The organism is Marinobacter sp. HL-58 (assembly GCF_001314605.1).
Classification (GTDB): Bacteria; Pseudomonadota; Gammaproteobacteria; order Pseudomonadales; family Oleiphilaceae; genus Marinobacter.
Genome location: NZ_LIHP01000010.1, coordinates 284,034 through 384,436 on the forward strand (window position 1 = coordinate 284,034; position 100,403 = coordinate 384,436).

The 100,403-nt window shown below is 57.3% G+C and carries 109 protein-coding genes, 1 tRNA gene and 2 pseudogenes (1 of these 112 only partly in view); 56 read left to right on the top strand and 56 right to left on the bottom strand.

What is annotated here, in order from left to right; translation table 11 throughout:
• A protein-coding gene (mtgA, locus tag HLUCCO03_RS08555) for a monofunctional biosynthetic peptidoglycan transglycosylase (RefSeq protein ID WP_292016666.1) crosses the window boundary here: on the bottom strand, positions 1 to 121 show its start. 566 nt of this gene lie to the left of the window's left edge; only the first 121 of its 687 coding nucleotides appear in the window; it begins with the start codon at positions 119 to 121; its stop codon lies off the left edge, out of view.
• An 89-nt stretch (positions 122 to 210) separates the two neighbouring features.
• On the opposite strand from mtgA, the gene HLUCCO03_RS08560 reads away from it, so the two are divergent.
• On the top strand, positions 211 to 903 hold the full coding sequence (locus HLUCCO03_RS08560) for a 16S rRNA pseudouridine(516) synthase (RefSeq protein WP_027832884.1): 693 nt from the start codon (positions 211 to 213) through the stop codon (positions 901 to 903).
• A 73-nt stretch (positions 904 to 976) separates the two neighbouring features.
• Positions 977 to 1,621: a DsbA family oxidoreductase gene (locus HLUCCO03_RS08565; protein WP_027832885.1), complete on the top strand. Its 645-nt coding sequence runs from the start codon at positions 977 to 979 to the stop codon at positions 1,619 to 1,621.
• 38 nt (positions 1,622 to 1,659) lie between these two features.
• Here the strand turns inward: HLUCCO03_RS08565 and putA are convergent, their stop codons facing one another.
• Together putA and HLUCCO03_RS08575 are read right to left on the bottom strand one after the other, a co-directional pair.
• Positions 1,660 to 5,289, bottom strand: coding sequence for a bifunctional proline dehydrogenase/L-glutamate gamma-semialdehyde dehydrogenase PutA (gene putA / locus HLUCCO03_RS08570; protein WP_027832886.1), 3,630 nt, complete (start codon positions 5,287 to 5,289; stop codon positions 1,660 to 1,662).
• A 169-nt stretch (positions 5,290 to 5,458) separates the two neighbouring features.
• The gene (locus tag HLUCCO03_RS08575) at positions 5,459 to 8,968 is read right to left on the bottom strand and encodes an NAD-glutamate dehydrogenase (protein ID WP_051603909.1); all 3,510 of its coding nucleotides are present in this window, start codon (positions 8,966 to 8,968) and stop codon (positions 5,459 to 5,461) included.
• 158 nt (positions 8,969 to 9,126) lie between these two features.
• Here HLUCCO03_RS08575 and HLUCCO03_RS08580 point away from each other — a divergent pair, with 158 nt between their 5' ends.
• From HLUCCO03_RS08580 to HLUCCO03_RS08640, 13 genes are all read left to right on the top strand, one after another.
• Positions 9,127 to 9,582: an Lrp/AsnC ligand binding domain-containing protein gene (locus HLUCCO03_RS08580; protein WP_027832887.1), complete on the top strand. Its 456-nt coding sequence runs from the start codon at positions 9,127 to 9,129 to the stop codon at positions 9,580 to 9,582.
• A complete protein-coding gene (locus HLUCCO03_RS08585) occupies positions 9,579 to 10,472 on the top strand; it encodes a LysR family transcriptional regulator (RefSeq protein ID WP_036197647.1) in 894 nt (297 codons plus the stop codon). Before HLUCCO03_RS08580 ends, HLUCCO03_RS08585 begins: the two co-directional genes overlap by 4 nt.
• Positions 10,473 to 10,595: 123 nt before the next feature.
• Positions 10,596 to 11,399, top strand: coding sequence for a putative hydro-lyase (locus HLUCCO03_RS08590; protein ID WP_051603910.1), 804 nt, complete (start codon positions 10,596 to 10,598; stop codon positions 11,397 to 11,399).
• 37 nt (positions 11,400 to 11,436) lie between these two features.
• Positions 11,437 to 12,501 carry a TRAP transporter substrate-binding protein gene (locus HLUCCO03_RS08595; RefSeq protein WP_027832890.1) on the top strand — a complete coding sequence of 355 codons (1,065 nt, stop codon included), beginning with the start codon at positions 11,437 to 11,439 and terminating at the stop codon, positions 12,499 to 12,501.
• Between the two features lie 60 nt (positions 12,502 to 12,561).
• Complete coding sequence (locus HLUCCO03_RS08600; protein WP_027832891.1) at positions 12,562 to 13,158, top strand: TRAP transporter small permease subunit; 597 nt, start codon at positions 12,562 to 12,564, stop codon at positions 13,156 to 13,158.
• Positions 13,155 to 14,438, top strand: coding sequence for a TRAP transporter large permease (locus HLUCCO03_RS08605; protein ID WP_027832892.1), 1,284 nt, complete (start codon positions 13,155 to 13,157; stop codon positions 14,436 to 14,438). The genes HLUCCO03_RS08600 and HLUCCO03_RS08605 overlap by 4 nt, the downstream gene beginning before the upstream one ends.
• A gap of 32 nt (positions 14,439 to 14,470) precedes the next feature.
• Positions 14,471 to 15,148: a DUF2848 domain-containing protein gene (locus HLUCCO03_RS08610; RefSeq protein ID WP_036197651.1), complete on the top strand. Its 678-nt coding sequence runs from the start codon at positions 14,471 to 14,473 to the stop codon at positions 15,146 to 15,148.
• On the top strand, positions 15,145 to 16,476 hold the full coding sequence (locus HLUCCO03_RS08615) for an amidase (RefSeq protein WP_027832894.1): 1,332 nt from the start codon (positions 15,145 to 15,147) through the stop codon (positions 16,474 to 16,476). Before HLUCCO03_RS08610 ends, HLUCCO03_RS08615 begins: the two co-directional genes overlap by 4 nt.
• Positions 16,473 to 17,315, top strand: coding sequence for a hypothetical protein (locus HLUCCO03_RS08620; RefSeq protein ID WP_292016667.1), 843 nt, complete (start codon positions 16,473 to 16,475; stop codon positions 17,313 to 17,315). Before HLUCCO03_RS08615 ends, HLUCCO03_RS08620 begins: the two co-directional genes overlap by 4 nt.
• Before the next feature lie 95 nt (positions 17,316 to 17,410).
• Complete coding sequence (locus HLUCCO03_RS08625; protein WP_036198244.1) at positions 17,411 to 18,478, top strand: NADH:flavin oxidoreductase/NADH oxidase; 1,068 nt, start codon at positions 17,411 to 17,413, stop codon at positions 18,476 to 18,478.
• Positions 18,479 to 18,517: 39 nt separating this feature from the next.
• Complete coding sequence (locus HLUCCO03_RS08630; protein ID WP_027832897.1) at positions 18,518 to 19,273, top strand: 5-oxoprolinase subunit PxpA; 756 nt, start codon at positions 18,518 to 18,520, stop codon at positions 19,271 to 19,273.
• Positions 19,270 to 19,995, top strand: coding sequence for a 5-oxoprolinase subunit PxpB (pxpB, locus tag HLUCCO03_RS08635; protein ID WP_027832898.1), 726 nt, complete (start codon positions 19,270 to 19,272; stop codon positions 19,993 to 19,995). Before HLUCCO03_RS08630 ends, pxpB begins: the two co-directional genes overlap by 4 nt.
• On the top strand, positions 19,992 to 20,930 hold the full coding sequence (locus HLUCCO03_RS08640) for a biotin-dependent carboxyltransferase family protein (RefSeq protein ID WP_036197654.1): 939 nt from the start codon (positions 19,992 to 19,994) through the stop codon (positions 20,928 to 20,930). The genes pxpB and HLUCCO03_RS08640 overlap by 4 nt, the downstream gene beginning before the upstream one ends.
• 6 nt (positions 20,931 to 20,936) lie before the next feature.
• Here HLUCCO03_RS08640 and yeiP read toward each other — a convergent pair whose 3' ends face one another.
• The 3 genes from yeiP to HLUCCO03_RS08655 form a co-directional block, all read right to left on the bottom strand.
• Positions 20,937 to 21,503 carry an elongation factor P-like protein YeiP gene (yeiP, locus tag HLUCCO03_RS08645; protein ID WP_027832900.1) on the bottom strand — a complete coding sequence of 189 codons (567 nt, stop codon included), beginning with the start codon at positions 21,501 to 21,503 and terminating at the stop codon, positions 20,937 to 20,939.
• Between the two features lie 55 nt (positions 21,504 to 21,558).
• Positions 21,559 to 22,257: a crotonase/enoyl-CoA hydratase family protein gene (locus HLUCCO03_RS08650; protein WP_027832901.1), complete on the bottom strand. Its 699-nt coding sequence runs from the start codon at positions 22,255 to 22,257 to the stop codon at positions 21,559 to 21,561.
• A 72-nt stretch (positions 22,258 to 22,329) separates the two neighbouring features.
• Positions 22,330 to 22,713 (bottom strand): DUF2750 domain-containing protein, encoded by a 384-nt coding sequence (locus HLUCCO03_RS08655; RefSeq protein ID WP_027832902.1) that lies wholly within the window; start codon positions 22,711 to 22,713, stop codon positions 22,330 to 22,332.
• Between the two features lie 123 nt (positions 22,714 to 22,836).
• On the opposite strand from HLUCCO03_RS08655, the gene HLUCCO03_RS08660 reads away from it, so the two are divergent.
• Together HLUCCO03_RS08660 and HLUCCO03_RS08665 are read left to right on the top strand one after the other, a co-directional pair.
• Complete coding sequence (locus tag HLUCCO03_RS08660; protein WP_027832903.1) at positions 22,837 to 23,040, top strand: DUF3185 family protein; 204 nt, start codon at positions 22,837 to 22,839, stop codon at positions 23,038 to 23,040.
• A 24-nt stretch (positions 23,041 to 23,064) separates the two neighbouring features.
• A complete protein-coding gene (locus HLUCCO03_RS08665) occupies positions 23,065 to 23,202 on the top strand; it encodes a DUF3096 domain-containing protein (protein WP_081813584.1) in 138 nt (45 codons plus the stop codon).
• Here HLUCCO03_RS08665 and HLUCCO03_RS08670 read toward each other — a convergent pair.
• Genes HLUCCO03_RS08670 through HLUCCO03_RS08680 form a run of 3 tightly spaced genes read right to left on the bottom strand, consistent with a single transcriptional unit; the run spans position 23,199 to position 27,790 of the window.
• The gene (locus tag HLUCCO03_RS08670) at positions 23,199 to 23,471 is read right to left on the bottom strand and encodes a SelT/SelW/SelH family protein (RefSeq protein ID WP_027832904.1); all 273 of its coding nucleotides are present in this window, start codon (positions 23,469 to 23,471) and stop codon (positions 23,199 to 23,201) included. The genes HLUCCO03_RS08665 and HLUCCO03_RS08670 overlap by 4 nt on opposite strands.
• A gap of 34 nt (positions 23,472 to 23,505) precedes the next feature.
• Entirely contained in the window at positions 23,506 to 25,302 is a 1,797-nt protein-coding gene (locus HLUCCO03_RS08675) for a BamA/TamA family outer membrane protein (protein WP_292016669.1), read from the bottom strand.
• Positions 25,223 to 27,790: an EAL domain-containing protein gene (locus HLUCCO03_RS08680; protein ID WP_027832906.1), complete on the bottom strand. Its 2,568-nt coding sequence runs from the start codon at positions 27,788 to 27,790 to the stop codon at positions 25,223 to 25,225. Before HLUCCO03_RS08680 ends, HLUCCO03_RS08675 begins: the two co-directional genes overlap by 80 nt.
• Before the next feature lie 229 nt (positions 27,791 to 28,019).
• On the opposite strand from HLUCCO03_RS08680, the gene HLUCCO03_RS08685 reads away from it, so the two are divergent.
• Complete coding sequence (locus HLUCCO03_RS08685; RefSeq protein WP_027832907.1) at positions 28,020 to 28,679, top strand: hypothetical protein; 660 nt, start codon at positions 28,020 to 28,022, stop codon at positions 28,677 to 28,679.
• 10 nt (positions 28,680 to 28,689) lie between these two features.
• Here the strand turns inward: HLUCCO03_RS08685 and HLUCCO03_RS08690 are convergent, their stop codons facing one another.
• From HLUCCO03_RS08690 to HLUCCO03_RS08700, 3 genes are all read right to left on the bottom strand, one after another.
• Complete coding sequence (locus tag HLUCCO03_RS08690; protein ID WP_027832908.1) at positions 28,690 to 29,013, bottom strand: hypothetical protein; 324 nt, start codon at positions 29,011 to 29,013, stop codon at positions 28,690 to 28,692.
• Position 29,014: 1 nt separating this feature from the next.
• The gene (locus HLUCCO03_RS08695) at positions 29,015 to 29,389 is read right to left on the bottom strand and encodes a hypothetical protein (protein ID WP_081813586.1); all 375 of its coding nucleotides are present in this window, start codon (positions 29,387 to 29,389) and stop codon (positions 29,015 to 29,017) included.
• Between the two features lie 67 nt (positions 29,390 to 29,456).
• Entirely contained in the window at positions 29,457 to 30,356 is a 900-nt protein-coding gene (locus HLUCCO03_RS08700; protein ID WP_027832910.1) for a homocysteine S-methyltransferase family protein, read from the bottom strand.
• Positions 30,357 to 30,634: 278 nt separating this feature from the next.
• On the opposite strand from HLUCCO03_RS08700, the gene HLUCCO03_RS08705 reads away from it, so the two are divergent.
• The gene (locus HLUCCO03_RS08705; RefSeq protein ID WP_027832911.1) at positions 30,635 to 31,735 is read left to right on the top strand and encodes an NADH:flavin oxidoreductase; all 1,101 of its coding nucleotides are present in this window, start codon (positions 30,635 to 30,637) and stop codon (positions 31,733 to 31,735) included.
• Between the two features lie 107 nt (positions 31,736 to 31,842).
• Here the strand turns inward: HLUCCO03_RS08705 and HLUCCO03_RS08710 are convergent, their stop codons facing one another.
• A complete protein-coding gene (locus HLUCCO03_RS08710) occupies positions 31,843 to 32,523 on the bottom strand; it encodes a DUF2459 domain-containing protein (RefSeq protein ID WP_197025687.1) in 681 nt (226 codons plus the stop codon).
• A gap of 99 nt (positions 32,524 to 32,622) precedes the next feature.
• Between HLUCCO03_RS08710 and HLUCCO03_RS08715 the strand changes: the two genes are divergently transcribed.
• The 7 genes from HLUCCO03_RS08715 (at position 32,623) to HLUCCO03_RS08745 (ending at position 38,693) form a co-directional block, all read left to right on the top strand.
• A complete protein-coding gene (locus HLUCCO03_RS08715) occupies positions 32,623 to 33,192 on the top strand; it encodes an NnrU family protein (protein WP_027832913.1) in 570 nt (189 codons plus the stop codon).
• A 219-nt stretch (positions 33,193 to 33,411) separates the two neighbouring features.
• Complete coding sequence (locus HLUCCO03_RS08720) at positions 33,412 to 34,284, top strand: TIM barrel protein (RefSeq protein ID WP_027832914.1); 873 nt, start codon at positions 33,412 to 33,414, stop codon at positions 34,282 to 34,284.
• Positions 34,285 to 34,320: 36 nt separating this feature from the next.
• On the top strand, positions 34,321 to 35,337 hold the full coding sequence (locus HLUCCO03_RS08725; RefSeq protein WP_027832915.1) for a fatty acid desaturase: 1,017 nt from the start codon (positions 34,321 to 34,323) through the stop codon (positions 35,335 to 35,337).
• 10 nt (positions 35,338 to 35,347) lie between these two features.
• Positions 35,348 to 36,223 (top strand): ABC transporter permease, encoded by an 876-nt coding sequence (locus HLUCCO03_RS08730; RefSeq protein WP_292016670.1) that lies wholly within the window; start codon positions 35,348 to 35,350, stop codon positions 36,221 to 36,223.
• Positions 36,224 to 36,271: 48 nt separating this feature from the next.
• Positions 36,272 to 37,306, top strand: coding sequence for an ABC transporter substrate-binding protein (locus tag HLUCCO03_RS08735; RefSeq protein WP_027832917.1), 1,035 nt, complete (start codon positions 36,272 to 36,274; stop codon positions 37,304 to 37,306).
• A 14-nt stretch (positions 37,307 to 37,320) separates the two neighbouring features.
• The gene (locus HLUCCO03_RS08740; RefSeq protein ID WP_036197658.1) at positions 37,321 to 38,112 is read left to right on the top strand and encodes an ABC transporter ATP-binding protein; all 792 of its coding nucleotides are present in this window, start codon (positions 37,321 to 37,323) and stop codon (positions 38,110 to 38,112) included.
• A 17-nt stretch (positions 38,113 to 38,129) separates the two neighbouring features.
• Positions 38,130 to 38,693, top strand: coding sequence for a hypothetical protein (locus HLUCCO03_RS08745; RefSeq protein WP_155939976.1), 564 nt, complete (start codon positions 38,130 to 38,132; stop codon positions 38,691 to 38,693).
• Between the two features lie 25 nt (positions 38,694 to 38,718).
• Here HLUCCO03_RS08745 and HLUCCO03_RS08750 read toward each other — a convergent pair whose 3' ends face one another.
• Entirely contained in the window at positions 38,719 to 40,644 is a 1,926-nt protein-coding gene (locus tag HLUCCO03_RS08750; protein ID WP_036197660.1) for an alpha/beta fold hydrolase, read from the bottom strand.
• 147 nt (positions 40,645 to 40,791) lie between these two features.
• Positions 40,792 to 41,265 carry a sterol desaturase family protein gene (locus HLUCCO03_RS08755; RefSeq protein WP_036197662.1) on the bottom strand — a complete coding sequence of 158 codons (474 nt, stop codon included), beginning with the start codon at positions 41,263 to 41,265 and terminating at the stop codon, positions 40,792 to 40,794.
• A gap of 133 nt (positions 41,266 to 41,398) precedes the next feature.
• Between HLUCCO03_RS08755 and HLUCCO03_RS08760 the strand changes: the two genes are divergently transcribed.
• The 3 genes and pseudogenes from HLUCCO03_RS08760 to HLUCCO03_RS08765 all read left to right on the top strand — a co-directional run bounded on the left by HLUCCO03_RS08760 (position 41,399) and on the right by HLUCCO03_RS08765 (position 44,153).
• The gene (locus HLUCCO03_RS08760) at positions 41,399 to 42,295 is read left to right on the top strand and encodes an AraC family transcriptional regulator ligand-binding domain-containing protein (RefSeq protein ID WP_027832920.1); all 897 of its coding nucleotides are present in this window, start codon (positions 41,399 to 41,401) and stop codon (positions 42,293 to 42,295) included.
• 12 nt (positions 42,296 to 42,307) lie between these two features.
• A pseudogene (locus HLUCCO03_RS19395) lies at positions 42,308 to 42,451 on the top strand (helix-turn-helix domain-containing protein); the annotation flags it as partial.
• 292 nt (positions 42,452 to 42,743) lie between these two features.
• Entirely contained in the window at positions 42,744 to 44,153 is a 1,410-nt protein-coding gene (locus tag HLUCCO03_RS08765) for a fibronectin type III domain-containing protein (RefSeq protein ID WP_051603914.1), read from the top strand.
• Positions 44,154 to 44,174: 21 nt separating this feature from the next.
• On the opposite strand, the gene HLUCCO03_RS08770 is transcribed toward HLUCCO03_RS08765, so the two are convergent.
• Positions 44,175 to 46,130, bottom strand: coding sequence for a sigma-54-dependent Fis family transcriptional regulator (locus tag HLUCCO03_RS08770; RefSeq protein ID WP_027832922.1), 1,956 nt, complete (start codon positions 46,128 to 46,130; stop codon positions 44,175 to 44,177).
• 377 nt (positions 46,131 to 46,507) lie between these two features.
• Here HLUCCO03_RS08770 and HLUCCO03_RS08775 point away from each other — a divergent pair, with 377 nt between their 5' ends.
• A complete protein-coding gene (locus tag HLUCCO03_RS08775) occupies positions 46,508 to 48,310 on the top strand; it encodes an NAD(P)/FAD-dependent oxidoreductase (RefSeq protein ID WP_027832923.1) in 1,803 nt (600 codons plus the stop codon).
• 95 nt (positions 48,311 to 48,405) lie between these two features.
• On the opposite strand, the gene HLUCCO03_RS08780 is transcribed toward HLUCCO03_RS08775, so the two are convergent.
• Positions 48,406 to 49,902, bottom strand: coding sequence for a triacylglycerol lipase (locus HLUCCO03_RS08780; protein WP_036197664.1), 1,497 nt, complete (start codon positions 49,900 to 49,902; stop codon positions 48,406 to 48,408).
• Positions 49,903 to 50,088: 186 nt separating this feature from the next.
• Positions 50,089 to 50,571, bottom strand: a complete 483-nt coding sequence (locus HLUCCO03_RS08785; RefSeq protein ID WP_027832924.1) for an NADAR family protein — start codon at positions 50,569 to 50,571, stop codon at positions 50,089 to 50,091.
• Positions 50,572 to 50,708: 137 nt separating this feature from the next.
• Between HLUCCO03_RS08785 and HLUCCO03_RS08790 the strand changes: the two genes are divergently transcribed.
• From HLUCCO03_RS08790 to HLUCCO03_RS08805, 4 genes are all read left to right on the top strand, one after another.
• Positions 50,709 to 53,111, top strand: coding sequence for a Lon protease family protein (locus HLUCCO03_RS08790; RefSeq protein ID WP_292016671.1), 2,403 nt, complete (start codon positions 50,709 to 50,711; stop codon positions 53,109 to 53,111).
• A gap of 1 nt (position 53,112) precedes the next feature.
• Positions 53,113 to 53,967, top strand: a complete 855-nt coding sequence (locus HLUCCO03_RS08795) for a universal stress protein (protein WP_027832925.1) — start codon at positions 53,113 to 53,115, stop codon at positions 53,965 to 53,967.
• A gap of 79 nt (positions 53,968 to 54,046) precedes the next feature.
• On the top strand, positions 54,047 to 54,355 hold the full coding sequence (locus tag HLUCCO03_RS08800; protein WP_027832926.1) for a 2OG-Fe(II) oxygenase: 309 nt from the start codon (positions 54,047 to 54,049) through the stop codon (positions 54,353 to 54,355).
• The gene (locus HLUCCO03_RS08805) at positions 54,316 to 55,230 is read left to right on the top strand and encodes a hypothetical protein (protein WP_155939980.1); all 915 of its coding nucleotides are present in this window, start codon (positions 54,316 to 54,318) and stop codon (positions 55,228 to 55,230) included. Before HLUCCO03_RS08800 ends, HLUCCO03_RS08805 begins: the two co-directional genes overlap by 40 nt.
• A 68-nt stretch (positions 55,231 to 55,298) precedes the next feature.
• On the opposite strand, the gene HLUCCO03_RS08810 is transcribed toward HLUCCO03_RS08805, so the two are convergent.
• Together HLUCCO03_RS08810 and HLUCCO03_RS08815 are read right to left on the bottom strand one after the other, a co-directional pair.
• Positions 55,299 to 55,937, bottom strand: coding sequence for an SDR family oxidoreductase (locus HLUCCO03_RS08810; protein ID WP_027832928.1), 639 nt, complete (start codon positions 55,935 to 55,937; stop codon positions 55,299 to 55,301).
• 93 nt (positions 55,938 to 56,030) lie between these two features.
• Complete coding sequence (locus tag HLUCCO03_RS08815; RefSeq protein ID WP_027832929.1) at positions 56,031 to 56,486, bottom strand: GatB/YqeY domain-containing protein; 456 nt, start codon at positions 56,484 to 56,486, stop codon at positions 56,031 to 56,033.
• Between the two features lie 62 nt (positions 56,487 to 56,548).
• On the opposite strand from HLUCCO03_RS08815, the gene HLUCCO03_RS08820 reads away from it, so the two are divergent.
• A complete protein-coding gene (locus tag HLUCCO03_RS08820; protein ID WP_027832930.1) occupies positions 56,549 to 57,442 on the top strand; it encodes a patatin-like phospholipase family protein in 894 nt (297 codons plus the stop codon).
• Between the two features lie 75 nt (positions 57,443 to 57,517).
• Here the strand turns inward: HLUCCO03_RS08820 and HLUCCO03_RS08825 are convergent, their stop codons facing one another.
• The 6 genes from HLUCCO03_RS08825 to HLUCCO03_RS08850 all read right to left on the bottom strand — a co-directional run bounded on the left by HLUCCO03_RS08825 (position 57,518) and on the right by HLUCCO03_RS08850 (position 60,201).
• The gene (locus HLUCCO03_RS08825; RefSeq protein ID WP_292016678.1) at positions 57,518 to 57,895 is read right to left on the bottom strand and encodes a DUF4399 domain-containing protein; all 378 of its coding nucleotides are present in this window, start codon (positions 57,893 to 57,895) and stop codon (positions 57,518 to 57,520) included.
• Between the two features lie 144 nt (positions 57,896 to 58,039).
• Positions 58,040 to 58,207 (bottom strand): hypothetical protein, encoded by a 168-nt coding sequence (locus tag HLUCCO03_RS08830; protein ID WP_197025688.1) that lies wholly within the window; start codon positions 58,205 to 58,207, stop codon positions 58,040 to 58,042.
• 165 nt (positions 58,208 to 58,372) lie between these two features.
• Positions 58,373 to 58,846: a hypothetical protein gene (locus HLUCCO03_RS08835; RefSeq protein ID WP_155939982.1), complete on the bottom strand. Its 474-nt coding sequence runs from the start codon at positions 58,844 to 58,846 to the stop codon at positions 58,373 to 58,375.
• 77 nt (positions 58,847 to 58,923) lie between these two features.
• Positions 58,924 to 59,262 (bottom strand): zinc ribbon domain-containing protein YjdM, encoded by a 339-nt coding sequence (locus tag HLUCCO03_RS08840; RefSeq protein WP_027832933.1) that lies wholly within the window; start codon positions 59,260 to 59,262, stop codon positions 58,924 to 58,926.
• A 189-nt stretch (positions 59,263 to 59,451) separates the two neighbouring features.
• A complete protein-coding gene (locus tag HLUCCO03_RS08845) occupies positions 59,452 to 59,877 on the bottom strand; it encodes a GFA family protein (protein ID WP_027832934.1) in 426 nt (141 codons plus the stop codon).
• Positions 59,878 to 60,039: 162 nt separating this feature from the next.
• Complete coding sequence (locus tag HLUCCO03_RS08850) at positions 60,040 to 60,201, bottom strand: DUF1857 family protein (RefSeq protein ID WP_292016672.1); 162 nt, start codon at positions 60,199 to 60,201, stop codon at positions 60,040 to 60,042.
• Positions 60,202 to 60,387: 186 nt separating this feature from the next.
• On the opposite strand from HLUCCO03_RS08850, the gene HLUCCO03_RS08855 reads away from it, so the two are divergent.
• Entirely contained in the window at positions 60,388 to 61,380 is a 993-nt protein-coding gene (locus HLUCCO03_RS08855; protein ID WP_027832935.1) for an MBL fold metallo-hydrolase, read from the top strand.
• Between the two features lie 17 nt (positions 61,381 to 61,397).
• Here HLUCCO03_RS08855 and HLUCCO03_RS08860 read toward each other — a convergent pair whose 3' ends face one another.
• Together HLUCCO03_RS08860 and HLUCCO03_RS08865 are read right to left on the bottom strand one after the other, a co-directional pair.
• Positions 61,398 to 61,883, bottom strand: a complete 486-nt coding sequence (locus HLUCCO03_RS08860) for a hypothetical protein (protein WP_051603916.1) — start codon at positions 61,881 to 61,883, stop codon at positions 61,398 to 61,400.
• 8 nt (positions 61,884 to 61,891) lie between these two features.
• On the bottom strand, positions 61,892 to 62,272 hold the full coding sequence (locus HLUCCO03_RS08865; protein ID WP_027832937.1) for a DUF6152 family protein: 381 nt from the start codon (positions 62,270 to 62,272) through the stop codon (positions 61,892 to 61,894).
• 235 nt (positions 62,273 to 62,507) lie between these two features.
• On the opposite strand from HLUCCO03_RS08865, the gene HLUCCO03_RS08870 reads away from it, so the two are divergent.
• Complete coding sequence (locus tag HLUCCO03_RS08870; RefSeq protein ID WP_027832938.1) at positions 62,508 to 63,275, top strand: SDR family oxidoreductase; 768 nt, start codon at positions 62,508 to 62,510, stop codon at positions 63,273 to 63,275.
• A 75-nt stretch (positions 63,276 to 63,350) separates the two neighbouring features.
• On the opposite strand, the gene HLUCCO03_RS08875 is transcribed toward HLUCCO03_RS08870, so the two are convergent.
• Together HLUCCO03_RS08875 and HLUCCO03_RS08880 are read right to left on the bottom strand one after the other, a co-directional pair.
• Complete coding sequence (locus HLUCCO03_RS08875) at positions 63,351 to 64,340, bottom strand: aldo/keto reductase (RefSeq protein ID WP_027832939.1); 990 nt, start codon at positions 64,338 to 64,340, stop codon at positions 63,351 to 63,353.
• A gap of 288 nt (positions 64,341 to 64,628) precedes the next feature.
• Entirely contained in the window at positions 64,629 to 65,411 is a 783-nt protein-coding gene (locus tag HLUCCO03_RS08880) for a helix-turn-helix transcriptional regulator (RefSeq protein ID WP_027832940.1), read from the bottom strand.
• A 151-nt stretch (positions 65,412 to 65,562) separates the two neighbouring features.
• Here HLUCCO03_RS08880 and HLUCCO03_RS08885 point away from each other — a divergent pair, with 151 nt between their 5' ends.
• Both HLUCCO03_RS08885 and HLUCCO03_RS08890 read left to right on the top strand, forming a co-directional pair.
• Positions 65,563 to 65,970 carry a hypothetical protein gene (locus HLUCCO03_RS08885; RefSeq protein WP_027832941.1) on the top strand — a complete coding sequence of 136 codons (408 nt, stop codon included), beginning with the start codon at positions 65,563 to 65,565 and terminating at the stop codon, positions 65,968 to 65,970.
• A gap of 180 nt (positions 65,971 to 66,150) precedes the next feature.
• Entirely contained in the window at positions 66,151 to 68,838 is a 2,688-nt protein-coding gene (locus tag HLUCCO03_RS08890) for an HAD-IC family P-type ATPase (RefSeq protein ID WP_051603917.1), read from the top strand.
• On the opposite strand, the gene HLUCCO03_RS08895 is transcribed toward HLUCCO03_RS08890, so the two are convergent.
• Entirely contained in the window at positions 68,825 to 70,129 is a 1,305-nt protein-coding gene (locus HLUCCO03_RS08895) for a ferric reductase-like transmembrane domain-containing protein (RefSeq protein ID WP_027832942.1), read from the bottom strand. The genes HLUCCO03_RS08890 and HLUCCO03_RS08895 overlap by 14 nt on opposite strands.
• 180 nt (positions 70,130 to 70,309) lie before the next feature.
• Between HLUCCO03_RS08895 and HLUCCO03_RS08900 the strand changes: the two genes are divergently transcribed.
• Both HLUCCO03_RS08900 and HLUCCO03_RS08905 read left to right on the top strand, forming a co-directional pair.
• Positions 70,310 to 71,794 carry a hypothetical protein gene (locus tag HLUCCO03_RS08900; protein WP_027832943.1) on the top strand — a complete coding sequence of 495 codons (1,485 nt, stop codon included), beginning with the start codon at positions 70,310 to 70,312 and terminating at the stop codon, positions 71,792 to 71,794.
• Positions 71,791 to 72,831, top strand: coding sequence for a succinylglutamate desuccinylase (locus tag HLUCCO03_RS08905; RefSeq protein ID WP_292016673.1), 1,041 nt, complete (start codon positions 71,791 to 71,793; stop codon positions 72,829 to 72,831). Before HLUCCO03_RS08900 ends, HLUCCO03_RS08905 begins: the two co-directional genes overlap by 4 nt.
• Before the next feature lie 68 nt (positions 72,832 to 72,899).
• Here the strand turns inward: HLUCCO03_RS08905 and HLUCCO03_RS08910 are convergent, their stop codons facing one another.
• A complete protein-coding gene (locus HLUCCO03_RS08910) occupies positions 72,900 to 74,666 on the bottom strand; it encodes a DEAD/DEAH box helicase family protein (RefSeq protein WP_027832945.1) in 1,767 nt (588 codons plus the stop codon).
• A 19-nt stretch (positions 74,667 to 74,685) separates the two neighbouring features.
• Complete coding sequence (locus tag HLUCCO03_RS08915; protein WP_027832946.1) at positions 74,686 to 75,165, bottom strand: peptidylprolyl isomerase; 480 nt, start codon at positions 75,163 to 75,165, stop codon at positions 74,686 to 74,688.
• Positions 75,166 to 75,294: 129 nt separating this feature from the next.
• On the opposite strand from HLUCCO03_RS08915, the gene HLUCCO03_RS08920 reads away from it, so the two are divergent.
• Positions 75,295 to 76,041 (top strand): class I SAM-dependent methyltransferase, encoded by a 747-nt coding sequence (locus HLUCCO03_RS08920; RefSeq protein WP_027832947.1) that lies wholly within the window; start codon positions 75,295 to 75,297, stop codon positions 76,039 to 76,041.
• Positions 76,042 to 76,076: 35 nt separating this feature from the next.
• On the opposite strand, the gene HLUCCO03_RS08925 is transcribed toward HLUCCO03_RS08920, so the two are convergent.
• The 4 genes from HLUCCO03_RS08925 to trxC form a co-directional block, all read right to left on the bottom strand.
• Positions 76,077 to 76,532, bottom strand: coding sequence for a CopD family protein (locus HLUCCO03_RS08925; protein WP_027832948.1), 456 nt, complete (start codon positions 76,530 to 76,532; stop codon positions 76,077 to 76,079).
• A gap of 51 nt (positions 76,533 to 76,583) precedes the next feature.
• Positions 76,584 to 77,492: a bifunctional transcriptional activator/DNA repair enzyme AdaA gene (locus HLUCCO03_RS08930; protein WP_027832949.1), complete on the bottom strand. Its 909-nt coding sequence runs from the start codon at positions 77,490 to 77,492 to the stop codon at positions 76,584 to 76,586.
• 193 nt (positions 77,493 to 77,685) lie between these two features.
• Positions 77,686 to 78,141, bottom strand: a complete 456-nt coding sequence (gene bcp / locus HLUCCO03_RS08935) for a thioredoxin-dependent thiol peroxidase (protein WP_027832950.1) — start codon at positions 78,139 to 78,141, stop codon at positions 77,686 to 77,688.
• A 90-nt stretch (positions 78,142 to 78,231) separates the two neighbouring features.
• Positions 78,232 to 78,672 (bottom strand): thioredoxin TrxC, encoded by a 441-nt coding sequence (gene trxC / locus HLUCCO03_RS08940; RefSeq protein ID WP_292016674.1) that lies wholly within the window; start codon positions 78,670 to 78,672, stop codon positions 78,232 to 78,234.
• Positions 78,673 to 78,751: 79 nt separating this feature from the next.
• Here trxC and HLUCCO03_RS08945 point away from each other — a divergent pair, with 79 nt between their 5' ends.
• Positions 78,752 to 78,955 (top strand): hypothetical protein, encoded by a 204-nt coding sequence (locus tag HLUCCO03_RS08945; protein ID WP_027832952.1) that lies wholly within the window; start codon positions 78,752 to 78,754, stop codon positions 78,953 to 78,955.
• Between the two features lie 90 nt (positions 78,956 to 79,045).
• Here HLUCCO03_RS08945 and HLUCCO03_RS08950 read toward each other — a convergent pair whose 3' ends face one another.
• A complete protein-coding gene (locus tag HLUCCO03_RS08950; RefSeq protein ID WP_027832953.1) occupies positions 79,046 to 79,312 on the bottom strand; it encodes a DUF6544 family protein in 267 nt (88 codons plus the stop codon).
• 33 nt (positions 79,313 to 79,345) lie between these two features.
• Positions 79,346 to 80,353: a Tat pathway signal protein gene (locus HLUCCO03_RS08955; RefSeq protein ID WP_027832954.1), complete on the bottom strand. Its 1,008-nt coding sequence runs from the start codon at positions 80,351 to 80,353 to the stop codon at positions 79,346 to 79,348.
• Between the two features lie 151 nt (positions 80,354 to 80,504).
• Here HLUCCO03_RS08955 and HLUCCO03_RS08960 point away from each other — a divergent pair, with 151 nt between their 5' ends.
• Complete coding sequence (locus HLUCCO03_RS08960; RefSeq protein ID WP_027832955.1) at positions 80,505 to 81,173, top strand: glutathione S-transferase; 669 nt, start codon at positions 80,505 to 80,507, stop codon at positions 81,171 to 81,173.
• A gap of 541 nt (positions 81,174 to 81,714) precedes the next feature.
• Positions 81,715 to 82,821 (top strand): hypothetical protein, encoded by a 1,107-nt coding sequence (locus HLUCCO03_RS08965; RefSeq protein ID WP_197025689.1) that lies wholly within the window; start codon positions 81,715 to 81,717, stop codon positions 82,819 to 82,821.
• Positions 82,822 to 82,915: 94 nt separating this feature from the next.
• Here the strand turns inward: HLUCCO03_RS08965 and HLUCCO03_RS08970 are convergent, their stop codons facing one another.
• The 4 genes from HLUCCO03_RS08970 to HLUCCO03_RS08985 form a co-directional block, all read right to left on the bottom strand.
• Entirely contained in the window at positions 82,916 to 83,350 is a 435-nt protein-coding gene (locus tag HLUCCO03_RS08970; RefSeq protein WP_027832957.1) for an SRPBCC family protein, read from the bottom strand.
• A 78-nt stretch (positions 83,351 to 83,428) separates the two neighbouring features.
• Positions 83,429 to 84,067, bottom strand: a complete 639-nt coding sequence (locus tag HLUCCO03_RS08975; RefSeq protein ID WP_027832958.1) for a cold shock and DUF1294 domain-containing protein — start codon at positions 84,065 to 84,067, stop codon at positions 83,429 to 83,431.
• Positions 84,064 to 85,113, bottom strand: coding sequence for a nuclease-related domain-containing protein (locus tag HLUCCO03_RS08980; RefSeq protein ID WP_027832959.1), 1,050 nt, complete (start codon positions 85,111 to 85,113; stop codon positions 84,064 to 84,066). The genes HLUCCO03_RS08975 and HLUCCO03_RS08980 overlap by 4 nt, the downstream gene beginning before the upstream one ends.
• A gap of 221 nt (positions 85,114 to 85,334) precedes the next feature.
• Positions 85,335 to 85,745: a hypothetical protein gene (locus tag HLUCCO03_RS08985; RefSeq protein WP_027832960.1), complete on the bottom strand. Its 411-nt coding sequence runs from the start codon at positions 85,743 to 85,745 to the stop codon at positions 85,335 to 85,337.
• Between the two features lie 103 nt (positions 85,746 to 85,848).
• Here HLUCCO03_RS08985 and HLUCCO03_RS08990 point away from each other — a divergent pair, with 103 nt between their 5' ends.
• Positions 85,849 to 86,289, top strand: a complete 441-nt coding sequence (locus HLUCCO03_RS08990; RefSeq protein ID WP_027832961.1) for a DUF3010 family protein — start codon at positions 85,849 to 85,851, stop codon at positions 86,287 to 86,289.
• 46 nt (positions 86,290 to 86,335) lie between these two features.
• On the opposite strand, the gene HLUCCO03_RS08995 is transcribed toward HLUCCO03_RS08990, so the two are convergent.
• Positions 86,336 to 86,791 carry a metallophosphoesterase family protein gene (locus tag HLUCCO03_RS08995; protein ID WP_027832962.1) on the bottom strand — a complete coding sequence of 152 codons (456 nt, stop codon included), beginning with the start codon at positions 86,789 to 86,791 and terminating at the stop codon, positions 86,336 to 86,338.
• Positions 86,792 to 86,836: 45 nt separating this feature from the next.
• Between HLUCCO03_RS08995 and HLUCCO03_RS09000 the strand changes: the two genes are divergently transcribed.
• Together HLUCCO03_RS09000 and HLUCCO03_RS09005 are read left to right on the top strand one after the other, a co-directional pair.
• Positions 86,837 to 86,998 carry a type II toxin-antitoxin system RelE/ParE family toxin gene (locus HLUCCO03_RS09000; RefSeq protein ID WP_081813587.1) on the top strand — a complete coding sequence of 54 codons (162 nt, stop codon included), beginning with the start codon at positions 86,837 to 86,839 and terminating at the stop codon, positions 86,996 to 86,998.
• Positions 86,995 to 87,285, top strand: coding sequence for a helix-turn-helix transcriptional regulator (locus HLUCCO03_RS09005; RefSeq protein ID WP_027832963.1), 291 nt, complete (start codon positions 86,995 to 86,997; stop codon positions 87,283 to 87,285). The genes HLUCCO03_RS09000 and HLUCCO03_RS09005 overlap by 4 nt, the downstream gene beginning before the upstream one ends.
• Before the next feature lie 145 nt (positions 87,286 to 87,430).
• Here HLUCCO03_RS09005 and HLUCCO03_RS09010 read toward each other — a convergent pair whose 3' ends face one another.
• Entirely contained in the window at positions 87,431 to 87,940 is a 510-nt protein-coding gene (locus tag HLUCCO03_RS09010; RefSeq protein ID WP_027832964.1) for a hypothetical protein, read from the bottom strand.
• Between the two features lie 431 nt (positions 87,941 to 88,371).
• On the opposite strand from HLUCCO03_RS09010, the gene HLUCCO03_RS09015 reads away from it, so the two are divergent.
• Positions 88,372 to 89,100, top strand: coding sequence for a ZIP family metal transporter (locus HLUCCO03_RS09015; protein WP_027832965.1), 729 nt, complete (start codon positions 88,372 to 88,374; stop codon positions 89,098 to 89,100).
• Here HLUCCO03_RS09015 and HLUCCO03_RS09020 read toward each other — a convergent pair.
• Entirely contained in the window at positions 89,081 to 90,046 is a 966-nt protein-coding gene (locus HLUCCO03_RS09020; RefSeq protein WP_292016675.1) for an alpha/beta fold hydrolase, read from the bottom strand. The genes HLUCCO03_RS09015 and HLUCCO03_RS09020 overlap by 20 nt on opposite strands.
• A gap of 84 nt (positions 90,047 to 90,130) precedes the next feature.
• Positions 90,131 to 90,421: a hypothetical protein gene (locus tag HLUCCO03_RS09025; RefSeq protein ID WP_027832967.1), complete on the bottom strand. Its 291-nt coding sequence runs from the start codon at positions 90,419 to 90,421 to the stop codon at positions 90,131 to 90,133.
• 324 nt (positions 90,422 to 90,745) lie between these two features.
• Between HLUCCO03_RS09025 and HLUCCO03_RS09030 the strand changes: the two genes are divergently transcribed.
• The 3 genes from HLUCCO03_RS09030 to HLUCCO03_RS09040 all read left to right on the top strand — a co-directional run bounded on the left by HLUCCO03_RS09030 (position 90,746) and on the right by HLUCCO03_RS09040 (position 92,371).
• Positions 90,746 to 90,952 (top strand): cold-shock protein, encoded by a 207-nt coding sequence (locus HLUCCO03_RS09030; RefSeq protein WP_027832968.1) that lies wholly within the window; start codon positions 90,746 to 90,748, stop codon positions 90,950 to 90,952.
• Positions 90,953 to 91,137: 185 nt separating this feature from the next.
• Positions 91,138 to 91,563 carry a tautomerase family protein gene (locus HLUCCO03_RS09035; RefSeq protein WP_027832969.1) on the top strand — a complete coding sequence of 142 codons (426 nt, stop codon included), beginning with the start codon at positions 91,138 to 91,140 and terminating at the stop codon, positions 91,561 to 91,563.
• A 7-nt stretch (positions 91,564 to 91,570) separates the two neighbouring features.
• Positions 91,571 to 92,371, top strand: coding sequence for a cobalamin-binding protein (locus HLUCCO03_RS09040; RefSeq protein WP_081813588.1), 801 nt, complete (start codon positions 91,571 to 91,573; stop codon positions 92,369 to 92,371).
• On the opposite strand, the gene HLUCCO03_RS09045 is transcribed toward HLUCCO03_RS09040, so the two are convergent.
• The 3 genes from HLUCCO03_RS09045 to HLUCCO03_RS09055 form a co-directional block, all read right to left on the bottom strand.
• Positions 92,337 to 92,410, bottom strand: a tRNA-Gly gene (locus HLUCCO03_RS09045). The two genes, HLUCCO03_RS09040 and HLUCCO03_RS09045, sit on opposite strands and share 35 nt — an antisense overlap.
• Positions 92,411 to 92,428: 18 nt before the next feature.
• On the bottom strand, positions 92,429 to 93,367 hold the full coding sequence (locus HLUCCO03_RS09050) for a M14 family metallocarboxypeptidase (protein WP_027832971.1): 939 nt from the start codon (positions 93,365 to 93,367) through the stop codon (positions 92,429 to 92,431).
• An 84-nt stretch (positions 93,368 to 93,451) separates the two neighbouring features.
• Positions 93,452 to 93,868, bottom strand: a complete 417-nt coding sequence (locus HLUCCO03_RS09055; RefSeq protein WP_027832972.1) for a type II toxin-antitoxin system HigA family antitoxin — start codon at positions 93,866 to 93,868, stop codon at positions 93,452 to 93,454.
• A gap of 151 nt (positions 93,869 to 94,019) precedes the next feature.
• On the opposite strand from HLUCCO03_RS09055, the gene HLUCCO03_RS09060 reads away from it, so the two are divergent.
• The 4 genes from HLUCCO03_RS09060 (at position 94,020) to HLUCCO03_RS09075 (ending at position 96,369) form a co-directional block, all read left to right on the top strand.
• Complete coding sequence (locus HLUCCO03_RS09060; protein WP_027832973.1) at positions 94,020 to 94,565, top strand: nucleoside 2-deoxyribosyltransferase; 546 nt, start codon at positions 94,020 to 94,022, stop codon at positions 94,563 to 94,565.
• Positions 94,558 to 95,049: an MOSC domain-containing protein gene (locus HLUCCO03_RS09065; RefSeq protein ID WP_027832974.1), complete on the top strand. Its 492-nt coding sequence runs from the start codon at positions 94,558 to 94,560 to the stop codon at positions 95,047 to 95,049. Before HLUCCO03_RS09060 ends, HLUCCO03_RS09065 begins: the two co-directional genes overlap by 8 nt.
• A gap of 105 nt (positions 95,050 to 95,154) precedes the next feature.
• Positions 95,155 to 95,442, top strand: coding sequence for a type II toxin-antitoxin system ParD family antitoxin (locus HLUCCO03_RS09070; RefSeq protein ID WP_027832975.1), 288 nt, complete (start codon positions 95,155 to 95,157; stop codon positions 95,440 to 95,442).
• Positions 95,443 to 95,628: 186 nt separating this feature from the next.
• On the top strand, positions 95,629 to 96,369 hold the full coding sequence (locus tag HLUCCO03_RS09075) for an NYN domain-containing protein (protein WP_027832976.1): 741 nt from the start codon (positions 95,629 to 95,631) through the stop codon (positions 96,367 to 96,369).
• A gap of 75 nt (positions 96,370 to 96,444) precedes the next feature.
• Here HLUCCO03_RS09075 and HLUCCO03_RS09080 read toward each other — a convergent pair whose 3' ends face one another.
• The 6 genes and pseudogenes from HLUCCO03_RS09080 to HLUCCO03_RS09105 all read right to left on the bottom strand — a co-directional run.
• A complete protein-coding gene (locus HLUCCO03_RS09080; RefSeq protein ID WP_027832977.1) occupies positions 96,445 to 97,068 on the bottom strand; it encodes an ankyrin repeat domain-containing protein in 624 nt (207 codons plus the stop codon).
• Positions 97,069 to 97,131: 63 nt separating this feature from the next.
• Positions 97,132 to 97,518 carry a hypothetical protein gene (locus tag HLUCCO03_RS09085; RefSeq protein ID WP_155939984.1) on the bottom strand — a complete coding sequence of 129 codons (387 nt, stop codon included), beginning with the start codon at positions 97,516 to 97,518 and terminating at the stop codon, positions 97,132 to 97,134.
• The gene (locus tag HLUCCO03_RS09090) at positions 97,508 to 98,992 is read right to left on the bottom strand and encodes a type VI secretion system PAAR protein (protein ID WP_036197672.1); all 1,485 of its coding nucleotides are present in this window, start codon (positions 98,990 to 98,992) and stop codon (positions 97,508 to 97,510) included. The genes HLUCCO03_RS09085 and HLUCCO03_RS09090 overlap by 11 nt, the downstream gene beginning before the upstream one ends.
• Before the next feature lie 110 nt (positions 98,993 to 99,102).
• Complete coding sequence (locus HLUCCO03_RS09095; RefSeq protein ID WP_081813635.1) at positions 99,103 to 99,294, bottom strand: helix-turn-helix transcriptional regulator; 192 nt, start codon at positions 99,292 to 99,294, stop codon at positions 99,103 to 99,105.
• Between the two features lie 158 nt (positions 99,295 to 99,452).
• Positions 99,453 to 99,782 carry a rhodanese-like domain-containing protein gene (locus tag HLUCCO03_RS09100; protein ID WP_027832978.1) on the bottom strand — a complete coding sequence of 110 codons (330 nt, stop codon included), beginning with the start codon at positions 99,780 to 99,782 and terminating at the stop codon, positions 99,453 to 99,455.
• A 53-nt stretch (positions 99,783 to 99,835) separates the two neighbouring features.
• A pseudogene (locus HLUCCO03_RS09105) lies at positions 99,836 to 100,403 on the bottom strand (transcription termination factor Rho); the annotation flags it as partial.

Below are 100,403 nucleotides of genomic sequence, written 5' to 3' on the forward strand. Positions count from 1 at the left end.
GTGCGAGCATAAAAGCGGATGTGGGCGGATTCACGAACCGGAAAAGCAGAATCACTGCGATGGCCAGCAGCAAGAGCCCCGCCAAGGCCCAGGCAAACGTTCTCAGGAATGTTCTGATCAAGGAATGTCGAGCCACAGTGCTATCATCAGCCCATTGTAGTTAACGTCGTTTCAACGCAGAAGGTCCGAGCAGACTATACCATTGCCCCTATGAAGCTTTCCCGAATTCTCAGTAATCAAAACGGTGTCAGCCGCAAACAGGCCAATGCGCTGATCGCCTCAGCGGCAGTAACCGTGGACGGCGAGACCTGCCGGGAAGCCGCGCGCGAAGTGGACCGTTTCTCGACGGTAACCTGCGGTGGTCGCGTCATCCAGCCGGGTGAGCAGGCCTGTTACCTGATGCTACACAAGCCTTCAGGATACCTCAGTGCCACAGCCGACAAGGTTCACAAAACCGTAATGGAGCTGATCGACCCGAGCCTTCACAACGGCCTTCATATTGCCGGGCGGCTGGACCGGGCAAGTACCGGCTTGTTGATTCTCACCAATAATGGCACCTGGTCGCGCCGGCTGACCGAACCGGAAATCAGGATACCCAAGGTCTACAGGGTATCCACCGCCTGTGCGATCACACCGGAGACCGCAGAGCGGTTCGCGGAAGGCATCTGGTTCCAGTTCGAGCAGCTCAGAACCTCACCCGCCGGGATCGAACTGCTTGGCGAGCGGGAGGCGAGAATTACGATCTACGAGGGTCGCTATCACCAGGTAAAGCGCATGTTTCATGCGGTCGGCAATCGTGTCACGGCACTTCACAGGGAGAGCATGGGCAATATTCGCCTTGACGACAGCCTGACACCGGGCGCCAGCCGCCTGCTGACGGAAACGGAGATCAATTCCGTCTGAATGCATCCTGAAAGCGGCGAGCCGGAAGCCGTTCTGATAACCTGATGATGAACCAATCCAACCCGGAGCTCCTATGCCAGCCATGCAGATCGACATCGTTTCCGACATTGCCTGCCCCTGGTGTGCCATTGGTTACGCACGCCTCGAGAAGGCCATGGAGGCTCTGAAAGACGACATGGATTTCACCGTTCAGTGGCATGCCTTTGAACTGAACCCGGACCCTTCCGGCGACGGGGAACCCATCCTGCCGGCCCTGAGCCGCAAATACGGGCGCAGCGAAGACGAGATGAGAGCCAATCAGGCCCAGATGGTGGAAATCGCCAGCGGCCTTGGCCTTAACTTCGAAAAACTTCAGGAGCGCCATACCCGCAACACCTTTGATGCGCACAGGCTGGTGAAATGGGCAGGAGAACAGGGCAAACAGACAGAAATGAAGATGGCCTTCTTCGAGGCCTATTTTGGCCGCGCCGAGAACATCTCGAACCCGGACACCCTGGTCTACTGTGTAGAGGCCATCGGCCTGAACGGTGATCAGGCCCGAGACGTACTGGCATCGGACCGGTATGCGGATGCCGTCCGGCAGGATGAGGCCCGGTACCAGCAGGCCGGCGTCTCGGCCGTGCCCGCCTACATCATAAATCAGAAATATCTGATTTCCGGAGCCCAGGAACCGGAAACGCTGGTCAACGCCTTCCGGGAAATCGCCGGGGCAGACTAGATCGGGCGGCCCCTTCCCTGGGGCGCCCGTCAGCCGATTTACTCGGAGGCGGCAATCAGGCTGGCGTTACCGCCGGCTGCGGTGGTGTCAACACACAAGTGCCGCTCGATCACAAACCGCTGGTCCAGCTTGTGCTCCGTAATCAGCGGCAAAAGTGGGCCATCCCGCCTGGCGAGCGCCTGGCGGTATTCCTTCAGCAGTGACTGCCCGGCGCAGCTCACTGCCGCCTGGAAACCACGAGCCTGGGCCAGTGCTTCCGGCTCCAGCAGGCCATCAACACCGACAATCGGCAAGCCTGCCTTGGCGGCACGGTCGACGGTGTCTTCCACGCCCGGGGCAACAACCACTACGCTGTTGCCCTGGGACAGGGCTGTCGCCGCCTGTTCCAGTGCAGACTCCTTGTCAGGGCCGAGACAGAGCACCACACCACGGGCGTGATTGGTCAGGCGATTCAACTCTCCCGTGGGCCCTGGCAATTCCTCGGCGTGGGCATCCAGCGGTGCCGGCACTTCGCCGAATACCGGCTTCATCGCTTCCACTCTCGGCTCGGGTGCGAGCACTTTTACACCACTCACTTTGCCAATCAGACCTTCCAGCTTTTTGACGTCCACCTTCCTGGCTGCGGAATCCGCCGGACGCTCAACGGTGTCAGCCTTCAGGAAACGGCGCACATATTGCGGACCACCCGCCTTGGGGCCAGTGCCGGACAGGCCTTCGCCACCGAACGGCTGGGAACCAACAATGGCACCGATCTGGTTCCGGTTCACATAGGTATTACCAACCTTGATACGGCTTGAGATGCGCTCTACACGGCGGTCGACACGGCTGTGGATACCAAAGGTCAGGCCATAGCCTTTGGCGTTGACGTCATCAACCACCTTGTCGATATCCTTGGCCGCAAAGGTCGCCACGTGCAGCACCGGGCCGAAGATTTCCTCTTCCAGTTCCTCGATACCGCTCACACTGATCACCGCCGGGGAGACAAAGTTGCCTTTCTCCGGCACCGGTATCTTCTTCATCAGGCGCCCTTTGGCTTCGTATTTGTCACAGTGCTCGACGATTTTCTTCCTGGCCGCTTCATCAATCACCGGGCCAACGTCGGTGGAAAGCAGCCATGGATCCCCCACGCCAAGCTCGTCCATGGCACCATACAGCATTTCCAGCAGGTGGTCGGCGATGTCTTTCTGCACATACAGCATGCGCAGGGCGGAACAGCGCTGACCGGCACTCTGGAATGAAGAGGCCAGTACATCACGGACCACCTGCTCGGGCAGCGCGGTGGAGTCCACAATCATGGCATTCAGGCCACCGGTTTCGGCAACCAGTGCCGCGTCGGGCGCCATGTGTTCACTCATCTTCTTGTCAATGCGCTGGGCCGTCGCGGTGGAACCGGTAAAGCAGACACCGGCCACCCTTGGATCCGAGGTCAGTGCTCCACCCACGGTGGCACCAGTGCCCGGCAACAACTGGATCACGTCTTCCGGGATACCCGCCTGGTGCATCAGTTCCACTGCCCGTACCGCCAGCAACGACGATTGCTCTGCGGGTTTGGCCAGCACGGTATTGCCGGCCACCAGATTGGCCAGAATCTGGCCGGTGAAGATCGCCAGGGGGAAGTTCCAGGGTGAAATACACACCATCACGCCGCGCGCGTCCCCGCTGCCCTCGTAGCGAATGCCTTCATTGGCATAGTAAAGGGCAAAATCCACGGCTTCACGGATTTCGGCAACGCCGTCGAGCAGCGACTTACCGGCCTCCCGGGTAGCCAGCGCAAACAGCTCGTAGGCATGTTCTTCGTACAGATCCGCCACCTTGCGAAGACACGCGGCGCGTTCCTCAGCGGAACGGGCAGACCAGGCCCTGAAACCTTCCTGTGCAGCCTTGATGGCCGTGTCCACATCCTGTTCGGAAGCCAGGGTGACGTGCCCCACGGTGTCTTCCGGATCCGCCGGGTTGCGAACCATCTGGACTTCGGCACCAGCTACCTCACCGGCGATGATCGGGCCGCCCTTCCAGCGGTGATCGCGAAACGCATCGCGGCCTTTGTCGATTTCCTGGACGGTGACCGGGTCGGTAATGTCCCAGCCCTTGGAATTCCGGCGCTGTTCGCCAAAGATCTTGTAGGGGTGGACAATGGCCTTGCTGGAGATGTTGCTGCCCATTTCCTTCACCGAATCGACGGGATCCCGGGCGATTTCTTCCGGCGTGATCCGCTTGTCCACGATCTGGTTGACGAAAGAACTGTTGGCGCCATTCTCAAGCAGCCGGCGCACCAGGTATGCCAGCAGGTCACGGTGAGGACCGACCGGCGCGTAGATGCGGCAGGGCACGCCACTGGCCTTGAGTACCTCGTTATGGAGGGATTCACCCATACCGTGGAGGCGCTGGAACTCGTAGTTATCCTCGCCTTTGGCTTTGGCCAGCTCCAGGATAGCCGATACCGAGTGGGCGTTATGGGTGGCAAATTGCGGATAGATCCTGTCCGTCATGTTCAACAGCTTGGTTGCGCATGACAGGAACGACACGTCACTGCAGGCCTTGCGGGTAAACACGGGAAAGCCGCTCAGGCCCATGACCTGTGCACGCTTGATCTCGGCATCCCAGTAGGCACCCTTGACCAGGCGAACCATGAAGCGGCGGTCATACTTCTCCGCCAGCCCGTACAGCCAGTCCAGCACAAATGCCGAACGCTTGCCGTAAGCCTGCACCACCACACCAAAGCCATCCCAACCGGCCAGCTCCGGATCGGCCACCAGGGCCTCAATCACGTCCAGCGAAAGGTCGAGCCTGTCCTGTTCCTCGGCATCGATATTGAAGCCCATATTGGCCGCGGCCGCTTTTCTGACCAGCTCTTTGGCACGCGGGAGCAGTTCATTCATCACCCGCTCTTTATTGCCATACTCGTAACGGGCAAGCAGAGCCGACAGCTTGACGGAAATACCCGGATTCTTGCGGACATCGCCCTTGCAGGCCTTGGCGATGCTGTCGATGGCGTTGGAATAGGAGTCGTAATAGCGCTTGGCGTCATCGTCGGTACGGGCCGCCTCGCCCAGCATGTCGTAGGAGTAGGTATAGCCCTTGGCCATATACTCCCTGGCCTCGTCCTGCGCCTCGTCGATATCGCGTCCCAGCACGAACTGACGCCCCATCTCCTTCATCGCCTGGCCGGCAACGGTGCGAATCACCGGCTCACCAAACCGTTTCAGCAGTTTGCGCAGCGTATCGCCAACGCTGTGGCGCTCTGAATCCTTCAGCAGGTTGCTGGTCATCAGCAGGGCCACGGTCGCCGTGTTGATCAGCGGAGACGACGCCCGGCCCACATGGGTACCCCAGGCACCGGAGGTGATCTTGTCTTCGATCAGTTCATGGATGGTCATGTTATCCGGCACACGCAACAGCGCCTCTGCCAGGCACATCAACGCCACGCCTTCTTTGGTGGTGAGGCCGTATTCCGCCAGGAATTTTTCCATGATGGTGGACTTGGCATTCTTGCGAACACTGCGCACCAGGTCCGCCGCGCGGGCGGAGATTGCGTCGCGCTCAGCCCGGGTCAACTGGGCGCCAGCAATCATCTCACTGATAACCTTGTGTTCGTCCGCCAGGTAATAACTGCGGATCGCCTGCCGGCTATCGACAAGTGTGGGAGTCTCTGATTGCTGCGGTCTCATGATTGAACCCTCTCAGTTGTTTGTCCTTGCCGCATTCTACCGGTAACGACAAAGACTATTTGACTGTAAAAACCAGACAGACGCGACTTTCAGTCTTTTTTAGCGAATAAAAAGTTATATTCTTCCTGTAATATGGTTAATTTTCAGACGTATTTACCAAGCCGACCTGTCAGCCTGCCTTCTCTGCAAGCTCCCGGAGCATGCCGTGGGCTACTGAGAAGACGGCGCAATCCATTTCGTTGGCGGCCTGCATGTCGCCCAGCATCCGGTGCCAGCGAGTCAGAAGGGCCTGTTTGTCATCACGCCAGGCTTCCAGCATCTGCTCTGGCGAGGGTCCGGAATCTGTCTCCGGAGCTGCGGAAAGCACACTGGTGGTGAGGTTCCGCAACTGGAAGTCCAACTCATCCCTGAAGTGGAGTGTCGCCAGTACCTGCCAGTGACCACGGGCCTTGAAAGCCCGCATCTGCCGGTCAAGCCAGGTCAGGTTCAGGCCCTCCCCCAGGCTGAAGTACACCCAGGCTACCGATTCAATATCCTGTCCCAGCTGACGGCCAATCTCGATAATGTCCATCAGCCAGTAACGGCTTTCAGCCGATGCCGCGTAGGCAGACAGCTTTTCCGGAACTGCCTGTTCACAATACCTATCATAGCGCTCCTGCCAGCGGCTTGCAGGAATGACGGCTTCCAGGGTCTCGGTGGAAGCCAGCACATCTGCCAGTGGCCGCTGGTAGTGCGCCACACAGGCCTGCGGATCCAGGTCACTGCGGCGGTTGTGCAACAACCAGCTGGTGCTACGGGTGACCAGACGGATCACATCGCTGAACAATTCCCCCTGTATATCAGGGCCGATTTCCCCATCCAGCGATTCTATGGCCTTCCACTGGGTCTCTACGTCGTGGATCTGCAGGGAGATCAGGTACGCTGCGGCAATCCGGCCACAGTCAGCGCCAGTGGCATTGCGGAGCTTGTCCGCCCAACTGATCCCCATCCGATTCACCATATCGTTGGCAATCTGGGTGGCTGAGATTTCTGCACGTAACGGGTGTGAATCAATCGCCTCCGGGAAATGCTCCAGCAACGAGGCAGGGAACGCCGAATACAGCGCTGCGGCAAAACGATCATCCTGTACTATGGGCGTGGCCAGCAGTGCCTGCTTGAGCTCGATCTTGGCATAGGAGATCAGCACGGAAAGTTCCGGCCGTGACAGGCCGGAAGACTGCTCGCGGCGTTCCTTCAGTTCCTCATCATCCGGCAGAAACTCGAGCGCCCGGTCAAGCTTGCCCTCGGCCTCCAGCCGCCGGATCAGCCGCTCGTACTCGTCCATGGAGGCAACCACTCCACTCTGCGCAATACTCAGCGCCATGGCCTGACGATAGTTATTGCGCAGTACCAGCTCAGATACCTCGGTGGTCATGGCCCTGAGCATCTGGTTGCGCTGATCGAACGTCATCTGCCCGCGCCTGACCTGCTCGTTAAGCAGAATCTTGATATTGACTTCGTGGTCAGAGCAGTCAACGCCGCCGGCGTTATCAATAAAGTCGGTATTGGCGGCCCCGCCCCGGCGGGCAAAGTCGATACGCCCGAGCTGGGTAAAACCAAGGTTGCCGCCCTCGCCCAGTATGCGGCAGCGCAATTGATGGCTGTCGATCCTGACGGCATCGTTGGATTTGTCGCCAACATCCTCATGGGATTCACCAGCCGCTTTCACATAGGTGCCAATGCCGCCGTTCCAGAGCATATCCACCGGTGCTTTCAGCAATGCCCTGATCAGTTCATTGGGTGGCAGGCGGTCGGCATCAATATCCAGCCGGGCGCGCATTTCCGGCGACACCGGTATCCACTTCGCCGCCCGTGAGAAGACGCCACCCCCCTTGCTGATCAGTTGTTCATTGTAGTCCGCCCAGCCTGAGCCCGGCATGTTGAACAACCGCTGTCGCTCGGCAAATGACACCGCCGGATCCGGGTCCGGGTCGATAAAAATATGCAGGTGATTGAACGCCCCGATCAGGCGAATCCGGTCCGACAACAGCATGCCGTTGCCAAACACATCGCCCCCCATGTCACCGATGCCAACCACGGTGAACGTATCCTTCCGGGTATCAATGCCACGCTCGAGGAAGTGGCGCTTGACCGATTCCCAGGCGCCCCGCGCCGTAATTCCCATCTTCTTGTGGTCATAGCCCTCGCTGCCGCCGGAAGCGAAAGCATCACCGAGCCAGAAGCCGTATTCATGAGCCAGTCGGTTGGCAATGTCGGAAAACGTAGCCGTGCCCTTGTCCGCAGCGACCACCAGGTAGGTGTCGTCGCCGTCATGACGAACCACGTCTGCCGGCGGCACGACCTTACCTTCTTTCAGGTTGTCAGTCAGATCCAACAACCCGCGGATGAACGTCTGATAACAGGCAACCCCCTCTTCCCTGACGGCTTCACGGGAGCCTTCATCCGGCGGCTGCTTGACGATAAAGCCACCCTTGGCACCAACCGGCACGATGACCGAGTTCTTGACCTGCTGCGCTTTCACCAGGCCAAGAATTTCGGTGCGGTAGTCTTCGCTGCGATCCGACCAGCGCAGGCCGCCCCGGGCAACGGGACCTGCCCTCAGGTGAACCCCTTCTACCCGGGGAGAACACACGAACACCTCGAAATGCGGGCAGGGTTTCGGAATATCAGGGACGGAGGAAGGATCCAGCTTGAGTGACAGGTATCCCTTGAATTCGCCGGTACTCTCGCGCTGGAAGAAATTGGTTCTGAGAGTGGCTTTGATCAGCAGGTAAAAGCGCCGCAGTATGCGGTCGTCGTCAAGACTGGTTACCGCATCAAGGGCCTCCAGAATCCTGCCCTCCAGCCCTTCAACCACCGAGTTGCGTTTTTTCGCCGCTGCCGCACCGGGATCAAACCTGGCATGGAAGAACGCAACCAGCAACGCGGTGATATCCAGGTGACGGGCCAGGGTGTCGGCAATAAAGGGCTGGCTGAATCCAAAGCGTAATTGTTTGATATACCGGGAATAAGCCCGCAGAACGCTGACCTCGCGCCAGCCCAGGCTCGCAGCCATCATTAACTGGTTGAAGTCATCGTTTTCGGCAAAACCATTCCATATTTCCCGGAAACCCTCCTGCAGGAGGGGCTTGGCTTTTTCAATGTCGGCACCGCGGCATCGGGAATGAAACTGGACCGTAAAGTCACTGACCCCGAACTGCTCCCCGTCAGAGCGCCGGATGCGATAGGGATGCTCGCCAAGAACCCGCATGCCCAGGTTTTCCAGGATCGGTATCACGTCCGACAGGATGACTGATCTGCCCTGGCTGTAGAGCTTGAAACTCAGCTCCTGGTCGCTCTGCTCGGCTGGCTGGTAAAAGCGCATGGGCACGTCGGAACTGAGGGCTATGGACTGGATCTGCAGAATGTCCTCGACCGCCTCTGCAACGGAAAACTTCGACCGATAGCTGGATGGAAAGCCGCCACTGAACATGTCGGCAGACTGCTTTCCGGTCCCCTTGCCCAAAACCTTTTCCAGCCGTTGCAGCAATGCCTCGTCCCACGACCGGGACGCTTCCATCATTGCCGCAACCAGTTTCCTCAGGTTTCGCGTGTCATCAGGGTCGTAATCCTCCCCTTCCAGGGCTTCTGAAATCTGTTCCAGCAGCGTTTGTTGTTGTCGGGAGTCGGGCTGGGGCATCAGGAATCTCCGGGCTGTCAACGGTTACATGGATGACTGAACACTTTCCAGTATAGCCAACTCAATGAAGGCTCTTTGGCCATATAGTTTTAAAGTACAGGTATTTTGATTATATTCGTGGCCATAATTAGCCGTTAAGCAAGCCAGGAAAACATTTTATGGCCGAACTGGATAGAATCGATCACTCCATCATCCGGGAACTGCAGAAGCACGCACGAATCACAGTAACTGAGCTCGCATCCCGGGTGGGGCTATCGAAAACACCGTGCCAGGTGCGCATGCGACGCCTTGAGGAACAGGGCTACATAACCGGCTATACCGCCCTGGTTAATCAGACCAAACTCGGGCAAAGCCACGTTGCATTTGCCCAGGTGACGCTGAACGATACCAGCAGCAATGCGCTGGCTGCCTTCAATAACGCAGTAAAGCAGATCTCGGCGGTAGAGCAATGCCACATGATCGCAGGCAACTTCGACTACCTCCTGAAAGTGCGCACTCGCAACATGGCAGAGTACCGGCAGGTACTGGGAGAACAGATATCCGCCCTGCCCCATGTACTGCAGACCAGCACCTTTGTGGTAATGGAGAATGTTAAGGATGCCGGCATATCATGAACATACGCACGCTTGAGACCTTTGTCTGGATTGCCCGGCTCGGCAGTTTTCGGGCCGCTGCCAGCAGGGTCTACGCGTCACAGCCATCGGTATCCGCCCGCATTGCGGGCCTTGAAGATCAGCTTGGCGTGGAGCTGTTTGACCGATCCGGTAAACATATTACGCTTACGGCCAAAGGCCGGGAGTTCCTGGTCTATGCCGAGAAAATGCTGAGCATGCACGGAGAGATGCTTCAGGCCGTTGCCACGCCCGCATCGATCAAGGGGACCATTCGACTGGCCGTGTCCGAAACCATTGCCCACACCTGGCTCCCCCAGTTGCTGGAACGCGTTAGCGAAGCCTACCCCGCCATCAACCTTGAGCTGGATGTGGATATTTCTGTCAACCTGGCAGAGAAACTCAAGAACCACGAAATCGACATTGCCTTTCTGATGGGTGGCGTCAACCAGCCCGGTATCATCAACCGGGACCTGTGCCATTATTCCCTGGTCTGGGTTGCGAGCCCGCAGCTTGCTATTCCCGACCAGACCATGTCACTGGCCGAGCTCGCCTCGTGGCCCATCGTTACCTACCCCAGACAAAGCGAGCCCTACATTGCCATTCGCTCGCTCGTCGATCCGATGAACCACTCCACACGGGTTCATTCCTGTTCCTCGCTATCTACCATCATCCGCATGACGGTGGATGGCCTCGGCGTCAGTGCCCTGCCCCGGGAAATCCTGCAACGGGAGCTGGACGCCGGTACCCTGCGGCAGTTCAGAGTTGATGCCAGTGTCCCTGACCTGAAATTCAACGCCGCATATCGGGCGGCCCCAAGCAGCAGCGTCGTTCACGCCATCGCGGAACTTGCACTGGCCATTACTACAGAACGGGATTCGACTACAGATTAACCACGCAACACGTTGAAAAGCCGGACTGATTCGTTTTTTCTATCAAAAGCGATCCTGATTTTCGATTTGCCTTAATCGTTGCTTCTGCCTTAAATGTAAGAAACTCATCTATCGGGCAGAATCATGACGACCATCGCTCACCTGAACGCACGCTCCACCCCCCAGGCCGTCCGCATGGCCGCGCGGGAAGGCAGCCTCGCAGGCCCGACTTCCGGGCTTGCCAACGGATATGTACAGGTCAACCTGGTTATTCTGCCGGAATCCCAGGCGGCGGGTTTTCTGCGTTTCTGCCAGGCCAACCCCAAACCCTGCCCTCTGCTGGCCGTCAGCGAGCCGGGCTCACGCAGCTGCACTCTGCTGGGCAGGGATCTTGACATCGCCACAGATGTGCCCGCCTACCGCATCTACCGGCACGGCAAAGTCAGCGATACCCGACACGATGTCAGCGATGACTGGCGCGACGACCTGGTCACCTTCGCACTGGGCTGCTCGTTTACCTTCGAGCACGCACTGATTGAGGCCGGCCTGTCAATCCGGCACATCGAAGAATCGCGAAACGTGCCAATGTTCAATACATCCGTACCCCTGACTTCCGCCGGAGGATTCGGCGGCAACCTGGTGGTGTCCATGCGCCCGTTCGCAGCCGCAGATGCCATACGCGCCATACAGATCACCACCCGCTACCCACAGGTCCACGGTTCCCCTGTTCACCTCGGAGATCCATCACTGATTGGCATTTCCGATCTGAGTACGCCGGATTACGGCGATTCCGTCTCCGTGGGTAAGGATGAGATACCGGTGTTCTGGGCCTGCGGCGTTACCCCGCAGCAGGTCCTGATCGATTCCGGTGTCGAATTCGCCATTACCCACAGCCCCGGGCACATGCTGGTCACGGATATTCCCGACAGCAGCCTGGCCCTCTTTTAACCAGCACGACCCCGAAACCAAACCTGAGGAAACCATCATGATCACAAAAAAATACTTCGTTTCCGCCTCACTGCTGAGCCTGGCCATTGCCGGCTCACCGGCGTTCGCGCAATCTCCTGACAAGGCCAGCATTTCCTATGTCGGTAGCTGGAGCAGCCTTTCCCTGTACAAGAATTTCGAGCAGCCATTCTGGGAGAAGCATATCCCGGAAGCCTCCGACGACCAGATCAGCACTGAAGTCACCACCTTCGACCAGATGGGCCTGGGCGGTGGCGAAGTCTACCGGCTGATGGGCCGCGACGTGGTGGAAGTGGCCTCGACCGTGGCGGACTACGCCGTGGAGGATGCCCCGGAACTTGAGGGCCTGGACATGCCAATGATTGCGCCCGATGTGGATACCGCCCGCAAGGTCGCTGAAGCCTACCGCCCGGTGCTGGCCGATGCGTTCAAGGAGCGCTACAAAGACGCGCACCTGCTGGCCGTTGTTCCCTATCCCTCGCAGATGGTTTTCTGTAACGCCGACATCGACGGGCTGAGCGATCTCAAGGGCCTGAAAGTCCGCGCCAGCGGCCGAACCACAGCAGAATTCCTGGAGGCGCTGGGTGCCGAGGGCATCACCCTGAACTTCAGCGAAGTTCCCGGAGCACTGCAGCGGGGCGTTATCGACTGCGCCGTGACCGGCTCGCTGTCCGGCTACAGCTCGGGCTGGCATGAGGTATCCACCCACCTGTATCCGCTGCCCGTAGGTGGCTGGGACCACGTGGTCACCGCCATGAATGGCAAGAAGTGGAACTCACTGTCTGAAAATACACAGGAGTGGCTGACCAAAGAGATCAAGGAGAACTATGAGGATCCGGTGTGGGAGTCTGCCGTGGAAGAAACCGAAGAAGGCATCGCCTGCCTGACCGGTAACGGAGAGTGCAGCCGCGGTGATGCCGGCAGCATGACACTGGTTGAAGCCACCGACGAAGACTTCACCGAGGCGGCCCGCCACCTGGAAGAAACCCTGTTGCCGAACTGGGCAGGCCGGGTGGATCAGGAATGGGTGGACCGCTGGAACGAAACCATCGGTGAGGTAACCGACCTGAAAGCCTCAAAGTAACACCCGCCGAACCGCAAAGGTGACCGGCCAGCATGCTGGCCGGTGACCCGGGAGAATGACATGTTGCAACAGGTAAATTCCACACTGGACCGGGTACTGGATGGTGTTCAGGTCGGATCGCTCTGGTTTGCCCGCGCCGGGGGTGTAATGATCCTGCTGACCGTGGTTCTGGTTACCACTGAGGTGGCTTCACGGGTCATCATGGGCCGCTCGGCGGTGCATGCCACCGAACTGACCGGATACATCACGGCGATCAGCGCCAGTTGGTCTTTCGCCTACACCCTGATGTGCAAGGCCCATATTCGCATTGACGCTCTGTACCTGAACTTTCCCACCAAAGTGCGGGGCGTTCTGGATCTGATCGCGCTTCTGGCCATGGCGATGTTCTGCATCCTGGTGGTCGATGCGGTCTTCTCGGTTGTCAGCGACTCTTACAGCGGTGGTTCCACCGCCAACACCCCGCTGGGAACACCACTGTGGATGCCGCAGGCATTGTGGATGTTGGGTCTGGTCTGGTTTGGCTTTGCTGTGTGCGTAATGACCCTCAGGGCGCTGTTCGGTCTGCTCAGCGGCGATGTCGAAGGCGTTCAGAAGCTGGCAGGCAGTCCAACGCTGGACGAGCTCATTGCCGATGAAAACAGGGACTCCAAGTCATGATCATTACCGCGCTGCTTATTCTGCTGGTTCTCCTGCTCATGAGCGTGCCGGTAGCGGCCACGCTGATTGCACTGGCTCTCGTGCTTTCCGAGCTGTTTTCGCCGTTCCCGCTGCTCAATGCGATGGGGGATGTACTCTGGTCTGCTTCGGACAAGTACCTGCTGATTGCCATCCCGCTGTTCATTCTGCTGGGCGAAATCCTGGTGCGTACCGGCATCGCCCGCGGCACCTATCGCTCCCTGGAAAGCTGGCTGTCCTGGCTGCCGGGTGGTCTGTTACATGCCAATATCGGCACTGCGACCCTGTTCTCCGCGACTTCCGGCTCCAGCGTTGCTACTGCAGCCACGATTGGTACCGTCGCACTGCCTCAAGGCAAGGAGATGGGCTACGACCCCAGGCTGTTCACCGGATCTATTGCCGCCGGGGGTACGCTGGGTATCATGATTCCACCGTCCATCAACCTGATTGTTTACGGTTTCCTGACCGAAACCTCGATCCCCCAGCTCTTTGCCGCCGGCCTGATTCCGGGGCTGCTGCTTGCGCTGATGTTTATTGTCGGCACCGCACTGATCTGCATCTGGAAACCCGCCCTTGGCGGCCCCAGTGTGTCCCATAGCTGGGGAGAGCGCTTCTCGGGCCTGAAAAACCTGGTCCCGGTACTGGTGCTGTTCGGTATCGTGGTGGGGTCTATCTATACCGGCGTGGCGACACCAACCGAGGCGGCCTCTCTGGGTGTGCTGGGTGCGATGGTGATTGCCGCCTTCATGAGAAAGCTGTCGGTGGGCATTATTGTGGAGGCCCTGGACGGCACCATGAAAACCACTGGCATGATCATGCTGATCATCATTGCCTCCTATTTCCTGAATTTCGTGCTTGCCTCAGCCGGGGTTACCCGGGAGCTGACAGGTTTTCTGGAAGAGGCCGGCCTTGGCCCCTACTCGACACTGATGCTGGTCATTCTGCTCTACATCGTTCTCGGTTTCTTCATCGAGACACTGTCACTGATGGTCATCACCATTCCCATCGTCGCTCCCATCATCATTGCCATGGGTTTCGATCCGGTGTGGCTGGGCATCCTGATCATTCTGCTGATCGAAATGGCACTGATCACTCCGCCGGTGGGGCTCAACCTCTACGTGGTTCAGGGTGTGCGTGAAGGAGGGCCGTTCAGCGACGTCATGAAAGGCGCGATGCCCTATGTCGGCATCATGTTCCTGATGGCGATTGTGCTGGTGCTGTTCCCACAGGTGGCCACATTCCTGCCAGAACTGATGAAGTGAACCATCTGGAAACCACGTTAACGGAGTCACAAATGACCATTTTTCGAATTGCGGATACCCAGGAAGCCATCGATGTTGATGTCCGGCAACTGGTGATTGCCGGCTGGGCAGGGCGGGTTCAGTCCGCTATCGACGAACACATCGAGGAACTGAAGGAAATCGGCGTCAAGCCGCCCTCCGCAACACCTTTATTTTACCGAGTAGCTGCAAACCAGCTCACTACCGCCACCAACGTTCAGGTATTGGGAGAAGCCTCCAGCGGCGAAGTGGAAGTGGTGCTGATCGGCACCGATCAGGGCACGCTGGTGGGCATTGGTTCCGATCATACCGACCGGGAAGCAGAAGCCTGGTCTGTGGCTCATTCAAAACAGGTCTGTGTCAAACCGGTCAGCCCACAGGTTTGGCGGCTTGACGGCGTAATCGATTACTGGGACGAGTTGCAGATGGCCTCGTACGCCATGATTGACGGCAAGGAGGTTCTCTATCAGGAAGGCCCCGTGACGGGCCTGCTGCATCCTGTGGAACTGCTGCGCCGCTATGGGCTGGACAAGCCCGAACTGCCCCCGGGCCAGGTCATGCTGTGTGGCACTCTGCCGGTCATCGGTGAGCTTCGGCCAGCCCAGGCCTTCCGAATGGTTCTGAAAGACCCGGTCACCGGCCGGGAACTTCAGCACCGATACGAGATCCAGACCTTGCCGGTGGTCGCATGAACCAGCAAGCAACCCTGGGCTATCTGCTGGACGAGATAGCATCGGGCAGGCTGCAGGCAGCCGAACTGCTTGAAACCTGTATTGCCAACATTGATGCCCGCGACAACCCCAAAGCCCAGGTGTACACCAAACGATTCGATCACACCGCACGAGCAGAGGCCCGGGCCAGTGATCAGCTGCGCGCGGCCGGTGTTCCGGGTGGACAACTGGCCGGGCTGCCTATCGCTCTGAAGGCGCTGTTTGATGTTGCCGGTGAAGTCACCCATGCCGGCTCCCGCGGCTGGCAGGCCCCTGCGCTGAGTGACGCGCTGATCGTATCCCGTTTGCGGCATGAAGGGGCTGTGATCACCGGCCATACCAACATGACGGAATTTGCCTATTCAGGGGTCGGACTGAACCCCCACTACGGCACACCGGACAATCCTCTGGCGCCGGGGCGCATTGCCGGCGGCTCGTCCTCAGGCGCAGCGGTCGCGGTGGCACAGGACATGGCGGCCGCAGCCATCGGGACTGATACCGGTGGCTCGGTTCGCATTCCGGCGGCGTTCTGTGGCCTGGTCGGATTCAAACCATCCCAGTCCCGCATTCCCCGCGACGGTACATTTCCGCTCTCGGACAGCCTGGATTCCATTGGCCCGATTGCCCGCAGTGTTGACTGTTGCGCGCGCCTTGATGCCGTTCTGACCGGTCACCGTTACCACCCTCTGAAACCCGCCAGCCTCCGGGGTCGCCGTTTCGTAGTGCCGACCAACCTCATGCTGGACGGCATGGACGATTCAGTGGCAAGGGCGTTCTCCCGGAGTCTGGCGAGGCTACGGGACCAGGGTGCCATTATTGTCGAAGCGCCCTGCCCGGTGCTCACCGCACTGCCGGAACTCATGGAGGGCGGCGGTTTGACGGCAGCCGAAAGCTATTTCGTGCACCGACAGTCGTTGGCAGAACACGGGGACCAATACGACCCTCGGGTGCGCAGCCGGATCGAACGTGGCGCAGCGATCTCTGCAGCGGATTACCTGGAACTGTGCCGGCGACGGCGGCACCGTAAACAACAGGCCGAGGAATGGCTCCAGGACTACGATGGCCTGCTGGCCCCCACTGTTCCGGTGGTTCCGCCGCTGCTTGAGGAACTTGCAGTTGATGACGAATACACCCGGCTGAATCTGTTGATACTGCGCAATCCAACGGTTGCCAACCTGCTGGACCTCTGTGCCATCAGCCTGCCCAACCACATGAACGGCGAGTTGCCGTCCGGGCTGATGCTGATCGGCCGAAACGGCACGGATGAAATCCTGTTACGACAGGCGCAAGCCATCGAAAGCGTGTTGTGACGACCATGCTGACCGTGCTACTGACCAAGCTCATAGCCACCGCCGTGGTGGTAATTGTGGTGTCGGTTTCGGTTGGCAAACTGGGGCCGAGGCTGGGAGGCATCATTGCCGGAACACCGATCATTCTCGGCCCGGGCTACTTTTTCATGTTGCAGGAGTGGCCGACGGAGTTTATCCAGGCCGCTGCACTGGCCACTCTCCATGCGCTTATTGCCACCTTGCTGTTCAGCATCAGCTTTGTGGTGACCGCCGAACGCCTGGGGGCCCTGCTGAGTCTGGGCCTGGCTACCCTGATCTGGGTTCCCGGCGCGTATCTGTTCTCGTTCCTGCCCGGCGGCATTACCGCCGCCCTGGTGATCTATGGCGTGGTACTGCTCGCAGCGGACATCACCAGACGCATGCTGGCCCTGAAACAGCCCAAAGTGGTGGCCGTTTCCGGTTGGTTTGACGTGGTGCTGCGAGGCCTTCTCGCTGGTGTGCTGGTTGCAGTCGCCACGACGGTGGCAGCCCGCACGGGCCCCATGCTTTCCGGCATTCTGGTGGGCTTTCCCGTCGGCCTGTTCACCATAGGGTGGACCCTGCACGACCGCTATGGCGCCGATGTCGCAAGAGCCACCGTCGCTGCAGCGCAGCAGGGCATGCTCAGCCTCGTCGCCTTCGCAGTGGTCACGGCGGTCCTGGTCGGTCACGTGCCACCGATGGTCACCTTTGTCTTCGCCCTGCTGGCATCCATTGCCGTCAGCGCCACCCTGTTCATGGTCAGCCAGTGGCGCCTGCGTCGAAACTACGGCCACTTGCTTGACGCTCCGGCCAACAACAAGAGGAAATCGCACCCGTGAGTGATACAAACACAACACCTGAAGCCTCCATTACCGATTCCCGTTCCGGAGGGGAAAACGCGCGCCGCATTCTCCGCCGCGACCCGAATCCGCACATGTTCCGGCCGATCCGTTTCCGTTCCGTGGAGGCGCGCAACCGCATCATGCTCTCACCCATGTGCCAGTATTCCGGTGAGGACGGGCTCTCCAATGACTGGCACTTCGTTCACCTGGGCGCACGGGCATCGGGCGGTGCCGGCTGGGTGTTTACCGAAGCCGTACACATTGAACCCCGGGGGCGAATCACTCCCCACTGCCTGGGGCTTTGGAATGATGAGCAAAGGGACCGGCTGGCACGCATCGCCCGCTATGTCTCCGACCAGGGCGCGGTACCCGGCATCCAGCTTGGCCATGCCGGCCGCAAGGCATCGGTCGGCCGCCCCTGGGAAGGATCCCATCCCCTGCGGGCCGACACCGGTGGCTGGGAGGACCTGGTTTCCGCCTCAGCCCTGCCCTACGCTTCTGGCTGGCAGGTACCGGCTGCAATGTCGACAGGCGAGATCGCCGAATCCCTGCAATCACTGAAATCCGCCACCCGCCGCGCGCGGGAAGCGGGTTTCCGGGCACTGGAGCTGCACGGTGCCCACGGTTACCTGATTCATCAGTTTCTTTCACCGCTGAGCAACCAGCGCACCGATGAGTACGGCGGCAGTTTCGAGAACCGCATCCGTTTCCTGCAGGAATCCATTGCCGTGGTCCGCGAGGAATGGCCGGACGACCTGCCCCTGTTCCTGCGCCTGTCCTGTACCGACTGGGTAGACGGCGGCTGGACCCTCGACGACACGGTGCGGCTGGCAACCCTGCTCCGATTCCAGGGCGATGTGGACCTGATAGACTGTTCATCAGGAGGCAATGATCCGCGCCAGCAAATCCCGATTCATCCGGGCTATCAGATACCTCTGGCACAGTCGGTGCGTTCGCGGGCGGATATTGCCACAGGCGCCGTCGGCCTGATCCACAGCCCCGACCTTGCCGAGTCGGTTATTGCCAACGGCCAGGCCGACCTGGTGATTCTGGGGCGCGCACTGCTGTCGGATCCGGCGTGGCCATTGCGTGCGGCCGCAGCGCTGAAAGCCGAAAACGTCGAGTGGCCCAGACAGTACGAGCGCTCGAACATTTTCTGAGCCGGAACATAGGTCATCAGCCATGACAGAGAGGACATCATGACTTCATTACTGCTGAATGCGGACATGGGCGAAAGCTTTGGCCCCTGGGTCATGGGGCTGGATCACAAAGTCATGCCCCACGTGGATCTGGCCAACATCGCCTGCGGCTTCCATGCCTCCGATCCCGACGTCATGCGTCGCACTGTGCGTATGGCCGCGGAACATTCCGTGGGTATTGGTGCGCACCCGGCCTACCCGGATCTGGTGGGTTTTGGCCGTCGCTCCGTGGCCTGTTCCACGGAGGAAATCGAGAACCTGGTGCTCTACCAGGTCGGGGCGCTTGCCGCCATGTGTCATGCCGAAGGGCTCGAACTTCGCTATGTGAAGCCACACGGCGCACTGTACAACGATATGGCCCGTGACCCGGAGATCTTTACCGCGGTCGCCCGTGCCATCCTGGCGTACAAACCTGACCTGCCGCTGATGACCCTGGCAACACGGGACACCACCGCCATTCGGGAGCTGGCTGCACAGCACGGCATCACCCTGTGGTTCGAGGCCTTCGCCGATCGCGCTTACGACAGTGAAGGGCGGCTGGTCTCCCGCTCGCAGGCGGGCGCTGTTCACCACGACCCTGCCATTATCATTGATCAGGCCAGGCGCATCGCCACCGGCCAACCACTGGTGGCCAGCGACGGCAGTGAACTGATCCTGACCGCCGACACTCTTTGCGTGCACGGGGATAACGAGGAGTCGGTGGCTTCGGTTCGCGCCATTCGTCAGATGCTGACAGCACTGAAAGAGGCCTCATGAGCCACTCGCCGTTGCCCGCGCTGGAACGTGCAGGCCTGGATGCCTGGATGGTGCGGCTGTTCGACACCATTGAGGAGAACAATCTGCTGTGGCTGACGGCCCTGACCCGCGATTGCGAGATCGCCTTTGGCGATGCGCTGGTGGATATGGTCCCCTCCTACACGACGTTGATGGTGGTTTTTGATCCCACCCGGATGCCCCCCTGTGAAGCCCGCGAGCGACTGACCGGTGTACTGGCACGGCTTACCCCGGTCGATAGTGGCGCCGAAGGTGAGCTGCACGAACTGCCAACCTGGTACGACACCAGCGTTGGCCCCGACCTCGGACGCGTGGCGGAGTTATCCGGCATCACGGTGCAGGCGGTTATCGATGCTCACAGTTACCAGCAATACCGTGTATTCGCGTTGGGCTTTGCCCCGGGATTTGCCTTTATGGGGCTGCTTGATGAGGAACTGGTCTGTCCCCGCCTGGATACTCCGCGTGCCAGAGTGCCCGCCGGCAGTGTTGCCATCGCCGGCCAGCAGACCGCAGCCTACCCGGTGGTCACGCCCGGCGGATGGAACCTGATAGGTCGGACCTCCGCACGCCTGTTCGACCGCAATCGTGACGGGTTCAGCCTGCTGAAAATGGGCGACCGGGTGCAGTTTGTGGCGGTCGATAAGGCAACCTTCGAGGATCAGGGTGGTGACGCCACACCTGTCGCAAGGGAGAAGTCACAATGAGGTCTGCGCCAACGCCAGGATTTCGCGTAACCCGCGCCGGTCCGCTGGCATTGTTGCAGGATGCCGGGCGTTTCGGGGTTCGCCATCTTGGCGTCACCCAGGGCGGCCCCGCCGATCTTCACGCCTGGGCCTGGGCCAATCATCTGGCAGGCAATACCTGGGGCACTCCGGCGCTGGAGATTACCTTTGGCGGTCTGGTGCTGGTGGCGGAACGGGAACTGGTCATTGCCCTCACCGGCGCTGATCTCGGCACAAGGCTCAACCAGAAGGCGGCGCCCCGCTGGCAAACCCTGTCACTGTCGGCAGGCGATACACTGACCTTCGGCACGCCCACCAACGGCCTGCGCGCCTACCTTGCCGTAGCTGGCGGCTTCAGCGCCGAACCGGTACTGGGCAGTGTGGCCTGCGTAGCGAGGGAGCAACTGGGCGGATTTGATGGCCAGGGCAACAGCGTGCGGGAAAACGATGTGTTACCTGTCGAAGACAGCGCGCCACGGCCAGCGGAGCAAACAGCACCTGAATCAGAGCAACCGGATTATCAGGCTGCCGTCACGCTGGATCTGCTCCCTGGCGCGCAGATTGCCGCCTTCACCGGAAAAAGTCTTTTCGATGCATTCAATGCTGAATGGACGGTGGATCAGCGCGCGGACCGGATGGGGGTCAGGCTCACCGGCCCGAAATTGCAGTGCAGCATTACGTCCATGGTATCGGAAGGTATTTCGCTGGGCGCTGTTCAGGTACCGCCGGACGGCCAGCCCATTGCCCTGCTGAATGACCGACAGACCATTGGCGGCTACCCTCGCCTGGGCAACCTCACACCCCTGGCCGCCGGGCGGCTTGCGCAATGCCTGCCCGGGCAGAGAGTTCGGCTGAGGGCCGCAGGCACTGGCGGTGCGCTGCGGCAACACCGGGAATTCCTGGGCAGGTTCCGCTAGGCGAACCTAGGCGCGGCCCAGAAACCGCCGTTCCTCAACATTGATCCTGATACGGTCGCCTGTGGAAATATGCTCCGGCACCTGAATCACCAGGCCGGTGGTCAGTCTGGCTGGCTTGGTTCTTGCGGTTGCTGAGCCACCCTTGACGGAGGGATCGGTTTCCTCGATCACAAGATCCACAGTCGGGGGCAAACCCAGCGCCACTGGCGCATCGCTCACCAGAATCACCATCAGCCCCTGTGTATCCTCATCGATAAACAGGAGCTCTTCTGCAATGGCTTCCCGGTTCAGGCTGTACTGGGTGTAATCCTCGGCATCCATGAAAACGAACTCGTCGCCATCGGAATAGGAAAACGTCGCCGGCCGCCGTACCAGGTCCGCGAGGTTCAGCATGTCCGAGTCCTTGAACGTCTGGTCGATCTTGTACCCGGTTACAACATCGTAAAGGCGCATGCGATAGAGGCTGCCACCAGCGCGCCCCTGGGGCACGGACCGCTCGATATCCTTTACAAAGTACACGCCACCGTCGTATTCAACAGCGGAGTTCTTCTTGATCTCACCTGCTTTTGGCATTGCTTGTGTTTCCGGAAAAAATTGAAATATGAATGGTTAACCAGGTACCGGCTGATTACGCCATCAGCCCAAGCTTCTCGGCGTCCTTCAGAATACAGTCATCGAGGAGTTCGAGATACCCGGCCTTGGCCTTGAGCTTGGTTTGTTTGTGGGCTGTCATGTTGAGTTTCCTGAACTGCTGCGCCACTTCATTCGCCCGCTCCCTGAGCTGCTCGGGTGCAACAATTTCATCCAGGAAACCGGCCTGGACCGCACCTTCCGGGCTGAAGATTTCCGCATTAACCACGGCACGATAGAAATGAGCAGGCGACAGACGATGGCGGGCAATCTCGATACCGGCATGGTGCATGGTCATGCCGATGGCCACCTCATTGAGGCCCAGCTTGAAATCCCCTTCAATGCCAATGCGGTAATCCAACGACAGCAAAACAAAGGCGCCTTTGGCAATTGCATGACCGCTGCAGGCACCGATGACTGGCAGCGGGAATGCAGCCAGACGGCGCGAAAACTTTGAGCCAACATTGACCAGAGCGGAGGCTTCCCTGGGGCCTTTCTGCATTTCCTTCAGGTCGTAGCCTCCGGAAAAAATACCCGGCTGCCCGGTCAGGATGACCACTGCCTGGTCTTCCTCGGCGCGGTCAAAGGCACGATTCAGCGCCTCAAATACTTCGTGGCTCAGGGCATTGGCCTTGCCGTTGCTGATCGTAATGGTGGCTACGCCATCTTCCAACTGGTAATTTACAAGGTCCGTCACCGGAATATCCTCTTGCTGAAGTTGTCTTGTGAGGTGGTGAACTTTGCCACCTTCTGCATGAACTGGCTACCCTCAGAAGCCTGACATCTCGTCCTGCAGGTCGCGTTTCAACTCTTCTGGCTCTGTAATCCAGAGGGTATCGTCATGGCCGGGAAAAACACCTACCTCCAGGCCATCCCTGGTCAGACCGGGCACCCATTTTCTGAAAAAATCAGGCAGAGAGATACTTTTCGGGGAGAGGTCACCGGTGCCTTTCGCGTATTCCGCCGCAAATGCCGACCCGGGCCACACGGGCAAATGAGCCAGGGCAGCGCCCTCCGACTCGATCTTCAGGAAGCGGTTCTCCGCATTCACCAGAATCCAGATCTCCCGCTCCTCGCCAACAAGGCTCAGGAAGTAGTCGTATCGCTCCTCGCCATTCAATTCGAGGATCTGGTTCAGTTCATCATTGGTCATCGCATTCATCAACTGTTGCACTCCGGTAAGGTACCCTGTCCGATTCACCTGCTACACTCGCATGTTCAAGGCTACTGTGAGTCTTGAGCCATGGCTCCACAAGCACACTATAAGGAAATTGGAATGGGAAGCACGAAACTCATTGGCCTCGTTTTACTGGTTGTTGGCATTGCCCTTCTGTTCTTCGGGTACCAATCCACACAATCAGTGGGGGACCAGATCACGGAATCGCTTACTGGCCGCTTTACGGATGAAACCATGTGGTACCTGATTGGTGGTGCCGCAGCCGTTGTAGGGGGCGGCTTCCTGGCGTTTGTCAAAAAATAATCCTTTTTGCAGGAGACCAGCTGTATGACACTTCACCTTGAACTCGCCCCGCTGATCAGCCTGGGCGCAGGCATAGGCATCCTGATATTCCCCAGGCTGCTCAACTATATCGTGGCAGGCTATCTCATCGTTCTGGGTGTACTGGGACTGCTTGGGCATTAACGATCCACGTGCCCGAGTGAGCGCTCGGGATCGATCTGATCCCGCACCAGCTGCTTGAGTACCTTGATCTCGGGGAAGCCCTGCTGTTCCTTCCGGGACCAGATCCGCGTGTCGTTAACCCAGACTTCGAATATGCCGCCGGTTCCCGGATGCAGCGCCAGCGAGTCCAGCTCGCCCTCGAAGGTGGTCAGCAGCTCCTGCGCCATCCAGGCCGAACGCAACAGCCAGCGGCAACCTGTGCAGTAGTGGATATCAACTCTGTTTGTCATCGAATACTCCTGATATTACCTTACGATAGAAGCTCTAGAAGCTCGTTCTTCCCCGCAATAACACCTGCACCTGATCAATACTGTCATCGCCATCCAGCGGAAAAGCAAAATCCAGGTGCAGCATTCGCTGAACCTCGATCCTGCTGGAGGCCAGCCTGAGGCCGAACCCTACATCCTTCAGAAAGCCATCATCCGGCCCGCTGTTGCGTCCGTCATCGAACCAGGCACGCCCCACGTCTGAAAAGATCACACCGCCCAGCCGAAACAGTTTGAACGGGTGCCAGTCCGGGAAATAGCGGCGCTCGAGCGTCCAGAGCGCGCGCCGGTCACCCTGCTGGTAGTCACTGGGATAACCCCGTAAACCGTTTTCGCCGCCGATCAGAAGTTGCTGGTCCACAGTCAGGTTATGGGCTGCGGTAATGGAAAGATTGGTGTACCAGCTATTCCAGCGCACCGACCCGCCATGGAAGTACTCCAGGCTCAGCGTTCCCTGAAGATTTTCGACGCGGTTCTCATCCAGCCGATAGTTTCCGCTCTGGCTGATCCCGTAACGGGCATAGTTGGTTTCGGTGGCCAGAAGCGCGTCCTGAAAATCCATGTTCAGCACGACGCGGTCCTCTGTCGCCCCAAGGCCCGGAGACGAGTAACCCAGCTCCGTGCGCCACACGAATCCGTCCCGAACGTCTTCAACCCGCTGCAACTGGGTCAGGTTTGTCATCTCCCGGAAGCGGTTCTCACGGTAGTCGAAACCAATCCAGGGGTAGCTCAGCGTCCGGTCCTCCGGCAGCGCATCCAGCTCCGGCTCATCCGGCAGGCGTTCGAATGCCTGGGCATCGTAACGATAGCCGGCAAGAAGCCGCCACTGACGATCATCGCGCTCGGCCAACGCCCAGCCAGCATCAATATCCACAAATTCACGGCTGCGGCGGTAATCGGCAATGGCCTCTGCGCCTACGAAACGGGATTGCTCACGAACATCATCCTCGCCCCTGAGACCGAATCGCCAGTCTGTACGTTCACTGAAGAACGGGCGCTCTATATAACCACCCCGGCCACGACCATCACTGCGCTCATCGAAGGAAAAACCCGCCTGCCAGTGGGAGCCCAGAACATTGGGATCATCGAAATAAAGGCTGGTCTCGGTACGGTCAGGATCCTTTGTCCAGGAAACCCCCGCGCTCTTGCCCGAACCAAGAAAGTTCGGGTCGGAGAGCCCGGTATTGGTGGTGTTTTCGCCACCGGATCGCGAACCGCCAACCGTGGGCAGCAGAGTCCAGGTATCACGCGCCAGAACACTGACCTCCACCTCATCCCCGCACACCCGGGTGACACCGACCCAGGCAGCAGTCAGATACTCGCGCTGGCGAAGAATACGTTCGGATTCAGCGATGGCCTCCGGCTCATACACATCTCCCTCAGCGAATACCAGCTGAGCGCGCAGAGCCGACTCCCAGGTGGGTGTATTGAGTGCATTCAGGGTGCGATAGATAAGGTTGTCCTGTTCCGGGTCGCTGACATCAAAAATCGGGCGGCGAACAATACGAACACTGCCGATCCGCGCCCCCTCGGGTATGACCAGATCAACCTGGCGAGCCAACTGGTCCCGGGGCTGGTCAAGATCAATAGACTCTGGCTGAACTTCGCTGACGATACACTGGTCCGTACCGGACTCCGCAAGCACGGTGGCGCTGACGACCGTGGTGCCGGAGAGAAGCAGGGCTCGCCCCAGAGGTGTCAGAACTCGTTTGCCATTACTCAGCCTGCACCAGCCACTCCCTGAGTTCACGCAGCGGTAGCGGCCGGCAGAACCAGAACCCCTGGATTCTGTCACACCCCAGCTCCCCCAGTAACCGGGCAGTCTGATCATCTTCAACCCCCTCGGCAACGATATGATAACCAAGGCTATGAGCCATGTTGACGGCTGTTTCAACGATGACCCGTGAACCCTCACTGGTCATGATATCGTCAATCAGTGACCGATCCAGTTTCAGCTCCGTTGCCGGCAGCTGCTTCAGGTAGGAGAGCGAGGAATACCCGCTACCAAAATCATCAATGGAGATTTTGAGCCCTGTGCCCGCAAGCCTTTGCAATTCGGCCAGGCCCTGTTCGGGGTCTTCCATGGCCGCAGTTTCAGTCAGCTCCAGGGTCAGGTTTTGCGCGCTGACCCCATGGCGCTGAAGAGCAGAAGATATCACTCCCTCAAGTTCTCCCGATACCAGGTCCCGGGCCGAGATATTGATGGATATGGTTACCTCCGGATGGCGGTCCAACAGCCCCGACAGGTCGCCGATTCCCCGCTCAATCGCCCACCGTGTCAACTGTGTGATCACGCCGGTTTCTTCTGCCAGGGGAATAAAATCCGCAGGGAGAATCCAGCCACGTTGCGGATGATTCCATCGAATGAGCGCTTCCAGACCGATTACCTGGCCGCTTTCGAGGCAGAGTTTCGGTTGGTAATAGAGCTGGGTATGCTCTGCCTGCAGGGCTTCCCTGAGATCGGACATCAGCGTCAGCCGGCTTTCGCTATAGATGTCGTATTTCTCGGAATAAAACCCGGTTTCAAAACGCCCATGGGGAGTGATTTCCATGCCGACATGGGCATTGCGGATCAGCATGGCTGCGTTATCCCCGTGCTCGGGATAACTCGCTGCTCCGAACCGGGGATGCAGTTCAATAGCAAGGTTATCCAGTACAACCGGCTCTGTCAGTTTCTTGAGCGCCCTGTTGAGGCTTTCAAAGTTGTCGTTGACCATGCTGGTGTTCACCAGCAAACCGAAGGTATCACCCGATAACTGATATACCAGCTCCTGTCTCCCGTGGCTATCCGGGACCCGATGAAGGAACGGTAATTTGTCCGCCAGCTCGGTCATCTGGTTCGCCACGCCCTGGAATAACCGGTCACTGCGATTGAGGCCAAGGGTACGGTTGATTTCATCCAGGCGGGTAATTCGTGCTACCCCCACCATGTAATGGCCCTCAGGGTCCTGTTGAAGCTGTCTGTTTACCATCCACTCGAAGCGATTCCGGTTGGGGAGCCCGGTGACCGGATCATGGGTCATCGCTTCATTCAGCCGGTTCTGAGCCTCGTTCCGCGCCTTCTCCTCGCGCAGGGCGTCCGCCTGAGCACGAATTTTCTCTTCGCGTTCACGATACAGGCGATCCGCCAATGCCAGCGTGAGGATGAATGCCTCCAGTCCAGAGCCGATCTGCATGGCGTGCTCGGTCATGAAGTTTTCCGGGAAGAACCCCAGGGCCCGCCCTGCCGTGGCCAGCACGCCAATGGTCAGTGGTGTCCAGGCAATGGTGAAAAAGGCACCGGCCCGAACACCCGCAGCCCAGGTAACAGGGCCGGCCACAAACAACAGCGAAAAGAAAAACAGGGCGGACACGGCGGACAACATGACGGCTGCGTTATAGCTCAGAGTCAGTGCGGCAACGAAGTTGATGACTTCAAAACCGATCATTACCCGGATGGCGATATCCAGTTTCGGGCTATGGGAAGGAATTCTGAGCAGGGCCCGGCAGAACAACACCGAGAACAGCGCAAGAACCGGCATCGAAACAAGCAGCGCCCGGGCATGAATCTCCGGAGACTGAGGGTACAGAAGCTGGAAACTGTACCCCTTGATGGACGCGAAAAACAGCAGGTAGCCCGCAATCGCAAGCGCGTAATACAGGTACAGTCTTTCGCGGAGAGTCAGGAATACAGCAAGATTAATCAGGATGATGACCGTCAGGCTGCCGTAATAGAAAAAATGGAGCTTTTGCTCACCGGAGGCAGCACCAAAAAACTCACTCTCGCGCCAGATGTTGAGTGGCAGGATCATGGAACCTTCGGTTCTGACCCTTACATAAATGGTTTTGACCTGTTCGGGCTGCAGACCAAACCTCAGCATCATCGACGGGTGGTCAATCTCCCGGGGATAGAAAGGCCGGGTATCGCCGGTTCTGAACTCCCTGACCTGCTTCCCATCCAGAAAAACATGAAACACCACGTCGTCCAGCTGAGAGTAGGCCAGCTCGGCGAGAAGATTCAGTGGGTCCCCGGTGGCGTTCTCCACCGTGAACCTCAACCAGTAAGCAGACGAAGTGATGCCAAAGGTCTCACTGCCGGTTGGCACAGACTGCCAGTGGCTGTCAGGCAGTTCGGTAACCTCCTCCACACTCGCCTTGCCTTCAGGGTCTTCCCAGACTTCAAACTGCGCCGCTACCGGTGATGAATCGTCAACGGAAACGGTTTCCGTGTCCGCCAGGACTGTATTCCAGGCAATAACGACCGGCAGGACAATCAGACAACAACAAGCCCGCGCTCTGATCATGACCAGACAACCGCTGGGTTGGTCATCGGGAATTCCTCTTTTATTATTAGAGCGTTCTACTGTTTAATCCTAGCCCCGAACACCGTAATGACCGAAAACTTTTCGTGTAGAAAATTGTGTCCCGGCTCACCTGTTAAATCATCAACAGACACGGCCACAGGGAAACCAACGGCAACCATCCACCAGGATGTGATACCGTTAACACACTGATTTCCTGAGCCTCTAAACTATGCGCGTTCGTATCACGCACCAAAGAATCACCATTGCACTACAACTGATCCTTTTGGCCGAAACCGTCGTCGCGATCTGGGGACAGCGCTGGTTTACCGCGTTCCTGACCGCAATGATCATTGCCATCACGTTTTTCCCGTTGCTGTTTGAGCGCCGCTTCCGGATTCATATTCCGCCAGAGCTCCAGCTTGCGGCCATCGGGTTCGTATTTGCGTCCCTGTTTCTCGGGGAGATCCGGGATTACTACACCCGCTTCTGGTGGTGGGACATGGCGCTGCACACCACGTCGGGCTTTCTGCTGGGCATACTGGGTTTTCTGCTGGTGCACATCATGAATGAAACCGAGAAAATCCATGTGCACATGAAACCCGGCTTTGTGGCCTTCTTCGCTTTCATGTTTGCGCTGGGTGTGGGTGCGCTGTGGGAGATATTCGAGTTCACCATGGACTCGCTCTTTGGCATGAACATGCAAAAGCCCATGCTGGGCGACCCTTCAGGCCTCACTGATACCATGTGGGATCTCATCGTTGATGGCATCGGTGCGCTGGTAATTTCCCTGCTGGGCTGGCGCTACCTAAAGAATCCGGATGAGCGATCCTTCCTGGAACGCTGGATCGATTCATTCATCGAGCGTAATCCCAGGTTCTTCAAGCGGTAAGGCCGGGGGTTCAGCCGAAGTAGTCCTCAATCCATTTGAACAGCGTTGCTGTGTCCACCTCGGACAATGCCATCTGTTGAAAGTCATTCCCCACCTCGTCTTCGATGGTGACAAACTGGTAAAGCAGAACACCTGGCTGTTCATCATGGAGGATGAGCGTTATACGCCGGCGGGTGCGCAGGCAGTCGATGGTCATCACATCGGCGGGAATGCCGGCATCACGCATGCCGCGGCGCACCTCCACCACCGGGTTGATGTGCTGGTGGGTCGCCTGGATTCGGGCATGGGCATCACTGGCCATATCCGACAGGGCCTTGAGGGGATCTTCAGACATACTATTCAACCACTCCGGAACGGGGAACCAGACAATTCATCGCAGACAGGGACAGATCCCGGAACAGGTCGTCCGAGGCTATCACACTCGGGAATCTGTCATAGAGCGCACGCCGGCAGGAGGATGTCCGGGTTTCGCTCCGGCTGACGCATTGTTCGTATGCATCAGCGCCACGGCTTTGCCCGCTTGCATCTTCACACAGGGCAGGAATCTGAGTGATCACCCAGTCCACGGCAACACTACGCTCAACCGGATTGGCGGCCAGATTGGTAAAACGGCTGGCATCAACAGCTTCCGGCTGTTCCCGGGTCTGTTCCCAGAGAACAAACAACAGGGCTGCGGATACCAGTACAACAGTGACTTTTGGAAACTTCATGGGCGCCTTGTGAATCCGGTGGTACAGGTGCCGGATGATATACGTTCAGGAATCCGCTGTCGCGGACCTAGGCCAGATCGGAAAAACGGATAAACCGGTACCTGTCTCCGAGCCTGTCTGCCAGATGGCGGATGTGCACCGGTGTAATTTCACAGCAACCACCCACCACTACCGCACCATCCGCGAGCCACTGTTGGGCCTGCGCAGCATAGGCATCCGGAGAGATATCCGCCCTCGCTTGCAGGGTGTCGACCAGACCACCACCGGCTACCGCGGCCACCGACTCAAAGGCATTGGCATAACCTCCGACACGCGGATAGAGATCCGCCAACTCCGGCATACTGGCGGTCAACACCTCAGGGTCGCAGCAGTTGAGCATGATCGCGGTGGGCGCGTAGCTTCTCACTGCTGCGACAGCTTCGGCCAGGGTTTCACCTGACTTGAGCCTGCCGTCCTCTTCGAGACGAAAGGCCACACCATAGGGTTTGCCCGGCTCACTGGCTGCGGCACAGGCGGCACGGGCTTCCAGAGTATTGGTCATGGTTTCGATCAGGAATACATCGGCGCCAGCCTGCAAACCGACCACTTCGGCGTATTCGTCTTTCAGATCCTCGAAAGTGCGATCGGGCTGGCCCTGATAGCTTCCGGTCAGTGGGCCGAGACAACCCGCAATATCCACCTCTGCGCCCGCCGCACCGATAGCAAGGTCAAGGGCAGAAAATGCGTGCCGGTAAACCTCCGCCATCTGTTCGTACATCCCCTGCCTGCGCAGGCGGGTTGGTGTGGCCGCATAGGTGTTCAGCGACAGGGTCCGGGCCCCGGCGCGGATAAAATCCGCATGCACCTCCGTGACAACCTCCGGCTGCTCCAGCATGACCGCCACCGACCAGAGCGGAGAACTGACACTACGAGCCCTCCGATAGATTTCCTGGCCGAGACCACCATCGAGCAGTGCAACCGATCTCATACTGTATTCCTCGTAAACAGGCGCTGACTTTCAAACACATAGGCTCGCCAAGAGAGACATGTCAGGCGTCCAGCATCTCTCAATCAGCAGGCAGGACACAAGCCTGAGAGGCTTCGAGAGGCTAGGGTAAAAGGCCCTGCCAATCGAGGCTGTTCCGGCAGCAGCCTGCATTGATCGAATAAATTGAATGTTTACTTCATTATTCTCCGCTTTCAGGAATTGCTGGCAGCGAGGATCATCTACACCTATCAACCCAGTTACTTCTTGAGGGATTAACTATGAGCAACCTGACACAGCCCACTACCTTTACAGGCATGAAGCTGGACAACCGGTTCGCCCTTGCCCCGATGACCCGCACCAGTGCAGACCCGGACGGCACACCAAACGGGCTGATGGCCGATCACTATGAAGCCTATGCCAGAGGCGGTTTCGGACTGGTCATTACCGAAGGTACCTACACCGATGAACTGGCAAGTCAGGGCTATGCCAATCAACCGGGCATTATTAACGATCAGCAGATCGAAGGATGGAAAACGGTTGTGGATCGGGTTCACGCCGCTGGCAGCAAAATCGTCATCCAGCTGATGCACGCCGGAGCGCAGTTCCAGGCCAATCGTTTCACCGATCAGCCGCTGGCGCCCAGCGCCGTGAGCCCCAAGGGCCAGCCGCTCGGGTTTTATGGCGACCAGACCGCCTGGACCCTGCCCATGGCGATGACCGAAGAGGACATCCGGGCTGCGATCGAAGGTTTTGCCAAAGCAGCAGCCAACGCCAAGGCCGCGGGTTTTGACGGGATCGAGCTGCACGGTGCAAACGGCTACCTGCTCAATCAGTTTCTCAGCACACACTTCAACCATCGCAAGGATGGCTACGGCGGAGCGCTGGCCAATCGCCTGAAAGTCGTCATTGGAACGGTCAGGGCAGTACGCGACGCGGTTGGCCCGGATTATCCCGTAGGCATCCGCCTGTCACAGGGCACGGTGACCGACCCTGAATACCGATTGCCAGAGGGCGAGGACGGGTTCCGCCAGATCGTAACGGCAGTTCGGGACGCCGGTGCGGATTTCATCCACACCACTGACGGTGGCGTGGATCAGCCGGCATTCGAAGGCAGCGAGCACAGTCTCGCAAGCGTTGTTCAGGAAACCGGTGGCGTGGAACTGGTGATCAATGGCGGAATCGATGAAACCAACAGCCAGTCACTGGCCCAGCAGTTCCCACAGGCACTTCTGGCGGTTGGCAAAAAAGCACTGGCCAACCCGGACTTTGTGCAGCGTCTGAAAGATGGCAAGGCCATCGCGGACCTGGACTTTGCCATGCTGCAGCCCAAGGCCACCATTACCAACGAGTTGGCGTGGCGCAAAGCCAATGCGGCCTGAAGGTAAACGCAACAGGCAGCAGAACATTCCTCCAGAATCTTCTTCCGGGATGGTTCATGGAGGAATGTCATGTCGCCACAACCATTGCCTGTCGGGGTCGGTTATTTCTACCCGACGGAATTATCACAGGCGACCCGATTCTCCCGGACATGATCCATGACGCTGTCCGCTGTCAGCTTGAACGTGGGCAGTATGTCCATACCAGCGCTCTTAAGCGCCTTTGCCGCCCATTTATTACTGGTGTTGAGCAAATGGTAGCTTCCCTCACCCGTGAAAAACCGGCTTTTGCCATAGAGCCCTGACGACAGGTTCAGCAGGTTTCCATCCTCGTCTCGCTTTATACTGTCGGACAGATAGGCCGCTACCGATTCAGCCTCAGCCGCATTCATACAGGTATCCAGAACCTCGATTCCTGCGAAGTACTCGTCAGGCGAAACCGGTAATGCTGCTATATGAACCACCGTTCCCCGGGACCAGAGTGCAGCCCTCAGCGTAATACCCACGCTTGTTTCCCGGGCCGGGTAGTAGCCACTGTCGCCCCATCCCAGTTCGTAGAACCGGGCCCCGGAGAAATGCTCTTCCAGGCCGGGAATGGCAGCTTCGAGTGTTTCGGCAGCCATGGCTATGCCAACATGCCAGCCATGATCCACCACATAAAGCCTGGATGCCCGGGCACCACTCTCCTGATCCGTCGCCTGCACGGCATGGGGCCTGAACGAGCAGCCCAAGGTAGTGAAAAACACCACCAGAACAAAAACAACACCCCTGGCAGACGCACGCATACTCATCTGGCCCTCCATGATGTGACTATACTAACGGAGTTTTCCAGAAACGGGTCATCGGAGGATGCCCGGCCCGACCACCAGAGCAAAAAGGAGCTTTCGCGAATGACTACACTGATCGCTGGCCTGATTCTGTTTCTTGGCGTGCATTCGCTATCCATCATCAACGAACCTCTGCGTAATCGCCTGCATGCCTCCCTCGGAGAGGCGGCTTTCAAGGGGCTCTACTCACTGGCTTCCCTGGCTGGTTTACTGCTGATTATATGGGGCTATGGTGCGGCACGGCTTGACCCGACTGTGATTTACACACCGCCTGGATGGCTGAGGCACCTGTCGATGCTGCTTCTGGTCCCGGTCTTCCCTTTGCTGTTCGCCACCTACTTTCCGGGCAAGATCAAGGACAAGCTGGGACATCCTATGCTGGCAGCGGTCAAGCTCTGGGCACTGGCACACCTGCTGGCCAACGGCATGCTGCATGATGTTCTGTTGTTCGGTTCCTTCCTGGCATGGGCAGTGGTTGATCGCATTTCCATGAAGCGCAGAACCCAAAGGCCCATTACCACGCTACCAGCCAATAAAGCCAACGATGCCATTGCTGTTATCGGTGGCCTTGGAGTGTATGTAGTAATGGTGCTCTGGGCGCATCAATGGCTCTTCGGAGTGGCACCGGTCTGAGCCGGAATGCGCATCGGCCTGCTCAGTCACAGATAGCAGGCTGATTGCGCACCACCCGTGTGCAACTGCACCAATCATCACCACGAAACCCGCCAGATAACCATCCCTGCCCCCTCCACTTTACATGCCAGCCTGTATATTTAAAGCATTTCCGGGCTCATGGCATAACGGTTGCAAAGAAGACTCCAGTTACCTCTCAGAACTGTAAAGGAGTCACCTGTGCACCTGAAACGCTTCAAAACCCTCTGGGGACACGAAGGCTCGCTGGCGCAAGCTGTTGACAAGGTCAACGAAGCCGGATTTGACGGCATCGAGGCCCCGGTACCCGAAACCAGCGAACAGGCGCAGACCTTCGGTGAGACTCTGGCCGCAAACAACCTTCTGTGGATTCAGGAAGTCTGCACCACCGGCAGCTACGTCCCGCGGCGCGATGCCAGTATCGAAGAGCACCTGAAGGACTTCGAGTCCAAGCTTCGCAGCGCCGGACAAACCGGCCTGAAGCCTGAGTTCGTCAATGTCATGGGCGGCTGCGATGCCTGGCTGATTGACGACTCGGTGCGTTTTTTCTCTGAAGCCCAGAATATCGCTGACAGACTCGGCATCGCCGTGAGCTTTGAAACCCACCGGGGCCGCAGTTTTTTCAGCCCATGGAACACGGTAGCCATTCTGGAGAAAGTACCCCACATCGACGTGACCTGTGACTTCAGCCACTGGGCAGTGGTCAGTGAACGCCTGCCCCATATCGAGTGGGACTGCATTGTGCGCACGGCGCAGCAGGCGCGCCACATTCACTCCCGTGTCGGATACGACCAGGGCCCCCAGGTTCCGCACCCCGCTGCTCCCGAGTATGCCGAAGCACTGGCATCCCACCAGGCCTGCTGGGAAGCGGTGTGGCAGTCACAGTTCGAACGGGGTCTCGACTACAGCTACATGACGCCTGAATTCGGAACCGACGGCTACCTGCACCTGCTGCCATTTACCCGCGCACCAATTGCGGATCTCTGGTCTCTCAATCGCTGGATCGGGGAAGAGGAGCTTGCGCACTTCGGTCGCTGGCAGTCCTCCACCGCCAAAACTTCCAAAATTGCCTAGAGCCTGATCGCTCAGAACCAAGGAGACTGCAGGACCATGCCCAACATCACTCAGCATCTTCGCCATTCAGACGGTGTATGGCCGCTGACGCTTGTCCTGGCCTACATACTCACTACTTACATCGGTGGCTGGCTGCTCATGGGCCAGACTGGCTTTATACTGCCGGCCATCGGCGTGCTCGCCTGCGCCCACGGCATGGTGATTGCCGCCTATCTGGTGCACGACTGCGCCCATAACGCCATCTTCAAAAAGACTGAACACAATACCCGTCTGGGGAAACTGCTGAACTGGATCACCGGCGGTAGCTATGGCACCTACGAGGATCTGCGCTACAAGCATATGCGCCATCATGTGGATAACGCCGACCCCATCTCGTTCGACTATCGGGCATGGCTGAAAGCCCACCCCAGAACCGAGAAACTGGTCTTCGCCCTGGAGTGGTGCTACATCCCCGCCGTCGACATCCTGATGCACGCCGTGCTGATGATGGCGCCTTTTACCCGGATTGGCACCAGCTCCCTGAAAAAACGCCTTCTTGGTGTCTTGCTCACCCGGGTGGCGTTGCTGGTGGCTCTGGCCATGTGGAGCGTAAAGGCGGTGGCGCTCTATGCTCTCGCCTACATGCTGATGCTCATGGTGCTGCGGTTCTTTGATGCCTATCAGCACAACTACGAAATCGTGGTCAACCTGAATGATCCGAATGCGGAGTTGCCCCACAAAGGCGACAAGGCATACGAGCAGGACAATACCTACAGCAACCTGATTTCACGACGTTGGCCGGTACTCAACCTGCTGGTGCTGAACTTCTGCTACCACAATGCGCACCACGCCAAACCGACCATGCCCTGGTACAAGCTGCCAGCGCTTCACAACGAACTGTTCGGTTCACCCTATAACCGCACGGTGGGTCTGAAAGGGCAGATCAAAAGCTATCATCGCAACCGCATTGACGGTATCTACGCAGAAACCTACGGGCAGGTCGAAGTGCCCGAGGCGCTGAGTGATGGAAAGGCCGTTCCGGTTTACGGCCTCAGTTTCCTGACGGCCTTCTGAGGTTACCCTGATGACGGCAAAGCTCTCTGATAAAGCGACCCAGCAAGCGATGATTCCGGCAACCCCCACCGGGAAACAGCGGCAGAAGCGATCGGACTACTGGTTCGACTTCAACCAGTCAATTCCGGCCGGCCAGCGGCTGGTTCTGGGCGCTGCGGGCTGGGCTGCCTTTCTCCTGCTCTGGCAGGTCACCTCGCAGATGGATCTGGCACCGGATCGTCTTTATCCCGGGCCCGCAGCCGTTTTCAGCTCATTGCAGGAGCTGTTTCTGGAAAAAGGCTTCTTCAGCGATGTGGTATCCAGTGTGACCCGCATCGTCATCAGCTTTGCCATTGCCATCGTGATTGCCCTGCCCATCGGCCTGCTGATGGGCTCCTTTGCCCGGGTGGACAGCTTGCTCAATCCGCTGTTGGGTGCCTGGCGCTACCTGCCAGCACCGGCCTTCATCCCCCTTCTGCTGATGTGGCTGGGCACCGGGGACACCCAGAAAATCACCCTGCTGCTGATGGGCGTGGTGTTCTTCCTGGTCATCATGCTGGCTGACGTTACCCGGCAAACCCCCAGGGTACTGATCGAAACCGCCAAAACCCTGGGTGGCGGGCGACGCATCATTCTGTGGACGGTTCTCTTCCGCCACTCACTTCCCGGTTATGTGGATACCTGCAGGCAGATGCTGGCCGTGAGCTGGACCTATCTGGTGATCGCTGAAATCGTCGCTGCAACCGATGGCATAGGCGCCATGATGATGCGGGCCAAACGCTTCGTTCATGTCGATGACATCATGGCGGGCATCGTCACCATTGGCGTACTCGGCCTACTTTTCGACGTGCTTTTCAGGCTGATCTACCGCAAATGCTTCCCCTATCTCGGCCGGGCGCAGTCCTGATGACGGCGCTCCTCCCGGTGTGTTTTCCAACCCAAGAGGTAATACGAAATGGACTGGCTTAAACGTGGTCTCTGTATAGCAATGCTTGCCCTGATTTCGGGAAATGCCCTGTCGGCGGAAACGGTGCGCATGTCACTGTTCTCGTGGCCGGGCTATGGCTTCTGGTTCATCGCCAAGGAGAAAAACCTGGCGCCGGATCTCGATCTTGAAATTACCATTATCGAAGATCCCTACGAGAGCTTCAGCCTGATGTCGGCCGATGCACTGGACGTTACTTCCAGCACCGCGGAGTACGCACCCATTGCCGCAGACAAGGACGTGCCCGTGAAAATGGTGACCTACACCAACCCCTCCTACGGCACCGACAAAATTGTGCTTGCGCCAGGGTTTGAAACGGCAGAGGACCTGAAAGGCGAGTCCGTTGCAGTGCTGGAAGGCGGCCTGACCCAGATCTTCATGGGCATATGGCTGGAAGAAAATGGCGTCAGCATCAATGAAGTTGAATTCACCAACCTCATCATGGACGACGCGGTTGGCGCATTGGTAGGTGGTGACGTCGCCGCTGCTGAATTCTGGGAACCGTTTGGCTCCCAGGCACTGGAGGCACTACCCGGTTCAACCGTCGTTGCCTCCTCGGAAGAGCCGGGCTGGATAGAGACGGCGCTACTGGGCGATGCCATGTACATGAGCGATATGTTTCTTGAGGAAAAACCTGAAACCGCCGCCAAGGTAATGCAGGCATACTTCGATGCCGTGGATTACTGGAAGGAGAACCCCGCCGAGGCGAACAAAATTATTGCCGAAGGCCTGAATTTCCCGATCTCTGATGTCGAGAAAGTGCTGGGTAAAGACGGCGAGATCTACAAAGGCGGCATCTGGATCTTCGACAAAACCCAGGCCGGCAAATACATGGGGCTGGTCGATGGCGAACTGCCCCTGGGGCTGCCGAATGGTCAGATAACAGAGCACTGGGAAACCGTCACCGACTGGTGGGTGAAATTCGGCCTGGTTGACGAACGCCATCCGATGGAAGCCGGCGTGGATATGACGCCACTGAAAACCATCCTCGAATCCGACCAGTAACAGGAGTGAGCGCTATGCTTTCCGCCCAGGGTCTCTCCGTGTCTGCCATTGGTAAAACCTTTCGGTCCGGCGGACAGACCGTCCAGGCGCTTGATGATATTTCGCTGTCATTGCCTGCGGGCAAGGTAGGGGTTCTGCTTGGTCCTTCCGGCTGCGGCAAATCCACCCTGCTGCGTATGGTGGCAGGCCTTGAGAAACCATCGGAGGGCGCCATCACCCTTAACGGCCGGGCTGTCAATCAGCCCGGCCGGGACCGGGGCATGGTGTTCCAGGATTACACCTCCTTCCCCTGGCTGTCCGTCCGCAGCAATGTGGCCTACGGGCTGGAAATCAATGGTGACAGGGACGCCCTCAACGAGGGCACGGTTGACCACTTCATCCGTGCCGTGGGCCTGGAAAAATTTGCAGACGCTTACCCTCACCAGCTCTCCGGCGGTATGCGTCAGCGTGTGGCCATCGCCCGCACGCTGGCCAACTATCCGGAGCTGGTGCTGATGGATGAACCCTTTGGCGCACTCGACCCGGAAACCCGCTGGCAAATGCAGGACCTGTTGCTGAACGTGGTACGCAAAGAGCAAAACACCGTGCTTGTGGTCACTCACGACATCGAGGAAGCCCTGTACCTGGGAGATGTAGTGTTTTTCCTGTCCCGGCATCCAGGGCGGCTGAAAGAGACGATCCACACCGACTTCAAGGCCTTGCTACCCCGGAATGACCGGGAAGCGTTCCTGCAGTCCGAGGACTACCGACGCCTTGAAATTCATATTCGCCGCCTGATGCGCGACGAAGGGCGCGATGCGGCCTGATGGAGAAAGCAAACCGGATGGCAAATGGACTGGCTGCCCGAAAGGAGGGATTCCGGCCCCTGCCCATCGAAGGTTTTGCTGTTCCAGCTCGCTGGCAAGGGGAACAGGTAGTGCTGGTGCCGGCCGGTCCCGAATGGGTGGCTATGGACTATCTGGCGGTCATCGCCAGCCGCAGAAAACTCCGGCATTTGTTTGGCCCCCGGGATACCTGGCCACCAGACGATCTCGACCTGGCAATGGACGAAGCCGACCTGGCATGGCATGCCCGCGAATTCGCAGACCGGCGCTCTTTCGCCTATCACCTGCTGGGGCATGATCAGCAACACTGCCTTGGGTGCCTCTACCTTTATCCCTCAGCCAGTGTCCAACATGACGCCGAAGCCTATTTATGGACACACAGCAGCCTTGATGCAGATCGCGCGCAGCTAATCGAGAGTGAGGTTATTGACTGGGTAATCAGGCAGTGGCCATTCCAAACCATTGCCTGGCCAGGAAGATTCATCCCCTTCGGGCAATGGGAGCTTGCCGGCATACCAAACTACTATGCCAGCACCCGGGGGTCAGAGGATGACCCTGCCTGACCCCCGGCCTTGCTTAAGGACAGTCTTACAACCCACCCCGCAACACGGGTAGCTGTACCGAACCTTCAAGGTTCACGAAAGGCACCAGCGCGTCCCTGGACCAGCTGGCGGGATACTGGGGATGAAAACCATAAACCAGCAGGGCCAGCTCCTCGCCCGGAGACAGGGCCTCAGCCACCCCGACCAGCTCGATAACTGCCTGATCTTTCAGGCCCCTTACCGGTTTGATCTGGTCATCAATCAGCTGCCATCGGCTGTCTCCCTCGGCGCGCTTACCAAGCCCTATGAAGACAATCGGGTCACACCCCGGAGCGTAGGGGTCCAGCTCTGCCTCACAGGACGAACGGCCCGCGAGATCTGAAACCGTCAACCTGGCTGTGGGGATACCCCCGATAACGGCGCCATCGGCACCGGCCTTGCCCAGAAGGAGTGCTGCTGGCGGCTGCGCGGGGGTTGCTGCCGCTTCATAACCGGATGCGACAGGTTCCCCGGTAGCCACTTCCCGCTCAACCACGCTCTCACCCTCCAGTATGCCGCCGTCAGGTTCTGGCGCCGGGAATGTATCCATGGGCACATTAATGGACTCACCATCCCCCAATGACAGGCACACGTTGGAATCGGTGCCATCGAAATAGTCTTCAAGGGGCTTGCCCTGCAGATGATGTTGCAGCCAGTTCAGTGTCGCGTCGGCAATTGAGGTATTACCACAGGCGAATTCACCGGCCGCGCCCTGAAAGCCCGGAATCTCCAGGAGGCCCGCCGTGGGATCCAGATATTCACCGGGTTGCAGCTCATCAGGCGCCTCTACCGGCAGGATGTGCCCCGTCTGGTGGGTCAGCAGACGCACATCTCCACCCATGGATTTCATGCATTCGAAATTGCGCCAGGCTTCATTGAAGTTAAACAGTGTGTCCTTCATACCCTGGGTCAGCAGCACATCGACCGGGGGATACGGCGTGGGCTCGACATCGTAAGCGGGCGGATTGATCTGGTAATTCAGCAAATCCGGGTTATCGGACACGGATACCGGTGCTCCGGTACAACGGTAGGCCGGGCTGTGATAGTAAAAGAAGTCCAGCCCCGCTTCGGGGAAATGGTTCAGTGTTGCCCCCTGGGCCAGAATCTCGCGGATGATCGGATCCAGGCCGTCGTTGCCGTTTCCGGTTGAACCGGCTTCGCCGCCCGCCACCAGAACAAGATCCCAGCCGGTCTTGATCACATTACCGGGATTCAGGCTGTAGCGCAGGTCATGCCAGGTGATGTCCGGCACCAGGGCATCCAGCCTCTGGCGGGGGTCCTGGCCGTGCAACAGAAGCTGGAAGCCGCCACCGTAACTGCCACCAATCGCGCCAACCACCAGGTTGGGATTCAGCTCCTCTGGCAGGTCCGGCTCGTTACGGCGCTGAAGATAATCCAGATTTTCCTCGGCCCAGTCGAGTATCTGAATCAGATCCTCGCCCTCAAACTCGGGGTCCATCACACGAACGGTGCCGGTGCTTTCACCAAAACCCCGTTGATCGATGGAAATCACCGCAAAACCGGCTTCCCGATAATTCTCGAAACCGTCAGTAGAACGCGAGCCACCAAAACCATGGCCCTGCAGGACCAGCGGATGGCCCAGCTCACAGTCGATACCACCGATGGGTTCTAGCACCTGAAACGAAATGGTTTCGCCACTGGCGGAGTCCAGCGTAACCGGATAGCTGCGCCCGCCTTCCGTCGGCGTATCCGCAGAGCAGGATACAGGCACGGTTTCGGGGATATTGCACTGGGGAGCATCGCCGTTACCGGGATTGTCACAAGCTCGCTCCCGGGATGAATCACCAGCATTGGCAGACTGGCCAGACGCTGAACCGTCAGAGCCCAGGTCAACACAACCTGCTACCAGCAATGCCAGCACCAGGCATACCAGTGGCCGACGGCAAACGAAAGGGCGTAACGTGTAAGGCATGGTGGTTGTCCTTGTTGTTATGGTTCGGAAACTCACCGAACTACACGGGACAACCGTACGATCTGTTCGTTATTTCCTGGAAACAGGCCCGAAAAGACATAAACTCCTGCAACTGAACCACAGTGATACGGGTCTGCGCCCATGGGGCTATGAGGCCGAATCCGGGAGGTAACGCTCCCGCGTGCCCATCAGGTGGTCGAACCATGGGCGGGTAACACACCAGTTGGCGTTGGGATTTGGCCCCATATGGTGATCATAATGCCAGGGCAGGTGCTCCTTCGCCCATTCCGGGTCCAGGTGGGACTTGCGGTGAACACGGTAATAATTCCAGGCACAGTAGTACAACGTACCCACAAAAAACGGCGCAACCGGCAGCAACGGTGTTACCACAACTGCCCCTGCCACCAGGCTGGCCACTTCCTTGCCCTGGGCATGAAACCCCAGGGGTGAGCGGTTATAGGCCGGATCATGGAACTGATTTCTGCGCACGTCCCGGTGATGCTCGTGCCAGTGAAAGCGCCAGAAACTGTTGCGGTTTCGCCCCAGGCCATGCAGTACATACCTGTGAGTAGCCCACTCCACGGCATTGGCGGTGAGCAATCCCAACGGAATACCAATCATGACAACCTCCGGTCAGACTTTAACTGTGGCTTCAGACTACCCTGCCCTTCGCCCCGACGTCCTGTCATCCGAAGCCCCATAAACTGGCCACGAAAAACAATTGGTGGTGCTCTGTAACGGCTATAGTAGTGCTATGAACCATCCTCAGACCGAGCCATGGCTCACCCTGCCTGCCAGTGTGGCCAGGGCCTATATCGACGCGCTACAGAATCTCCTGGAACAGGCCGGGTTCCCTGTCCACCAGTGGTTGGCCGACGCCTGTCTTGAATCGAAGCAGGCCAAGCATCAGGAGCGCCTTCCTCTCTACCATGCCCTCTCGCTCTGGCAGCAGGCCGAACGGGAGGCGCAGACGCCATTATTGGGCCTACAACTGGGCCAGGCCCTGCAACCCCGGGACTTTCCCATTCTGGGCCAGGCGGCTTTAAGTGCTGACACTCTCCGGGACGCGATTCGCCGCTTACAGGAATTTGAACCGCTGATCTGGGATATTGGCCTGTGCCACCTGGAAACTGATGGACAAAATACCAACCTGGTACTTAATCCCCGCCACATCTCGCTGGTTCCACGGGGCATTATTGAGCTGGCAGTCAGTGGCTGGCTGCAGGTCGGGCGAATACTGCTGCCCGGGCACCAGGACGTTACTGTACGCTTCAGCCATCATCCGCTGACTGATGAAAACCTTTACCGACAATGCCTGAGTACCGATGTGACCTTCGGGCAACCAATCAACGGCCTGACCTTCCCGACATCCTGGCTCGACACTCCATTACCAGGCCGGGACGGACATCTTCAGGCCCTCCTGCAACACCAGGGTCAGAAACTTCTGGCCAACTACCACCGTGATCTGAACCTGCCCAATGAAGTGAGGGCCCGGATCTGCCAAGGACTTCTGGAAGGCCCGGTGGATCCCTCTGACACCGCCCGGGACCTGGGTTTCAGTACCCGCAGCCTCCGGCGCAAGCTGGCTGCTCGCAATACCAGCTGGCGGTTGCTCTATGAGGAAGTACGCCGGGACCTGGCCATGCTGTGACTCCGGCAGCCGGAAGCGAGCCTGACAGATATAGGGCTGCTGCTACAGTTTGCCGACCAGAGCGCATTCAACCATGCCTTCCGACGCTGGACGGACCAGACCCCCGGCCAGTACCGCAGTAGGGGTCAGGCTCTTCAGGCATGTTTAAAATTGTAATCCCTCTCCGCCATCGCAGCCTCCGACAACTTGGTCCGCATTCACCACGCGGCCAAAAAGGTTCGTAAAACCATAAGGTTAAGCAGGACGTCGCGCCTACCCGACACGTAACCTTACATCTCAACGTGTTTCCTTCCGTAAGCGCCAATTTCCTGACGAAATCTGTCCGGAAAACCAGAGCTATTCCTCATATAACCAAAAATCGCCGCTGTATGATTTGCTCAAATTCGTCAAAAATTTGGTGCAAAAAATGTCATATTGCGGCAATAAAATATCGAAGCATGGACTGCTGATGATTTCTGCGGTGGCCCTGCTCTCGGGCTGCGGTCTGGACATTACCTCTGAAGACAGCAACGCAACGGCGCAGTCCGCGGGCACAGATGAGCCGACTGTCGAGATCGCCGGTGCTGCCATGAAAGGTGTTATCCAACAGGGCCTGGTAACGGCCAACCGTCTGATCTCCTACAAAGACGGTAACTACTCCCCACAAAGAGAGGCAGCAAAACCGGTACTGACCGACGACGACGGCAGTTATACCTGGCAGTTGCGCGGCAAGGCGGATAGCTGGGCCCTGGTAGAACTGCAGGCAGACGGAAACACCCGTATGATTTGCGACGTGGTACCCCAGTGTCTACAGAGTGACGCCGAACCGGTTGCCTTCGGCCAACCCATGGGGCTGGACAGCAGCTTCAGCCTGCTCGGAGCCGGCGACCTGCAACTGGAAACCGTTAACCTGACCCCGTTGACTCACCTGGCGGTAACCCTGGCTGAACGCAGCCCCAATGGGCTTTCTCCGGAAGCCATCTCCGGCGCCTATGAAAAAGTGGAGGGCTGGTTTGGCCTGACAGCCGGCTCCCTGCGCCTGACTCCACCGGACCTGACCCGGCTGGATGACGCCGGCAGTGTGTCTGCAGATGCCTTGCAGGTGGCTATCGCCAATGCCGCTTTCCTTGCACTGGTGAACGAAAATACCCAATGGGACACCATTTCCGATGTACTGAACAACGTCGCCACCCAGATCAGTGCAACCGGGCAGATCAGCCTGATGGGTGATGGCGAGAACGTAGCTCTGGCAGATCTCGTTACCGTGGCTGCGGTACAGGCCTCCGAAATTCAGGCCACCGTGGATTCGAGCATCATCAGCCAGCGACTGGCGGTGGTGGAGCACCGCAACGTGCAGCATTTCAAGACCATTGCAGATGTCTACGAGGACAGCGATACCAGCCTTGCAGACACAGACACAGACACAGACACAGACACAGACACAGACACAGACAGCACAGTTTCCGACCCCACGGACGATACGACGAGTGATAACACCGGCGACACCGAACTGGCTGACGAAACCGAAGATACCACAACCACAGACGGTAGCAGCGAAGACACCGTCGCCGACACGGACACGGACTCTGAAACCACCACGGAAGAGACCATTCCGGCCAATGCGGCACTGCTGAGCTGGACCGCACCTCTCACCCGCGAAAACGGTGAAAGCCTGTCCATGGGCGAGATCGCCGGCTTTGAAGTGGTCTACGGTACCAGCGAAGAGGCCCTGGACCAGAGCATCGCCATTGGCGATGCCTCAATTGACGAACTGCTGGTGGATGAGCTCACCGAAGGTACCTGGTACTTCGCCATCCGCACCCTTGATACCGACGGCAACCGCAGCCGGCTGTCCGAGGTTGTGAACAAGCAGATATAAAGCAGTGTCACGGGCCGGCAATTACTTCTTGCCCAAAAACCGCGGTGGCTCAATATTCTGTTGATGCATCCAGCGATAGATTGTCGGCCGTGACACGCCATAAGCCCGGGCCACTTCGGATACATTCCACTGGTGCTTTATGAGCGCCGCCAGAAATGGATTGCCATCCTCGTGCTCAGCGACTGATGCGGAGTCTGCCGAGGTTGTCGCGTGATTACAGAGACATTCCTCCGGCAGGTCATTGACCGTAATCTGGCCGTTATCACAGGTGGCCTCGGCAAAGGCGAGCGCATTAACAAGCTGGCGGATATTGCCTGGCCAATCATAGGCAAGCAATGCACTCATCGCATCGGCCCGGATGCGGACATCAGGTAATTCACCCCGGGCTATCAGGTTCTTGAGTACGCGGTTAATCACATGTTGGCGATCGGCTCTCTCACCGAGGGACGGCAAGCGGAGGGTTGCGCCATTCAAACGGTAGTAGAGATCAGCCCGGAAACCACCACTCTCAATCAGTTGGCCGAGATCCTGATGGGTGGCAGCTATCACACGGCAATTCACCTTAACGGGCCTGTCTGCACCAACCGGCAGAATCTCACCTTCGGCCAGAACACGCAGCAATCGCGTCTGCAGCTGCAACGGCATATCCCCGATCTCATCCAGGAATAATGTGCCACCATCGGCCTGCTGGATCATCCCGCGCATCCCCTTGGCACGCGCACCGGTAAACGCACCCGCTACATAGCCGAAAAGCTCACTTTCAATCAGTGACTCGGGAATGGCAGCGCAGTTTACCGCCACAAACGCTCTGCGGGAGCGATGGCTGGAATCGTGTATCGCCCGCGCAAGAACTTCCTTGCCAGTGCCGGTCTCACCGCGAATAAGCAAGCCGACATCTCTGTTCCTGAGACGCTTGGCAAGCCCGAGGGTTCGCCGCATTACCGGATCGTCTGCAGCAAGGGAGTCCAGTTCCGGCACTGACTCATCAGCGGAAAGAGCCTCTGAAGACGGCGCCGCAGAGGATCTGACCCGGGGCAGGATAAGCGCCGCGAAATAGGTATTCCCGGTATGGCAGTGCCTGAAAGCTTTTACCTGGTCATCATGATCGTAAGGGATGCTCCATATATCCCTCAGTTCACATTCGAACAGGCTGGTGATATCCGGCCCGGGCGCAGCGCCTTTGTCGGCACCTGTGCTCTCCATAAGCGAGCGCCCGGCTGTGTTGGCAGCCTCTACGCAGCCATCGTCGTCAATGGCGAACAGAAACTGCCCATTGACCTGAACAAACTCACGCGAGGCGTCGCAGCGGAATATCGTCTGATTACGGTATCGGCGCAGAAAATAGGCATCCTCGATCATCCGGGCATAGAGTTGCGTCAGATGTAATGCAAAAGTCTGGCTACTGCGCGGATCGGGCGAATCCAGAGCGGATATATCCAGAACCGCCAGCAGATTGCCAAGGGGGTCCAGAATGGGTGCTGCAGTGCAGGTCAGACTGATATGGCTTGCGTCGAAGTGATCGACCCGGTGACAGGTAAGTGGCTGCTGCTCCTGAATACAGGTGCCCACAGCACAGGTACCGGCATATTGTTCACTCCAGTCTGCACCCAGGTATAAACCGGCTTTGCGCAAACGCTGGTCATGGCGACGATCACCCAGATATTGCACAGTAATGCCACGGTGGTCCGTCAACAGCAGCACATAACCCAGATTGGCGATGTTCATGTACAGCTGTTCGACACCAGCCCTGGCCACATTGAGAAACTCATCCACCGAGTCCTGATGCTCTCTCAGGGTTTGCTGGGTGACGATCCGCGCACTGCGCGGCTGGCTCGGGTCCAGGCCATACTCGTTAATACAGCGCTTCCAGGAACGACCAATGAGTTCAGACCCGGGTGGTAAAGTCGAAGACGAGTGATCGTCTGTAAAACTCAGAACCGCGTCAATGTGGCGCCGCTTTGCCAGTTGCATAGTCATGCCAAGCTCCTGCATCGCTCTGATATTGTTTTTGTCATCCACGAGAGATACTGCTGCATCGCATTGACAGCTTATACCTGATGGCCCGATATCAACATCCTTCTTTAGTGCCCTACCGGGCATTACACCTGTCACACCCCCGCACCCCGAGGCATGACAGGTGTAATGCGAACAGGCCGCGCCGGAACCCTCAAGCCGCTCTCTATCGCCACCCGAAATAGCCAGAATTCCCGATTTTTCAGCATCTTGAGCACACGAAATCAATCCACAAACAAAGCTGGCACAACAACTGCTCCGTCTGGATTGAAGGATTCATTCCTGTACTGGGTGCCTTGGGCGCCCAACCAACAAAAACAATGCACATCCGGAGAAACGTAATGAGCCAAACAGAGTTCACACCCACCCAACAAGTCCAGCAATGGCTCGACGGGTTCAATCAGGCCCTGCAATCCAGTGACCCCGGCCAGGCTGCGGAGCTATTTGAAACGGACGGTTTCTGGCGGGATCTCGTTGCCATGACCTGGAATATCAAGACAGTGGAAGGTCGGGATGGCATCCGTGACATGCTTGAGCACACCGCAGAGCATGCGCGTCCCGGTAACTGGAAGGTTGCTGAAGAAGCCACCGAGCAGGATGGCGTTACCGAGGCCTGGATAACCTTCGAGACCAGAGACGCCCTTGGGAAAGGCCATGTTCGCCTGCGCGACGGTGCAGCCTGGACTCTGCTGACTACAATGCAGGAGCTGAAAGAATTTCCCGAGAAACGCAATTTCCTGCGGCCAAAGGGAGCAAAACACGGCGCCACGAAATCACGACAGACATGGCTGGAGGCAAGGCAGGAGGAAGAACGTGAACTGGGATACAGCCGCCAACCCTACTGCGTAATCATCGGTGGCGGTCAGGGCGGTATTGGCCTGGCAGCGCGTCTGCGGCAACTGGATGTGCCAACAATCGTTGTCGAGCGTAACCCGAAGGCCGGCGATTCCTGGCGCAACCGTTACAAATCACTTTGCCTGCACGATCCGGTCTGGTACGACCACATGCCCTATCTGCCATTCCCGGACCACTGGCCCGTTTTCGCGCCAAAAGACAAAATTGGTGACTGGCTCGAGATGTACACCAAAATCATGGAGCTGAATTACTGGAGCTCTACCGAGTGCACCGGTGCCCGCTATGATGAAGCCGGCAAGGAATGGGTCGTTGATGTGGTCCGGGACGGTGAAAAGGTCACCCTGCGCCCCAAACAGCTGGTTCTGGCTACCGGCATGTCAGGCATTCCCAATATTCCCGACATTCCGGGAATGGACAGCTTCGAGGGTGAGCAGCATCACTCAAGCAAGCACCCGGGCGGGGCTGCCTACAAGGGCAAGAAATGTGTGGTTCTGGGCGCCAACAACTCTGCTCACGACATCTGTGCGGCACTCTGGGAGAATGACGCCGATGTCACCATGATTCAGCGCTCCTCCACCCACATCATCAAATCAGACACACTGATGGATCTGGTGCTTGGCCCCCTGTATTCGGAGGAAGCTGTACAGAACGGAATGACAACCGAGAAGGCGGACCTGACCTTCGCATCGGTTCCATTCAAAATCATGCCAGACATGCACATACCGGTTTATGAACAGGTGGCCGAGCAGGATGCGGATTTCTATCGCCGCCTTGAACGTGCGGGCTTCATGCTGGATTTTGGTGACGACGGCTCCGGCCTGTTCATGAAATATCTGCGCCGCGGCTCCGGCTATTACATTGACGTGGGCGCCTCTGAACTGGTTGCCCAGGGCGAGATAAAACTCAAGAGCGGTGTCAGCATTGAACGCATTAACCCCCGGTCTGTCACTCTAACCGATGGAACGGAACTGCCGGCGGACCTGATCGTCTACGCCACCGGTTTCGGATCCATGAACGGCTGGGCAGCACGGATCATCTCCCAGGAGGTTGCGGACAAAGTCGGGAAGTGCTGGGGCATGGGTTCCGACACCACCAAGGATCCCGGCCCCTGGGAAGGTGAGCTGAGGAACATGTGGAAACCGACTCGACAAGAAGCGCTCTGGTTCCACGGCGGAAACCTGCACCAGTCGCGTCACTATTCGCTGTACCTGGCACTACAGCTCAAGGCCCGGAAAGAGGGCATCGACACACCGGTCTATGGCATGGAGGAGGTTCACCACCTGTCCTGACCCGGGTAGTGCTGCCCGATGCCTCGTTCCCGAGGCTCGGGCAGCCTGCACTGATCCTGCAAAGACATGAACCGGGTGAATTGACTTCTAAAACCTCAACTCTGATTACGACGGGACAGCTTCAGTTCAAGCCTTGCCTTGAAACCTTTTCTCGAGGAAACCGGGATAAAATAGCTTTCCCCTTCCTGGTCGGCTTTACGGCCGTCGCCGTCGCCCTGGTTCTCGTCCGCCAGGATATACCTGACTGACCAACCACCATCAGGCTGCGGGGTCAGCCGCAGCACAATGGTGTCCCGGAACAGGTACTCGCCCGGTATCCTGTCCTCGAACCACAGCTTGCCATCAATCAGGTAATCGGTGGGTGAAACCGCCAGCTCCACGGCCATGACCAGCGTACGGCCCCGCTCCACCGTTATTCGCGAACTGTCCAGGAAGGTCGAAAACAGAACCGGTGACCGGGGAGCGCTGATGCCAAGCTCATTCGGCCTGAACATCTCGTCAAACTTGCGCAGCACCGCGCTGAAGGTTTCACGACGCCTTTCGGTAAGCCGGTAATTACCGGCCCCACGCGGTGAAACCGTGGCTTCAAAGTAGTAGGACGCGCGAACCTGTTTGCCCGCTGCCCTCGCCTCTTCCACCTTTCCGGGAAGAGGAACCTCTTCCACCTCCAGAATGCCATCAACGCGAACATCTCCGAACAGAAAGCGAACCAGGTTCTGATAGCCCTCTTCCGAATTCACAATTCCGTAGGGCCCGCTATGACTGCGATAGACAAAAGCCCGTGGCGCACCCTTGACGGTTGCATTCTCGATGGCCACCAGACCATCGCTCATCTCTCCGGCCAATCGACGGGACAGCCCGCCGGCGGCTTCGTAATCCTTGTGATTGGTGCCCACGAGGCAAAAGAAATCATCCGGTTCGAATTTGCCCTCCAGTGAATTGACACTCCTGGGCTTGCCGCTCATACCAAGATATTGCGCCATTACCTTGCGGTTAAAATTATTGATGTCCCAGAGACTTAAAAAGGCGGGTACGTTCAGGCCTATCATATCGATGCCATTGTGGGGCGTGGCATAGGTAAACACCCGCGCGATCGAACTCCGCACACGGCCACTGGCAACACTCTCGTTCTGCAGAAGACAGCGGACAATCAAACCACCCATGGAATGGGCAACAAGGTGCACCCGGAACTCACTGTCGCTGACAACCTGGTTGCCCACCAGGTCTTTACGGATATTCTCCACAAGTTTTCCCAGGCGCCGGGCTGCAGCCATGATGGAAAGCGCATCTCCGTCACCAAACTCCTTGTCTGCCTGATCGTAATAGCGGTAGATAACCACGGTTTTCAGGCCAATGGAACGATCCAGTTCCGCGCCCTCGGAGAAGGCATCGGTGTATCCGTAGTCCTTCATCAGGCGAACCAGGGGCGACTCGAAGATCTGCTTCTGAACCTTGCCGTCCCATGACTGCCTCACCCGGGTCGCTCCGAGGTTGAACCCCATGTGGGGTTTATCAACCGCATCGGCAACCTCCCCTGGCGTCATCGCGTATCCACGGACATAAATAATCGGATAAACATTATCCTGTGGCACCTTGCGCCTCCTCCCTGAAAGCCTGGTTTCTGGTGTATTCAGGAAGCGAAATTCATTCCAGAAACCTGAATACCCAAGGGAAATAGAGCGCAGTGAGAAGCAGGAAGAGCCGGGTAACAGCGAGTAGTAAAAAAGGCTGACGGTGCTGCGAATAGTATGTGGACCCTGCCCTGCTGATCAGGGAAATCAGTTTGCGCCACTTTCCTGCTCTTCCCGTAGCTTGGCACGGACATTCATCAGCACGTGGCCATACCGGTTATTGCCCCGGCGGTCACGGCCACAGCCCCAGAAATAATCAAAGTTGCTGTTCTCTACGATCTTCTGGTCGCCGGTATCAAGCAGCGCCTCCGCCAGGTTGGAGTAGGTCCGGCAGCGCACATAGATACCCCGTGTCATCACGGTTTCACGGACCTGTTTCCAGTCCTTGCGCAGGCCCTTTCCGCGTTTGCGCCCCAGTTTCCTCGCCTGGGCCGGTGTTGCTGCTGCCCTGACCTTTTCCTGCCAGGTTGCATCCGTGAATTTCATGCACTGAAAGTAGTGTTCCACAGTGGGCCATACCTTGCCTTCCAGCTCAAAGCTGAAGGCTGCGTAGGTTCCCAGAGGATTTTCTGGATCGGATCGTGAAATGAACAGATCATTCTCGCCGCTGTCGGCCGGAAAAAGAGACATAGTTGCGATCGCCCAAGGAGTTAAGCAGGCAGTTTAACCAAACTGGAGACACAACAACAAAGCGTCTTTGTGGTCTATCCTTGTGTGACGTTGTTCTAGGTTTTCCAACCTTCAAGTCACTCATCAGGAGGATGTTAATGACCTTACCCACGCCATTGACTGCGGAACAGGTCTATCACCAGTGCCCGCTCGACAAGCTGGATTTCGACACCACGGATTCGCTGGAGGACCTGGACCTGCCCTGCGGCCAGGAGCGCGTACTAAGATCCCTTGAGTTCGGTGCCAGCATGCAGGCCGCCGGTTTCAACCTGTTTGTCCTGGGGCCGTCCGGTGCGGGCAAGCACGAGCTGGTCGAGCAGTTTCTGGCCAAACATGCCGAGGGGCAGCCGGTGCCTTCGGACTGGTGCCATGTCCACAATTTCGAATTCTCGGACAGGCCCGTGGCCATTCGCCTCACAGCCGGCGAGGGGCGCCAGTTCAAGAAAGACATGAATGATCTTTCCGGCGAGCTGCGCACAGCGATACCCGCGACCTTCGAAAGTGAGGAATATCAGGCACGCCTGCAGGAACTGCAGGAAGAAATGACAAAGCGCCAGCATCAGGGCCTGTTTGATATCCAGGAAGAAGCCAACGCCAATAACATCGCCATGATAACGACGCCGGCGGGCTTTACCTTTGCACCGATGCGCAATGGCGAGGTTATTGACCCTGAGGAATACAAGAAATTCTCGGATGAAGAAAAAGCGCTTGTGGAGTCCAAGGTAGAAGATCTCCAGAAGAAGCTGCAGCAGACCATTCAACAGATCCCCCGTTTACGCAAGGAAGTTCGCGAGCGGGTTCATGCACTCAATGAAGAAATGGTTCAGCTCACCCTGGGCGGCCCGATTGGCGAACTTCGTGAGAAATGGCGACACCAGCCCGCGGTTGTGGAATACCTGGATGCCATCCGTGAGGATGTGGTGGAACATGCGGAAGCCTTCCAGGACACCGAAAACGGCCCACCCAGTGGTCTGCTGGGCCGCTACAAAGTCAATTTGCTGGTGGATAATGCGGAAACCACCGGGGCACCTGTCATTTATGAGGACCTGCCGAATCATCAGCATCTGGCGGGTCAGATTGAGCACCGGGCCCGGCAGGGCACACTGTACACCGATTTCACGCTGATCAGGGGCGGCTCTGCTCATCGCGCCAACGGTGGCTACCTGATCATTGATGCCCGCCGGATACTGAGCCAGCCAATGGCATGGGAAAGCCTGAAGCGCATCCTGTTTTCCGGCGAGATCCGGATCGAATCCCTGGAACGCCTGTATGGGCTGGCAAGCACCATGAGCCTGCAGCCAGAGCCCATTCCGGTCTCGGTTAAAGTCGTGCTACTGGGCGACCGTATGCTGTATTACCTGCTGTCCCACTACGACCCTGACTTCCTCGACCTGTTCAAGGTCGAGGCTGACTTCGAGGACGATATGGACCGGGATGACGATAGCTATGGGCTCTATGCACGCATGATTGCCACTATGGCACGGAGGCTGAAATGCCGGCCACTGGGCCGGACCGCGGTGGCAAGGCTGATAGAGCAGGCAAGCCGCCTGGCGATGGATCAGCGCAAACTGACGGCCCACGACCGGGTTCTGAGGGACCTGGTCAGCGAAGCCGATCATTGGGCTGACCGGGCAGGCACAGCCACCATCGAGCAGGAGCATGTCCAACAGGCAATCGATGAACGGGAATTCCGGGCCAGCCGGATTCGCGAGCGGAGCCGTGAGCAGATTGCCAGGGGCGTAGTGATGATTGCTACCGAAGGTGAAACCATGGGCCAGGTGAACGGGCTCTCGGTGCTCAAGCTCGGGGCATCAATGTTTGGCCAGCCAACCCGCATCACGGCCACCGCCCGGCCGGGGAAAGGCCAGGTTGTGGACATCGAACGGGAAGCGAAGCTGGGCGGCCCGATTCACAGCAAGGCTGTCATGATTCTCTCCCGCTTTCTGGCCAACCGGTATGCCGGCGATGGCGAGCTGTCCCTGTCGGCCAGCCTGGCTTTTGAGCAATCCTACGGGGGTGTGGAAGGCGATTCCGCCTCCGTCGCAGAAACCTGCGTTCTGCTGTCGGCAATCAGCCGGCTGCCGCTGCGCCAGTCCTTTGCCGTCACCGGCTCGATGAACCAGCATGGAGAAGTTCAGGCGGTGGGTGGTGTCAACGAGAAAATCGAGGGCTTTTTTGAGGTTTGCCGTGAAGCCGGCCAGGTTCGCGGTCAGGGCGTCATACTGCCCGCCAGCAATGTCGAACACCTGATGCTCAACTCGGATGTTCGCCAGGCCATCACCGATGGTGAATTCAGTATCTTCCCGGTGTCGCATATCAATCAGGCGATTGAACTTCTGGCGGGCAAGGAAGCCGGCGAACCGGACGAGAACGGTGTGTTCCCCGAAGGATCCTTTAACCGGGTTGTTGCGGACCGCCTGACAAAGTTCGGGGAAATCAGCAAAAAGCGGGACGACCATGACGAACATAGTGACGGCAATGGAGACGCTGGTCGTGACTGATATGGAAAAGCGCGAACAACAGAGCGCCTCGCGGGGACGTGTTCTGGTGCTCATCGACGGTTCACGGATGAGCTATGCCGCTCTCGAGGCTGCCGCAGACATTGCCGGCAAACGGGGTGCAGACATCCTGGGAGTGTATGTTGAGGAACTGAACCTGCTGCGCAGCGCGGGGTATGGTTTTGCCCGGGAGGTCGGCTCCGCCTCCGGAATCAGCCGGCCGCTGGACCCCGGCCTGCTGGAGCAACGCATGCGACGGCTGGCAGATCAGGCACGTGCGGCGCTTGCCAGGGCTGTAAAGCAGCGCGGAGGCAAAGCGGCTCTCAGTATTGCCCGGGGCCGTGTGGTTGAAGAGGTTCTGGCACTGGCCGGCCCGGATGATCTACTGGTGCTCGGGCGCGCCGGCTGGTCTTCCACGGCCGGAACCCGGCTGGGCTCCACGGCGCGGGGGCTGGTCCTGCAGTCACCGGCGCGGGTTTTGCTCTGGTGCCAACCGAAACCGCCCCACCAGAACCGGATCGTTGTTTTCCTGAATGATCACGATGAAGCAAATCACCGGGCGGCACTGGCTGCGGCCGAGATCTCCCGGCACGATCAGCAGCCAGTGACGATCATCCTGGGGGCTGACGGCGAGCCAGCTGGCGATCAGCTGGACGCGATCAGGCAGGATCTCGACGTGCTCGGGGCCGGCACACGATTGCGGGTCCTGGCGGATTCAAACCCCCTCAGCATAGCCCGGATGCTCCGGGAGGAACGCGCCTCGCAGCTGGTCATCAGCCGTGAGAGCGCACTCTTTCACGAGCCGGGGGCAGATCGGCTGTTGGCCGCACTCAGCCTTCCCGTTACCGTTACGCCATGACCCTGCTGCCCGAAGTTGACCGCCTCCAACAGACCGCGCAGACTGGGCCTGTAGCCCATAGATAGCGCACGTGCACCCAATGACCGCAAACGTAAAAACACGGATCCTGTTCAACTCCAGACGGCTCAGCGTATATCTGGTTCGGTATCCTCAGGGCCACAAGGTAGTGCCTCACGTGGACATGGTTTCAGAAGGCCGGCTCTACAAATTGAACTGCGTTCTGAAAAAGCCCACGGCCGGTGGCGAGTTCATCTGCGAGAAGAATATTTTCAACCTGTTCGGGCGGGTCTACCTTTTTCGCCCGGACCTGTATCAGCACAGGGTTTCAAGGATTGAGCGCGGAAACCGGTGGCTGCTGAGTTTCGCACTGACCAGAACGTCAGCCTGAATGCCATGGCTGCGCCATCCACACACGAAGGACCGATGCCTGGAAGGCATTGGGTGTTTCCTGTTGCGGCGCTTCTGGCTGCCACTCTCACCCTGCCCACTACCGTTCAGGCCTCAGATGACTTCTACCTGCAGTACCGCCAGTGGCAGCCCTACGACTGGCCGGAAGACGTGCCAGCGGCCAACGATGTAAGCCGTTCCCAGCGTGGCATGGGCTGGCGACAGCAAAGCGCTGTGGGCTCCATCGGTATTGACTACGATTATCAACCGCTGCGCATACGCACAGGCGAACCGGCGCACAACGGCCACCTGCATCGGTTAACCTTCGGAGGCCATTGGCGGCATGGGCTTTACCGCGTGCAAGCGCGTGCAGGCGTTGCCGGCACCTCCAATATGTTCAAGCATCAGGCCTTTCACGATGATGTGGTGAACGGCCGCGCGGCAATATTCCGGGCAACCGGTGAAGGCTCGCCTTTGAGCCTCGGAGTTGGTGGCGATCATCGCTTTGGCTCTTTCCAATGGTTGCCAAGGGTGCGTTGGGAGCATGCGAGTGACAGCGGCCACTGGCTGCTGGATCTGCCTGTTCTGGTGCAATGGCAAAGCCCCGGTGAACAATGGGGGCTTCGAGTGGAACGCAAGGGGGATCGCTGGGCCACCCTTGACGGGGCCAGGGACATCGAAAGCGCGCTCTATCTGCGCGAATGGAGAGCAGAGCTGAGCTACCGGGTCAGCCCGGGTGAAGGCCGGTGGCCCGCAGTGGAACTGGGGCTTGGGGCCAGTGTGGATACCCGCGTGCAGTATCGGGATCTGGCCGAGGGGACGCTGGACCAACGCCTCGGCGACGCTCTACTGGGGAGCCTGAGGCTGGGCTGGTAGCTTTGTCCTGACGGATGACAGAAAGTCATTGCCCCCCCACATGGCAGGCAAGCGGTCCCCGGCAGAGATTACAGTTCTGCCAAGGCCTCAGACACCGGCCTCTCGCCGGACACTACATCGAAAACCCGGTTGTCGGCAGTATCCGAATCCAGTACCGCCAGCAGCACACGGGCAACATCCTGCCGCGGAATCTTGCCGAAGGCGTCCAGCTTCTCTCTCAGCAAAACCTTGCCCGTACCTTCGTCATTGGTCAGTTGCCCCGGGCGAACAATGGTGTAATTCAGACCGCTGGCCTTGAGATGCTCATCGGCGTTGTGTTTGGCCCACAGGTAATGGCGTAGTTTTTCCGGACCCTTGTCCGGCTCCTCCGCACGCATGCTGCTCACCATGATAAAGCGTTTTATGCCCATGGCCCTTGCTGTGTCCATCAACCGGACAGCGCCGTCCTGGTCCACGTCGATGGTTTTATCCGGCCCGGTGTGGGGGCCTGAGCCGGCAGTAAAAATGACCACATCGCAGCCTTTCATGGCCTCGCTGCAGTCCTGCTCCAGGTCGCCAAGTACGGTTTCCGTAGCACCCAACTGCTGCAATTCCGGGCCCTGATCGGGATGCCGGATCAACGCCCGTGCTTCATGATCGCTTTCTGCCATTTCCCGCAACAGGTGTTGCCCGATTTGCCCGTTCGCTCCTGCAATAAATACATGCATGGCGGATCTCCTGGTTAGTTTTCTGGCTTGAACACCTCTTATACCTGAGCCTGCTGCAGACACAATTCAAGGCACCAGCGACCGGAATATCACTTAACCCGCCAACGCCGCCCGTACCTTCTTGCTCAGATGGCCCATATCGACCCGGCCAAGCACCTGGGGTTTTAGCTCGTTCATCACGCGGCCCATGTCCTGCATTCCCTGGGCGTCGGTTGCGCTGATTGCGATTCGGATCAGCCCGTCCAGATCATCCTCGTTCAGGGCGGCGGGCATGAACTCCTCGATGATTACCATTTCCGCCCGCTCCTTGTCACCCAGCTCCTCCCGACCGGCCTCATCGTACTGGCTGGCGGCGTCGCGGCGCTGCTTCAACATTTTGTCCAGCACCTTCAGAACGTCCTCGTCATCCAGCTCCCGGCGTTCATCAATCTCGATCTGTTTAACCGCGGACTGAGCCATGCGCAAGGTCACAAGACGGGTTTTGTCCTTGTTTCGCATCGCATCCTTAACCGCATTGTTCAGTTGTTCCTTGAGTGATAGTTCCGCCATACTCAACCTCTGTTAACATTGATTAGAAGCTTCCCCTCAGTAATATCATCGGGCCCTCATGCATGAAACTCAATCCCTTTAATACCCGCATCGGCCTGGCCCTCGGGGGCGGCGCCGCCAAAGGCATTGCCCACATCGGTGCCCTGAAGGCTTTCGAGGAAGAACAGATTCAGGTGCATTATATTTCGGGTACCAGCGTGGGCGCACTGGTCGCCAGTTATTTCGCCTTTGGCCGCCCGGCCGAGTCCATACTTTCCATCTGCTCGACCCTGAACCTGTCCAGGATTATTAACTTCACCCTGGAGCGTGGCGGCCTGTTCAGTACCAATGCCATCCGGGAAATGATCCACCGGGACCTTGGGGATTGTCGCATCGAGGATGCCGACATCCCCCTTGCCATTTGCGCCACGGATATCGAAACCGGTGAACAACTGGTATTCAGGGAAGGTAATCTGGCGGACGCGGTATGTGCATCCATGGCAGTGCCCGGCCTGTTTGTACCGGTGGAAGTGGACGGGAGAATCCTGGTTGATGGCGGGCTGGTTGAAAACGTCCCGATTTCGCCGCTGGAGAAAATGGGCGCCGGTATTATCGTGGCCGTTGACCTGAGCCATGTCACCCGGTACCCGAAGCCCAGGGATACGTTTGATGTGATTACCAACGCCATTAACATTGGCATCGACTTCAACACCCGCAAACAGCTAAAAAAGGCGGATATAGCGGTACCACTGGATCTGAGCGCCTACAGCCTCACCAACAATGCCGACCGGGTGGATGAGCTCTTTCTGGAAGGCTACCACCCCATGAAGAAAAAGCTTCGCCAGGTGCTCTGGTACAAGCGAATGAATATCCTCATCTATCTTCGCAAGGCAGCCTGGAAGCTGTTACCCCTCAAGGTACCCGAGATTATCAAAGACCTTAAACACCACGTCTTTGCGGCCCGCAAGCGAAGCTAGCCGGCAGATCAGAGCCTGGCTAGCTTCAGATACTGGCTGGCGGACGCCTCTCCTCCCGGAAAGTTATTTGCCCGGCTACTCCACCGTGATGGTGATTTTCTCGGACATAACGGGTGGCTCATGGGGTACGTGCAGGTGATCCCCCACCAGTAATTGCAAGGTATGCTCGCCCGGCTCCAACTCCAGAGTGGTCTGGGTTTGCCCGCCGCCAAAATGAATATGGTGCTCATCTGCCGGAATCGGTTCGTCCATTGCCGGCATTTCGTCCACATCCACCAGCAGGTGATGGTGCCCAGTGCCCTCTCGTTCCACACCCGCTGGTGCCACTCCCATACCCTCCAGGCCGTACCTCACGGTGACCGGAGCACTGACAGTTTGCCCGTCCAGTGGCGTAACAAAGTACACCGACGCTCCGTCTGGCGCGGGTGTCGCTCCATGGGCTCCGGTAACCATCGATGCAGCGAGAATAAAACCAAGGGAGAAACGCTGTGTGCAGTTGATCATGTTCATGACTCATTCCTTTATGTGCGCACGCCGCCTTCCTAATGGTAGGACACATTTCATGATCCTGCTGCTGAGCTGAATCTGCCCCGATTTTCAGCGAGCTTTCAGGCCAATCTGCTTTGAACCTGGAGAGGGAGAGGCGAATTGTCCGCTTTTTCCCTTGCCCACATATTCAACAACGCCGCCAGACTCCAGGAAAGCAGCCGTCTGCTCCTCAATAGTGGCAGTTGTCAATGTAGCTTTTACGGGTTTCTTGCTCATGATGATCTCCAGGTTGACAGTTGACTTGTTTACCAACTTCACACCCCATCATATCCGAACCAGGAAATAATTGTTTGGGGTGATTTCTCCCTGGCCAACCTTGAACTGATGAACCGCTGGCGCTACCGGGAACGGGCTCCACGATAGCCAGCCCTTTTACGCATCTCAGTTCTCTTCAACAGCTTCGCGGACAGTCCGTTCTGATTTATCCCAGGCCTCTGCGAGGTTATCGAAAGCGTCGTTAAAGCCATCCTTCATCGACTCCCAGGTGAAATCGGCGCTGTCCTTCATACGTTCGTGCCATTCTGATACCCGCGCCCGCTCCCTTCGCAGGTTCGCCAGGGCGCTCTGCGCCTGTGTCCGGGTCAACTTGTCGGCCTCATTCCACTCATCCCGCAGGCGACTGTCCAGGGTCTCGATTCGGGCGTCGATGTCTTCCAGAACGTCCTCAATGTCCGTCATCAATCGTTCCCGCCGCTCAGCTGTAAAATCCGCCAGCTCCTCGTTAAGGCTCTGCACATCCTGGCGCAATGACTCAACCTTCTCCTCGCCGTCATCCTCCGCCGCCTGGCCCTGAGCCAGGGGCATCACCATGGCCAGTAACAGGGCACTGGCCTTTAATCGCAATGGATATCGCACGTTCTGGTACCTCTTATGAATCAAATTGAAAATCACGATAAACAGATTTGTCCCGGTTTTTATATACGGTATGTACATCAAACCTTCTTCACAAACTCGGACTTCAGCTTCATGGCGCCGATACCGTCGATCTTGCAATCGATATCGTGGTCACCACCCGTCAGTCGAATACTCTTAACCTTGGTGCCAACCTTGACCACAGAACTGGACCCTTTGACCTTCAAATCTTTGATCACAGTAATGGTGTCACCATCCTGCAATTCGTTGCCATTGGCATCGCGGATCACGTTCGCGGCTTCTGCGGCGGCCAATTCAGCCTCAGTCCACTCGTGTGCGCACTCGGGGCACACCAGTTGCACGCCATCTTCATAGGTATATTCGGAATCGCATTGAGGGCATGGTGGGAGTTGGGGCATCGGGGCTTTCCTGTAGTTGCATTGGGTGAACGCATGATACCAGAAAGCCCATCTTCGCTCAGGGGGGAGATGTGTTATAAAGAACCTTTGTACAGCAGCGCCTCGCCCTGATCAACAGCCCAGGGCGGGTCAATAGCCTTCAGCGAGGAACCGAAGGCTTTCAAAATCCCATACTCGGCAAATCGGCATTTACTCTGGCAACGTCTCTCCCGATCCGCCCATTTCAGCAGGGACATCTTTCATCTTGGGCAGGCCATCCCGGATCGGCAACACCGACTCCTGATAATGCACATGCACCGCCGGCTCAAATTTCAGGTCCGGCAGATTGGCCACGTAAACATCGACCAACCCCAGCGCCGGGTGGTCCGTGAACACATGCCCACCACACTGTTTGCACCATTTACGATAGCTCTGCTCCGTAAGGTGGAACTCGCCTATCTGGTCAGCACCCGATAGAATCTCCAAACGATCAGGCAGCCAGAGTGAAAACGCATTGACCGGCCCCGCAGACCACCGGCGGCAGGAATCGCAATGGCAATAACCCATTGCCTCCGGCGCTCCGGATACCTGGAATTGAACGGTGCCACAAAAACAACTGCCCTGATACTGGCTCATGGTTATCTCCTTGTTTGTTGTTGTACAGTGATCACTGTTCCAGACCTGCCAGCAAAGTGTCTATCCTTCTGAATGCCGGGATAGACAGAACTTTCGTACGAAATTGCTCCGGCAAAGTGAAACTGAACAGATTGCGCCGGAATACTTCGAAGATAAAGATAGTCAGAACACCCCCGTCTCAGCCAACTGCCGTATGATCTGAATCGTTTCAATGTCCGGGCGCCGGGCCCGGAGTACCAACCCCTCCCACACCTGGAATCGGGTCAGAATCGGTATCTCTGGTTTGGTCAGGTCGTTTATCTGAACGATATGTTCAAAGATCACTTGGCCTCCTGTCTGCTGGTTTCAGCTATCACTTTGCCAGCGACAATAAACTTATAAAAACCTGCCTGAACGGATTCCTGAATCTGGCCCGGTTTTCTGCACGCCGACGCAGCATGATGTGTTTAACTATAGACTCCGGCATCACAGCCTCTGGCAATAGTTCCCCGGAAAACGAGAGCCCGATTCATGACCATCGACCGTGAACGACTGGCAGCCCTTGCCTCGGAATCCCACTTTCACCACGGCAGATATCGCAATCTGGAGCCCGTGGCCCGCCATGGCCTCGGTGATTTCCTGCGCTGGCAACTGGCCCCCGGCCGCCGTTTCCCGAAGGGTAAACGCTACACGCTGCTGCGCCCGGATGGCCACTTGCTGATGAACCCGCCGGCCAGGCCCCAACTTACCTGGCTGGGGCATGCGTCCTTCCTGTTCCAGTATCGGGGCCTGAACGTGCTGACCGATCCGGTGTTATCAGACCGTGCCAGCCCCTTGCGCCTGGTTGGGCCCAGGCGGTTCACCCCACCGGCCCTGACAGTCGCGGACATGCCCCCAATCCAGCTGGTGCTGATTTCCCACAACCATTACGACCATCTCGACGAAGCAACAGTGCGCCAGTTGCACCGGCGTTTCGGGGATACCCTGTGTTTCTGTATTCCCATGGGGTTGCGACGCTGGTTCGAAAAACGCGGCCTTCATAATCTTGTGGAGATGGACTGGTGGCAATCGACGCCCCTGCCCGACAACAACGAAGTGTTCTGCCTGCCAGCCCAGCATTTCAGTGGAAGAACCGCCACCGATACCAACATGTCGCTGTGGTGCAGCTGGCTCCTGGATATGGACGGTTTCCGGTTCTATTTCGGTGGCGATACCGGTTATGGGCAGATCTTTCGCGAGATTGGCGAGCTGTTTGCGCCCATTGATCTGGCGCTACTCCCCATCGGCGCGTACGACCCGCGCTGGTTCATGGCACCTGTGCACGTGGCCCCGGAAGAGGCGGTCAGTATTCACCAGGATATTGGCGCCCGCCAATCCATCGCCATGCACTGGGGCACATTCGTGCTCACCGATGAACCCATGGACGAGCCACCCCGGCGGCTAAGGCTGGCGCTGGAGAGGCAAGGTTTGAGTGAGTCGGACTTTCGGGTAATGCAACACGGGGAAGTATGGGCGGCGCAGTGATGGGCGGGAATGCCGGCTCAGAAGTATCCCAACAACCTGCCAAGGACAAGCACCCCAACCCAGACCACCAGCGACAATAAAGCTCCCCCTCGCAAGGATACTGGCATAACAGCTGTCATCGGGAGGCTCCGTATATCCAGACGCCTCAACACCCGCCCCAGAATCAGCGCATTAGCGACACCCAACAGGACAAGCACCATTTTCGCCTGAAACAACTGCGAGCCGGCGTAGTCCGATGCCGCTGTAGCAAACAACAGTGCGCCGCAAACAACCGCCATCGCCAAACCAAGCGCGGCTGTAACTCGCAGCACATCCACAAACACCATCACCGGGTAGTGGCGCCAGAGCCCCAGCAAACGCAAATCCAGGGGCACAATTCCGCCAACCAGCAGCGCAACCCCGAAAATATGCCCGGCATTGACCAGCGGGTACATAAATGTGGAGTTGCGCAGAGCTGAGACAAACGCCAGGTTTTCAACGAAGACCAGTGCCTGCTCAATCATTCCCGGGCTCAGGAATCACGATCCGGATACAAATCGTGGTTCTTCCCGTCGATCACAATCCGCTCGGCCTTGACCAGCCGCTCGCCTTCTTTGGCGGAACGATGGCCATGCACGGTAATCTCCCGGCCCTCACTCAACATCTCCTTGCTGAGCCCGGCACGATCATTACGCCAGGGCTGACCGACTTCAACAACCCAATCCTCACCATCAACGTCTATGGTGACCTCTCCATGGGGATTGCCAAGGCGCACGGATTGTATGGTACCGGTGATTTCAAACTCCTCGTCCGTTGCCCAGGCCCAACCGTGATGAGCTTGAACAGCAGGGGCAGCGAGAAAAGCAGCAAGAACAGCAAAACGGAGCAGGTAGATAAAACGAAGCTGAGGCATATCCAATCCTCCTGTCGCAGGTTTGTCAGGGCGATCTTTCGAGAGTTCGCTCATGACTGTACAAATGTACGCTGTTTCCGTTACTCCAGACTATGACATATGCACCGGAAAACCGTGGTCCAATTCAAGGAAGTTCCGGTATTCCCTGCTGTCCTTCAAGATCAGGCTACTGACCGGCTGCGCTGACGGATGGTTTGTATACACTGTATAAAATTATTAACCGAGTGAGGAACCAATGACACAGCAACCCCCGGTCATACTGATCACAGGCGGCGCCCAGGGTATCGGCAAAGGCATTGCTGCCCATTTCCTGAGCAAGGGATGGCGAGTCGTGGTACTGGATCAGGATGCAGATGCAATCAAGAGCTGCCAGCAGGATCTAGGCAATCCCGACAAGCTGCTTCTGATCGAAACGGACGTGTCCAGCGAGCCCGAGGTCGTTTCCGCTGTGGCCGAGGCCGTGCAATGGGGCAAACGGCTGGACGCGCTGGTCAGTAATGCGGGCATCGCCGACCCGCACACCGGGCCCATAGAAAAGCTCGAGCTTGCCCAATGGCAGCGCCGGATCGACGTCAACCTGACCGGCGCCTTCCTGATGGCGAAGCATGCGGTGCCACACCTGCGTCAGAGCCGGGGGAGCATCGTCAACATGGCTTCCACCCGCGCCCTGCAATCCGAGCCCGATAGCGAAGCCTACGCTGCCAGCAAAGGCGGCCTGATAGCGTTGACCCATGCGCTTGCCATGAGCCTGGGGCCGGACGTAAGGGCCAACAGCATCAGCCCCGGATGGATCGATGTCCGGGCCTGGCAGGCCCACGCGCCCGCCAGTCCTGAACCCCTGTCGGCATCCGATCACGCACAGCATCCGAGTGGTCGCGTTGGCACCCCCGAAGACGTCGCGGCCATGGTCGCTTACCTGGTATCACCTGAAGCGCAATTTGTAACCGGCCAGAACTTCGTCATCGACGGCGGCATGACCCGTAAGATGATTTACCAGGATTAGGAGCCCTCATGCCGGACCAACGGCCCACGGGGGCGATCAGCCCGCCACTTACCCGGCCCTCACGTACGTAAAAATCTACCTTGTCGGCGGCGCCATAAACTCCGGACCGACGGGATCATTAATGCATCTGGCCAGAATGCCGTCGATTGTGGCCATCGCTTCCTGATCCAGCGACCAGCCTTCGATGTCATCCACTGGGTCCAGCTGTTCCGGTCTTCTTGCACCCCAGAGCGCGGTTGTGACACCGGGCTGATCCACCAGCCAGCGAAGCGCCAGCGCGAGTACACTCTTCTGATACCGCTCGCGGGCAAACGCATCCAGTTCATCTACCGCATTCAGGTATTGGCGATAGCGGTCACCCTGGAACTTAGGATCGTTCTTGCGCAGATCGTCGCCGGTGAACCGGGTGTCTTCCCTCATTTTGCCACTCAGCAGACCGCGGCAAAGCCCACCGTAGGTAATGGTCGCGATGCCATTTTCCCGGCAATAGGGAAGAATTTCCTGCTCAATCTCCCGTTCAAACAGGTTATACGGGGGCTGCAAACTGTGCAGGGGCACACTTTTCTGCAACTCCTCCATCTGCGCAGGTGTGAAGTTACTGACACCAATGGCCCGGATTTTCCCGGCCTGGTACAGGTTTTCCAGCGCACGGGCAGTCTCTTCCATGGGCGTCTTCGGGTCCGGCCAATGGACCTGGTAAATGTCGATCCTGTCGGTCTGGAGGCGCTTGAGGGAATCCTCAATCTCCCGCTCTATGCGCGAAGCACTGGCATCCCGCCAGACTTTGTCGTGATCATCGTTCCAGTTCAGAGCCACCTTGGTAGCCAGAACGACCTGATCCCGACGACCATTGGTGAGGGCCTTGCCAACAATCTCCTCGGACCGCCCGAAACCGTAGACCGGCGCGGTGTCTATCAGGCCGATGCCTTTGTCGATGGCCCTGTGGATGGTATCGATGGACCGGGCCTCGTCTGTTCCGCCCCACATCCAGCCACCAATAGCCCAGGTACCGAGCCCCACGGGCGTTACCTGAATGTCTGTGTTTCCCAGTGCTCGCGTCTCCATGTTTGCTCCCATTGCCTTGATAGCCATTTGGAAAAAATGCAGCAGCGTGACTGCCTCATACAAGAGACATGTGTGGGAAAGAAAGTAAATTCAACCCTACCCACAGACCGGATTGCTCAAACCGGCAGTTCGATGCCCTCACCAGCCACACTGTCTTCGTTCACATCCATCGTCAGGGACGCTGTAATGGAACAGGACAATCTGGTTCTTTTCGATTGACATAGAGTTCTCTGCGAAAGTTCAAAGCACGCCATTACAACAAGCGGTGGCGTTGAATCTCACTTCACCTCAGCCCAGCCAATAAGCCTTGCTGTCCTCATCCATCGGAAAGAAATGCTCGATCCGCAAATTCTGGGCGGTGACATCCAAAGGCGTGCCGATGGTTGCGATGGTGGAAAAGATTCTGAGCTGTTGCTCTCCCAGGTTCAGGGTAAACGGAATCGCCGGGTAGTCCAGGTGATCCACCACGTGGCTTTTCCAGTTCTGCGGCACGCCGGGAATAGTCAGCGCCTGTTCCAGCAGTCGATTGGGCTGGTCCCTGAAGGGGCCCGAAAGATGCTCATGGTAGACCCGTTGCAGCATGTGGCAGGCGATATTCTCCCAGTCGCCCACAAAGGGTTTGATGCCCTCACTATCCAGCAGCGACAGCAGAAAGTTGGGCCGGGCCGGAAACTGGGCGCCCAGCGCCGCCATTGTTGCCATCAGCGCCTGCATGGCCTGGTTGGCAATCACCAGATAGTACTCGTGGTCGAATACCACCGCCGGGTAGGGCAGGTGCCCCTGCAGCAGGTGCTCAAGCGCCTCCCGGATCATGGCCATGCCCGGCGCGCTCAGATCCTGGTCGGAGTAGACCTGGCTGTAACCCGCCGCCGACAACAGCCGGTTGGTTCCGGCCAGGTCTGCCTGCAGCATCTGAGCCAGATGCAGAACCATGCCTTTGCTTGGCTTACTCCGGCCGGTTTCCAGAAAGCTGATGTGTTTGGAAGACACCTCGCACGCAAGGGCGAAATCCATCTGGCTCAACCGTTTACCTTGCCGCATTTCCCTGAACAGTGTACCGAAAGCGCTCATCGTATTTCCCGTGAATGTCCAAGTGTTCAGCGATTATCTTCCTCGAGGGTAGGCTGCACCATTACCTCACAGGTAATTGAGCCGGTCACCGCCCGGGTAGATGCTTTGTAGTGTAGTCAAACACATTGCATAACCCGATTGAGGTGATCCCATGAAAAACTTTGTCCGTCAATTCAGCGTGAAGCAAATCGTCCTGAGCGATGTCTTCCTCACCGCGCCCCTGGCGCTGGCGCTTATCCTCGCCCCTGAGTCTATTGCCCGGTGGGCGGGCGGCCCCGGCGCAACCTTCTACCTGGTGGTGGGCATTGCCCTGCTGCTCTGGTGCGTGGATATGGCCGCCATGGCTATGAACGAACGGTGGCTGGAGAAATACTTCAACCTGATGATTGCTGGCGATGTGATTTGGAGCCTGCTGTCCCTTGCCCTGATGGTGTGGTTTGCCCAGAGCCTGCAGCCGCTGGGCTGGGTGCTGTTCGCCCTGAACGTGCTGGTTCCGCTGGATATGGCGTGGATGAAACGGGTTGCTGCAGGCAAACCGAACCAGCCTGCTTTCAGATGACATGCCATTCTTCCAGTTGAAAATGTGTGGCTGGCATATCCCGCCAGCCACACAAACGTTCGAAGAAACGCACACCCCCGCCATTTAAAAGGCCCTATACTTCATCTGCCAGCAATTACCTGTAAGCTAAAAATAACGCTGTACATCTCTTTCCTGTCCCACATGGCCCGATAATAATCTATGAACAGCGCAGCCCCAGAGCGACCCGTCACACCGGACCCCACCGAGAATGGACTTTCCCGGCAGGAAGCCAGTGCGCGCCTGGAGAAGTTTGGTTACAACCGGCTGCCCGCCCCTCCCATGCCAGGCGTGGTGGAGCTTTTTGCGCGGCAATTCCTCAGTCCTTTCATTTACATCCTCCTGATCGCTTCGGTGGTTTCATTTGCACTCGGTCAGAACTCCAGTGGGGTTTTCATCCTGATTGTCCTGCTGATCAATGCGGTTATCGGCACGGTCCAGGAGTTTTCGGCCCAGAAGGCGGCTGCCGCATTGAAGCAGATGATGAAAGGTACAACCCATGTCCTTCGGGATGGCCAGGTTGTAACCATTGAAGTCGAAGAGATCGTTCCAGGTGATGTTGTACTGCTTTCCTCGGGCGACAAGGTGCCGGCTGATATTCAATTGCTCAGCGCCAGCAGCCTGGCGGTGGATGAGTCCATGCTCACGGGGGAGTCCCTGGCAGTGGCCAAGAATGCCGGGGCGGCAAGCGACGACAGCACGCCGCTCACGGAGCGCGTTGACCAGTGTTTTGCGGGCAGCATCATCACCCATGGGCGTGGACGCGGCCGGGTGATAGCCACCGCCTCGGATACCCAGCTTGGCAAGATTGCCCAGGGAGTCACCGGCAAAACGTCTGCCGAACCGCCTCTGATGATCCGGATCCGCAAGTTCACCTATCAGGTTGCCTTCGGCATTCTGTTGGCCATTGCCGCCCTCGCAGGCCTGATGATCCTGGATGGCGGCTATTCAACCGAAGACATGATTCTGATGACCATCGGCCTGGCGGTTTCGGTGATCCCCGAAGGCCTGCCTGCTGCGCTCACCGTTGCCCTCGCCATCGGCATGACCCGTATGGCAAAGCGCAATGTCATCATTCGCAAGCTTGTGGCTGTGGAAGCCCTGGGATCCTGCACACTCATCTGCTCCGACAAGACCGGCACCCTGACCGTCAACGAGCTTACTATTCGCAAGGTGATGCTGCCTGATGGGCGCCAGTTCGAAGTCACCGGCGAAGGCGTGGCACCGGGAGGAGAGGTCAAAGGCCATGCCGGAACCCAGGACTCGGGCCAGGATACACTCAGGGAGCTTTGTGTCGCAGGCGTCCTCGCCAATGAAAGCCATCTGGACTACAGCGGCGGCGAGTGGGTTTCCCAGGGTGATATCGTGGACATCGCCTTCCTGGTAATGGCCAAGAAGCTGGGCATGTCCATCTCCGAGCTGCGAACCCGGCAGGAGCAGATAGCCCTGATCCCCTATGAGTCAGAGAAAGCCTACAGCGGTGTAGTCAACCGGGTTGGCGACCAAACCGTCATCTATGCCAAAGGCAGCCCTGAAAAGATGCTGGCCATGTGCAACCGGATGGCAACCACTGACGGCTCTGCAGAAATCGACAAACCCGCCCTCGAAAGCCAGTTTACCGAGCTCGCCTCCCGGGGCTATCGGATCATCGCCCTGGCCAAGAAAACGTCTTCACCCGGCGACCATGAGATGGCCGATATGATTTTTCTCGGTATGGTCGCCATGATCGACCCGCTCCGTCACGAAGCCTTTGACGCCATCGAAAAGTGCCGCACCGGCGGTATCGAGGTGGCCATGGTCACCGGCGACCATCCTGCCACAGCAAAATCAATCGCCCTGGAACTAGGCCTGTGTGACGCGGACGCAACGGTTGTTACGGGCCCCATGCTCGATGAAGCCAGTGCTAGGAACCAGGACGCTGTCGACCAGCTTATTCGCCAGGCCCGGGTATTCGCCCGCATAGAACCCGCCAGGAAGGCCCAGATTGTGGACAGCTTCATGCGGGACGGGCATTTTGTCGCGGTCACCGGCGATGGCGTCAATGATGCACCGGCGATGCGGCAGGCCCATGCGGGAATCGCCATGGGCAAGCGCGGCACGGATGTGGCCAAGGAAACGGCGGACCTGATCGTTACCGATGATAATTTTTCCTCGATTGTCGCCGGCATCGAGCAGGGGCGGGTGGTTTATAACAATATCCGAAAGGTTATCGGGCTGCTGGTTGCCACCGGTTTTTCGGCGATCCTGCTGTTCTTCTTCTGCGTACTGTCCGGCCTGCCAATGCCCCTGGTCGCGGTACAGTTACTCTGGCTTAACCTGGTTGCGAACGGCTTCCAGGACGTGGCTCTGGCCTTTGAACCGAAAGAAGGCGGCGAATTGTCAGTAAAGCCGCGCTCACCTCACGAACCCGTGTTCGACAAACATATCATTCAGCATGTCCTGGTGGTGGGATCATGGATGGGGCTCGTCGCATTTCTCAATTTCCAGTGGACGCTCGAACAGGGCCAAAGCATTGAGGAGGCCCGTAACCTGACGCTGATGCTGATGGTGCTCTTCGGCAACATTCACGCGTTGAACAGCCGCTCGGAATCCCGCTCACTTTTTGGTATTCCCCTGCTTGGCAACCCTTTCCTGATGCTGGCTGTCCCCCTCGCGCAACTGGCCCACATTGGTGCCATGTATACCCCGGGACTGTCAGATGTGCTGCAGATTCAGCCGATTTCATTGAAGGAATGGCTGCAGTTGCTCGCATTCGCCATGAGCCTTCTCGTCGTGGAGGAACTGCATAAGATCCTGATCAGGAAGCAGTCGCCGGTGGCTCAGATGCCTGACCGGATTAGTCATAGCTGAACCGCTCCGACAGGATACGGTGAGGCGGCGTGCCCCTCTTGATCAGGTGATCCTCAACAACATCCATCATGACCGACGGCCCGCACATCACAAAGACCCATTCGCTGAACTCCCTGTCTGAAAAGACGCGATCCAGCAGCCCGGCATCTATGAAGCCTGTCTGTCCGTGCCAGTTGTCTGGCGGCTCTGACAGTACATAGACCACGTCTTCCTCACCCAACTCCTCACGATAGGCAATCTGATCGATGATCCGATTGCCATAGAGCAGCTTAACTTTGCGCGGATCGCCGGTCAGGCGCATTTGCCTGAGCATGCCAAGCAGCGGAGAAAGACCAACGCCACCGGCAATGAACGCGACCCCGGGTTCAGCACGACCGTCGACAGAAAGGTTGCCATAAGGGCCATCAAGATAGGCGACGGTTTCAGGTTTTATCTGGCCAATTGTACGTGTGAAATCGCCAAGCTCCTTGATCATGAACGATACCTCCGGCCCGGCTGCCGGCGCTGAACAAATGGAGAACGGGTTCTCTTTCAACGAGAATGGGCTGTGCCCCAGGTTCAGCCAGACAAACTGCCCCGCTTTGTAATCAAGGCCACGATGACCGTCTGGCGCCAAGGTAACCTCCCATTGCCTGGGCGTCAGCCGGACGACGGAACTCACACGCCAGGGACGTGACTTCTGCAGAAGGGGAACCACAAGGTAAACCGTCAGCAGCGACCCGACAGCCACTCCAGTCATTGCCAGCCATACCCAGGTCATCAACGGCTGTGATCCGTAACGCCCTGCGTACACGGTATGATGCAACAGAAGAACCGCAATCAAGAGTGCGCCGAGCCCGTGTAAAAGGCGCCATGTCTCGTATCGGTAGCCCAGTTGGTTGCGCCCGATGGCCATCACAACAAGGCCTGAAAGCAACAGCCAGGCCGCAATGCCCGTCGACAGAGCGGAAAAATCGGTCGTGATCGTCAATTGGCGCGTGGGGTCCCATGGGCGCTGACCACCTGACGGCGTTCCCTGGTAAAGAAACGGATGCAGCAGAGCAAAGACCAGTGCCGTGCGAGCCATGATCTGATGAAACCGCATGGTTACATCCATGCCTATGTCATTTGAAATGGCCTTGAAGCGGCCGGACAGGATGAACTCCATGAGGATCATCGAGAAAGCAAGCATGCCAAGGCCAGAGGCCAGTTCCTGATGGAACTGGCGTGGCGGCCCTCCGAACCACCAGGACAGGAACAGCGGCAAGGTAACTGCGACGAGGTAGGCTATGATCAAAAAGAGCGGTTTCATCTGTCTCGCCTGTTTTACGTTCCCTGATCATGCAATCTAGTCTTCCACGGAACTCCTGGCAACGCGCCGGAGCAGGCTGCCCCAAACGCCCGCACGAACCAGGTGCGGACATTAATCTGCATCAAAGAATCTCAAAACTGACTACTATCAAGGTAAGTCAGCACCAGAGAAGGCGTTACCGTGGGACTGTCAATCAAACAATCGGAATTTACGGCGGAAGAGTTTGAGCGTTTTGCTGCCAAGGTCCGGACGGATCTTTCAGCGCTGACTCGTCTCCTGCATAGGCCCGGCTTTGGTGAGGGAGAGAGTTCCATTGGCGCCGAGGTCGAGTTCTATATCGTAAACCCTGACCTGCGCGTACAACCCATCAACACAGAAATCGCCGCCAGCGTAAAGGACCCCCAACTGACGGTTGAACTCAACCGCTTCAATCTCGAATACAACCTCAAGCCCCAGGCTTTCAGGGGCAATCCGTTTGGCAGAACCGAGCAAGAGCTGCTTTCGGCCATCAGACGAATCAACCAGCACGCAGCACCATTAGACGGAGAGCTGGTACCGATCGGCATTCTGCCCACACTTCGCCAGTCCGATATGGGCGCGAAAGTGATGACAGACGAACCCCGCTACCATGCGCTTTCCAACGCGTTGATCAAGCAACGGGGGGAGCCATTCAGTATCCATATCGGTGGCAACGATGTCATAGATCTGGAGGCCGACGACGTCACCATGGAAGGCGCCAACACGTCGTTCCAGCTGCACTGGCGTGTACCGGCCCATCGTTTCGCCGATTACTTCAATGCCGTCCAGCTGGTCACGCCGATTGTCCTGGCCCTGGCCAGCAATTCACCCAGCCTGTTTGGCCACCATCTCTGGGACGAAACCCGTATTGCCCTGTTCAAGCAATCAATCGATAGCCGGTCCCCCAATCGCAGAAACTGGCGTCACCCGCCCAGGGTCTATTACGGAAACGGCTGGGCACGCAGCGCCTGGGAACTGTTTGCGGCCTCGGCGTCACTGTATCCCCCCATCATTCCCCTGATGTCGGATGAAGATCCAATGGCTGTGATTGATCGGGGAGATGTGCCGAAACTGGAGGAGATGCGCCTGCATCAGGGAACCACATGGCCCTGGAACCGGGCCATCTTTGATCACACCGAAGGCGGTCATCTGCGCATCGAGATTCGCTCCATGCCTGCTGGCCCTACTGCCGTAGATATGTGTGCGAACGGCCTGTTCGTGATCGGGGCTGCGCTGGCGGTGCTCGACGACATCGGTCACCTGACGTCGATACTGCCCTTCCATTACACTGAACACAATTTCTACCGCGCCGCCAAATATGGTATCGGTGCAGACATTATCTGGCCGCACAAGGATCAGGTTCAATTGCAGGATACGCCCCTGTTGGCCGTGGCCCGTGAGCTGCTGCCGCGTGCCCGGGAAGCATTGCAACGAACCGCCGTGGACGAGGCCGAAATTCACCGCCTGCTGGGCATCATCGAAGGCCGCATTGAAAACAGCGTGACGGGCGCCCGGTGGCAACGCCGTGTTACCGAGTCTTTGTTTAAATCCCTGAGTCCCGATGAGGCGTTCCGGAGTATGCTGACTCGGTACATGGCCAACCAGAAGAGAAACATCCCGCTGCACGAATGGGCACTTTCACCGTGAGCAATTCGAATGTACTTGATTATCTGAATGATCCGTCACCACGCACACTGGGCCGCTCCCCTCTTGAGTGGCTGGAGCGACTGCATAAGCCCACGGTTGTGCATGTTACCGGTCGCGACCCGTCCCGTACCCGGGCAATGGCAACGCTTCTGCACGGCAATGAGCCTTCCGGGCTGTTTGCGCTTCACCGGTGGCTACTGGAGCAGCATACGCCCGAGGTCAACATGCTGTTTCTCCTCGGAGGCGTCTATCCGGCGAAGATTCCACCCATGCTCTCTCTTCGCCAGCCGCCCGGGGGACTCGATCTCAACCGGTGCTTCAAGGAACCTTTCGAAGGGAGAGAAGGCGCCATCGCACAAGCCATTCTGGCAGAGCTTCAGAAGGTGCAACCTGAATGCCTGCTGGACGTGCACAACACCTCGGGCACAGGCCCGGCCTTCGCGGTGACCATCACCAATGACGCCGCGCATCAGGCGCTGACCTCGCTCTTCACCGACCGCCTGATAATGACGGACCTTCGCCTGGGTGCACTGATGGAATATTCGGAACAGGAGGTACCCACGGTGACCATCGAGTGTGGTGGGGGGCAGGATGAGAAGGCCCATCAGCTGGCCTACGAAGGACTCGTCCGGTATACCTCAAGACCGGATGTGTTGTCACTTGAAGAAGCCGAGTGGGACGTCGAGGTGCTGCGGAATCCGATTCGTGTGGAGCTGGCTCCTGAGGCAACCATAGAATATCGCCTTGAACCCACCGGCCATGCTGACCTGACATTTCCGCCAGACATCGAACACCGCAATTTTGGAATTGTTTCTCCGGATGAGCCTCTGGGATGGATTGGACACAAAGGCCTCAGCATGCTCACAGCGATCAGCCACAACCGGACCGAGAACATGGAGCAGGTTCTTCGAGTCGAGGATGGGCAGATCTACCCCGCCCAGGCCATCAAAGCCTTTATGATTACGACCAACCCGGTTATTGCGAAAAGTGACTGCCTTTTCTATGCGGTCAAAGCAACGGGCGAACCCATTTTCTAGAACCCGAAAATGTCCATCCGCCAGCAACGCAAGTGCTCGAAGCGTCGCACCGATATACCTTCAAGAGCTTACACTTCATTCGCCTTACGGTAGTGCCCCTGATAATCAAAAATCCGCTCCTGCACCTGCCAAAAGTGCTTCTGCTTGCGGGCAACTACAAAATCCGGTGCCGGTAGCAGGGCCTGGCTTTCAAGTACCTCTTCAGCCGTGCTGAACGCTTTCGGGGCCTGGCCATTGGCAAAACGACGCCCGAACAGCTTGTTGAAGACGGTGCGCTGGCCCGGCTTGCTGAGATCAAACGACTCGCTGAGCTCTTCCCCATCCTCGCCGTGATAGGTGATCCGCAGTTTGCTTCCAGCAACACTTAACGTTACCCCGGCGCAACGGATCACCATCGCATCCTTGAGTTTCAGGGCATCCCTGAGCTGATCATCCGGGTCGATGATGGCTTTGTGGCACTGCCCGCAGTTACGTGCCGCGATATCATTCTCGGCACCGCAGTGCGGGCACTCCTTGAAACGAAAACGGTAATCGCACTGGTGGCGCCCTTCATGCACGGCGGGTTCATCCCCTGCCCCAGTCTCCAGCAGCCCCTGACAACGGCGGCCGTAGTGCTCGATTACCCGGCCTTCACTGTCTGTCTTGCCCCAGAAGATATTGGCAAAACCACAGCCCGGGCAGAATACCTGCACCGGCTCACTGTCGGGGTTCGGTTTCGGCTCCCCCACCTCCGGGTGATGCAGGTTCACATGGTTGCCCGCGTAATCCATCACCAGGCAATCCTGCTTTCCTTCGTCCAGCCGCAGGCCGCGACCGACAATCTGCTGATACAGGCTCACCGACTGGGTCAGACGAAGAACGGCAATGAAGTCCACATGGGGCGCATCAAAGCCTGTGGTAAGCACGGACACGTTCACCAGGTACTTCAACTGGCGCTGCTTGAAGCGCTGGATCAGCAGATCGCGATCCTTAAGATCGGTTGCGCCCGTCACCAGGGCGGTCTGTTCTTCCGGCAAATAACCATTAATCTCCCGCGCATGATCCACCGTGGCCGCAAAAATCATCACACCCTTGCGCTCGGCGGCCAGCTCCAGCACCTGGTCGATGATGGCCCGGGTTACACGCCTGTGTTTGCCCAGCAGCTCGTTGACGTCCTTCTCCGCGTACTCGCCAAACCGGTCCCGGGCCAGCGAAGAGAAATCGTATTGCGCCACTGCTGCATTCACCAGCTCCGGCCGGGTCAGATACCCCCGATTGATCATGTAGCTCAACGGCAGCTCGTAGATGCAATGTTGAAAGGGCTTGTCCTCTTCACTACGGACAAAGCCCCGGTAGTGAAAGCGATAAATCCAGCCCATGGCCAGACGGTAGGGTGTGGCGGTCAGCCCCAGCACTTTAAGAGAGTCGTTCTGCTGCCGCAGAAGTTCGATGATTCGCTGGTACTGACTGGTCTCCTCACCACTGACCCGATGGCACTCATCGATGATGACCAGAGAATATTCATCCCTGAACTGATCCAGGTTCGCCGCTACCGACTGCACACTGGCAAAGGTCACCTGATGCTCGCGTTCCTTACGTTTCAGCCCGGCGGAGAAGATGCCGCCGGTTAACCCGTAGCTCTGGTACTTGGCGTGATTCTGCTCCACCAGCTCTTTTACATGGGTAAGTACCAGAATCCTGCGCCGGGCAAGTCGGGCCAGCTCGGCGATGACCAGGCTTTTGCCGGCTCCGGTTGGGAGGACGATGACGGCGGACTCATCCGACTTGCGGAAATGGCTGAGCGTGGCGTCGACCGCCTCCTGCTGGTAGGGCCGAAGCGTGAAAGGCGCATTCATTTTTGCAGGGCTTAATCGCTCAATGATGCCCGCCCGGCCCATGCGCATGGCCGTGAGCTATTTCTTCCGGATCGGCGGCGCGAACGTCGATGACTTCGATATCGAAGGTCAGGGTTTTACCGGCCATCGGATGATTGGTGTCAACATCGGCAAACTTGTGGCCGACCTTGGCGACGACCACATGGCGCGGCCCCTGCTCGGTTTTTACCTGGGCGATCATGCCCGGCTTCCAGCGCCTGGCACCCATCAAATGTTTGATCGGCACGCGCTGGATGGCATCGGCCTTGCGCGGCCCGTAGGCTTTCTCCGGCGTCACGGTAACGCTGAACGTATCGCCGGACTCGCGACCTTCCAGAGCCTCTTCCAGTCCCGGGATGATGCCGCCGTGGCCGTGAAGGTACGCGTTCGGCTCGCCGCCACGGGAATTTTCAACAATGTTGCCTTGGTCATCACTGACACTGTAGTGAAACAAAACCACCTGATTCTTCTCGATTGGCATAGGGCTCTCTGCGACGGTTCAAAGTCCGCCATTATAACCAGCAGCAGCGCCAGAAACGATGGTGAACACCGGCGAACTGGTTGCTATACTGCCGGCCAGCTGCCTATCCCGCCCGCCCAGTGAGCCGTCATGCAATCATCCACCAAGCTCTACACCGACCTTTCCGGTTATTACGATCTGATGTGTGCCGACATCGACTACCCGGAACAGAGCAGTGGCGTGCGCAGGCTTAACCAGCTGTTCGGAAATGGCGGTCAAAAGCACCTGGATCTGGCCTGCGGAACCGGCCCCCACATTCGGCATTTCCTCGACTTTGGCTACCAGAGCCAGGGCCTGGACATCAACCAGCCAATGCTGGATAAAGCGAAAGTTCGCTGCCCTGAAGCCGACTTCACCCTGGGGGACATCGGCAGTTTTGCCTTCGACCAACCGTTCGATCTGATCACCTGCTTGCTGTATTCCATTCACTACAGCAGTGACATCGACCGCCTGAAATCCTGCATCACCAGCGTCCACGAGGCGCTGCGGGACCATGGTGTCTTCTGCTTCAATGCAGTGGACAAAAACAAGATCAACAACAACCTGTTCGTGACCCATACCGCAGAGCACCAGAACGATGTCTTCAAATTCAGTTCAGGCTGGCACTACGGCGGTGATGGCGAGCAACAGTCACTCAAGCTGTCCATCACTAAAACCACGCAAAATGTCAGTGAGACCTGGAAAGACGAGCATCCCATGGTGGCGTTGGGTTTCGAGGAGCTTGCACAGCTGCTGGAACCCTGTTTCGAGGTGCATATATTCGAGCACGACTACGGCAAAATAGAACGCTGGGACGGGCAGTCCGGCAACGCCCTGTTTGTCTGCGTAAAGAACTAGAGCATCGCGATTCCCGGGGTGGAGATTTGCCGGGTCTACAGATACCGCCCACCGGCACCAATCGCCACCACAATCAGCCCAAGAATCAGATTGGTGCCCACCAGCTTGCGGATCTGCCCGACCTGGCGCCCGCCTTCCTGCGGATCCTGGTTGGCAACGGCCTGCTTCAGCCGCCGGAAGGGTGCAAAATAGACGTGAAAATAAAGCAGGATCATCACAATCCCCAGCCCCTGCATGGCGTGAATGTGCCAGCCGGCACCCGCCATACCACCGAACACGCTGAAGATCATCCAGTAGCCGGTCACCAGCAACAGAATCACTGCGACCCACACCCACCGGAAAAACCGGGACAGGGTGTGACACCAGAGCACCCCACGCTGCGATGCATCGACTACCTCAACCACCGCCGGCCGCATGGCCATGTAGGCGAAAAACATGCCGCCAACCCAGATCACGGCGGAGAGAACATGAAGTGCAATAGCCAGACTCATAAGGGACTCCCGGAAGAGAAATGTGTGTGATGAGCATAAGCTTCACCCACTTTAAAACCAACTCCGCCGATGTCTCTCCGCATCCAGCAATGCCCGCTTTCGCTCAAGCCCCCAGCGGTATCCACCAAGGCCGCCATCGCCTCGCAGCACCCGATGGCAAGGGATCAGCACACCGATACGGTTTTTGCCACAGGCAGAGGCGACGGCCCGCACAGCTCTGGGCTTGTCGATATTCGCGGCCACCTCGCTGTAGCTGAGGACATCGCCTTCCCGTATGCTCAGCAGGAACTGCCAGACCTTCATCTGAAAAGCCGTACCACGCATATCCAGCGGCAGATCCGGCCTGGGGGCACCCTGGCTGATGTGTTGGTCCAGCGCATCCATCCAGGCATCCAGCTCCGGGGCATCCCGGGCCGGTGAAGCGATCAGCTCTGCATTGGGGAATTCCTTTTTCAGGCCGGTGATCAGGGAGGCTTCATCATCACCAAACTGAACAAGGCAGACGCCCCTCTTCGTTGCCGCCATCATCATCAGGCCCAGTGCTGTGGCCCTGCACGCATAGACGATGACCTCACCGGCGCCACCCGCCCGATAGACCCTGGGCGACATTCCAAGACTGCGGGTTGCTTCCCCATAAACACGGCTTACCGAGCCAAAGCCGGATGCAAAAATTGCATCGGTCACCTTGTCACCAACCTTCAGGGACTGCTTGAAACGATGCATCCGCACGGCGTCCTGATAGACCTTGGGCGAGATGCCGAAAGCCGCCTTGAATTGCTTCTGCAGCCTTGAGGAAGACAGCCCGGCAAGCTCCGCCAGACGGACCAGAGGCAGCGACTCATCAGCGTGTGCCTCAATATGGCGCGCAACCTCCACCAACCGGGCAACCCGTGGATTCCCAACGGAATTGTTCCTGGCCTCAATGGCTGCCTGTATTTGCTGTTCCGATGGCACCGACATGACCTGCCCCTTCACGTAACCTGAACAAGGTCAGTACAACGGATGTCGGCGAATGTTTCCATCCGATTATTGCCCTTGTTGCTGCCTGTACTCCTGAATGAGACCAGTTGCTGGATACGAGCCAGCGTTTCTATCGGTTCTGAGAGGCGCCCATGACAAGGCCAGAACACATCCACCTCGCCCGATTTTTCAGTTATGCCAGGTCATCCAGTATTTCCTGCACATGCTCTGCCGGCTTGACCTTGCCGTAGTGGCGCACAATCACACCCTCTTCATCGATCAGGAATGACTCCCGGCTCACGGACATCACCTGTTTACCGTACATGTTCTTTGGCTTGAGCACGTCGTACTGGTTTACCACCACTTCTTCCGGGTCCGCCAGAATCGGGAAGTTCAGCGACTCTTTGCGGGCGAATTTCTCGTGTGAGCTAACCGTGTCCCGGCTCACACCCAGCACCTGCACGCCATGGCTGCGGAGCTCATCCAGACGGTCCCGGAACTGCTGAGCCTCGGTGGTACAGCCGGGCGTGTTGTCACGTGGATAAAAGTAGAGCAGCACTTTCTGCCCCCTGTAATCCGACAGAGTCTGCTTTTTACCTTCCTGGTCTTCCAGCGTGAAATCCGGTGCGGCTTTGCCTTCCCAACTCATAGGTTTTCTCCTTACAAAGAATCAGATTGACGTTACAGGAATGCGACGCCGGGTAAGTGCACATCCGGTGCATGACTTCCAGGCAGCGGGCTACCTGATACCTTTCGACTCAAGCCACTGGCTGATCTGCGCCTGGTTCATGGCACCACTCTGGCGTGCCACTTCCCGGCCATTCTGGAACAGGATCATTGTGGGTATGCTGCGAATGCCAAACTGACCGGCGGGCCCCGGCGACTGTTCGGTATTCAGCTTGGCAAAACGCACCTTACCCCGCCAGGCTTTCGCAGCCTGCTCGAACTGCGGCGCCATCGCTTTACAGGGGCCACACCAGCTGGCCCAGAAATCCACCAGCACTGGCACATCACTGCGTGTTGTATGGGAACTAAAACTCTGCTCCCCCAGTTCCAGAACCTCATCCGGCCAGAGCGACTGTTTGCAGGCACCACAATTGCCGCCTGATGATAGCTTGTCGGCGGGCACGCGATTCACTTTGTGACAATGGGGGCACACTAGATGTCGAATATCGGTCATTATTAACCTGCCTTTAATTGCTTACTGATTTGATTAATCTGGGCAGATTATTAGAAATCAAGCGAAGGGAGCTCATCCCATGGAAACCACAGATATCTTCCTGGCGCTGATCTTCGGCTGCGTCGGTTTTGGCTACTTCATGTACGGGCGGCGCAAGCAAAACATCGTCGCCCGTTACTGCGGAATTGCAATGATTCTGTACCCGTACCTGGCCAGCAGCACCTGGGAGATGCTGGCAGTGGGTGTCGGGCTGATGGTGGTGCCGCGGTTTGTGGAGCTTTAGGGAATGGTTACTCACGGGGAAACTCCACAGCAGCCACATCCGCCACAAAAAACGGAAAGTACTGCTCCGTTGCAAAATGATTGCCAGCTTCTACATGAGTGGGCAGAACCGCGTCCACCGCTGGCTATCCGAACCTGACAGCCTCATCAGGTCGTGCCGCGCACGCATTTTCCAGACGAACCCGGAAGGCATGGCCAACACCTGGGTTGCCTCGAAATCCAGGTAATCGGGATTGTCTTTGTCCCCCATGCCGAAACGCCCGACCATGCTGATGCTGGCCACCGTCCAAAGAGGCGTACCTGGCTCGATCGTATATAGAAAATAGCGTCGTGCCGGTTCCGGCAGATCGGCGATCATCTCAGCGGTGAAGGCGGGAGAAGGCCATTACCGTCACCGGATAACGTCCCCAATTGGCCGCCGGAGAGAGCGCGGCATCTCCGGGCCGCGGCCGATCCGCAGAATGAGGTCCGGGCGCCGGCCATCAATGCCAATGGCGCGGGCAAATTCAGGGCGCAGTCGCCCCACCTCCACAGGCTGGTTAATAAACGCCGTGCGCAGGCCCAGGGCGGCAGCCTGAAGGGCCAGGCGCTGGTAACATCGGCCCGCCTCAATCCAGTGGGGAATGTCATCCGTCTCTGAGTAGATGACGGCAATGGCGGAAGAGCTGTGGATGTGCCGATAATCTTTTTTGTTCTGGTTCCTGGCAGAGAACGTGCCCTTCATCGCCAGCAATCCGAGCCATCGGGGCACATCAGGGTTGCCCGTGGCGGGCCCGTACAGTCCATCGCCTGAATGTACCGCCTCCTTGCCATTGAACCGAATCCAGGATTTAAGTTCACGAGCCCATGCAGGGTCAGCAAACTGGGCATCGTTGCCCTTCGCGACGTAGTCTGCAACCAGGCCTTTTTGGTCGGCATCGGTCATCAGAAGCACCGACACACCGTCACCATGCCCCGCCCCCTGAAGCTGTTCCAGTTCTTCCGCAGAAAGCGGAGCCCCGTCATACTCTGAACGGCTGCATTGGCGCAGGGGAATCGCGTCGAAAAGCGCAGACCGAGCGGCCGGCGCCTCTTCGAAATCAACCTGCAGGCCTGATGTTGATGCATCGAACCGACAGAGGCCTTTCAGCCCGGCGGCTTGCGCTGCAAGCAGCAAATTTTCCGTGGCGCAGCCCAGGCTGGCGTATAGGTGGTGATCATCCGGATCCACTGCGGGGCAGCGCCTGGACAGATCAGGAAGAACTTGTATCCGGTTGGATTCAAGCTTGAATATCCAGGGCTGCGTATTATGACTGGACGCCGCGAGAGTGGCGTACCGCACCAGGGCTCTATAGTCGTGCGGAGCGGCCCCAAGCTCACCGTGGCGCCAGGTTTCACTGACCATGTCGGAATAGTTCATAGCGCCTCCACCCCCGAATCAGTGAAGTGTAGGCTTTGCACTTTGCATCTGCTAGCAGAAGCGACTCAAGGCACATTGAAAGTGAACCAAAAAGCCATTTGCAGACTACTCTGCTAACCTGCCCATTCTTTAATGCGAACGGAGTTTCTGCATGATTACAGTTCATCACCTCAACAATTCCCGCTCACAACGTGTTCTCTGGATGCTGGAGGAGTTGGGCGTGCCCTACGAGATCCAGCGTTACGAACGCGATCCCAAAACCATGTTGGCGCCTGCAAGCCTCAAAAAAGTGCACCCTCTGGGTAAATCACCGGTGATCACCGACGGCAATCTGGTGGTGGCGGAGTCTGGCGCCATTATCGAATACCTTGCCCATACCTACGGCAAGGACACCATGTTACCGGCGGATGGCGGCCAGGCATGGCTGGATTATACCTACTGGCTGCATTACGCCGAGGGCTCCCTGATGCCTCCACTGGTTATGCGCCTGGTATTTCAAAAGATAAAAACCAGCCCGATGCCGTTCTTCATCAAACCCGTGGCAAAAGGCATTGCCGACAAAACCAATGAAACCTTCATCAGCCCGATGATCAATACGCACCTGGATTTTGTCGAAGCCCACCTGGCGAAAAACACCTGGTTTCTGGGGGACAACCTCAGCGCGGCCGATATCCAGATGAGCTTCCCCCTGGAAGCCTCCGTAGCACGGGGCATCGTTGGAAAGAACCGACCCAATATCGTCGCCTGGGTCGAGCGAGTGCACGCCAGGCCGGCTTACCAGAAGGCCCTTGAAAAGGGTGGAGAATACGATTTTGCGTGAGTAGCCCGCGCGAACCATCACCAGGTGCCAGCCGAAAGCCATAACAACATGCAAGCAACCCCGAAAAGAAGTACTGCAATATGGACAGCCAGGTTCTTTCGGGTGGTTGGGGCGGGTTTTCTGGCGAAGCTGAAGTAATCCTCACCAAACAGCCCGACACCGCAGGTCTCACAGTAGTTTTTTGAGTAAGAAACCCTCAGTGCAGATGGCTCAAACTTTTTCCGACAGCTGTAACAACTGGGTTTAATCATTTCTGTCGCGGTTTTCAAAGTCATAGGTCGCTTCCCCCAAATGGGCGATTCAATTGCGGATGGAAAAAATGAACACTTGCTCACTGAATCACCCACAACAACAAGAAGAGGAAGTTTACCGCGACGTGCGGAACTGGATCGACTAAAGCAAAAAAGGCAGCCCCTTGATGCAGGGGCCGCCCGCAGGCTTGTTAACTTCGCAACCAGGCTCCGGCCTGTATCCACACAAAAACAATACAGATCGAGATACGCTTATGTTAAACATGTTCCGATACATTTCCCTGATATTATTGGCATCTGCTCTATTCCTGCCTTTTTCCGCTCATGCCACAGAAGACACACTCGACTACGGACTGTACTGGTTTGATGGCAACAACAAGTCCGTCAAAGCGGTAGAAGCAGATGGAACTGTAAACACCGTACCCCTCAAATTCTACGATCCCTCGAAACCGACCATCGTGCATTTTCATGGCTGGCAGCCAGGCTCCGCTACTCGCGGCGACGGTTACGACCGTGAAGACTTCCGCTTCGTCTGGGGTGATGAGGACGTCATCACCTCCCGTTCATGGAAAGATAAGGGCTGGAACATTGCCTATTTTTACTGGGACCAGTTCGCTGACGAATCAGAGGTAAAAGACGCCGAGGCCAAGATGTGGTCCGCCAACGGGCCCCGCGGCATGCGTTACCGCCTCAGTGACGGCAGCTACAGCACGCAGCATTCGCCCGACAAATCCGTGGGCGAGATTGCCTTTGAACAGCTTACCGCAGCATTGGCCGACAACACGTCCCATTACGTGCGCCTGTCCGGCCACTCGCTGGGCAACCAGCTGGCTACCATCGTCGCCGGCAAAATCAGCGATGCGATCTATGCCGGTGACGCTGGCGTGAACGTCATGGTTGATCGTCTGGAACTGCTGGACCCGTTCTATTCCAAAGACGGCAAAGATTACCTGGGTGATGACAACGGCGACGGCAATCCGGACTGGACTGGCGAACGGGTCCGGTGGACGGTTCAGGAACTGATCGACCGTCACAACACCCCGGTAACAGCCTATTACTCAAGCAATATCAATGACCTGTGGATCGGCGATAAAAACCTGCCGTTGCGAGCAAAGGTGGCCGAGATATGGAACCGTTTCTGGTACCTGGCGGACGAAGTGAACAAGCACAATCATGTTGTGCCGTTCTACTTCCGCTCGATGGCCTCCGCACCTCCGGAAGAAGTAACCATCAACTGGTGGGGTAACCGGTCCGGCACTGGCAACGATGCTGCCAGTGCCAGCACCGATGACAACCGGATTCTGGAAATGATGGGCGACACTCACTACTGGGATCAGGTGGAAGGCCGTTACACCGCGGACCCCGAAGACGACCAGTTTGAAATCAAGAACTACTGAGTTCGATCCGATGATAAAAGCCGCGGGCCAGCCCCGCGGCTTGAAAAGAATCCGGTTCATCCAGCCGATGGCAGGCCGTCATGGCCTTCTCACCCTAGAGCCGCTCAATTGCCTTGAGCAGAGAACTGAAGGCTTTCGAAAAGCTGCGCTCAGCCACTCGATCCATCATCCGGCCAAGCAATGGTACTTGCACATGCCCTTCGGAAATCCAGGTCACACGAGTCTGTTCACCCTCGGGCTTTAAGACAATCTCGCCCTTCGTATGCCGGACCCTGAACGGGCTCGATTTCTCAATGTAATAGTGCATTCTGTTCGGCCTCTCAAACTGCGTAATGCGTTCGGTCAGTTCAAGCCGGCCGGCTCCGATAACCCTAAGAGCGCCGGTACCATTTTTCTCGTCTTTTCCTTCTTCGATCAGAAGAGACTTGCTAACCCCCGGAAACCGGTCATAGCGAGCATGGTCTGCGATGGCTTCAAAGACCGCATCAATATCCTTCCCAAGAACCCGCTCGACGTGAATGCGGAACATGGCTACTCCTCAAAAAATGGGGCTGACGGACAAGATACGCTTAAGCTGCGCCAAAGGTCCCTGCTGAGCAGACGTTTTTCATAGTGAAATCCTCATAAGCATGACCGGTTTGATCTCCAGCACCTGCCGGGCAAATTCCGCACCCGGCCACACCAACAACCAGCCAATAACCGCAAGATTGAGAATCACATTGAACCAGAAAGCCACCTGAAATGAGGTCTTGCGGGTTTTGTGGCGAAAGAATTGCTGGCCCACCAGTGCGCCCGGCCAGCCACACAGAAGCTCAAACAGATGCAAACGCCCCTCAGGTATACGTCGGTTGCCGCTTTCAGCGGCCCCTTTGTCGACCGCGTACATCAAGAAAGTAATCAGGCTCATAACCCCATAGGCGACCGGCAATAGGAGCGGCACATAGCTCTGAAGATACAACGCCGAGATTGCACCTATGACTGCGGCTGCAATCAGCAGAGCGACCCAGACACCTGTCGCGAACGATGCGCGGTGACGTGCAACGCCAGCATACTGGAAACTGGCCGCCCTTAGCCGGCCTTTCTCGTCTTTAGTCTGCGAGTAGACCACCTTGCGACTTGCCGAAGGCCTGCCCCGCCCCTGATAGGCGCTGATATGGGCAAACAGACGCTCACCGCCATTTTCCGGGGTGATAAAGCCGAAGCCCTTGGCGTCATTCCATGAGGTGAGTGAGCCTTTCTGATTCAATGCACTTCCCCTTGCAGAGCCTTATAACGAGCACACACCTTGTCCCTGGCTCTAAGAAGGCGCGGATCCTGGCTGCCGATGGCGGCAGCAATCAAGGCGTTACATTCCTGCCTTGCCATAAACAACTCGGTGGGAGGCTGATGAGCAGGCTGAACATTGGTGCCTGAGGAAGGTGTTTGCGCATCGTTTCTCGAATCAGTTTTGAGTTCACTACCTGGTTGACCAGGAATGGGCTCCGGTACACCTTCAACTCGCTGGTCAGGTATTGTTTTCGTTCCTATTGCCGTCGCCCCGGAAACAAAATTCGAATACGCGTTTACCCCGAACGCACCGACTGCCAGCATCAACACCGGGAAAACCAGACGCCTGAGAAGCCGTCTGCTCGGGCGACGGGGCGTATCACCGTAACGCTCAGCCACCAACCCTTTCACATAGCGAGCATGCTGCTGGTCGGTGGCGAATGATGCCTTGAGGCGCCCGGATGCCACCTTTTCCCGAACTTCAGCAACCTGCGCCGAGCTCAGCACCAATTCCCGCTGGGACTTAATGTAGCGAACATACCCGAGCCCCTGAGTCACGTTCGCCGGCATGGGTGTTTTGAACGTGCTGTCTCCCACAAACGCCACCACTGAATGAATCTGGTGATCACCCAACCCGAGCAGCGTCTGAAGCGCTTTTACATGCTTGTAGTTCTGGTGCAGCGGGTTCTGGAATTTGTGGTTGGACCGATAAATCTTCTGGGTCCAGAAGCGCTGGTGAAGGCCACCGAAGATCCAGCCCTTCATGTTCTTGGTCTCGACAACAAACACCCCAAACTCCGAAACCAGAACATGGTCGATCTGAGTGGTGCCATCTTCCGTGGGAAGGGTAACGTTTTTGATGAGGTGGTAACGGGACTTATCCAGAAAGCACCGCGCAGAAAGGTTGACCAGAAACTCACCAAACTTACCTTTGAACCAGGGCAGCCTGATCAGTCCCACGATCATGAAAAGAGGTAACAGATACCAGAATTCCGCAATTAAGGTATAGGCTGGGCTCAAATCCATTTCTCAGAAATCCTTGTTTTGTGTCCTTCAAACAATCCAACCTGAAACATAAATCAGTCTTTGCTTCAGCGCCTTAGGATTTTTGTAACTCCCTGAGAAGGAGGGCCAATTCATCATGGCGATCAGAGTCTGGCGCTGAATTCACAATGGATGGCACGCTGATCGGGTCTGCGAGTCAGAGAATCAAATGCTGCTGCTTTTGGTGAATTCCCAGCAGAACTCTAATGCGCCTTCAGGCTCTCAGGCCGAAACAGTGCCGTGCTCAGCACCAGAGCAAATGCTGCCAGCACAAACACCTTGTTCACAAACCAGTTCGTACGCCAGATGGACCACTCCGGCTCCGCCAGGAACCAAATGAACAGAGTGGTGATGATCGCGATCTCAACCACAGACATACCAATGGCCAGCAGACGCGTATACCATGGCCTCGCCAATAACGCCCAGGCCAGCCAGAGGTGCGCAATGGGCCAAAGGTCCCAGTAGATATAGGTTGCCCACCCCTCATTGCTGGCCAGCGCAAAGCCGATTGGAAACAGGTATTTGATAAAGACGGTCCAGGCCACGAGAATCACGAACAGATGCGCGAGGAAGCTGATCCAGGGACTCCGGACATTCTCAACGGGCGATGTCATTAATACGCTCCTGTCGGCGAGTTCATCTGCGAGAAGAACATTTTAACGTGTTCGGACAGTTATACCTGTTTCGTCCGGACCTATACCATAGAAGGCAAGGGCTATGATTGTTTGCGGAGTTGAGCTGACTGGCAGCGATGCGGTGGTGTGTCTGCTGAATCGGGACAGGGGGCAGTTCAACCTGCCGGAGTGCAAGGTGCGCAAACTGTCGCTGCCGAAAAACCATAGCCGTGAAGATCTGAAGCGGTTCCAGGCGGCCTTTGCGGAGTTAATGGCCGAGCACGGGGTCACCAGTGTCGCGATCAAAGAGCGGATGCCAAAAGGCAAATTTGCCGGTGGTGCCATCAGCTTCAAAATGGAAGCGGCCATTCAACTGATCAGCTCTATTGAGTTGACGGTGAACATACTGCCGCCGGCACTGATCAAGTCCACCCTGGCATCCAACCCGCTGCCGATTGCGTTTGCCGACACGGGGTTGAAGGCCTTTCAGGAAGCGGCTTTTATCACCGCCTATGTAGGGCAACTGCAAGGTCGCGGCACCTGAAAGCGCGTAATCGGGAAAACAGATTTGTACCGGTTTTCCCAACCAATCAAACCGGCAGCTCAATAATCTCACCAACCACGCCGTCTTCACTCACCTGCAACCGCCCCACCGTGATGGGCAGCGTAAAGCGCCGTGGCCCCGCGCCACCTGGATTGAAATAAAGCACATCGCCAATCCACTCATTACGGGGTTTGTGGGAGTGGCCGGCGATCACCACGCGGTAACGGCCTTGCGGATCGATGTCGAGGGTTTTGACGTCGTGGAGCATGTAGAAAGCATGGCCGAGGAATGCAAGATCCTGAACATCGGGAAGCGTGGCTGCGCGGCCTGTTTTGTCGATATTGCCACGGATCGCAATCAAGGGGGCGATCGCTTCCAGCGCTTCCAGAACCTCGTCCCGCCCCACGTCACCGGCATGAAGGATCAAATCCGAGCCTTTCAATACCTCCAGGGCTTCGGGACGCATTTTGCTGTGGGTGTCTGCGATCACTCCGATTTGCATGCTTCCGCCTCCTCTATACACTTCTCCAGCTTATAGTTATCATATTTGATAACAAAAGCCAAAGAAGGAATAGGTAGAGGCATCTTCTGCTACATGCGGGGCAAGCGAATGATCATTCTGCACGTCTTTGTAAAGAAGGATCAGAAAATACCGAAGAAAGACCTGGAGCTCGCCAACGAGCGATTGAAGGAGGTCAAGAAATCATGAATTTCAAGAATTTCAAGCAGAAAGCACTGAAAAATCCGGAGGTCCGTCGGGAATACAATGCTCTTCAGGATGAATTCAGCCTGATTGATCAGTTGCTCACAATGAGGACTAAAGCAGGCCTTACCCAAGAAGACATTGCGAAGATACTCGGAACCAACAAAAGCAACATATCCAGGCTTGAGCGTGGCCGAAGCAATCCCAGTTGGGGAACACTTAACAAATATGCCGCAGCCTGCGGTTTTCGGGTAAAGCTGGAAGCGGTCGAAAACGACCGAGCTTCGGCATAATAGGTGAAACAACCCCAACTCAAAATCTACTGCAACGCCATGCGTGGGGGGGATTACTACCCAGGTGTATGTGCACGGCCTGGTACGACAAGGCCGCAGTGCCGGGGTCAAGCAGATTAAATAAGTCTGTCCCGATTTTCCCGGTCTACTTGGGAATCAACGGAGCATGGGGCTCAATACCCTCGACACGGACATCCGGGTCGTGGGTCTTGATCAGATCCTCGTACTTTTCAACTTCATCTGTGGGCACATCGGCCATTATCAAAATCAGCCCCTCCTCGATTGCCGACTCAAAAGATTGCAGGCGTGAGCTGGGAAACGAAGCCCCGGCAATTCCGGTCAACATGCCTCCGAGACCTGCGCCCCAGAGCCCTAGCAGAAGAACCAGGCCGCCACCGACTACAATGCCGGTGGGCGGAAACGCCAGCGCCGTCAGGCCTGCCAGAAGGCCTGCCGAGCCGCCGAACTCCAGGCCACGCTTGTAGGCTTCAAGGAAATCGTCAGATTCAGGGCCTGCATCGGGCAAACCCTCCATATCAATGCCATACCGGGCCAGCGCATAGATATGTTTTTCCGGTATACCGCTTTCTTTCAGGTCATCGACCACCTTACGGGCGTGATCGAGATCGGGTGACAGGAAACAGAGCCTTTTCATGGCGATCCCTCGTGGTTTCAGGTGAAGTACCTGGCGATGAGAACACTGATTATTACCAGGGCGATAATGGTGCCGCCCAGAATCAAAATATTTCGCAGTGCAGCTCCGTCCTTCCTCATGGTTTTACCTCTTCGTCGATCTTCGATACTGCGTCTCGGAGTCGTCTTTCCGCCTCTCACGACGCAGCATTGTAAAGCCGTTAGATAGGGTTTTTGGGAGGGAAGAACAGCGGAATTAAAACAACTCGTCACCCTCTTTAAAGATAGCAATCATGGCGACTTCTGCCACAATCAATGCAACCGCCACTGACCGATAATGCATTAGAAAAACGAGAGAGAAAGAATCGCTGCGTGCCGGCTTCGGCAACGGGGCTTTTATCGTCGTGAGGGCACAGCGGCAGTGTTGATGACGGTCATGAGCCGGAGATAAAAATGGAAAACAGCTTCTGGACGGCTTTTGGCGCCAGTCTTGTGGCAGCGCTGGTGACAGGCATCGGCATCTACATTATCCGTCACTTTGAGGCCTGGGGCCGCAAATACAGTATCTACTTTGTTTGCTTCGCCGCCGGCGTGTTGATTTCGGTGTCCTTCCTGCACATTATTCCCAAGTCTTTCGAATTGAGCCTCTACGCCCCCGGCTACCTGCTTGGTGGGTTCGTGTTGATGCATATGTTCAACCGATTCATCACCGCCTTCGTGTGCGAGCGAGGGACGAATCCGTCTTACGGTATAGGCCTGGTGCCCATGGTAGGCATCGGCTTTCATTCATTTATCGACGGCTTTGTCTACTCCATCACCTTTTCCACCAGCATATTCACCGGCGTGCTGGCAGCTATCGGCATGGTACTCCATGAGTTTCCTGAAGGCATTATTACCTATCTGTTACTGTCGCGCGGAGGCTTCAGCGACAGGAACGCCCTGCTCCTTGCCGTCATTGCCGCGTCACTCTCCACACCACTGGGCATGCTGGTCTCCTGGCCCTTTATCAGCAACGTCAGTCAGGCGCAGTTGGGCGTCCTGCTTTCGCTTTCAGCCGGCGCGCTGGTGTATGTGGGCGCAACGCATCTCTTGCCGCAAGCGGAAAAGGAGCATCGCCGGTTCAGCCTGTTAGCCCTGGGTGCCGGCATCCTGGTAGCTGTGCTCATCGTGTTGTCGAAATAGACCGGGCCAGGAAATCAAGTTGATCTTCGATTGACTGGATCAGAGCTTCGCCCCGATAAACATCAAAATGGCCGACCGGATAGTGCTTCACTTCCGAGTTCGGCATTCTCTCGGCCGCTTTGGCCGCAGCACTCGCCGGGGCGACTGTATCCTGTTCGCAGATCAACACCAATGCCGGGCAGGCGACTTTGCTGGCCAACCGGATGGGCCGGAAAAAGGGAATCGCATAACTTACGCCCGCTGCAACGTAATTCGACGCATTGTCAGCCAGCAAGGGAACATACCCGTCCTTGCAGTCCTCAGCGGTCATCATGCCCAGCTCGCCAGGGCGGCCTGCCGATGCAATATACCTCGGAGACATCCCCAGACCACGACGAAGCCAGTCCACCGTTCCGTGGTAAGTCAGGCGGATCGCCTGCATGAGCCCGGCATAACCGATAACACCAAGCAAAGACGCCAAACCATCCACCATCGGGCATTGGGAGATGGTGCATTGCACGCGTCCATCCTTTGCCGCAGCCGCAATCACAAGCCCACCGGAAAACGACGTCCCCCACAGGCAAATGCGGCTGCCATCGATACGATCCAGCTGCCGAGCGAAATTCAGTGCCGCCAGCCAGTCTGCCACCTCCTTCCAAGGGCTCAGCGTCTGCCTTGGCTGACCATCACTTTCACCGAAATGGCGGTAGTCAAAGGCAAAGACCGCATAACTCGCATTGCAAAAGGCTTCTTTAAACGGTGCCAGGCCACTGGCATGAGTCAGCCCAAAACCATGAGCCATAACCACACAGGGCAAACTTCTGCTGTCGGCATTCGGCGTGTAAAGAACACCACGACAGGTTGTACCTTGGCTCGGAAATTCCAGCAGAGTTTCGATCATCATTTGGCTCTCATGCTTGAAGGTCGAAATTCTCAGAATATCTTGCAAGTCCATCAGCGAGATCATGCCAGAGGCACTGCGCCGTGGGGACTTGTACAATATTCTGACAGTGCATAGTCGATCGCCACTGGCTCGCAAGCCTGTCTATCATCAAATTTCACTGAGAGTGGAAATACCGTTGACCTCAGTCACCGTTTTGGCGTCCGCCCGCTCAATAATTTTCACGAGGGTGGATTGAATCGTTTCATCTTCCCGAGCATCACCGCCACTTACAAACGTTTGCGTCTGGGGATCGGCGCCCTCTTCCTCAGTAAATGAAACAACCACCTCGGTGGCTGAATCCGGCGTTTTACCAAAGTACTCCAGCGCAACCAATGGATAGCCATGGAAACCCTTCTTAATCTGCTTTGCAATGCGCTTTTTTGCTTTATCCAAATGCATAATAAGGCCTGTCGCTGCGCTAGTTATCTGGGTGCCAGATGAACATCCGGTTGATACCATTCGCCAATTCTATGCCGTTAAACCCATCAAAAATAGATCTGTCCCGGTTTTCTCAAATTTATGCTATGCATTGCCTCATAATTCGCGTACCGTGTTCATCGTTGGAAAGATTTGGCAAAGCATTTCACGAATAAGACCTTTTAGTTGTAATACTTCTCGTCCTGTTTTTGACCCTGCACGTTTTTTGTTTCCCGCATATCGCTGATCAAAGATCATCACGATCTTTTGACGGCACATTTATAATCGATTTCAGGATAGCTATTCATGTCTACAATTACCGGCAACGTTAAGTTCTTCAACGAAGCAAAAGGTTTTGGCTTTATTACTCGTGAAGGCGGCTCAGACGTCTTTGTCCATTACAGCTCTATCCAGGGTAGCGGCTTCAAAACTCTGACCGACGGCCAGGACGTTGAATTCAGTGTCACCCAGGGTCAGAAAGGCCCACAGGCAGAGAACGTTATTGGCCTTTAAATAACAGCCGATACGTGACTTATAAAAGGCAGCCTCCTGGGGCTGCCTTTTTTGTGAAAAACCGGTACAGATCTATTTTTCAGATGTCGGCCTCCCCAGCTTACGAGTCTGAATTCTGACACCGATACGGTTTTCAATATGGGCCACAACAGACAAATACACACCACTCCCGGTAGGATGTCCCCATGCCAACTTACACTGTCACGGTCGCAAACATTGCTCTGTCCCCGCAGCAGAAATCACAGATAGCGGACGCCATAACCACGGCCCATAACACGCAAACCGGCGCGCCCCGTTTTTTTGCCCAGGTTTTGTTTTTTTCTACCCGTGAGGGCGAGCACTTTGTGGGTGGCAGCGTGAACCAGGCGCCCCAGGTGTATGTGCACGGCCTGGTACGGCAGGGCCGCAGTACCGGGGTCAAGCAGGCCCTGATGAGCCAGATGCTTGAGGAGATAGTGCGAATTGCAGGCATAACGGCTGAGGACGTCTGGATCTATCTGCAGGACATTCCGGAAACCCAGATGATCGAGTTTGGCCGGTTTCTGCCAGCGCCGGGTGAGGAAACTGAGTGGGAAAAAGGAATGACTCCGGAAAAGCGGTCCGGGGTATAGTGCACCGATGAATTATCCCCAGCGAATTGTCTGCCTTACCGAAGAGACCACGGAGACCCTCTACGCCATCGGCGCAGAGGACCGCATCGTCGGCATATCCGGGTTCACCGTGCGGCCCGAAAGAGCCAGGAAGGAAAAGCCCAAAGTCTCTGCCTTCACCTCCGCCAAGATTGGGAAAATTCTGGAACTGAAACCAGACCTGGTGGTGGGTTTCTCGGACATGCAGGCCGACATCGCAGCTGAACTGGTGCGCAGCGGCGTTGCCGTGCACATCTTCAATCAGCGCACCGTGGCGGGCATCCTGTCCATGATCCGAATCCTCGGCGGCATGCTGGGCCTCGCTGACCAAACCGACACCTATGCTCAGACCCTGTCCGACAGGGTTGAACGAATAAGGGCGGAAAGAGCGAGGCCAGACCGCCCCCGGGTCTACTTCGAGGAATGGGGCGACCCGATGATCACCGGCATAGGCTGGGTGTCCGAGCTGATCAGTATTGCCGGTGGCGAGGATATTTTCCCGGAACGGGCAGCCGAGCCCGGCGCCAGGGAGCGCATTATCGAAAACCCCGGGGATGTTATCGAGCGGCAACCAGACATTATCATCGGCTCCTGGTGTGGGCGCAAATTCCGCCCGGAGCAAGTGGCCGAACGCCCCGGTTGGGGCGACATTCCAGCTGTGGCCAACAACCACCTGTATGAGATCAAGTCACCGCTGATTCTTCAGCCGGGGCCAGCAGCACTGACGGATGGGCTGGATGCGCTATGTGAGATTATGGAGCGGGTGAAGGGAATCGAACCCTCGTCGTAAGCTTGGGAAGCTTCTGCTCTGCCATTGAGCTACACCCGCATCCTGCGACCCAATATACTAGAGCGATCCCGGTTTTCCTACTGACAGCGCATAGTCGATCGCCGCACACACTGCGGCAACCTGCGCGGCATTGCATTGCTGAGGAGTCACCCGGTCGCTGTCCGGGTATACCTCGGTGGTGGTCCTGTAGGGGGCACGGGTCATGCTGGTGCAAAGGCCAAGCTGCGCCAGCGGATACTGAATAACGCCCCGAGCGGCCGCCGGTGAGCCGAGGATTTCGCCGTTATCATCTGCCGGCGCGATATGGGTGATCTTTTCCACCGCCCTGATCAACGCCTGCTGGAATTCAGGCTGCGGGTTCTCGGTGTCATCCACCAGGTAGAAGCCGTCCGGAATGTTACCCGACTCAAACGGTTTACCGTCGCGGGCCGCCAGCGCCGGGCGGAATTCGGTTTCGTCGGTATCGGTGGTCTCGTGCAGGTCGATGTGCAGCAGTATTGGCTCATCGAGCGAAGCGACCAGCTGCATCAGCGCCGCTGACTCCCCGGTCTGGCCTCCATCACGGAACGAACGGTTGGGGTCCACCGCATTCGCGTTCCAGCGGTGGATGCGCTCGTAGGCCCAGGGGCTGACACAAGGCGCAACCAGCAGGTTTACACGATCGGCATAATCCGCGGCATACTGTTCCACGAACTGCAGCGCCCCATGCACACCGCTTGTTTCATAGCCATGCACTCCGCCCGTAATCAGCACCACCGGCCGATCGGCACGCCAGTCCCGGCTGCGGATCGCCATCAGCGGATAAATATCCGGGCCGTATTCCAGGCGGCCATACTCCTGCACATCAAAGTGCGAACGCAGCCGCTCGACCACGCCCAACACGTCGGACTCGTAACTGCGCCGACGGCTCTGCTGTGACAGCCACTGGGCACGTTCCGCGTCGCCCCAGGGAGTGCCGGGCGTACCAATTGGATAGGCCGCTGAAGCGGTGCTCATATCGCTTGTCTCCTCCGGTCAATCGGGGTCAGACCCCATGTCATTTTGCAGCACCAAATGCACGGGGGTCTGACCCCATGGAGATCAAAAAAACAGGACTGGAGGCACCCCGAACCGTTTGCCGAGGGATTCCATGTGTTTGCGGGTCAGCTTTTTCCCTTCGGCACCATTGAGGATTTTGCTCACATTGCCCTTCGAACCCAGCTCCGGCAGGTCAGCCACCCCAAGGCCGTGTTGGGCCATCAGGGTTTTCAGTACAGCAACCCCCCCGTCCGTTTCAGCAACAGCGGCATTAAAGTCAGAGAACTCTGTGGCCTGGTCTTCCCAACGCTCAATACTGACAGCCAGAATCTCGATTAACAGCCTGTTGGCGTCGTAGTCGTCCACCAACTGGTCCATCAATTCCAGCGCCTGCTCATAGTCATCCTGGTTCTCAATATGAGCCACAAAAGGCACCTGAGCCAACGCATCTCTGATCTCAACAAAAGCAGGCGATAACATAAGCCTCACTCCCTATTGCGACGGTATTTGTCAGTCAGCCGGTCGTATTCGGCGTGGTTTCAAAAATGGAAACCCTATAGGTTCTCTTGGGGTCAGACCCCATGTCATTATGCTACACCAAATGCACCGGGGTCTGACCCCACGGAGGCCCATGACAACACCAAAACGCATCTACCTCGCCGGCCCGGAAGTGTTTTTCCCCGCCGATGAACATCAGGCCATCGTGGCCGAGAAAAAACGCCTGCTTCAGGAATACGGACTGGAGGGCGTCGACCCGCTGGATACCGAACTGCCACTGTCCGCCAACGAGGCGAAATTCAGGCAGGGGCATCGGATCTACCGGGCCAACCGGGAACTGATGGATAGCTGCGAGGCCATCATCGCTAATCTGACCCCGTTCCGCGGCATCAGCGCGGACCCGGGCACCGTCTTTGAGGTGGGATACATGATCGGACAGGGCAAGCCCGCCTTCGGGTTTACCCTCGACAGCCGATATTATCGGGAACGGGCAGGCGCCACCGACCTGGACGAACTGGGCCATACCATTGAGGACTTTGAAATGCGCGACAACCTGATGATCGAGGGCGGAATCTACAGTTCCGGTGGCCAGCTCTTCGTGGCCGAGCAACCCGGCGAACACCGGTACTTTTCGGCCGAGCTGTTCCGCCGTTGCGTGAGGGCGATAGCCCATGCCTGAACAGAGCTCACTGCAAACCCTGTTCGACACCCTCCCCCAAACCGGCCGGGTTGAATGGATCGGCATCCGCCCTGCACGCGGTGAACCCATGCAGGCGCTGGACAGCGTGTCGGTTACCCCGGGCAAAGGCCTGGAAGGTGACCGATTCAAAGGGCGCGAAACCAGCAAACGGCAGGTAACCCTGATCCAGAAAGAACACCTGCATGCCATCGCCTCCTGCCTTCACCGGGAAGCCATTGAACCCGAAATTTTCCGGCGCAACATCGTGGTCTCTGGCCTGAACCTGCTGGCGCTGAAAGACAAAAGGTTCAGGATCGGTGGCGTGGTGCTGGAATACACCGGCCTGTGCCATCCGTGCAGCAAAATGGAAACCGCGCTGGGGCCTGGTGGCTACAACGCCATGCGCGGGCATGGAGGGATTACTACGCGGGTGGTTGAAGGGGGTGAGCTGGCACTGGGTGACGGGGTGCAGGCATTACTGTAAGCCAGAAACTAAATATGTCCCGGTTTTTCGTCCCGTTTCTCTCAATTGCTGAAACCAGCTCATTGGCATATTATGCCAATAGAGTTACGACAGGTGGATACAACCATGGCAACGAGAAACATCGTACTTACTGACCATCAGTCCCAAGTGGTCGATCACCTGGTGGCTTCTGGCCGCTACCAGAACGCAAGTGAAGTTCTGCGGGCCGGGCTCAGGATGGTAGAAGAAGCTGAGTCTGCCTACACCACCAGGATGAATGACCTCAGAGCCGCCATTGATATGGGCGATGAAGATATGGAGCAAGGGAAAACCAGACATTTTACAGCAGACGAATTCGCGTCGTACCTCTCACAACGAGCAAAAGAAATCACTGAAACGAAACGGAACACCTGAAACCAATGAAACCATGGAAGGAAATTCTCACGAACAGTGCACCATAGGATGGATCCAGAGACGCACCTTTAAACACGCATCAAGCGCCACATCACTGCACCAATCCCAGTGCCTCCCGGCAAACGTCGCAGATTATGCGTGGTAACATCAAACTTCACCATCCGGGATAAGGAAGGCCCAATTAACATGAACACCAACTACAAAATTGCACTCCTGATCGACTGCGACAACGTCAGCCATCAATCAATTGAAGGAGTACTGCAGGAGCTGGCGAAATATGGTGCTGTGAACGTTCGCCATGCCCATGGCAACTGGAATGGCCCACAATTGGGTGGCTGGATTGAAAAGCTGCACGCCAATGCGATTCGTCCAGTCCAGCAATTTGCCTACACAACGGGCAAAAACGCCACAGACGCTTCCATGATCATCGATGCCATGGATCTGCTTTACAGCGGAAACGTCGACGCCTTTGCCCTGATGACCAGCGACTCCGACTTCACCCCACTTGTCATGCGCATTCTTGAGGCTGGCCTACCGGTCTTTGGGTTTGGCGAACGAAAAACGCCCATGCCATTCGTCAACGCCTGTTCTCAATTCATCTATACCGAGAACCTGCGGGAGGAGATCGAGCAACAGGAGGAAACTGTCGATGGCGGCACTCCGAAACCAACTGTGGAGACCAAGTGGAGCCGCAACAAACTCCGGGGCGACACCGTATTGGTGCGGACTCTGCGGACTGCGGTAGAGCAAACGGCTGATGACGATGGTTGGGCACATCTCGGCAAGGTTGGCCAATACATTTCCAATAACAGCTCCTTTTCCCCGGTGAACTACGGGTACAAGAAGCTGAGTGACCTGATTCGGGCCAGTGAATTATTTGAGATTAGCGTCCGGGACAAGAACGTTTTTTACATCAAAAGCCCGTAGACAACAGGCCCAGACCGGATTTCATGAGCCGTCAAAAACTATCAGTCCAACCCCGAACAACAAGCAAGCAGCCGCCTAAAGGGCTTCAAGCTCTTTCCGAACATCCTGAAAAACGTCTTTATCCCGGGACTCCAAAAACGCTGCGAACTCCAATGCGTCAAAGCCGTGGAAGTCCTTTTCTGGTCTATCAATTGGCAGGTTCGGATCCGCCCCCAGCTGCAGTAATGCGCGGAGATAATCAATATCGGCGTACAGCACTGCCTCATGCACCGGTGCCAACCCGTTGTGATAGCCGTTGACCGGCTCTCCCCTTCCCGCGAAATATCGAAGCAACGCGTAGCCACGTTGCCTCATGATCGAGTCAGCATCGTGCGTATCCAACGATGCGCCCACGAAATTGATCAGAGGTTGCGAACAGCCGCTCATCGCGGTCATCGCTTTACCACATTGCTCATACGGCCAGTCGGAATGCGTCAAAATCCAATAGGCCACTGCAGGCCTGATCGCCAGACTATCGGAGTCGAAAGGGCTCCAAGGCATTTCTTCAGGATCGAGAAGCGCAATAACTGTGAGTCCCCAGGCATCAGAACCAAAAGCCCAGGTGCGATAGACCATCGGGAATGACATCAGGACGATGGCAAGGGCCACTCCGCCAAGAGTGAGTGCCTTTTTGTGGCCCAGGAAAAAGTTGATAAGCACGTCGCTCCTCCGTGAGCTGTGAAAGTTAGGATTCCTACCTGATTTAGCAACCCCAACACTTCTCTATAAAAAGAGGCCAGTTATCAGGACCACGATAAAACACCCAAATAAACATAAAGGTGGCAGCAGCCCCCACAGGCTCAGCCGAACCGGCAAGCGAGTGGACACATCGCCAATCTGCGCCGCTGACCGCTTCAGTCGGTTTGATGGTAACGATCGAAGAACAAGAAACGTGAACACATAGCTACTTCTCATCAATCTGCCCAAAGGATCATTACCCCAGACCTTTCTATGCTCAAGAGCAGAGGTACCTGGGCGCGAAATTTTTTCCTCAATCATTGCCACTCTCGAAAAGGCAAATGTGAGGATCACTAGCAGTGAAACCAGGCCCAAACCAATAGCCCCAGCACCGACGAAGGCCGCAATGATCTGAGGTGTGTCATTTGTCATTCGTCACCTCGTAGATAACCTCACCGATACCTTCGCCAGTATTCCCTCCAACTGACCCTCCTGCAAAACCACCAACCCCAGCCATGATTATTCCACATGCAACCCCACCCAAACCTCCTGTTCCAAGGCCGATCACCCCACACGCCAATGGTCCAGCGAAAGCACCCGCGCCGCCACCTAATGCAGAGCCAGACAGCCGCCCACCTTCGACGTACTTAACTCGTCTGCATTCGGCTTCGCGCCCGTTTGTGCAAGCCGCATGAATTTTCACTCCCGAAGCAGCAACATCCAGCCCAATAGAGAGATAACCAACCCCCTTTGCATACTTGGCCCCCGAGGCCAGCCGCTCGTAGTGCGTAGCGTACCCCGGTATGCCACCGACCCCGGCGGTCTTCCAACTATGCACAATACTCTTAGACGACAACCCCAGTGCCCGCTTCAGCTTCGCATCATCATCCAGTGACATGCCCTGGCGTGCCACACTTCCCAGAGAAAAATCCAGCTCTTTGAAAAGTGCCCGCCGCTTCTCGAAAAACTCCGGATGGTTGAGATGCCCATGCTTCCGGTAGCTGTCTTGATGAAGCCGCTCGATGTTCTTTAAGGTCTTCTCAATGCTGCCAATTTGCTTTGACACCATCACAGCGCCAGCACCCAGCCCCGCCGAACCCGTTGAAGTAACGGCTTCCAACAGAGCATGGTACTTGACGATAAACTGCGCTTCGTCCTGATCCAGCGAACGCACCTGGGCATTCACCTGTGCCGCCACCTCCATCAGGTCCGCTTCTTCCCGGGAGCACTCCATACCTTCCGGGTCACCCAGCACAATCATCTCACCGGGCAACACCTGCCCGCCAAGGCCTGGATTCAAACGGTCAAAGTGGTCCGGCTTTGCAGAAGCATCGCCGTAGAGTGCAGCCAACAGCGCTGTTTTGCTCATTGGGCTTTGAACCACATGGAAGCCCGGCTCGACGGTTGCTTCTTTTACCTGAGCTTCTGAGCTCCGATCAGAACTACCAGATACAAACGGTCCACCTGCAGGTGTGCTGCCTGCTCCACCAGCAAACCCGTTGGAACTTCGGGATTCCACAGGCCCACCATCAGCACCAGGCGCAAAGGATGCTTCCGCCTGCCGAGCTGCCTTCGCAGGGGCCGGTGAAATCCCCGAAAATGACGCAGGCGTGAACGTATCACCAATAACAACACTGCCGCTGCCGATGGTAACGCCCCCACACGAAATGGCACCGCCAGTTACCGCAGCAGGCATACCGTTAATCAGGACGGTTGTTGAACCAGCGGCTATGGTCCGCGGGTGGGGTGGATGCTTTGGCTTCGAGTGTGGTGCGAGAGGGTCGCCAACACGGGCAACAGGCTTGCCATCAATCAGCACATTGGGGGAACCGGCAGTTACCGGAGTGGGCGGGAATCCCTGGTGGTCTGTTCCTATGTCACCCAACAACACAACTTTCTTGCTCATTCCTTTGCTCCTTCTATCCTTGAAGAATCATCCATTTTTTCAGGGGGCGCCGTCACTGGTACCCAACGCGGTAATGCTGAACAAAGATACCGTAATACGCAAGGCTCTATTCAGGCAGCCCGAGGAGAGCCATTATCCCCATCGGACTCCAGAGTCCATCTCATCCCCAATGCGCGCCCCGCCTTCATAAGCGTAGTGATCGTTACACCGGTATCCTTCTCATCAAGCAGGCGGTTAACCACCGTACGACTTGTACGCATTTTCTGGGCAAGCTGGGACTTGTTTACACCGTTGTCCTCCATAGCCCGCAGAATCTGACAGACAATCACCCGCTTCAGCGCCTTCAGCGGTCTGACACGAAGACCGGGAACATTACTCCACGATGTGCATGAGCGGTAACTGCAAAGCAAAATTCAAAAAGGGAGATTAATTAATCCCGGTCCTCAAAATGCCAAGGTGTTCAGAGATCACGCGCCTCACGAGCGTCGGCCACGCTACCCATGTTGTTCACATCGGTGTAGCCGGCTCTTTCCAGAGCAGACTTCGCTTTACCGGCACGGTTTCCACTTCGGCAATAGAGGTTGATCTCCGCATCTTTGTCCGGAAACTGTTCAGTCACGCGCTCGACAATGTTCTGATGCGGAATGAGAGGATCCCCATCAATGTGATTCTGCCTGTGCTCGGCTTCCGTACGGACATCGATCCAAACCGGCTTGGCCTGGGCGAGCATCGGTGTGAGCACAAGTGCCAACACAGTCAGGAAGGCCTTCGCCAAAACAGACTTACGCATAACAAGCTCCTCACTTTGTGGATAGGCCGCACCAAGCCATGGCAGTCGTCTGGCTAATGGGTGTCCCGGTTTCCCGCTCTGTCCAGAAGCTCGGCATTTGTGGGGTACTTCTCAAGCAGCTCAACCAGCTTTCTCGTGCCCTCCAGCGGTTTGAGACCGCCAAGCGCCCGGCGCAACGCTCTTATTTTATCTAAATATTTCGGATCTATCAGCAGCTCTTCACGGCGTGTACTGCTTTTCGAAATGTCCAACGCGGGGAAGATTCGCTGATTCGCAACGTCTCTTGATAAAACCAGCTCCATGTTCCCCGTGCCCTTGAATTCCTCAAATATAACCTGGTCCATACGGCTGCCGGTATCAACCAGAACGGTTGCCAGAATGGTAAGCGAGCCGCCATTCTCAAGGTTTCGTGCAGAGCCAAACAATCTCCGCGGGATCTCCATCGCTCGCGCATCAACCCCGCCAGACATAGTGCGACCGCTGCTCTTTCGCTCCGCATTATGCACACGCGAAAGCCTCGTGAGAGAATCAATCACAATCATCACGTTGTGACCCTCGCCAGCTTGTTGGCGGGCGATATCAAGAAGCTCATCGGCAACGCGAACGTGATGAGCATAGCTT

What these genes read in the sequence shown, in the direction of transcription:
- HLUCCO03_RS08770 (WP_027832922.1), bottom strand. Translation starts at nt 46,130, where the DNA reads ATGACTATGCAACTGGCAAAGCGGCGCCACATTGACGCGGTTCTGAGT.
- HLUCCO03_RS09065 (WP_027832974.1), top strand. Translation starts at nt 94,558, where the DNA reads ATGCCTGAACAGAGCTCACTGCAAACCCTGTTCGACACCCTCCCCCAA.
- HLUCCO03_RS08615 (WP_027832894.1), top strand. Translation starts at nt 15,145, where the DNA reads ATGAACCAGCAAGCAACCCTGGGCTATCTGCTGGACGAGATAGCATCG.
- HLUCCO03_RS09060 (WP_027832973.1), top strand. Translation starts at nt 94,020, where the DNA reads ATGACAACACCAAAACGCATCTACCTCGCCGGCCCGGAAGTGTTTTTC.
- HLUCCO03_RS08910 (WP_027832945.1), bottom strand. Translation starts at nt 74,666, where the DNA reads ATGAATGCGCCTTTCACGCTTCGGCCCTACCAGCAGGAGGCGGTCGAC.
- HLUCCO03_RS08890 (WP_051603917.1), top strand. Translation starts at nt 66,151, where the DNA reads ATGAACAGCGCAGCCCCAGAGCGACCCGTCACACCGGACCCCACCGAG.
- HLUCCO03_RS08930 (WP_027832949.1), bottom strand. Translation starts at nt 77,492, where the DNA reads ATGTCGGTGCCATCGGAACAGCAAATACAGGCAGCCATTGAGGCCAGG.
- HLUCCO03_RS08865 (WP_027832937.1), bottom strand. Translation starts at nt 62,272, where the DNA reads ATGCCTCAGCTTCGTTTTATCTACCTGCTCCGTTTTGCTGTTCTTGCT.
- HLUCCO03_RS08765 (WP_051603914.1), top strand. Translation starts at nt 42,744, where the DNA reads ATGATTTCTGCGGTGGCCCTGCTCTCGGGCTGCGGTCTGGACATTACC.
- HLUCCO03_RS08640 (WP_036197654.1), top strand. Translation starts at nt 19,992, where the DNA reads ATGAGGTCTGCGCCAACGCCAGGATTTCGCGTAACCCGCGCCGGTCCG.
- HLUCCO03_RS08745 (WP_155939976.1), top strand. Translation starts at nt 38,130, where the DNA reads ATGGCAAATGGACTGGCTGCCCGAAAGGAGGGATTCCGGCCCCTGCCC.
- HLUCCO03_RS08680 (WP_027832906.1), bottom strand. Translation starts at nt 27,790, where the DNA reads ATGATCAGAGCGCGGGCTTGTTGTTGTCTGATTGTCCTGCCGGTCGTT.
- bcp (WP_027832950.1), bottom strand. Translation starts at nt 78,141, where the DNA reads ATGAGTTGGGAAGGCAAAGCCGCACCGGATTTCACGCTGGAAGACCAG.
- HLUCCO03_RS08915 (WP_027832946.1), bottom strand. Translation starts at nt 75,165, where the DNA reads ATGCCAATCGAGAAGAATCAGGTGGTTTTGTTTCACTACAGTGTCAGT.
- HLUCCO03_RS08785 (WP_027832924.1), bottom strand. Translation starts at nt 50,571, where the DNA reads ATGTCTCTTTTTCCGGCCGACAGCGGCGAGAATGATCTGTTCATTTCA.
- HLUCCO03_RS09010 (WP_027832964.1), bottom strand. Translation starts at nt 87,940, where the DNA reads ATGAAAAGGCTCTGTTTCCTGTCACCCGATCTCGATCACGCCCGTAAG.
- HLUCCO03_RS08660 (WP_027832903.1), top strand. Translation starts at nt 22,837, where the DNA reads ATGGGAAGCACGAAACTCATTGGCCTCGTTTTACTGGTTGTTGGCATT.
- HLUCCO03_RS08695 (WP_081813586.1), bottom strand. Translation starts at nt 29,389, where the DNA reads ATGAAGTTTCCAAAAGTCACTGTTGTACTGGTATCCGCAGCCCTGTTG.
- HLUCCO03_RS08995 (WP_027832962.1), bottom strand. Translation starts at nt 86,791, where the DNA reads ATGCAAATCGGAGTGATCGCAGACACCCACAGCAAAATGCGTCCCGAA.
- HLUCCO03_RS08945 (WP_027832952.1), top strand. Translation starts at nt 78,752, where the DNA reads ATGGAAACCACAGATATCTTCCTGGCGCTGATCTTCGGCTGCGTCGGT.
- HLUCCO03_RS08725 (WP_027832915.1), top strand. Translation starts at nt 34,321, where the DNA reads ATGCCCAACATCACTCAGCATCTTCGCCATTCAGACGGTGTATGGCCG.
- HLUCCO03_RS09015 (WP_027832965.1), top strand. Translation starts at nt 88,372, where the DNA reads ATGGAAAACAGCTTCTGGACGGCTTTTGGCGCCAGTCTTGTGGCAGCG.
- HLUCCO03_RS08585 (WP_036197647.1), top strand. Translation starts at nt 9,579, where the DNA reads ATGAACATACGCACGCTTGAGACCTTTGTCTGGATTGCCCGGCTCGGC.
- HLUCCO03_RS08690 (WP_027832908.1), bottom strand. Translation starts at nt 29,013, where the DNA reads ATGTCTGAAGATCCCCTCAAGGCCCTGTCGGATATGGCCAGTGATGCC.
- HLUCCO03_RS08630 (WP_027832897.1), top strand. Translation starts at nt 18,518, where the DNA reads ATGACTTCATTACTGCTGAATGCGGACATGGGCGAAAGCTTTGGCCCC.
- HLUCCO03_RS08920 (WP_027832947.1), top strand. Translation starts at nt 75,295, where the DNA reads ATGCAATCATCCACCAAGCTCTACACCGACCTTTCCGGTTATTACGAT.
- HLUCCO03_RS09005 (WP_027832963.1), top strand. Translation starts at nt 86,995, where the DNA reads ATGAATTTCAAGAATTTCAAGCAGAAAGCACTGAAAAATCCGGAGGTC.
- HLUCCO03_RS08855 (WP_027832935.1), top strand. Translation starts at nt 60,388, where the DNA reads ATGACCATCGACCGTGAACGACTGGCAGCCCTTGCCTCGGAATCCCAC.
- HLUCCO03_RS09075 (WP_027832976.1), top strand. Translation starts at nt 95,629, where the DNA reads ATGAACACCAACTACAAAATTGCACTCCTGATCGACTGCGACAACGTC.
- HLUCCO03_RS08575 (WP_051603909.1), bottom strand. Translation starts at nt 8,968, where the DNA reads ATGCCCCAGCCCGACTCCCGACAACAACAAACGCTGCTGGAACAGATT.
- HLUCCO03_RS08740 (WP_036197658.1), top strand. Translation starts at nt 37,321, where the DNA reads ATGCTTTCCGCCCAGGGTCTCTCCGTGTCTGCCATTGGTAAAACCTTT.
- HLUCCO03_RS08825 (WP_292016678.1), bottom strand. Translation starts at nt 57,895, where the DNA reads ATGGTTACCGGAGCCCATGGAGCGACACCCGCGCCAGACGGAGCGTCG.
- HLUCCO03_RS08895 (WP_027832942.1), bottom strand. Translation starts at nt 70,129, where the DNA reads ATGAAACCGCTCTTTTTGATCATAGCCTACCTCGTCGCAGTTACCTTG.
- HLUCCO03_RS08600 (WP_027832891.1), top strand. Translation starts at nt 12,562, where the DNA reads ATGTTGCAACAGGTAAATTCCACACTGGACCGGGTACTGGATGGTGTT.
- HLUCCO03_RS09030 (WP_027832968.1), top strand. Translation starts at nt 90,746, where the DNA reads ATGTCTACAATTACCGGCAACGTTAAGTTCTTCAACGAAGCAAAAGGT.
- HLUCCO03_RS08840 (WP_027832933.1), bottom strand. Translation starts at nt 59,262, where the DNA reads ATGCCCCAACTCCCACCATGCCCTCAATGCGATTCCGAATATACCTAT.
- HLUCCO03_RS08885 (WP_027832941.1), top strand. Translation starts at nt 65,563, where the DNA reads ATGAAAAACTTTGTCCGTCAATTCAGCGTGAAGCAAATCGTCCTGAGC.
- HLUCCO03_RS08970 (WP_027832957.1), bottom strand. Translation starts at nt 83,350, where the DNA reads ATGTTCCGCATTCACGTCGAGCGGGTTCTTGGGAAGGATATTGATGCG.
- yeiP (WP_027832900.1), bottom strand. Translation starts at nt 21,503, where the DNA reads ATGCCAAAAGCAGGTGAGATCAAGAAGAACTCCGCTGTTGAATACGAC.
- HLUCCO03_RS08815 (WP_027832929.1), bottom strand. Translation starts at nt 56,486, where the DNA reads ATGGCGGAACTATCACTCAAGGAACAACTGAACAATGCGGTTAAGGAT.
- putA (WP_027832886.1), bottom strand. Translation starts at nt 5,289, where the DNA reads ATGAGACCGCAGCAATCAGAGACTCCCACACTTGTCGATAGCCGGCAG.
- HLUCCO03_RS09090 (WP_036197672.1), bottom strand. Translation starts at nt 98,992, where the DNA reads ATGAGCAAGAAAGTTGTGTTGTTGGGTGACATAGGAACAGACCACCAG.
- HLUCCO03_RS09100 (WP_027832978.1), bottom strand. Translation starts at nt 99,782, where the DNA reads ATGCGTAAGTCTGTTTTGGCGAAGGCCTTCCTGACTGTGTTGGCACTT.
- HLUCCO03_RS08870 (WP_027832938.1), top strand. Translation starts at nt 62,508, where the DNA reads ATGACACAGCAACCCCCGGTCATACTGATCACAGGCGGCGCCCAGGGT.
- HLUCCO03_RS08790 (WP_292016671.1), top strand. Translation starts at nt 50,709, where the DNA reads ATGACCTTACCCACGCCATTGACTGCGGAACAGGTCTATCACCAGTGC.
- HLUCCO03_RS08735 (WP_027832917.1), top strand. Translation starts at nt 36,272, where the DNA reads ATGGACTGGCTTAAACGTGGTCTCTGTATAGCAATGCTTGCCCTGATT.
- trxC (WP_292016674.1), bottom strand. Translation starts at nt 78,672, where the DNA reads ATGACCGATATTCGACATCTAGTGTGCCCCCATTGTCACAAAGTGAAT.
- HLUCCO03_RS08950 (WP_027832953.1), bottom strand. Translation starts at nt 79,312, where the DNA reads ATGATCGCCGATCTGCCGGAACCGGCACGACGCTATTTTCTATATACG.
- HLUCCO03_RS08980 (WP_027832959.1), bottom strand. Translation starts at nt 85,113, where the DNA reads ATGGATTTGAGCCCAGCCTATACCTTAATTGCGGAATTCTGGTATCTG.
- HLUCCO03_RS09055 (WP_027832972.1), bottom strand. Translation starts at nt 93,868, where the DNA reads ATGTTATCGCCTGCTTTTGTTGAGATCAGAGATGCGTTGGCTCAGGTG.
- HLUCCO03_RS08925 (WP_027832948.1), bottom strand. Translation starts at nt 76,532, where the DNA reads ATGAGTCTGGCTATTGCACTTCATGTTCTCTCCGCCGTGATCTGGGTT.
- HLUCCO03_RS08560 (WP_027832884.1), top strand. Translation starts at nt 211, where the DNA reads ATGAAGCTTTCCCGAATTCTCAGTAATCAAAACGGTGTCAGCCGCAAA.
- HLUCCO03_RS09095 (WP_081813635.1), bottom strand. Translation starts at nt 99,294, where the DNA reads ATGGAGGACAACGGTGTAAACAAGTCCCAGCTTGCCCAGAAAATGCGT.
- HLUCCO03_RS08655 (WP_027832902.1), bottom strand. Translation starts at nt 22,713, where the DNA reads ATGACCAATGATGAACTGAACCAGATCCTCGAATTGAATGGCGAGGAG.
- HLUCCO03_RS08820 (WP_027832930.1), top strand. Translation starts at nt 56,549, where the DNA reads ATGAAACTCAATCCCTTTAATACCCGCATCGGCCTGGCCCTCGGGGGC.
- HLUCCO03_RS08595 (WP_027832890.1), top strand. Translation starts at nt 11,437, where the DNA reads ATGATCACAAAAAAATACTTCGTTTCCGCCTCACTGCTGAGCCTGGCC.
- HLUCCO03_RS08730 (WP_292016670.1), top strand. Translation starts at nt 35,348, where the DNA reads ATGACGGCAAAGCTCTCTGATAAAGCGACCCAGCAAGCGATGATTCCG.
- HLUCCO03_RS09050 (WP_027832971.1), bottom strand. Translation starts at nt 93,367, where the DNA reads ATGAGCACCGCTTCAGCGGCCTATCCAATTGGTACGCCCGGCACTCCC.
- HLUCCO03_RS08710 (WP_197025687.1), bottom strand. Translation starts at nt 32,523, where the DNA reads ATGAGTATGCGTGCGTCTGCCAGGGGTGTTGTTTTTGTTCTGGTGGTG.
- HLUCCO03_RS08700 (WP_027832910.1), bottom strand. Translation starts at nt 30,356, where the DNA reads ATGAGATCGGTTGCACTGCTCGATGGTGGTCTCGGCCAGGAAATCTAT.
- HLUCCO03_RS08610 (WP_036197651.1), top strand. Translation starts at nt 14,471, where the DNA reads ATGACCATTTTTCGAATTGCGGATACCCAGGAAGCCATCGATGTTGAT.
- HLUCCO03_RS08845 (WP_027832934.1), bottom strand. Translation starts at nt 59,877, where the DNA reads ATGAGCCAGTATCAGGGCAGTTGTTTTTGTGGCACCGTTCAATTCCAG.
- HLUCCO03_RS08715 (WP_027832913.1), top strand. Translation starts at nt 32,623, where the DNA reads ATGACTACACTGATCGCTGGCCTGATTCTGTTTCTTGGCGTGCATTCG.
- HLUCCO03_RS08580 (WP_027832887.1), top strand. Translation starts at nt 9,127, where the DNA reads ATGGCCGAACTGGATAGAATCGATCACTCCATCATCCGGGAACTGCAG.
- HLUCCO03_RS08705 (WP_027832911.1), top strand. Translation starts at nt 30,635, where the DNA reads ATGAGCAACCTGACACAGCCCACTACCTTTACAGGCATGAAGCTGGAC.
- HLUCCO03_RS08985 (WP_027832960.1), bottom strand. Translation starts at nt 85,745, where the DNA reads ATGACATCGCCCGTTGAGAATGTCCGGAGTCCCTGGATCAGCTTCCTC.
- HLUCCO03_RS09040 (WP_081813588.1), top strand. Translation starts at nt 91,571, where the DNA reads ATGAATTATCCCCAGCGAATTGTCTGCCTTACCGAAGAGACCACGGAG.
- HLUCCO03_RS08775 (WP_027832923.1), top strand. Translation starts at nt 46,508, where the DNA reads ATGAGCCAAACAGAGTTCACACCCACCCAACAAGTCCAGCAATGGCTC.
- HLUCCO03_RS08760 (WP_027832920.1), top strand. Translation starts at nt 41,399, where the DNA reads ATGAACCATCCTCAGACCGAGCCATGGCTCACCCTGCCTGCCAGTGTG.
- HLUCCO03_RS08605 (WP_027832892.1), top strand. Translation starts at nt 13,155, where the DNA reads ATGATCATTACCGCGCTGCTTATTCTGCTGGTTCTCCTGCTCATGAGC.
- HLUCCO03_RS08800 (WP_027832926.1), top strand. Translation starts at nt 54,047, where the DNA reads ATGACCGCAAACGTAAAAACACGGATCCTGTTCAACTCCAGACGGCTC.
- HLUCCO03_RS09020 (WP_292016675.1), bottom strand. Translation starts at nt 90,046, where the DNA reads ATGATCTCGCTGATGGACTTGCAAGATATTCTGAGAATTTCGACCTTC.
- HLUCCO03_RS08810 (WP_027832928.1), bottom strand. Translation starts at nt 55,937, where the DNA reads ATGCATGTATTTATTGCAGGAGCGAACGGGCAAATCGGGCAACACCTG.
- HLUCCO03_RS08830 (WP_197025688.1), bottom strand. Translation starts at nt 58,207, where the DNA reads ATGAGCAAGAAACCCGTAAAAGCTACATTGACAACTGCCACTATTGAG.
- HLUCCO03_RS08590 (WP_051603910.1), top strand. Translation starts at nt 10,596, where the DNA reads ATGACGACCATCGCTCACCTGAACGCACGCTCCACCCCCCAGGCCGTC.
- HLUCCO03_RS08670 (WP_027832904.1), bottom strand. Translation starts at nt 23,471, where the DNA reads ATGACAAACAGAGTTGATATCCACTACTGCACAGGTTGCCGCTGGCTG.
- HLUCCO03_RS08875 (WP_027832939.1), bottom strand. Translation starts at nt 64,340, where the DNA reads ATGGAGACGCGAGCACTGGGAAACACAGACATTCAGGTAACGCCCGTG.
- HLUCCO03_RS09070 (WP_027832975.1), top strand. Translation starts at nt 95,155, where the DNA reads ATGGCAACGAGAAACATCGTACTTACTGACCATCAGTCCCAAGTGGTC.
- HLUCCO03_RS09025 (WP_027832967.1), bottom strand. Translation starts at nt 90,421, where the DNA reads ATGCATTTGGATAAAGCAAAAAAGCGCATTGCAAAGCAGATTAAGAAG.
- HLUCCO03_RS08625 (WP_036198244.1), top strand. Translation starts at nt 17,411, where the DNA reads ATGTTCCGGCCGATCCGTTTCCGTTCCGTGGAGGCGCGCAACCGCATC.
- HLUCCO03_RS08665 (WP_081813584.1), top strand. Translation starts at nt 23,065, where the DNA reads ATGACACTTCACCTTGAACTCGCCCCGCTGATCAGCCTGGGCGCAGGC.
- HLUCCO03_RS08755 (WP_036197662.1), bottom strand. Translation starts at nt 41,265, where the DNA reads ATGATTGGTATTCCGTTGGGATTGCTCACCGCCAATGCCGTGGAGTGG.
- HLUCCO03_RS08860 (WP_051603916.1), bottom strand. Translation starts at nt 61,883, where the DNA reads ATGATTGAGCAGGCACTGGTCTTCGTTGAAAACCTGGCGTTTGTCTCA.
- HLUCCO03_RS08750 (WP_036197660.1), bottom strand. Translation starts at nt 40,644, where the DNA reads ATGCCTTACACGTTACGCCCTTTCGTTTGCCGTCGGCCACTGGTATGC.
- HLUCCO03_RS08565 (WP_027832885.1), top strand. Translation starts at nt 977, where the DNA reads ATGCCAGCCATGCAGATCGACATCGTTTCCGACATTGCCTGCCCCTGG.
- HLUCCO03_RS08955 (WP_027832954.1), bottom strand. Translation starts at nt 80,353, where the DNA reads ATGAACTATTCCGACATGGTCAGTGAAACCTGGCGCCACGGTGAGCTT.
- HLUCCO03_RS08795 (WP_027832925.1), top strand. Translation starts at nt 53,113, where the DNA reads ATGGAAAAGCGCGAACAACAGAGCGCCTCGCGGGGACGTGTTCTGGTG.
- HLUCCO03_RS08990 (WP_027832961.1), top strand. Translation starts at nt 85,849, where the DNA reads ATGATTGTTTGCGGAGTTGAGCTGACTGGCAGCGATGCGGTGGTGTGT.
- HLUCCO03_RS08685 (WP_027832907.1), top strand. Translation starts at nt 28,020, where the DNA reads ATGCGCGTTCGTATCACGCACCAAAGAATCACCATTGCACTACAACTG.
- HLUCCO03_RS08960 (WP_027832955.1), top strand. Translation starts at nt 80,505, where the DNA reads ATGATTACAGTTCATCACCTCAACAATTCCCGCTCACAACGTGTTCTC.
- HLUCCO03_RS09085 (WP_155939984.1), bottom strand. Translation starts at nt 97,518, where the DNA reads ATGACAAATGACACACCTCAGATCATTGCGGCCTTCGTCGGTGCTGGG.
- HLUCCO03_RS09035 (WP_027832969.1), top strand. Translation starts at nt 91,138, where the DNA reads ATGCCAACTTACACTGTCACGGTCGCAAACATTGCTCTGTCCCCGCAG.
- HLUCCO03_RS08880 (WP_027832940.1), bottom strand. Translation starts at nt 65,411, where the DNA reads ATGAGCGCTTTCGGTACACTGTTCAGGGAAATGCGGCAAGGTAAACGG.
- pxpB (WP_027832898.1), top strand. Translation starts at nt 19,270, where the DNA reads ATGAGCCACTCGCCGTTGCCCGCGCTGGAACGTGCAGGCCTGGATGCC.